The organism is Neobacillus niacini, assembly GCF_046591715.1.
GTDB lineage: Bacteria > Bacillota > Bacilli > Bacillales > Cytobacillaceae > Neobacillus > Neobacillus niacini_L.
Genome location: NZ_JAWVNQ010000012.1, coordinates 1 through 113,504 on the forward strand (window position 1 = coordinate 1; position 113,504 = coordinate 113,504).

A 113,504-nucleotide genomic window follows, 5' to 3' on the forward strand; every position below is an offset into this window, starting at 1 on the left:
ATAAAAAAGCTATAAAAATTGTTTGTTGACGTTCTTGTTCGTTTAGTTTTCAAAGAGCAATTAATAACTTCGCTCGTAAGCGACTTTCATAATATAACACATCTCATTTTATAGTGTCAATATTATTTTCAAAAAAACATAACCGCCAGTTGCGAATTAAGTCATTCGTTCGCAGCGACGGTTATTAATATAACAAGTATCTCAAAAAAGGTCAATAGGTTTTATTAATTTTTAAGATAATTTTTCACTCACTTGATAACATCTATGGAATATCCCATGTCCCTTTGTATCGAGACTAACAACATCTATTAATCCCTTTTCAATTAGGAACTCGATGAGAACAGCCAAATCTACAGAATAAGGAATCAACTCTTTCTCATTCTGAATCTCATTGAAGGTCCAATACTCCTTCATACTTAAAACTTCAATAAGATGAGCACAACCTACTTTAGTTCGAGAATGTATCATAAACTCACTAGCTAAAAATAATAACTCCAGCCTTTTTTCGATTGCCTCTTCACTATTAACAAGCTCTTCGTATAATTTTACGATCTCCGGTTCAATTTGCTTTACCTGCTGCCAAACCGTTAATTCTGGATGAAGACCATTTTCAATTACAGCAAGTCTCGCTAGATGATGTAATGAATGAACAACATAATTATATGCGTCTAAATATTGTTTGTTTTCAAAGAGTGCCTTCCCATCTATATACCGTCTAATCAGCTTTGCAAATTCTAAACCCATTTTTACTTTACGGCCATTAAAAGGAAACTCACGTAATTCTGTTTTTAAATTTGCAATATATTCATTCCGGTCAAACAATATCTTTGCATTTTGGAGCCATTCAAATATTTTGCGATTTGTACCTAGTAGAAGCCAATCATTTAATTGGCTCTCAGTAACGATATGCATAGCCGCCTTCATATCATTATAAGTATAATGCTTTATTAATAATGGCTGTTCTCCCTCTTTAACAACAATTAAAAGTATTACATCAAAGGTGTCTGTGGTATGACTTGATTTATGTCTTTTTTCTATCATCAAAACTCCAAGTGTATTGGATTGACTAGCCCGTTCCTGATAAATGGGCCGAAGAATGTCTTTCATTCATCATTCCTCCATATTTTTCGATAAACTATATGTTCGACAGTAATAATAAATCTCCTTCTTATTAAGAAGACAAATTTCGACATACTTTAACATAACATTTTTTCACAAGATGTAAATATGGTATAGTTTGTCTAGGAGGGAGAATTTATGGCTAAATATTCTAGTAAAATAAATAAAATCCGTAGTTTTGCTTTATCTTTAATCTTTATTGGCTTTATTGTAATGTACGGTGGAATTTACTTTCGGAACTCTCCACTTATCATGACCATTTTTATGCTTATAGGACTTTTATTTATTATTGCAAGCACAGTTGTTTATTTTTGGATTGGCTTGTTATCGACTAAAACGATACAAGTAACATGTCCAAGCTGTGGTAAACACACGAAAATGCTCGGAAAAGTGGATATATGTATGCATTGCCGGGAAACTCTAACACTGGATCCAAACCTTGAGGGCAAAGAGTTTGATGAATCTTATAATAAAAAATCAAAAAATAAAAAGCCGATTTCTTAATCGGCTTTTTGCTTTATTAATGCACTTCTTTACTTGTACACTCAGGACATGTTCCGTAAACTTCCATGCGATGGTTGTTAACTTTAAACCCCGTGACATGCGAAGCAAGTTGTTCCACTTCATCTAACCCTGGGTAATGAAAGTCCACTATTTTCCCGCAGTTTTCACAAATTACATGGTAGTGATGTGATGTTACAAAATCAAAACGCGCTGATGCATCACCGTATGTTAATTCTTTGACTAAACCTACTTCACGAAATACTCGTAAATTATTGTAAACTGTTGCCACACTCATATTAGGGAATTTTCCCTCTAGGGCTTTATAAATATCATCTGCAGTAGGATGTGACATCGAGTTTATTAAATATTCAAGTATCGCATGACGTTGTGGAGTAATCCGTACTCCGGTTTCCTTTAAAGTTTCCAATGCTTCTTTTAACTGATTCATCGCCATGCACCTCTATTCCAAAAATATTCTTAAATTATAATTGTTATAATTAGTTTACTAAGGAATTAATACTTTTGTCAATATTGTAATATCATAATAAAGCAAATGTTTACTTTTTTTCATTGTGTAAAGTTTGTTCCTTAACACCTAGGACATAATTTACAAATCGTGCTGTAACAAACAGCAGGTCAGATAGCCTGTTTAAATAGGCTAAAACCAGTGGATTTACTTCTTCCCCCAAAGAAACGGCACACCTTTCTGCTCTTCTAGCTGTGGTACGAGCAACATGGAAAGCAGCTCCGGCTGAATGCCCTCCAGGCAAAATAAAATTCGTCAGGACCGGAAGTGATTCATTTAACTCATCAATATTTTTTTCCATTTCTTCAATATCACTAGGATTTAGTGACCACTTAACTTCCTTACCCTTTGGTGTAGCAAGCTCTGCACCGACATGAAACAGATTTGTTTGTATTTTATGATACAGATTCTCTATTAATTCTTTCTTTTGAAAAGATTCACCGTTTAAATAACTTAATGCCAGCCCAATGAGTGAATTGGTTTCATCGCATGTACCGTACGCTTCTACCCTCAAGTCATTTTTTGCGACTCTTTGCCCATAGATTAAAGATGTCGTGCCCTTATCACCAGTTTTTGTATAAATCTTCATCTTCGTTCCCCCTTTAAAGTTCATTTCCTTAATTCTAATATATGTACATACCCAAAGATATTTATAAAATAAAAAAAGGGTCGATAATCGACCCAACAAGTTTTATCTGAGGAGGTATGCCCTAATAAAATGATATTCAATCTACAGTTGTTTGCATTGGACAAATGCCTTTTCTAACGAAAATAGGCTAAAAATAATAATGCCAAATTCCATTTTCCATTTCCTTTTTAATCCTAAAATTTAGATTATACTCGGATAACTGCATCGGTATTTGGAAATGATTGAACTTTAGCAGGGGCTGTTTCTTTATAGAGGAAACATAAAAAGAACACAAAAGACCTGCTGCAACTATATCCATTAAATTTTCCATGTTCAAGAACTTCACTATATTTGTTTATAATTCTGCTATGGTAATATAGGGATTAAGGTTATAGGAGGTTCAACATGGATGTTATAAAAAAAGGAACAACTATTCAATCATTAGAAGTAGGTATGGGAATTATTGAATCGATCGCAAAGCAGGGCAAGCCATTAAAGTTTTCGGAGATCCAAGAATTAACGCAAATTACAAAAAGTAATCTTTATAAATATTTGAACACTTTCACACAATTAGGTATTCTGTATCGCTATAAGGATACGGGCGAATTTGTATTGGGGAGCAAGTTAATAGAATATGGAATGGCTGCTGTTGATCAAGAAAATGTTATCGACCGGATTACACCTTTCCTTCAGGAAATTAACGAGAAATTTTCGAGTACAGTTATGTTTTCCAGCTGGACTCAAAGTGGTCCAATGATTGTTAAAGAGTTGAATATAAATCGGGGGATTAATATTGGGGCTCAAATAGGAACCTTACTTCCTATACGATCAGCATCGGGTAAAGTGTTTTTAGCCTTTATGGATGAACATAACATTCGTGAGTGGAAAGAAAAAGAACTTCTGCAAATACCTCCAGAAAAGGCAGGTTTGCTTGACGACGAATGTAAAACAATCAGAGAAAAGAAAATTGCCTTCGCAAGGGAACCATTGGTCCCATCGGTTTCATCCGTTTCCATTCCGGTATTAAACTATAAGAAAAGACTTCTGGGATCCGTAACCGTTGTAGGATTTTCTGAGAATATTCCTCAAAATGAACATAATGAACTATCTCAATATATGATTGAAATCAGCAAAGAAATATCAGCTAGTTTCGGTTATCAGACACAGGAGCAATAATAAAAGAAGCGAGGGAGTTTTCCCCGCTTCTTGTTGTTATTAGGTTAGATTCTCTTTTATAAACTGCAGTGCTTCTTCCACATGTCCTTTTACTTTAACTTTTCGCCATTCCTTTACTATTTTTCCATCATTATCAATGACAAATGTTGACCTTTCAATTCCCATATACTCTTTTCCGAAATTCTTCTTTAACTTCCAAACCTCATACAGCTCAGAAACACGATGATCTTCATCAAATAAGAGTATGAAAGGCAAATTGTATTTATTGATAAATTTTTCATGCTTTTCTATTGGATCGGGGCTTACTCCAATAATAACTGTTTCCAGCTCAGAAAAATTCCCGTGAAAATCCCTGAAATCACATGCTTGTGTCGTACAGCCGGGAGTCATATCCTTTGGGTAAAAATATAATACAACATTTTTATCTTTGAAATCTGCAAGTTTTACTTTTTCGCCATTACTAGCTAATAGTTCAAAATCTGGAGCTTTCTTTCCTAGCTCAATCGCCATACATACTCACCTCATGGAATATATTCTCTTCCATAAGCCTAACCAAACATGGCCAACAATACAACTATTTAATTTCTTTAACCTCTCTGTCCATTAAAGCACGTGCCACAAACGCTGCAGGCAGTGTATAGCCGATTAATGCTTCGATAACTGCCACCATCCTGCCCAGTCCATGAGGAATCACATCTCCATTTCCTACGGAAAACAGTGTCATCGCACTAAAGTAAAAGCTTGTTTCGAACAAGTTATAGTTTTTTTCAGTATTTGTTTCGACTAGCAATGATACTCCCTTTAATTCAAACAACAAATAGATGAGCCCAAACCCAAGAATAACTGTTAGATAGATCGACCCTAAAAAAAGTGCATTTTCAATGGATACGAACTTTCCTTTTATTGTGTTCGGAATAAACAATGTTCTTATACTCATAAAGATACAGAAGATAACAATTGGCAGTAAGAAATAGAACATCGGCAGCCACCTCAACTTGACCTCAATTAATCTATAACTATGCAGGCTTGGACGATAAAATATCAACATTCCTCATTAAAGCTGAATTAACAGGAAAATTTTAAAAAGTAAAACAAATAATAGTGAATGAAAAAAGTGCTATTATAGGAAGGAAGCCATTCAAGGAGGTAAAGGAATGCAATTTACTAATTCTGAACGTATACATAATGAAGCGCTAGAACATATCGTCGGCGGGGTAAATAGTCCCTCCCGCTCTTACAAAGCCGTAGGGGGCGGTGCCCCAGTAGTAATGGAACGTGCCCAGGGTGCCTATTTTTGGGATGTTGATGGCAATCAATACATCGATTACCTTGCTGCATACGGTCCAATTATCACAGGTCATGCTCATCCTCATATTACCGAAGCAATTAGAAAGGCGGCGGAGACCGGTGTTCTTTATGGCACTCCAACCCCGCATGAGGTAAAGTTTGCAAAAATGCTGAAGGACGCCATGCCTTACTTAGAAAAGGTTCGGTTTGTAAACTCAGGGACAGAAGCAGTCATGACAACAATTCGTGTGGCTCGTGCCTATACGGGCAGAGATAAAATTATCAAGTTTGCCGGATGTTATCATGGTCACTCTGATCTTGTTCTCGTTGCTGCCGGGTCCGGACCTTCTACGCTTGGAACCCCTGATTCTGCTGGTGTTCCAAAGAGTATTGCACAAGAAGTCATAACGGTCCCTTTTAATGATATCGAGCCATTTAAAGAAGCATTAGAAAAATGGGGAGACCAAATTGCCGCGGTCCTAGTAGAACCGATTGTTGGGAACTTTGGAATCGTTGAGCCAAAGCCTGGATTCTTACAGCAGGTAAATGACCTAACTCATGCAAAAGGTGCACTTGTCATCTATGATGAAGTTATTACCGCTTTCCGCTTTATGTATGGCGGTGCCCAGGATTTATTAGGGATTCAGCCAGATTTAACAGCACTCGGGAAAATTATTGGCGGGGGTCTGCCAATTGGAGCCTATGGCGGGCGCAAGGAAATTATGGAAAGTGTAGCTCCGCTTGGCCCTGCTTATCAAGCCGGAACAATGGCAGGAAATCCAGCTTCTATTCTGTCTGGAATCGCCTGTCTCGAAGTATTGAAGCAAGAAGGTGTCTACGACTACCTTGATCGCTTAGGGGCCATGTTGGAAGATGGAATACATGAAGCTGCAAAAGAGCACGGTATTCAAATTACCATCAATCGGTTAAAGGGTGCTTTTACTGTTTATTTTTCAAATGAAAAAATTGAAAACTATGAGCAGGCCGAAAATACAGACAGTGAGATGTTTGGCAGGTTCTTCAAGTTAATGCTGCAACAAGGTATAAACCTCGCTCCTTCTAAGTATGAAGCTTGGTTCTTGACCATTGCACATACAGAAGAGGACATCGAAGCAACACTTCATGCTGTGAATAATGCATTTTCTATACTTGCAGAAGAATAAATATACATTTTTTATTCATTTATCGAGAGTGATATTCACTCTCTTTTTTTATTTTTTACTTTGAAAACGTTTACATTATAACTTTCATTATATTAATTTAGTCACCATTCCCTTATTTTTCTATCCACAATCCTGCATATTTATTTGATTTCTGAAAATTCGTATGATATATTATTTTCACACAATCTGTTTTGTTGTGCCCGAAATTTTTTGTCAACAATTCTCACATATAAGCTAATAGGAGGTGAAGAGGCTTTAGAGGAAATTTATGCTGAAGCCAATTTATATGACAGAAAGATGGAACCCTTCCCTTTTTAAAGATTTCCATAAGCATGAACATGATGCATGCGGAATTGTAGCTTGTCTTGAAAAAAACAAGCAGCCTACAAGAAAGAACATTTTTGATTGCATAGATGCCCTTGTTACGATGAATCATCGTGCTGGTTTTATTAACGGCGAAGGCGATGGTGTTGGAGTTCATATTGATATTCCAAAGGCTCTATGGAAGGAAAAGTTACAATATGCAAATGTAGATCCCTCACTGGCTGACTCAGATAGCTTTGCTGTTGGTCATGTCTTTATCAGCCAAAAAGCTGACTGGGACTCTACTAAACAAGATTTACTTCAAAAACTAAAAAACTACGAACTAAAAATCATCTATGAAACAAACCAAGTTACCGACTCAAATGCCCTAGGTCCAATCGCCATTCAAGAAAATCCCGTTTTCTGGCAATTCGCATGTCTATCAGAAAAGTCCGGTCAGGATTTAACCAAGGTTCTATTTGAAGCAATCATTGATCTAGAAACCAATGAACATGTTCATGTTGCCTCGCTAAGCCAAAACCATGCTGTATATAAAGTAATGGGTGCTGGGGATATTCTTCCTCGCTATTATTTGGATTTAGCCAGCCCTATTGTTTCCTCAACCGTCACACTTGGCCATAACCGCTATTCAACTAATACATTATCTAGTTTCTTCCGGGTCCAGCCTTTTAGCGTCTTAGGACATAACGGAGAAATAAATACGATTGCAAAGCTTCGAGACGAAGCAAGAATGATTGGTGTTCCCCTCGTTAAAGATGGCAGTGACTCACAAGATTTAAGCCGCACTATGGAAACATTAATTTGCCGTGACGGATATACATTATTCGAGGCAATCGATCTCTTATTCCCGCCGATAATAAATGAAATGAAAGCTTACTCTGAGGATTTACAAGACTTATATACGTATATGCGTGAAGCATGGGGACACTTTGCCCAAGGTCCAGCTGGCATTATTTCAAGATTTGGTAATGAAGCTGTATTTAGTGTGGATGCACTTGGTCTTCGCCCGCTTTGGATGCTGGAAACGGAGACATCCTACTTATTTTCATCTGAACCAGGAATCATTCCATCCAGTGAGTTTGTAAATGATCCCAAACCTTTAGCTCCTGGTGAAAAAGTCGGCTTCAAATGGCTGAATAGTAAATTAGAAGTTTACGAGCATGACCAATTTCAAAAAGAAGTATATAACACTTTTTCAAAACGTTTAAGTTTACAAGATTTAAGAGTTCGACTACAAACACCGGTTTTAGAAAAGACCATTACCATGAATTATCCGGACAAAATCCATAACGGCCAATATAAGGCCTTCGGCTGGGAAAGAGACCATATTCAATTAATCGAGCAAATGGCTGAAAAAGGGGTAGAACCAATTCGTTCACTTGGTCATGATGCCCCGCTTGCAGCTCTAAACCCTGAGCGTAAAAACCTTGCTGATTATTTTAAAGAAAGTGTAGCCGTTGTTACGAATCCGGCGATTGACCGCGACCGTGAAACAGAGCATTTTTCTACACGAGTAATTATTGGAAAACGTCCTGATTTATTTAAAAATGAAAAAATAGATACCGTTCTAGAATTAACCACTCCCCTTCTTTTAGAGGGTAAAGCAGGTTATAACTGTTCAGAATCTATTGGTCAGCCTAGCTTTGACCAAGTCATTCAGCATTTCCAGAAAGAAAAGCTGGCTGCATTTATTCCAGCCACTTTCCGAAAAGATGAGAGTATTGATGCTGCTTTAATCAGATTATCGAAAGAAGCTGTTCACGCTGTTGATTCTGGCAAGAGTCTGCTTATCCTCGATGATGCAAATGCACATCAAGAAGATTTTTATTGGATTGACCCGCATTTAGTAACATCAGCAATTGACCAGGCATTGGTTAAAGCAGAATTAAGAAGAAATTGTTCAATCGTACTGCGTTCTGCAGCCATTCGTTCACTGCATGACATCGTCACTGTTTTTGGGCTCGGTGCAGATTTAATCAGCCCTTATTACATGTTCATGACCGTCCTGGATGAATCCAATCAACCTTTAATTAATCTTTATAGTGCTTTATCAAAGGGTCTTGAAAAAGTCATTTCAACGATTGGTATTCACGAATTACGCGGCTACGGCAGACTGTTCTCAAGTATTGGGCTGCATGAGGATATTGCAAAGGTATTAAATATCGTTAACTTCTTTGGCTCTGATGAGATTGAGAATAATTATGAAGCCATGAAGAATGATGCTTTTAACAGAGCTCGGGATTATCATAATGAGAAGGAAAGAGTTGGGAAAACCTTTCACCTCTTCCCTCGTATTTGGAAGGCTATTGGGGAAGTGGCGGCAACTGGAGACTATAGTGCTTACCGGGATAAAATAAGTGAGCAGGAAGAGCAAAATCCAACAACCATTCGTCATTTAGTTCAACTAAAAAAGAGCAATCAAGTTATTTCTCCAACTGACGTTAATATTACAGTCGGCGAGCACGATTTGCCGTTTATTATCTCTTCCATGTCGTTTGGATCACAAAATGAGATTGCCTTTAGAGCCTATGCTGAAGGTGCTGACCGCCTAAACATGGTAAGTTTAAATGGTGAAGGCGGCGAAATAAAGGATATGCTTGGAAAGTATCCAAAAACAAGGGGACAGCAAATTGCCTCTGGACGTTTTGGAGTTAATGCTGAACTGTTAAACTCTTCTAACCTATTAGAAATTAAAATTGGTCAGGGTGCGAAGCCTGGTGAAGGCGGACACTTACCTGGTTCTAAGGTTACCGCCAAGGTTGCAGCAGCACGTAATGCTACACTTGGTTCTGACTTAATTTCACCATCAAACAACCATGATATTTATTCTATTGAAGACCTGGCACAAATGATTCTAGAACTAAAAACGGGGAATGACCAAGCGAGAATTTCTGTAAAGGTACCTGTTGTACCCAATATCGGCACCATTGCGGTTGGGATTGCGAAAGCCGGCGCAGATATTATCACTTTAAGCGGTTTTGACGGTGGTACTGGTGCTGCCAGAATCCATGCACTGCAGCATGTAGGACTTCCTGTTGAAATCGGCGTGAAGGCAGCCCATAATGCCCTCGTTGAAAGCGGCCTGCGTAATAAAGTAGAAATTTGGGCAGATGGCGGAATGAAGAGTGCTATGGACGTCATGAAAGTTATGCTCCTTGGCGCAAACCGAGTGGGCTTTGGAACACTTTCGATGCTGGCAATCGGCTGTACCACTTGCCGAGGATGTCATTTAGATACCTGTCACGTTGGAATCGCAACCCAAATTGAGTCTGAGGTCCAGGCAAAGGAACATGGTCTGCGCAGATTCGTACCACGCCAGCTTGACCTGGCTGTAAATGGAATAATGAACCTTTTCTCATCCTTTGGAAATGAATTAAAGGCTTTGGCCGCTTCTGTAGGAATTACAAACCTACAGGATGCAGTGGGACGTTCTGATTTATTAGAGCAGGTTAAAGGAAAGAATCAGCTTAACCTATCCTATTTATTAAAACCGCTTGAAATCAGCCAATTCTCAAAAACAAAAGAAACAGAGTCTTTCCAAGAAGTCCAAATGCAAGTGGCAGTGGGTGCAGAGTATTTAGACGCAAGCGTAGATCAATTACATTCTTCTCGTGAATTTGATTCTGTAACCTCTGAACAGCGTGTCTTAGGAAGCAGAGTTTCCTGTCACCGTGTGCGCGGAAGACTTGATGGTTCATACCACGAGCTCCCTCCTGTGCAGCTTAAATATAAAAATGGTTCGATTCCTGGAAACGGCTTAGGAGCATATAATAGCGGCGGAATTGAGATCACTGTTAATGGCGGCGGTCAAGATGGTGTTGGAAAAACTTCATTTGGCGGCAATATCTTTATCCTTAAATCAAGAGGAAAAAATGGTAACTATTATAATGGTTCTGTCGGAAAAGGTTTTGGATATGGCGCCCAAAAAGGTCTATTAGTAGCCCAAGGTAACGCTGACGCTCGTGCAGGAATTCGTCTATCCGGTGCAGATTTAATTATCGGCGGTTTTGTGAAACAGCCAATTCCTGAAAAAGAAGCTGGAAACATTGGTGCCAACGCAAACATTAAAGGATTTGCATTTGAATATATGACGAATGGCCGGGGATTAGTTTTAGGAGATCCAGGTCCGTGGATTTGTGCCGGTATGACTGGCGGAGTGGTTTATGTCCGCCAACAGCCAGAGGCCGGTTTAACAGCCCAAGCAATCATGAGAAGGATTGCAAAAGGTGCTAAGGTTTCAGTCATGAGCTTAACCGAAAATGGGATGAAAGATGTTAAAGAGCTTCTTGGTAAATATACAGAGGTCCTTACAAATGATGGTCAGACAGAAGAAGCCAATCAGCTTAGAGCACTTCTCTCTAATCCAGAAGATCATTTTATTCAAATTGTTCCAGTAAAAGAACAAGCTGACCCAGCTGTTTCTACAGAGTAATGAAATAAAGAACGTCCGCTTTTAAGCCGGACGTTCTTTTTTGCGTATTGGAAAATATATTTAACGATTGGGTGATTAAATTCATACAATATCTCTTGATTAAATGTATGAATCCATGTATAGTACGTAAATGTTCATTATGAAGTAAATTAAAACTAATCATTAAAGCTGAAAGGAAACCATTAGGAATGAAGTTAGGTGCCCGCATTTTTAAAACGGGAATTGCAATTGTCTTATCCCTTTACTTAGCACAGCTGCTGCACTCTCCCTCTCCTGTATTAGCAGGTATTGCTGCAATCTTTGCGATTCAGCCAACGATTTATCGTTCATATTTAACGATTGTAGAACAAATACAAGGGAATTTAATTGGTGCAATTCTTGCAGTCGTTTTTGTTCTTCTACTAGGAAATCACATTATCATCATTGGTTTGGCTGCTGTGATTGTGATTATTATCAATCTTAAATTAAAAATTGAAAATACAATAGGTCTTTCCCTCGTTACTTTAATTTCGATTATGGAAACTCCCGGTACTGACTTTATCCCGTTCGCAGGAATTCGTTTCTCCACGATTATGATCGGGGTATTTTCTGCCTTTATCGTCAACCTTGTTTTCCTGCCGCCAAAATATGAAAATAAGCTTTATCTTAGAATTTCAGGGACAACAGAAGAAATTATCCGCTGGATAAGATTAAGTACGCGGCATGACTTTGACCACAATTTGTTGAAAGCCGATATTGAAAAATTAAAAGATCATTTAATGAAAATAAGCCAGTTTTATTTAATGTATAAAGAAGAAAGAAGTTATTTCAAAAAGACTAGTTTAGAGAAATCGAGAAAACTTGTGATTTTCAGGCAAATGACATCTGCTGCCAAAAGGGCTCTTGATACTTTAAAGAAACTTCATCGATTTGAAAATGAGATGCTTCATCTTCCAGAAAACTTCCAACAGTCCATAAAGGAACAGCTCGACAGTGTTATTTACCATCATGAGCAGTTAATGCTCCGGTATATTGGAAAAGTTCCTACACCCTTGGACAATGAGGCCGGTAATTGTATCAATAAAAAGGAATTATTTGATTTGTTCTTGGCCCATCAAAAGCTATTCAGCGACCAAGATGACCCGCATTTATATCATACCATGCAGATTATTTCTTCAATCATTGAGTACGGGGAACAGGTTGAACATCTAGATACCCTGATAACAAGCTTTCATTCATTTCATCATAATGAAGTATCCATTGAACAGAAGGAAATTGAATAAATTAAGTAACTTACCAGTTGTTTCTGGTAAGTTTTTCTGTTCTCGGGCTCTCATCGGGCTTATGAGTGACCACTCTTTCTGCTTTTTGCCATTCTTGGGCTCTCATCCGCCTTATGAGTGACCGCTCCCTCTTCTCTGTGAATACAAGGGCTCCCATTCCTACAAATAGGTCCTACACAATAAAAAAAAAGACGTATGCCATACGTCTTTTCATTTTGCTCTTTTCTAAGATTGGAGAGGAGTTTTTTCTTTATGCTGTTCGAGCTGCTGCACTTGAAATAACTTATAATAATGTCCTTGTTTCGCCATTAATTCTTCATGTTTGCCCACTTCGACAATTTGTCCGTGTTCGATTAAGACAATTCTATCAGCGTGGGTAATCGTGGATAAACGGTGGGCGACAACAAAGGTTGTCCGATCCTTTGCCAGTTCATCAAGTGCTTCTTGGATGAGATGTTCACTTTCTAAATCAAGTGCTGAAGTTGCCTCATCTAATATCAAAATCGGCGGATTTCTTAAAAATACGCGGGCGATGGCAACTCTTTGCTTTTGACCGCCTGAAAGCTTTACGCCTCTTTCGCCAACCTTTGTATCATAACCATTTGCTAAATTCTCAATAAAATCATGTGCATTGGCCGCTTTGGCAGCTTGATAAACTTCTTCATCACTTGCACCAGGTTTTCCTAATAGAATATTGTTCTTCACTGAATCACTGAATAGAATATTGTCCTGAAAAACTACGCCAATTTTGTCTCGCAAGGATTGAACATTGAAATGACGGATATCTACTCCATCTAAGAGAATTTTCCCCTCTGTAACATCATAGAAACGCGGGATCAGGCTGACAAGTGTTGACTTTCCTCCGCCGCTCATCCCCACAAGAGCAATCGTCTCACCTTTTTCTACCTTAAGGTTGATGTTTTTCAGAATCATTTCCTCTGACTCATTGTAGTTAAATTGAACATGATCAAAAGTAATGTCCCCTTTTACCTCTTTGCACTCGACCGCATTGGGAGCATCAACAATATCATATTTTACATCTAAGAACTCAAATACTCTGTCCATTGAGGCGAATGACTGGGTAAGGGTTGTGGAAGAGTTCACAAGCCTTCTTAACGGGTTGTACAATTTATCAATATACGCAAAGAATGCAATCATGGTCCCGAGCGTCAAACTCCCCTGGATGACCAAGTAAGCTGAGTAGCCAATTACCAAGAGCGGCGCAATATCGGTAATGGTATTCACTGCAGCAAATGCCTTCGCATTCCAGCTCGTGTGCTCTAAAGCCTTATCCAAGAAGTTCTTATTTTGCTTATCAAACTGCTTTTGTTCAAACTCTTCAATCGCAAAGCTTTTAATTACAGGCATTCCTTGCACCCGTTCATGCAAATAACTTTGGACCTCAGCCAGTGCTTGTGACCTGGAACGAGTAAGTTTACGAAGGTTGCCAAAGAAGTACTTAATCGAGATTGCATAAAGCGGGAATAGCAATATTGATACAAAAGTAAGACTCACATTCATATAAAACATAATAATAATTGCAATGATAATCGTTGCGATATCAAGCCATAAGTTCATTAGACCCGTAATTACGAATGTCTTTGTCTGCTCCACATCATTAATGACTCTTGAAATAACTTCACCTGAACGTGTATTGGCATAATACTTAAAGCTGAGTTTTTGGATATGTGTATACATCCTATCCCGTATATCATATAAAATTTTGCTTGAAGTCCATTGGGCAAAATATTGGCGGTAATATTCAATAGGCGGCCTTAATACAACAAAAACAACAATCATAACACCCATAATGATCAGTAGTTTATTTATTTTCTCATCATTCGTTAATCCGCCAGCCCCAATAATATCATCTACTACATATTTAATGAGCATTGGGATCAAAAGCGGAATGGCAAATTTAATAACGCCGATAAGAATTGTCCCTATAATTTGGATTCGATAGGGTTTAACGAATTGAAGGTATCTGCGTACGCTGCTCAAGATAGCTCCCCTTCCTTGTGAAAAATAACAACCATTTCATGCTGAAGTCCGCCAACACAGGAAAGATGATGAAGGCAACTACCAAGGGTGTTGTAGGTATCTTCATCATCTTTCCTAGGTTTTAAAACATTTTCCATTAACGTCTGTACGTTAAATATCGCTCATACCAGATATCAATAAAATCTGGTGCAAATGGTCCCTTCCTTTGACGAATCCATTGAATGAGCTTATCGACATTTCTTTTTAGGATTTGGTCAATCACTTCAGGATATTTCATCTCACGACGGTGGCGTTCATACTCGTCTTCATCTAATAAATTAAACGTCATATCAGGGAATACTTTTATATCAAGATCATAATCAATATATTTAACCGCTTCACCATCAAATATAAATGGTGAGCTAAGATTACAATAGTAATAAATACCATCCTCACGAATCATTCCAATAATGTTAAACCAATATTGTGAATGAAAATAACAAATTGCTGGTTCTCTTGTAATCCACGTTCTTCCATCTGACTCCGTTACAATTGTGCGATCATTCCCGCCAATAACCAGATTTTGCGATCCCTTTAAAACGGTCGTTTCTTCCCAGACGCGATGGATGTGCCCATTGTGTTTATAGCTATGTATTTGTATTGGTTCACCTTCGATGGGTACGCCCATGATTCTCCCCTTCTTCCTTCCTAAACGCTTTGCAACCTACTTCCTGCAATTAAACGACAAATGGTAACAAAGTTTATTTACTATTTCTTATTATTATAACGGTTGAGTAAGGAATTTAAAACAAAAGAGCCATTGATTTCAATGACTCTTCCCAAAAAATTTGCATATTTTTCAACTTTTTTTGATTTTCACCTATATTGAAGGCTCTAAATCAGTTTCACGATAGGATTGAATCACTTCCTCCGTTTGTCTTTCAAAGATTTCCTGAATCTCTTTTAACTCTTTTTTCATTTGATTAATATCAAATTGGACACTCTCCAGCTCCGTTTCATTTTGCAGGGTCTGCAGCTGTTCTTCAATTTCCTGGCACCGCTCAAGCTCACCTTGAAGGTATAGTAACTTTTCCATTGTCATCATCTGTTCAGATACTAAACGGTTAAAATGATCCATTACCCACACCGCCTTATAATTTCTTCCTAATATGTATTCTTTAATAAATAGATTAATCCTTTGACTAGTTATGTAGACAAAATAGAACTTTTGTCGATTTAACGAAAAGCGGAAGCACCTTGGCGTTATAGCTAGCCAATCCTCTATTTTTTGGAAACATAAAGAAGGCACTCTTTCGATTAGAGAGTGCCTTCTGCTTACTTATTCTTAGCTTTGACCGAATTGACCAGAGTTTCCTTGGCCTTTATTCGCTTGAGATTGCTGGTTTTGTTTTCTTACTTCAGCAGCATCTGTTTGGCTGGCGAATTCTTGTCCGAATTGCCCAGCTGAACCTTGACCGCTTTGAGATTGTTGATTTTGTCTTCTTACTTCTGCAGCATCTGTTTGGCTAGCGAACTCAGTTCCAAATTGACCAGCTGAACCTTGTCCTTGAGATTGAGCATTTTGTTGTCTAACCTCTTGGATGTTAGTTCCAGCAGAAGTTTTGTTAGGTTGTTGATTGAAGTTTGCCATGTTAATCACCTCCACAAAAATTAAGATACCCCGGAGGTGAAAAGACTATCCAAAAAAATTATAAAAAAATTAAAACCTACACCAATAAAGAAATTCCGCCGTCGACAATAATAGTTTGGCCTCGAATCATACTCGATTCATCAGCCAATAGGAACATAACGCAGTTTACCATGTCCTCTATTTCCACCATTCGTCCTGCTGGAGTTTTCTCTCTTGCTTCCTGAAGGAGCTCTTCTCGGTTTGGAAAATGAGTTAACGCTTCTGTATCGACCGCTCCGCCAGAAACAGCATTTACTACAATATTCTTAGGTGCTAACTCTACTGCTAAATATCTTGTTAAAGCTTCTAAAGCGGCCTTTGAAACTCCTACCACCGTGTAATTTTCTAAATAACGGATAGATCCTAATGAACTTATGCTGACAATCTTGCCGCCGCCATTTTTCTCCATTAACTTCGCTGCTTCCTGTGCACAAAATAACAATGCCTTACTGTTAATATTTAATGTCCAATCCCAGTGATTTTCTTCTAGTTCCATAATTGGACGCTGAACCCCAGAGGCTGCATTATTAACAAAGATATCCAGCCTTCCGAATTCTTCATCTATTTGTTGAAACATAGCCTTAATTTTACTTACATCACCGACATTTGCTTTTACTACTAATACCTTTCTGCCAAGTGCCTCAATTTCTTCAGCTACTTTAAGAGCAGAGCTTTTACTTCTTGCATAGTTGATCACAATGTCATATCCTTCTTGTGCTAGTCTTAAGGCTGTAGCCTTTCCAATACCCCTGCTGCTGCCTGTTATAAGTGCTACTTTTTGTGTCATGTACTCAAATTCCCTTCTAATTATGTTTTGTAATCATTTTAGCCTTTCCATGCATAGATGACAATTGATTACAAAACATAAGGCTAATAAACAGATGAGAAAGGAAGAAGACTATGTATGTAGGACGAGATATGACAGAACTTTCTATGGTCTCTAAAACGGATTGGAAGGACAGCGAGCTTGCCTTCTTTCACCACTCCTTACAGCAAATTGCTCCTTATTTAAATAGCGAAGGCGTAACTATTCATCGTGAAATTATTGAAGAGATCGAAAATCGCGGCGGGATAAAGCGTCAAGAAGCAGATTATACACATGGTACAAAAACAAGTTATGATTAATTAAGAAAGAACGCCTCTGAGGCGTTCTTTTTAGATAGTGTCTTTATACAACTTAAGCATTTTTTGGAAAGAAACAGGGAATGCATAGTCTTCCATCTGTGTTAATGTGATAAATTTCCACTCATTATCTTCTGGGAAGTCCGAACTTATGGAACCTGTATAGACACGGATATTCCAAATTAAATGGGAAAAAACGTGTTCTATTTGACCAATGCTTTTTTCAAGCATAATATTCATATCAAAGGATTCCTTGAAAAGATCAGTAATCTGGCTCTTGCCCATAAGAAAGTGTTGATTAATTTCAACGTTTGGAAACTCCCATAAATTTGCCAAAAGTCCGGTTTCTGGACGCTTATGGATTAATAGCCTTCCATTTTCATCTTTCACGATAATGGCTGCCAGTTCAACATTTTTTTGAGCGTTTTTTTTCGTCTTAATAGGAAGTTCTGACTCTACACCCTCATGAAACCCTTGGCAATGCTCCCGAACTGGGCAAAGTAAACAAGATGGTGATGTTGGGGTGCAGATTAATGCACCAAGTTCCATTAATGCTTGGTTAAAGGCAGAAGGGTCATCATGGGAGATGAGCTGCCTGACAGCCTTTTCAAATACCTTTCTTGTTGAAGGCTTGGCAATATCCTCCCAGATTGACAGGATTCTTGATAGTACCCTCATCACGTTACCATCCACTGCGGGTTCTGGTACTCCATAAGCAATACTTAAGATTGCACCTGCCGTGTATGGACCAACTCCCTTAAGGTTTGAAATTTCTTTTGGGGTATCGGGTACTTGGCCGCCATATTTCTCATTTACTTCCTTTACTGCAGAATGTAAATTTCTTACACGTGAATAATAACCTAGTCCTTCCCAGGCTTTAAGAACTTTTTCATCATTTGCATCAGCAAGGTCTTTTATCGTTGGAAACCATTCGATAAATCGATTAAAATAAGGAATAACCGTATCGACTCTTGTTTGCTGCAGCATGATTTCTGAAACCCATACTTTGTATGGATCTTGGTCTTTTCTCCATGGCAATTCGCGTTGTTCGGCCTTAAACCAGGAGATTAAATCATCTTGAAAATTTTCTATTGAGATTTTTTCTATATTTTTCAACTCGTTTACCATTACTAAAATGCCTCCAGGTTAGTTAAACAAAAAGAATTAAGGGAATATAATAATAAGCATTTTTTAACGATAAGCCATATTGATGTTTTTGACAACACTTTATTAAAGGAGGAATTTTCCTTTTGGATACTGGAACTCATGTTGTAATGGGAATTGCTCTCGGAGGTCTTGCGACTCTTGACCCAGTTGTAGCTGGCAGCTCTGTAACAGCAACAAGCGTATTAATTGCGACAATTGCCGGTTCACAAATACCTGATATTGATACCGTATTAAAATTAAGAAATAATGCCATTTATATCCGTAATCATCGAGGGGTCACTCACTCTATTCCAGCTGTATTTTTATGGCCTCTTATCCTTATAGCAGTGATTTATCCCTTTTTTCCTAATGCCAATCTTCTTCACCTTTGGGGTTGGACGTTTGCTGCTGTTTTTATTCACGTGTTTGTGGACATCTTCAATGCTTATGGTACACAAGCGCTTAGACCTTTCACATCCAAATGGGTTGCACTTGGAGTCATTAATACCTTTGATCCTATTATCTTTGGAATTCATATAGTAGCCATTATTATATGGGTTTTTGGAGCAGATCCCGGGTATACATTTTTAACGATGTTTATTGTCTTAATCGGATATTACCTCCTGAGATTTTATGCTCAAGGAAAGGTTAAATCAGAGGTTAAGAAATTAATACCAGACGCCACAGATATTATTTTATCTCCAACTATGAAATTCCATCTTTGGAGAGTTGCAGTAATAAATGAAAATGAGTTCTTTGTTGGCAGCGCAGTGGGCACAAACATTGAAATTCTAGATCGTTTTAAGCGGGTACCCGTACCCAAAACACCAGTACTTGAAGCTGCTAAAGAAGATAAAAATCTTTCAGCTTTTCTATCCTTTTCTCCTGTGTATCGGTGGGAATTAGATGAGTATGATGATCATTATGAAGTGCGATTCATTGATTTAAGGTATCGAAGCAATGGACATTATCCATTTGTTGCTGTCGTACAGTTGGATCTCGAGTTAAATCCAATTAGTTCCTATACCGGCTGGGTGTTCAGCGAACAGAAGTTACGAAAAAAACTGAGTATTATCCCAAGTTAAATAAAAAGCTACAGCCCTAGGCGCTGTAGCTAGACAAATATAAAAGGCGGGCGACTCTACAAGTCGCTCGCCTTTTTCTTAATTTAGTTTAGTCTTATCTTGAATCAGGAAATCCCTATATTTTGGATTTTTGGCAACAAAATCATGTAATCTCCCGCCATAGTTATCAATCCATTGTTTTACAATTCTTTCGGTCATTTCACTGCCAAGGTAGTCTCTTCCTGCTTTTGCAGCAGTGGTTTCGAAGTCCTCCCACATTAATTCAACCCAGGTTCGTGCTTGATTGTAGGAAAGCATCTCGTTTTTTTCTAACAAAAGCTTTGCTAATCTTTCATGGTAATCGTTCATACCTTCACCTCATTGCCAATTTCTTATAACATAACCTAAAGCTAAAATTCGAATACTATTATCACGTGGTAAGCACTGGTGTGACAACACTTTGCTTTTCACGGTTTCTCATTCCCTTTGATGGAGGTACCTACATGGTGAGAAATAAAGAAAGAAATTTCCCTAATCAGAACAATAACAAGCTAGAGGGAGAGCCAAGAGCAAAAGCAGAATATGCTTCAAAAAGAGCCGATGGCACGATTAATACCCATCCACAGGAGCGCATGCGGGCTTCTGGTGAGCGCGAGAATGATACACCTGAGTATTTTTAAATCAGGATGAATTCCTGCCGCTAAAACAGTAAACAAACCAGAGACCTGTCTCTGGTTTGTTTATTATTTTAACCATTTTAACATCGAAATTGGAAGAGCTTCCTCTTTACCATCACCCTTTAAACGGTATCCCCATGCAAATACACCATTCATATAGTCAATTTTAAAATATTCACCCGGGTCACCCTCAAGTTCATATATTTCACCCGGTTTAAAAGCAGAAGGATCTAATAAATAGGCCCTAGCCATTGCTGCCTTTCTTTCTAGGACAGCATATTCACTGACCATTCCCATTTGTTCTGCTTTTCTCCCCTTTTCTAGTAACTGGGCAATTTCTTGCTTCAATTCATGCTCTGTCATCGTACTATATCGTTTCTCCTGCTGCACGTTGTTCACTCCCATTTTCGTTTTTCCTCTTATTTTAGTATAGTTATTTTCAGGCAAATAATAAAGGCTGAAGGAGGATTTTAATGAAAACCATCATTATAACTGGAGCCGGTTCGGGATTAGGTAAGGAATTAGCATTAATCTTATCAGCGAAGGGTTATCACATTTTGTTAGCTGGTAGAACTGCAGAAAAACTTTCGGCCGTGAAATCAGTAATTGAAGAAGCTGGCGGTGCCGCAGATTTTCTTGAACTTAATGTTAGCGATGAAAAGTCTGTCTTCAGTAAAATGACAGAAGTATGCAGTACCTACAGAGTCAGCGGCCTAGTTAACAATGCCGGAGTTGGACATTTCGGACCTTTTGTAAACATTAGTGAGAATGAAATAATGGACATGCTTAACACAAATGTCCTCGGAACGATTCTAATGACGAGGGCTGTCTTGCCAATTCTGCAGGATCAAAAAGAGGGTCTCTTGATGAATATTATCTCTACTGCAGGATTGAGAGGAAAAGTGAATGAAGCGGTGTATGCTGCCAGCAAATTTGCAGTCCGTGGATTTACAGAAAGTCTCCAGAAAGAATATGAGAATACTCCGGTTAAAATTAAAGCTGTATATATGGGGGGAATGGATACTCCTTTTTGGGTAGGAAGCAGTCATGTAAGTGATGCCTCCCGCTTCCGAACACCTAAAGAAGTAGCACAGCTAATCATTGAGCATATCAATCAGGATGAGATTATTATTGAAAGTAAAAAATCATGACGAATACCCGTCATGATTTTCAATTTCTTCTAAGTACTTTTCGATTAATTCCATTGAAAATCCTTTGCGGAAAAGGGCCTGCTTCATTTTAAGGCTGTAATCCAAGCCACTGTACTTACTATACTTACGATGTACTTTTTCGCCTTGGTATCTAATGGCATCTAGTTCCTCATCTTGTTCCTTATCCGTATCTGCCTCATTTAGTGCAAGTTGAATTATATCGTAGGGATAGCCCCTCCTTACTAGTAGTTGCTCGGCCTTTTGTTTAACAATTCGTCCCGATTCCCTGGTACTCTTTTTAAATAATTTCTCGGTAATTTTTATAGCTTTTTCAATCTGTTCGTCATTTGAATACTGTGCCAAAGACTGTTTAATAATTGACTCACTGATACCTCTTTCCTTTAACTCCATACGAACTAAGTCTGGACCTTTGTCTGTCGTATTGATTTGAGTCCTAACATAGGAAAAAGCATATTCCTCATCATTTATATATCTTTGGGCAGCCAATTTATGCAGAACTTCATTGATTGCAGGCTCTTCAACTTCCTTTTTTACAAGATAATCTCTTATCTCTTTTTCAGACCTCATTCTTCTTGCCAAATAATTAACCGCTAGATTATAGGCCTTACGGATGTCATCTTGGTACTGTATTTCTATTATAGAAAGATCATCAATCTCCAGCCCTTTTCTTAAATGAAAGCGAATAAGTACGTCGCTATCAACGCTAAAGGCATATTCCTCACCTTTTCCATAGTCCATAAAAATATTAAAGCGATCCTTATTTTTTTGCTGAGTGGTGATTTTCGTAATAATTGCCACATTGTTCACCTCACACCTACTTTACCATATTTTTTAAAACTTTGAGTATCATTCCTTCCTTAAAAGGTAAAAATGGAGAATGTGCTTAATTTTTTCCATAGCTTTATAACGATTAACAATAATGTTGAAAGGAATGAGTAAAATGGGTGGAAAAAAGAAAAAAGATATGGGCAAAGGGAAATACAGTTTAACTAGTACACAAGAAGTTTTATATCAGCGTGATTTTAAAATGGCTGACCGAGCAGGCGGCTTTAACGACAGTAAGACCAAACTTTAATATTTTTCCATTAATGGACCCCTTTCTAATTGTGAATGCTAGTAAAGGGAACTTTTCTAGGTTCCTTATTGCTAAAATTGAAAGGGGTTTTTGTAATGGGTCGTGCGCAGGGACATAAAACTCGTGATAAGAACAAAGCTTCACTTCCTCAGGTTCCAAAAAACATGAAATCTGATGGAAATGATGTGGAGTATTCCGCAGAATTTGCTGACCATGCCGATCTCGAGGCAATGGCACGAGCAAATGCAGCCAACCAGCGCGTTACAAATAAACGCAGAAAATAAACCCTTTTAAAAATTGCAGAAAAAAGAGAAGCAGGTCATCCTGCTTCTCTAATAAAATCACGTTAAAGCGGCAGTAAGGACAAGGTTTCCTTACTCTTGATTTGTTCAATCATATCAAGCCATTCCTGCGGCTTATTTGAGAGAATGGAGTAATAGTCGGTTAGAAAATCAGCCACAAGGGATGCAGAAATTGAATCTATTTTCTCGTCTAACGGCATAAAGCAAAAGTCGAGTCCTTTAACTCCCTCACCATTATTCTCCCAAGATGGATGTACATAATCCAAATCAATACGCTTATAACCCAAATGGGAAAGAACCTCACGACGCACATATGGATCCATTACCTTCACACCGCCAAACTCGTGACCAACACGATAAGGATCATATATTTCAGCAAACATGCCAAACAGCTCTTTATCATTTTCAGCTGCAAGCTGCTTCAAATCCTTCAAACGATTCTGTGCTAAGAACCTGCCTAAGCCAAGACCTGGCCTGCTAATAATCGTGAAATCGGTCATTGCAATATTCCAATTCGGGTAGTAACGGTACTCCGTTGCCCCCACTGCTTCCTCACCATTAACAGCGACAAATACACGAATGCCCGGGTCTTCTAGCGGTTCTTTCCATAATTCATACTCTAATACTTCCTCTGGCGGAAAAATTTCTTTCATTAAGTCATGAAGTTTTTTAAAGTTTGGGTCTGTAATGCTAGTAATGCGTTTATATTCCATAAGTTAAATCTCTCCCTGCTTTTTTATAAATGGATTTTTCCATTCCATTAATGCTGCAAAATCACATGATTCTTCATCTTCGAGGTAATTTTCAACGATCCCAATTGGCACTCTTCCGCACCGAAGCAAAAATGATATAACAGGGTCTTTTAAATCCCCTTTAAGGACTTTGTTTAAATACTGCTGTGGTGTCATAGTATCAGCTGCTTTATGATACCCAGGCATTCTGCCGCCGCCAAGTAAACGAACTAGTTTCTTTTCAACGACAACATGATACATGGCCTGCATCATCAGTTTTCCTAAACCAAGCTTTCGGTATCTTGGGCGTACAGAAATGTCCACAATATAAAGGGTATTACCACTTGAATCATGGTTCTTAATATACCCATGGTCTGTTATTTCTTCCCATGAATGTTCCATATGGCTGGGATCAAAATCGACACAAAGACCAGTAAGGGAACCTGCCAATGTACCATTCACTTCAATACAAATTGCCCCCTCAGGAAAAAGCTTCACATGATTAGATAATTGCTCTTTATTCCACCATAGTTCTGGTGGAAACGGTGGCGGGAAGCATTCAGATTGAATTTGAATGAGCTGCTCAAAATCTTCCTGCGTATAATTGCGAATAACCACTGGAACGGGCTTTTCTTGGTCAAAAACAAAGAATTCACTATAATACAAAGCTTCTCCACCTTTCGATTTTTATTTTTCCCAATCCGGATATAAATCTGTTCTGCGGTCACGCCATGTCGTTACCGATCCTCTTTCTCTGACTTCATATAATAAATCTAAATCAAGATCAGCTGTAACCACCATATCGTTGTTCAATTCCCCCTCCACCAGAATACCTTTTGGCGGGAACGGAATGTCATTTGGTGTTATGATTACTGCCTGGCCGAAATTCGCACGCATGAAATCGACGGTTGGCAGGGCACCAACTGTTCCGGTTAATACAACATAAACCTGGTTTTCAACTGCTCGTGCATGGCTGGTGTAGCGTACACGATGGAAGCCGTGACGGTCGTCGGTACATGAAGGACAGAATATTACATCAGCGCCTTTAGCTTTCGCCATTCGGACAATTTCAGGGAACTCAATGTCATAGCAGGTAAGGAGCGCAATCTTCCCCTTATCTGTTTCAAAAATTTGAAAGCTGTCGCCTTTTTCCATATTCCATTCGTTCACTTCTGTAGGAGTAATATGGAGCTTGGCCTGCTCTCCAATTCTTCCATCTGGATAAAATAAATGTGCAGTGTTATAAAGCTTACCGCCCTTTTCAATCACATGTGTACCGGCGATAATATGCATGTTAGTTTGTTTCGCAAAGTTCTGAAATAATTCTTTGTATTGCTCCGTAAAGCCAGGCAGGTCATTGATTGTCAGGCTCTGCCCTTTGCCATTTCCAATCGATAGAAGCTGTGTGGTGAAGAACTCAGGAAAAAGGACGAACTCGGCACCAAATTCCTCAGCAGTTTTTATATAATGCTCGCATTGTGCGGCAAATTCCTCGAAAGATTGAATACTATGCAGGTGATACTGGACAACGGATACACGAAGTTTCATTGTCTTCCTCCTCATAAAAAAAATCATATGAGGAAATTATCTAATATTTTCGATAGTAATACAAATAAAAAGCAGCTTCGCATTAAAAGTGACCAGTTTCCTTCTTTTCGTTATTCTCGGGCTCTCATCCACACTTTGAGTGACCGCTCTTTTCTCTTTTAGCTCTTCTCGGGCTCTCATCAATCCTATGAGTGACGGATCTTCTCTCTTTTAGCTCTTCTCGGGCTCTCATCAACCCTATGAGTGACCGCTCTCATCTCTTTTAGATCTTCTCGGGCTCTCATCCACACTTTGAGTGACCACTCTTCTCTCTTTTTGCTCTTCTCGGGCTCTCATCAATCCTATGAGTGACCGCTCTTCTCTCTTTTGCTCTTCTCGGGCTCTCATCCACCCTATGAGTGACCGCTCACATCTCTTTTAGCTCTTCTCAGGCTCTCAGCAACCCTATGAGTGACCGCTCTTCTCTCTTTTAGCTCTTCTCAGGCTCTCATCAACCCTATGAGTGACCGCTCTCATCTCATTTAGCTCTTCCCGGGCTCTCATCCAATTAGGATTAGAGATTAAACGACGAAAGCCACCCTAAGGTGGCTTTCGATTATTTGCCTAGTTTACTTTCAGCAAGCTTAATTTGTTGTTCAACTTGTTCAGGTGATGTGCCGCCAAAGCTATTTCGAACAGCAACAACGTGCTCCGGTGATAAAACTTCATAAATATCTTCTTCAAATAATGAACTAAACTCTTGGTATTCTTCAAAGCTTAAATCTAGCAGGAACTTTTGCTGCTGAATCGAATATAAAACAATCTTCCCGATAACTTCATGTGCTTCTCTAAATGGCAGACCTTTTCTAACCAAATAGTCAGCAATATCAGTCGCGTTTGAAAAGTCATTATTAATCGCTTTTCGCATAATATCTTTGTTTACTGTCATACTTTCAATCATTGGTGCTAACAGCATAAGGGAACCTTCCAGTGTTTCCACTGTGTCAAACATTCCTTCTTTATCCTCTTGTAAATCCTTATTGTATGCAAGAGGCAGCCCTTTAAGGACAGTCAGCAAGCCAATCAAATTACCATACGTACGACCAGTCTTTCCTCTTAATAACTCGGGAACATCTGGGTTCTTCTTTTGCGGCATGATGCTGGATCCAGTGCAAAAAGAATCATCAAGCTCAACAAATTGAAATTCTTGGCTTGACCAAATCACAAGCTCCTCAGATAATCTTGAAATATGAGTCATGATAATAGATCCAATCGAGAGGAATTCTAAAATAAAATCCCTGTCACTAACTGCATCCATGCTGTTTGGATAGATGGTCTCAAAGCCAAGCAATTCTGCCACACGTTCACGTTTGATAGGAAAAGTTGTTCCTGCTAATGCGCCTGCACCAAGTGGCAGCCAATTAACACGCTTTAAGCTGTCAATCAATCTCTCCTTATCTCTTTCAAACATCCAAAAATAAGCCATTAAATGATGGGCAAATGAGACCGGCTGTGCACGCTGGAGATGAGTGTAACCCGGGATTAATGTGTGAATATTCTCTTTTGCCTGCACAAGCAGTGCTCCTTGAACATCTTCAAGCAATTTGATTAGTTCCGTTGTCTTTGTTCGCAAATAAAGGTGCATATCCGTTGCAACCTGATCATTACGGCTGCGCCCAGTATGAAGCTTACCTCCGACAGGACCGATTTTTTCAATCAATAATTTCTCAATATTCATATGAATATCTTCATCTTCAACCAAAAACTCAACTTCGTTTTGATCAACCATTGTTTTGATTTCAAGAAGACCTTCTTTAATTTTATCCGCATCTTCAAGCGGAATAATCCCACATTCACCTAACATTTGAACATGTGCTAAGCTGCCGGCAATATCCTCTTTAGCAAGCTTTTGATCAAATGAAATCGAAGCTGTAAACTCTTCGACAAGTTTGTTTGTTTCTTTTGTAAATCTCCCGCCCCATAATTTGGACATCAATAGCTCCTCCTCAACCTTAAAGAAGGCTGCCCTCGAAATGGTTTCCGAGGGCACCTAATTATTTCATTATCTTTTCTTTATTATTTACTTCTGAGTAAACCTTTGTCGGCAGTCCCCAGATTTTGATGAATCCTACAGCAGCATTATGATCAAAAGCATCACCTTTTGAATAAGTTGCCAACTCTTCATTATAAAGGCTGTATGGTGACTTACGGCCAACTACAGTATGGGTGCCTTTAAGCAGCTTCACGCGAATTGTGCCAGAAACCACCTTTTGCGTTTCATCAATAAATGCATCAAGCGCTGCTTTTAAAGGTGAATACCAAAGTCCTTCATAAATAATTTTAGCCATTTGTTGTTCAACCTGTGTCTTGAACTGAGTTACTTCACGCGGCAATGTTAAAAATTCTAATTCCTTATGAGCGTTAATTAATATTAAAGCTGCCGGATTTTCATATACTTCTCTAGATTTGATACCTACTAAACGATTTTCAATATGGTCAATTCGGCCGACACCATGCTTGCCGCCAAGCTCGTTCAAAGTTTCAATTAATTTCACTAGTGGGAGCTTTTCGCCATTAAGCGCAACAGGAACACCTTGCTCAAATTCAATTTCAAGATATTCCGCTTGATCTGGTGTTAACTCAATTGGAGCCGTCCAGTCAAATGCTGCCTCGGGAGCCTCTGCCCAAGGATCTTCCAGAACACCAGCCTCACAAGCACGTCCCCAGATATTCGCATCAATCGAGAATGGATTGTCTAAATCTACTGGAATTGGAATACCATTTTCTTCAGCATACTTAATTTCTTCATCACGCGTCATTCCCCACTCACGAACAGGCGCAACCACCTTAAGGCTTGGATTTAACGCTTGAATGGAGACTTCAAAGCGAACCTGGTCATTTCCTTTCCCTGTACATCCATGAGCAACAGCTGCTGCTCCTTCTTTCTCTGCTACTTCTACTAATAATTTTGAAATTAATGGACGTGAAAGCGCAGATGATAACGGGTATTTTCCTTCATATAAACAATTCGCCTTTAAAGCCGGCAAAATATATTCTTTTGCTAATAATTCTTTCGCATCAATCATATAAGCTTTTACAGCCCCTACATTCAATGCCTTTTGTTTAATTGCCTCTAGATCTTTGCCCTCGCCAACATCAAGACCTAATGCAATGACATCATAGCCGTATTTCTCTTGAATCCATTTCACGGAAACCGAAGTATCTAATCCACCTGAATATGCTAAAACGATTTTTTCCTTTGCCATTTGTATTCTCCTCGTATCTATATGAATTAATATTCAATCAATAGAATTATTATACATAATACTCAAAATAAAATCTACTATTCTAGTAAAAGTTTTAAAATTGCTTTTTGAGCATGAAGTCTATTCTCTGCTTCATCGAACACTACTGAATGCGGACCATCAATGATTTCGGCAGTTACCTCTTCCCCGCGGTGAGCTGGCAGGCAATGTAAGAAAATATAATCTTGTTTAGCATGCTGGCATAATTCAGTGTTTACTTGATAGTCAGCTAGATCCTTCAATCTCTTTTCGGTTTCAGCTTCTTGCCCCATACTGGTCCAAACATCTGTGACAACAATATCCGCCTCTTTAATGGCATCTACTGGATTATGTGTGATGGTAATTTTGCTTCCTGTTAATTTTCCAGTTTCAATCGCCTTTTCTGTAATCTTTCCATCTGGCAAATAACCAGGAGGGCTGGCAATGCTTATGTGCATTCCAACTTTTGCTGCACCTTCCATTAAGGAATGAGCCATGTTGTTGTTTCCATCACCTAAGTAGCACATTTTTAAACCAGCCAGTTTTCCTTTGTGCTCTTCGATCGTTAATAAGTCCGCCATTACTTGAGTCGGATGATGCAAATCAGTTAAGCCATTTATAACCGGAACAGTTGCATGCTCAGCAAGCTCTTTTACGGTTTCGTGTGAAAATGTTCGAATCATCATACAATCAATATATCTGGATAAAACCTTTGCGGTATCTGAGATACTTTCTCCTCTGCCAATCTGGATATCCCTTGAACTTAAGAATAATGCATGCCCCCCTAATTGGAGCATCCCTACCTCAAAGGAAACTCTAGTACGAGTAGAAGATTTTTCAAATATCATCCCTAGAACCTTTCCGCTCAAATAAGGATGTGGTTTTCCTTGTTTTTGAAGGCTTTTCAGTTCCTTAGCTTCCTCTAAAAGATAAAGTATCTCATCAGTATGAAAATCGGACAAGGATAAAAAATCCTTGCCTTTAAATTGTGGCTGCTGCGGCACACCCTTTGTATTCCATTTAATCACATTTGACATGCTCTACACCGCTCTCTTTTATATTGTAATATTCCGTTACTGTTCGTACCTCTGATTGGGTAATGGATTGAGCCTTGAGGCTGACCATTGCTTCAACCGTATCAAGATGTGTAAATACCGGCACATTGTAGCGGGTCGCTTGTTCACGAATGTAAAAACCAAACTTCATTTTATTTCTTCCTTGATTTGGTATATTAATGACTGCTTGGATTGTATTGTTTTTGAAAAGATCATTCACATCTTCGTTATCTTTCATTACCTTTTCAATGTTTAAGCCTTGTTCCTGCAGGAATCGAGCTGTTCCTTCTGTCGCAATTAACTTGCAGCCCTCATTCACAAATTGCTGCAAAATAGGAAGGCTTGCTGTTTTTTCACGATCGGATATTGAACAGAATAAATAGTTCTCTGTTTCACCGCCAGCCGCTGGGAATGCCTTTTCAAGTGCTTCATGGAAAGTCGCCCCTAACCCCAGCACTTCACCTGTTGATTTCATTTCCGGCCCAAGTACGTGGTCGACTCCCTTTAATTTGCTTCTTGAAAAAATTGGTGCCTTAACTGAATAGTAATTAGGCTCTGTTAATAAACCCGTTTCATTTGATAGAGCATCCAACGAAATTCCTAATTGAGCCATTACAGCCCACTCAATCATTGGGACGCCTGTCACCTTGCTCATAATTGGTACTGTACGTGACGAACGTGGATTTACCTCCAGCACTAACACTTGATTTTTATAAACCACAAATTGAATATTCATAATCCCGACAATCGGGGCCGATTTAGCAATTTTTTCTGCATAATCAATTAACGTTTCTTTTATCTCCTGTGCTAATGAGATAGGCGGGAAAACACTTATACTATCTCCAGAATGGACGCCGGCTCTTTCGATATGTTCAAAGATTCCTGGAACAATTACATTCTTTGCGTCACTAATAACATCAACTTCACATTCTAAACCAGGAATATATCGATCTACTAATAATGGCCACATTTTTTCCTGAGCAGAGTTTTCCTCAAGCTGCTTGATATAATAGATTAATTCTTCTTCTGAGAAGATCGTAAACATCGATTGTCCGCCGATGACGTACGACGGTCTTACTAATACTGGATAACCCAATTTTGCTGCAGCGCTCAGCAATTCCTCTTTATGTGAAACGGTCTCTCCTACAATGTGAGGGATGTTTAGACTTTCAAGCAGCTGATAAAATTCTTTACGATCTTCAAACCGATCGACATTTTCTACTGTTGTGCCTAAAATCCTTACACCCTCTTCTTTAAGGTCATGAGCCAAATTAATAGCCGTTTGCCCGCCGAACTGAATTAACACACCTTCAACTTTCTCTTTTTCAATAACGAATAGAACATCTTCAGCCGTTAATGGTTCAAAATAAAGTCGGTCAGCTACAGAGTAATCGGTACTGACTGTTTCAGGGTTATTGTTAATAACGACTGCCTCATAGCCCATCTTCTTAATCGCTTTTGCAGCATGGACAGAGCAATAATCGAATTCAATTCCTTGGCCAATTCGTATCGGGCCAGAACCAAGAACAAGAATTTTCTTACTGTTTGTTTCCTCCACCTCATCTGCTCCAAGCCATGTGGAGTAATAGTAAGGGGTAACCGCATCAAATTCTGCTGAACACGTATCAACCATCTTGTATCCCGGTTTCCAATTTAGTTCTTTCCATCTACTTCTTACTTGCTTTTCATCTATGCTGTATATTTGCGAAAGTAACTTATCGGAGATGTTATGACGTTTCGCTATTTTTAATAAAGAAAGTGGTACATCATTCCAAGAATAAGAAGCTAATTCCACTTCTAATTCTACGATTGAACTGATTTTGTTTAAAAACCACGAATCAATCTCCGTAATCTGCTTTATTTCCTCTAGGGAAATACCCCTTCTGAATGCTTCTGCTAACATAAATAATCTTTGGTCATTAGGTCTTTCAAGTTTTTCAAATAAGACCTCAGAATCTACCATTTTATTTGATTCGAGGCAAAGCCCGAATAGATTTAACTCCATTGAACGAATTGCTTTATTTAGTGCACCTTCAAAGGTACGATCAATAGCCATTACTTCTCCGGTCGCTTTCATTTGTGTTCCTAAAGTACGGTCAGCCTCCGGAAATTTATCAAATGGGAAACGTGGAAGTTTCACAACGATATAATCAATTGCTGGTTCAAAAGAAGCGAAGGTGTTACCTGTTATTGGGTTCACAATCTCATCTAAATGATAACCAACTGCACATTTCGCTGCTGTACGGGCAATTGGATAACCTGTTGCCTTTGAAGCTAATGCAGAAGAACGGCTTACCCTTGGATTTACCTCGATGATGCAGTACTGATTAGATACTGGGTTAAGAGCAAATTGAATATTACAGCCGCCGATAATCTCTAATTCTCTAATTACTTTTAAAGAAGAATCACGCAGCATTTGGTATTGAACATCGGTTAAGGTTTGGGACGGGGCGACAACGATGGAATCACCTGTATGAACACCTACGGGATCCATATTTTCCATATTACAAACGATGATACATGTATCATTTGCATCCCTTATCACTTCATATTCAATTTCCTTCCAGCCTTTAATACTTCTTTCAACTAGAACTTGATGAATCGGGCTGGCTGCTAAACCCTTTTTTAGAACGTTCTCTAGCTCCTCCGCATTATGGGCAAAGCCGCCGCCGTGTCCGCCTAATGTATAGGCCGGCCTGATGATAACAGGGAAACCTATTTCATTAACAAACGATACTCCTTCTTCGTACGTATGAATAATCGCAGATTCTGGAATTGGTTCATCAATTTTTATCATTAAACTGCGGAATCGATCACGGTCCTCGCCATTTTTTATCGATTCTACTGAGGTTCCTAACAGCGCTACATTGTATTTATCAAGAATACCTTTTTCAAAGAGTTCAACTGTTAGGTTCAAACCCGTTTGACCGCCTAATGTTCCAATAACACCATCAGGCTTTTCTTTTTGAATAATTCTTTCAATGGTTTCTACATCTAATGGTTCGATATATACTTTATCGGCAACTGTTTCATCCGTCATAATCGTTGCAGGATTATTATTGATTAAAACCACCTGTATCCCCTCTTCTTTGAGTGCGATACAGGCTTGTGTTCCAGCATAATCAAATTCTGCTGCCTGGCCGATGACGATCGGACCTGAGCCAATTACTAATACTTTTTTTAGATTTTTATTTAATGGCATAACGCTTATCTCCCACGGAATTTATCTGATAAACAAAATCTTCTAGAATGTATTGGGTGTCACTTGGTCCTGGATGTGCTTCCGGGTGAAATTGAACGGTTTGAATCGGAAAGCGTCGGTGCTTTAACCCTTCAATCGATTTATCATTAACGTTACGGTATGTGACTTGAAATACCTGTGCATCAATACTTTCATCAACCACAACATAGCCATGATTTTGAGCAGTAATTTTAACCTTACCTGTTGCTAGTTCCTTTACTGGATGATTGCCGCCTCGATGGCCGTAGGCAAGTTTTTCCGTTTTTGCACCAAAGGCAAGGGCAATTAACTGATGACCTAAACAGATACCTAGAGTTGGAAAGTGCTGTGTAATTTTTTTTATTTCCGGAAACCATTGTTTCAGTGCCATTGGATCTCCAGGTCCGTTACTTAGTAACACTCCATCTGGCTTTAAGGCTTTGATTTTATCAAAAGAGGTATTAAAAGGGACGATGGTAACGGAACAATTTTCATCAAGCAGCGCATTCAAGATCGACTTTTTATATCCATAATCAATAAGGACAACATGAGGTCCTTCATTTTTGAAATATTGCATTTTTTTCGTTGAAACGTTCTCCACCCAAAATGGTATGGTTTTGACTTCTGTAAAAGTTTCCTGCTTAGATTTACTTAAATATCCTTTTACCGTCCCGCGGCTTCGAATCGTTTTGACTAATAGCCTTGTATCTACACCTGCAATGCCGGGAACGCCAGCCTGCATTAATTTTTCTGAAAATTTATTAATTGATTGATAATGGCTTGGTGTTTCACATAAATCTCCAATAACCACCCCTGCTAAGGAAGGTGAGATGCATTCATCGTCCATTGCATTAATTCCATAGTTACCAATTATCGGATAACAGAAAGTGATTAACTGACCTGCATAGGAAGGATCTGTAATGATTTCCTGATAGCCAGTCATACTTGTATTAAAAACTACTTCACCGATTGAGTCTTTGTTCGCACCTATTAGTATTCCTTCAAAAACTTCTCCTGTTTCCAAAGTAAGATATCCCTGTTCCAAAACACTCACTCGCCTTTCTCTATACTTTGGAATGTTTTTTCCAACGCTTCTATAAATTCGTTCACTTCTTCTTTAGATGCCGTTAATGGCGGAAGCAGTCTAACAACATTTGGTCCAGCTGTTAGAATCAACAGTTTATTTTCAATTGCCTTTTGAACAATTTGAGGAGCCTTACTTCCGGCAACGATCCCTTTTAGGAGACCTTTTCCTCTAATACCTTCTATAAAAGTGTACTTTTCTTTAAATACAGATAACACTTCATCAAAGTACAGTGAAATTTCATTAACATGCTCCAATAGATTACTCTCAATGATGTGAGACACAGTCGCCACTCCAGCAGCTGTTGCTAATGGATTGCCGCCAAAGGTACTTCCGTGGGTACCAGGTTCGAACGCTTTTGCAGCCTTCTCTTTTGCAATAATAGCTCCAATTGGGAAACCTGAACCAAGCCCTTTTGCTACACTGATGACATCCGGTTCTATACCGTATTGTTCATAAGCAAACAGTGTGCCGGTCCGGCCAAATCCAGTTTGAATTTCGTCGACCATCAAAAGGATGTCTTTCTCTTCACAGATCTCAGCAATTTTCTTTACCCAGTCGTGATTGGCTGGAATGACTCCACCTTCACCCTGGACAAGCTCCAGTAAAATCGCTGCTGGCTGAAGCGTTTTTAACTGATCAAGTGCAGCAATATCATTAAACGGCAGATAACTAAAACCTTTCACTAGCGGAGCAAATCCCTGTTGGATTTTTTCCTGTCCTGTTGCAGATAATGTTGCTAATGTTCTGCCATGAAAGGATTGCTGAAAGGTAATGACTCCGAAAGAACCTGTTCCTTTCACCTTCTGTGCATATCTTCTTGCCAGCTTTATGGCAGCCTCATTCGCTTCCGCTCCACTGTTGCAAAAGAAAACTTGGTCTCCACAGCTATTGGCTGTAAGAAGAGCAGCCAGCTCCTCTTGGTTGGGAATGTTATATAGATTTGAGCAGTGCCACAGATCTTGAAGCTGATTCTCAATTTTTTCTTTTACCACATCAGGCACATGGCCCAAGTTACAAGTGGCAATTCCCGATGTAAAATCTAAGTATTTTTTTCCTTGATCATCCCATACATAGCTTCCCTTCCCCTTTACCAATGTAATAGGAAAGCGGCTATACGTAGCCATTACTGGCGAATTTGGGGAGACGGAAGTTTTAATGGTCATTAGGCTATCTCCTCTTCTAAAACAATTTTTGTTCCAATATTTTTACCGTTCACATATTCTACCAAGCTATTTTTCTCAAAACCATCAATAATACCCACCATCGGTATTTTATGAACTAATCCATCAATCGCAGCTTTTACCTTCGGAATCATCCCGCCATAAATGGTATTGTCGTCAATCAATTCCTCCACTTTTTCTTTTGTAACCTTATCTAATTTGAACTTTTCACCATTTTGCTCAACTAGAATTCCTGGTATGTCAGAGATAAAGCAAAGATTTGCTCCCAGCGCCTTCGCTACTGCACTGGCTGCAACATCGCCATTTATATTGTATCTCTGCCCATTTTCATCAATCCCGATGGGTGAAACGACAGGAATATGACCTTGCTCGACAATACTGACTATTGCTTCTGTATTCACTTCAACGACTTCGCCTACAAACCCTAAGCTTTCATCTGGTGTTGGAATGGCTTTTAACAAACGTCCATCCACTCCGCTGACACCAAATGAACTGCCGCCTGCCTCAATGATGTTCCGTACTACCTGTTTATTTACCGTTCCACTAAGAACCATTTCTACGATATCCAATACCTCGTGATTGGTTACTCTTAAACCATTTACAAAGGTGGTTTCTACGTTTAAGCTTTTCAATAACTTGTTAATAAGCGGACCGCCGCCGTGGACGATGATCGGTATACATTCACCTTTTTGATGAAGGGATATGACATCTTCATAAAAGGACTTTGGCAGATTTTCTAACACACTTCCGCCACACTTAATGACTATAAAGTTCATCTTTATCCCTCCATTACGTGCGGTAGGATGCGTTGATTTTTACATAATCGTAGGTTAAATCGCAGCCCCATGCCGTTGCACTTTCATTACCTTGGTTTAGTTCAACGATAATTTTTACGGTTTCCATTTCTAAGTACTCTTTTACTTCTTCTTCAACAATCGGACTAGGTAAACCATTTTCGAATACTTTGTATGGACCAATCGCTACTTTCAATGCATTAGGTTCCACCGGTATTCCAGAATATCCAATCGCGGTAACAATTCTTCCCCAGTTAGGATCAGTACCATAAATAGCTGTTTTTACAAGATTAGATGAGATAATCGATTTTCCTACAGCTCTAGCTGCTTCGTGGCTATATGCGCCGTTTACTTGAACTTCAACAAGCTTAGTGGCTCCTTCACCGTCTCTTGCAATCTTTTTAGCAAGCTCTTCACTTACCAGCTTTAAACCTGATTTGAATAACTCCCAGTCCGGATGGTCTTTTGTCAGCACATCATTTCCTGCTAACCCGTTTGCCAAGACCAGCACCATATCATTTGTACTTGTATCTCCATCGACTGTAATCATGTTGAAGGTTTGATTCGTTATATCTTTTAACGCTGCATGTAAATCCTCATGAGCAATATTGGCGTCGGTTGTGATAAAACCAAGCATGGTTGCCATATTTGGGTGAATCATACCTGATCCCTTGGCCGCGCCGCCTATTGAAATTGTTTTTCCATCAATTTTTATTTGAACAGCAATCTGCTTCATGCAAGTATCTGTGGTTAAGATTGCATTTTTAAAATTTTCTTCAGTTGCATATTTAGACTGCAGGATCTGATTAATACCCGTTTTTACTTTTTCCATCGGTAAAAGTTCACCAATTACCCCAGTGGATGTAACAGCAACAAGGTGCTTTTCAATGCCAAGCTCACTTGCAAACCCTTTTTGCATTTCATACGCATCTAACATACCCTGTTCCCCTGTGCAGGCATTTGCATTTCCAGAATTGACGATGATAGCTTGAATCTTATTTTCTTTTGCGATACTCTCTTGAGTCACCAAAAGGGGAGCTGCTTGAAAAATATTTGTTGTATACACGCCAGCAACTGTTGCTGGAACTTCCGATACAATATAACCAAGATCAAGGCGTTTTCTTTTAATCCCGCAATGCATGCCTCCAGCCGTGAACCCCTGCGGCAAAGTGACACTTCCTTCTTCTAAAACAACAATCTCTTTATTTGATATGGCTGGCATCAATTTAATTTCCCCCTTATTCTAGGTAACTCGTAAACTATCAAGGATACATTGGTATGCTATTAAGTCCCGTCCTGACATCCCAATTGTTCATTATGTTTGCATTTTGTATCGCCTGCCCTGCGGCACCTTTAACTAAATTATCAATGACTGAAATGATTGTAAGTCGATTGGTTCGCGGGTCAACATGCAAGCCTATATCGCAGTAGTTGCTTCCGCTTACCTCTTTTGTAGAAGGATAAGCACCGACCGGCCGAACCCTTACAAAAGGATGATTTTCATAAAACTGTTTATACAATTCATTCACTTCATTCGTTGATGTTTTCCCCAATAAATTCACATAGGCGGTTATCATAATTCCTCTAGTCATCGGAATCAAATGTGTTGTAAACGAAATCGTTACCATCCTGCCTGTTTCATCTTTTAGGACTTGTTCAATTTCCGGAATATGTTGATGTGCTCCAAGCTTATAAGCTTTTAGATTTTCATTTATTTCAGCGTAATGGGCTGTTAATGAAAGACCTCTGCCAGCACCCGATACCCCTGACTTTGCATCAATAATGATAGATTTTAAGTCAGCAAGATTTGATTTCAAAATGGGCAGCAAACCGAGGCTCGTCGCAGTTGGGTAGCAGCCCGGGTTAGCAATGAGACTTGCACCTCTAATTTCTTCTTCATAAATCTCACTCAATCCATAAACTGCCCTGCTTAAATATTGCTCATCTGGCGCAGGGTGCTTATACCAAGTTTCATATTCATTTTGTGACCTTAACCGGAAATCTCCTGAAAGGTCGATTACTTTTATCCCCGTATCTACAAGCTGCGGAGCTAATGAGCTGCTAACACCCGAAGGCGTTGCTAGAAATACAATTTCATTTTCCCTGCTTATCTTTTTTGCATCAAATTTTTCAAGTGTTTGATTAACTATGTTAGACAGATGTGGATAACTGTCACTAAAATCGGAACCTGCCTGCGAGTTTGAAACCACCGTGCCAACCTCTAAATGAGGGTGGTTTTGAATTAATCGGATCAATTCAATTGCTCCATACCCAGTCCCTCCAATAATCGCTGCTCTCATCTCGTTCACTCCTGCGTTTCCTTTTATAATGAATCATTATACATACGATGTAATAATTATTCAAGGAAATAATGGCTTAATTTTCAGTTTTTATTGAATTTTTTTAGTAGTATATTTGTAAACGCTTACATTATCTGCTGTATTAATATGCAAATATTATGCAGTCCTTACGCATATTTCCAATTCCTTCAGAATGATGTTTTTTATTAGGCCTAATGGTAAATACTGTTAGAGAAAGATAAGGAGGTACCGATATTGCTAATTACAACATTAACCTTTCATAAAGAAGTTGATTTTGCCAAATACGACTTACCTTTTCTAAAAAAGAGAAAGGACACCCATTACGAAATCTATCTTGATAACTCTGACAGATCACTTGGCGATGTCTACATAAGCCAAAACGGAGTGAAGCTTGTATATTCAAGCGAGTTATTGTTAGAGGAATATATCATCATTCATGACTTAATCTCTCGTATACGAGAAGGGAATGATGTGATAGTCGATGATTCTAAGAGTTTTTTAGGGTATCTTTCAAACGGTGAACCTGCCTATATGATAAAAAATTGGGAGCCTTGGATACAGTATCTCCAAAGCTCTATGAAAAATTGTCTATAAACCAAGAGGTGATTAAATGTTATCTGGAAAAGTCATTTCAGTGATTTCAGGTAAAGGCGGAGTTGGAAAATCAACTGTTTCAGCTAATCTTGCCGTATCCTTAGCCAGACAGGGAAAAGCAGTAGGCTTAATTGATTTTGATATATATGGAAGCAGTATACCTAACATGATGAATATTAGTTTTGGTCCGAAATCGATGAATAATAAAATTATTCCCGTGGAATCGCATGGAGTTAAAATTATGTCGATGGGATTTATCGTCAAGAATAATGACCCTGTTGTTTGGCGGGGACCTATGCTCGGGAAGGTCATTAATCAATTTATAAATGAAGTGATATGGGGACCTTTGGATTACTGCATAATCGATATGCCGCCTGGGACAGGTGATGTTGCGATGGACGTGAACCGCCTGATTCCAAGTTCTAATCAAATTGTTGTCACTACACCGCATCCAACTGCTTCACATGTCGCAGAAAGAGCGGGGAAGATGGCGGCAAACAATAACCATAATATCTTAGGTATTGTCGAGAATATGGCTTATTTTCAGCCGCCAGATCTCGAGCAAAAGTATTATCTGTTTGGTAAAGGCGGTTCAGAGCAGCTAGCATCTAAACTAGGAACGAATCTCATTGCCCAGCTGCCAATTTTAGCTCCAAAAGAAAATGATTATGAACCTTCTATCTACAAAAGAGGTACCTTACTCTTTGATAAATACAACGAATTAGCAGATAAAGTTCAAGATTCAATCGCATAAAGAAAGGGTGGTGTCCCAATATAAGGGGCACCACCCTTTCACTTTCCTAGAATATCTCCTTTATATCCTTGCAAAATCCCCTGTATTTTCTGTTTGTCCTCACTACTAAATCCATGGTCATCTAGTGTTGTGATAAAATTACTAACCATCGCTTCAAAATGCTCATCGTTGATTGGAATATCTTTATGGGCATTTGCAATCTGTTCATTACTATATCTGCCTTCACCCAATCCATGCTCTAAAAATGTCTGTGGGTGATGCTGAATTCTTTCCTGATCATGATCCTTAAAAAATTTGCTCATCAGATCATCTGCATGAATTTTATGGAAGAAATCTTTGACGACAGAAGTTATTTTTTCATCATTAATGTGCATTTTTCTAAAGCCTCCTTTAGTGATCCATCACTTTATCCACTCTTCTAAAGAAGAGATATGTGATAAGTGTCAAGATAAACATAAATCCTAATGCCAATACATAATATAGAAGGTTTGTGTAATGACCCGCTAAATATTCCTCTACCATGTATTGAATAAGGATAATTTGCACGGTCAAGAGACTCATAAAAATCCACCATGCCATTTTCATTGAATTCCCTCCTAGTGCTGAGCCTGAGTAATTCCAACCGCGTAGATTTTTTTACCTTTAAATTTCAACTTAATAGACGGCAGCGCCCTTGGGGGCGGGCCTGCAAGAACAGACCCATCTTCTACATTAAAGAAGCCATTATGACATGGGCAGGTTAACTTTCCTGTATCCTTCTCCCAATAAACCGGACACATTAAATGAGTACATTTGCTGTTATACGCCCTATATTCCTTTTCAGAGATTCTCACCAAGATAGCAGAATCATTTTCTTCAGGATAGGAGAAAGAAAAACTCTGCCCCACAGCAATATCGTCTTCATTCACGATAAACATCTCTGATTCATGAGCTTCTACTTCACGATTTTTCGATAATGCCATTAAAGGGGTTGAACTTACAAATAATATGCCCATTAGCGATAAGGAAGAAGCAATAAATCCTCTTCTATTTAATTCTAATTCTTTATCTCTTCTGATATTAAAAGACAACTTACGAAGAAATCCCTCTATTTTCTTCATGATTGAACACCATCGCCTTCTCTAAATCCATATCTGTTTGTTTCGGTATCCGGCATTCCAATAACAGTCCTGGTTTCAATGACTGTGCCGCCGAAATCCCACTTAAACTGAACTTCTTTAGGTGGTTCTGATTTAATTTCGTGTTCATCCACAAAACGAATTGTATCCGTCGGACAAACACTTGCACACATTGGCGGTCTCCCCTTAGATGTACGGTCATAACACATATCACACTTATACATGACCTTTTTGACATCATCAACTCTTGGAATTCCAAAAGGACAAGCATACGTACAATTTTTACAGCCAATGCATTTTTCCATAGATGCGGATAATACCGTTCCATCATCTGCAATCGAAATTGCTTGTACCGGACAAGATTCCGCACATGCTGGCGTTACACAATGCATACAAGGGGTTGGTGAGGCTGCAACCGTTTCGCCTGGATTTAACTCGTCCACAAACATTCTTGATAAATGATCATGTCCGCTGCATTCCTCACATCCAATGACACATGCCCGGCAGGCAATACATCTTTCGTAATCAATGTATAGAACCTTAGCCATGTTTTTCACCTGCCCCTGAGGCAATCTTTTCTATTTTGACTGCACAGACCTTGAATTCAGGTATTTTTGATTTTGGTTCCAGTGCCGGGTTTGTCAAATGATTGATTGCCAAGGATTTACCCCAATGATAGGGAACAAACACCATGTCCTCTCTCGTAATTTTTGTTACTCTGGCTGGGAGTTCGATACTGCCCCTTGGGCTTGATACCTTTACTGGATCTCCATGTTCGATGTTATATTTTTTTGCTAAGTTTGGGTGAATTTCCACATATGGATCAGGGCAAAAATTACGAAGTGCTTCGATCCTGCGCGTTTGATTTCCACTTAAATAGTGAAAAACAACCCGGCCGGTTGATAAGATAATAGGGTATTCTTTGCTTGTCTTCTCATTCGGACCTTTATGTTCAAAGGCTAAGATTCTAGCTTTTCCATCAGGGAAATTAAACTTCAAATCCTCAAATAGTCTAGGCAGCCCCTCTGATTCCTCTGTTGGGCATGGCCAAAATACTCCCTGCATTTTATCAAGTTTTTCATAGGTAATTCCGTAATAATCTGCTGTCCCGCCTTTACTTGCTACCCGCAGCTCGTTAAAGATATCCTCCGGTGAATTAAATTGAAAATATTGTCCCCTGCCGAGTCGTTCGGCAATCTCACAAATAATCTTCCAATCCCGTTTTGTTTCACCAGGTGTACGGTCAATACCTTTTACTCGCAGTACCCGGCCTTCCACATTCGTCATGGTTCCATTGTCTTCTACCCAAACCGTTGACGGAAGAACAACATCTGCCTGCTCTGCTGATTCTGATAAAAAGAAATCCATACAAACAAAAAAGTCCAAACTCTTCAGGTACTCACCAACATCCCCAACAGTAGGAGAGGAAACGATTGGATTGCTGCATACCAGTAATAGACCTTTAATTTCTTTTCCTAGTGCCTGCAGCATCTCAAAAGCTGATAAGCCTGGACCTGGAATTTCTGATTCATCAACTCCCCACACGCCGGCGATATATTCACGGGCTTTTGGATCGGTAATTTTTCTGAACCCTGGCAGCTGATCTGTTTTTTGACCATGCTCCCTTCCGCCTTGGCCATTTCCCTGACCTGTAAAGGTTGCAACACCAGAGCCCTTTTTCCCCATTTTTCCAGTTACTAAACACAGATTTACATAGTTTGAAACGGAATCTGTACCTGTTGCATGCTGCTCAACACCACGGGCGAACATGGTCATCCCGGTTTTAGCCTGACCGAACAATCTTGCTGCCGTTATGATTTTGTCAACAGCAACCCCCGTTATTTCAGAAACATATGCTGGTGTGTATTTCTTTACAAGTTCCTTTAATTCTTCATAACCAGTTGTATGGTTTTGAATAAAGTCATGGTCAACTAAGTCCTCTTCAATCATGACATGCAAGAGCCCATTCGCGATCGCTACATCTGTTCCCGGCCTTATATCTAGATGAACATCTGCAACGAGTGCTGTTTTTGTCTGTCTAGGATCGACAACTATTAATTTGGCTCCTCGATCTCTTGCTCCCCAAATATAAGGCATCGATAGCGGGTGGCATTCAGCCGTATTCGATCCGGCAATCAACAAAACGTCTGCAAACTTGATGTCTGACCAAGGATTAGTTGAGCCTCGATCAATTCCGATACTTTGATTAAAGCCGACAGATGCCGATGACATACAATAGCGTCCATTGTAATCAATGTTCTTTGTTCCAAGTCCAATCCGTGCAAATTTACCCATTAAATAGCATTTTTCGTTTGTCATGGAAGAGCCGCTATAAATTCCAAAAGCATCTTTTCCATACTTGCCTTGGATTTCTTGGATTTTCGATACAATTAAATCCATTGCTTCATCCCATGTAGCTTGTTCAAGCTTGCCATTTTTCCGAATCAGCGGGTGCTTGAGCCGTTCCACATGCTCTGCCTGCCGGTAAGCACTTACTCCCTTCGGACAAAGCCTTCCCCCATTCATTGGAAAATCATATCTAGGCTCAACACCAAGGACTGATTTATCCTCTTTGTTGACGCGAATGTTCATCCCGCACTGCATCCCGCAGAAACAGCAATGCGTAGAAATCAGCTCTTCACCGTCTCGCAGTATCGCATCATAATCTTTTTGTGCGTAATCTTTATTTTGTGCATGACCCATTTATTGATCTCCTCCCTTCTTCAATTGAAGTCCATTTTTCTGATTGCTTTCTAACACAAGGTTCGCCTTTCGGAAATGAACGGCTGCCCCGTAAGCACCCAGCCTGTGACTAACCCTGCGGCATTGTGAGCATAGATCTGAAAAATGCAGGGTAGTATGATCAATTGGAACAGACAAGTGTCTTTTTTCTAAAGCCAATTGTACATCCTTGATTTGTGTGGCCGTCGCATATTCTATACCACATCTAGCACATTGCTTCTGTTCTCCCATTGCGTGGTACATCGGAACCATTACAGCGAGGAACCTGAGCGGCAGATGCCAGAACTTGCTGAAAGGAAAATATAAAAGAAATACAATGACGGTTACTTGGTGACTAAGTGCAATTCCTAAGTAGAATGCCCCCTCCATCCACAATGCAGACACAGTTAATAAGGAGCCAGTTATTGAGATTGCTATTAGTAGAAAAAGTGGAAAGAAATCATATTCTTTAGATTGCTCCACAAGCTTTTTCTCATCTGTAACTCTTCGATATAATGCCATACCGCAGCCAATTATGACTGCAATTCCTGTCCAGTTTAAGCCGTGGTAAATAGCAATGGCCAGCGGAGAGTCAACTCCCATACGAAATAGCGGGATTCCGAATACCACTGCTGCATAGGTTTTAGGTTCTACCAACTCAAAATGGAGCCAATTTAGGACAAGGGAAAAGGTAATCGCGAAAGAGAATATAACTCCCCAAGAAATGAACATATGCTGTGCCCAGCGGTAAACAGAACGATTTCTAATAAACCTTTGCTCTCCAATATTGGAATACAAAGTCTTAAACACAAATGCGAGTCCCTTTCTGCTAAACATCATTTTAATTCCTTGTTTCCATAGCCTTCTAGTGGGCGGCCTAAGGGTCCAAGAGGTAATTCTGATTGTTAAGAGCACAAAGCACAAAATAGTTGCCCATAAATATCCGTACAAAGCCATATCAAAATATCCAAATTGTTCTGACCCAATATAAACTGAAAAGAAAACAATCACTAACACGATAAAAACGTTTCGTGCTGACTTCTTTGAAAATAGCAGTGAATCTTCTTCATAGGGATAAAAATTCATATGCCAAACTCCTTTACTCTTTGTCTCGTTTAGTATGCCAAGGGATTATAAAAAAATTCCCAGTAATTTAACATACATAGGGAAGGATAATTTGATTATGGTAGAATAAAAAATAGAAAGATTTTACATAGAGGGATGGATTTGATGAGGAAAAGAAACAAATTTTTTATGGTTCTAGGTGTGCTTACTCTCAGTATGATTCTATACTTCGCTTTCTTACATTCTTTGATTAGAGACCACACGACTATTAAAGTACCGTTGGATGCTGACTATCTCATTATTCTAGGAGCACGAGTAAAAGGTGAAATACCTTCACTGTCCCTTCAATATCGGATAGATGCTGCTGCTGACTATATGAAAAACAATAAAGAAACCATTGCGATTGCATCAGGAGGACAAGGACCAGGAGAAGATATTTCAGAGGCAGAAGCGATTAAAGCGGGCTTACTTGCACATGGAATTTCTAGTAATAGAATAATACTAGAAGATAGGTCAACAGATACAGTTGAAAATATCCGGTTTTCAAAGAAACTGATTCCGGACCATCTCGAAACTGGTCTAGCAGTAACGAATGACTTTCATCTTTACCGTGCAAAGTTAATTGCTAAGGACCAAGGATTGAACTTACAAGGGCTTCCCGCAGAAACACCTCTAGTCGCGATTCCAAAATCATATCTAAGAGAGTATCTCGCGATTACAAAATATTATCTTGTTACCCTTTTTAATTAATAGAAACCGGCCAATTTAATATTAGCCGGTTTTTTAATCATTATATATTTGGTAATTATTTCTCCCCATTTTCTTTACTTCATATAGCGCAGTATCAGCATTTTTAAATAGAGTTTTTTCTTCTATATCTAATTGGCTGTAAAATGCTATGCCAATACTTGCAGAAATTTTTAGTTTTTTATCAGCAATACTCCACTCATCACTTAGACATTGCTGGATTCTCTCAGCTATTTCAATAACCGTTGTCTTTTCTGTAAGTTCGGGTATGAGAATGACAAATTCATCTCCTCCTATTCTTGCAAGAAAATCATTTTTTCTAATCGCTTTTTTAACGCGTATGGCAAATTCCTTTAACAGCTCATCCCCAATGTCATGGCCATAAGTATCATTAATTTCTTTAAAGTGGTCGATATCAAGTACAGATAATGAAAGCAACAGTTTCGAATCTTTTGCTTTTTCCATCTCTGTTTTTAGACATTGTGAAAAGTATGTTCTATTAGGAAGACCAGTTAATGGGTCATGAAGAGCTAACTCTTTTAACATATCTTCATATTTCTTTCTTTCCGTGATGTCTTTATATGCCACAACCCCTCCATCCCAATCACCGTTCTGATCATATAGAGGCGAAAATGAGCCAAGAAAAAACATCATTTCCCCACTTTTTGTAATTCGCTTTACCTCTTGTGCAGCCACTGTCTCGCCTAGTTTTACTCTTTCAATGATAGTTCTAAGTTCTGCTTTACCATCTTCAGGTATAATACTCAAAAACTTATCCTTTATTATTTCTTCTTGTGTCCAGCCTAATAATTTTTCAAAGGCTTTATTAACCGATACAATATTTTCATTCTTATCAAATATAAACATGACATCAGCAACACTATTCCAAACGAGTTCAAAGCGTTCATTGATTCTTTTTATTTCGTTTTCTTTCTGTTTCTGTTCTGTTAGATTACGGACGATGGCTAACAAATGAGTACATTCACCCTCTGGATTGAACACCGGAGTGATTGTAGATTCCCAATAAATGGTCTCAATCAGTTTGGAACCTTTAGGGGATAGACTGGGGACGCTGACATGGTCTTCATATACAATTGGTTTTCTCTTTTTCATTACCTCTTCGTATTTTCTCTTGATAATTTGATAAGCATTCCTCGGCAAAACCTCTTCTATCGGCTTGCCAAAGGATTCATTTGTTAATCCATAAAGGTCTTTAGCTGGTTTATTTAAAAGAACGTAGCTAAACGTTTTATTACTATTTACTTTGGTCAAATATACTAAATCAGTCATATTATTAAACAACTGAAAGAACAAGTCGAGCCTATTTAACATCTCTAAATCAAGTTTTTCAACCATTAAACTAAACCCTCTCATAATCAATTATATTTTCAATCCACTTATCTCAGCATTAAGCCAAGCTCTGTCATCCTCATTCAGATTAAATTCTAATCCATACTGATACCGATTTGTATCAAGTTCTTCTTTCCATAAAATTTGACCTTCTACTCTTAATGGCTGATGAAAAGCATTTGTTTCAATTGTTATTTTTAGATTTTTTAATACAGGAAGCTGTAGTTTTGTTGAAAACCGCAAACCTCCAATTCCGATATTTTCAATTACCACACAGGTATCTCCTAAAAGGATTGGAACTCCACTGATTTGACTAATAATCATTTTTGCCTGGATTGGTTTGGGTATATCGATTCTAAAAAACTCTCTTTTTTCTTGAATTTTATTATGCTTGTCAATTTTCTTTACAATATGCTGTTGACTGTCTGAGAGTAGTTCCGTAAAGCTTTCCACATCCAAAGGTTTGCTAAACAAATAACCTTGAATTACATCACATTGATGTTGTACCAAAAAAGCGAGCTGTTCTTGAGTTTCTACTCCTTCAGCCACTACCTTCATATTTAAATCATGTGCTAAATGCAGAATGGACTTAACGATGGCCTCGTCATCTGAACAGGATTTAATGCCATTAATAAACGAACGATCAATTTTCAAGTATTCGACTTTAAACTTTTTCAAGTAACTAATCGAAGAATACCCTGTACCGAAGTCATCTAAAGAAATCGTAATTCCTATTTCTTTCAATAACTTTATGATTGCCAAAGATTTTTCCTCATTTTGAATGATAGAGGTCTCCGTGATTTCGAACTCCAGCCATTTGGTCTCTACATTGGTCTCATCAAGGATCTTTACTAATTTTGTAACTAAGTCATCCTTTAAGAAACGTTTCGGGCTAATATTAATGGACACGGGAATAATTGGTTTCCCCTCCATTTTCCACTGATTAATCTGCTTACAAACGGTAGATACTACCCAATCCCCTAATTCAAATATAATATTTGTTTCTTCTGCTAGAGGAATAAATTCAGCTGGGCTCAACATCCCCCATTCAGGATGATTCCAGCGAATTAGAGCTTCTGCACCTACAGTTTGCCTTGTATTAGGATCGACCTTAGGCTGATATTGGAGCATGAATTCCTTATCAAAATCAGCGCTTCGCAGATCATTTTCCAAAATAAATTTTTTATAAGACTCAATATTCATAGATGGTGTGTACAATTGTAAATTGTTCTTTCCCATTGCTTTCGCACGGTAAAGTGCTACATCTGTATTTGCTAGTAAATCAGAAACAGTTTGACCATCTTGGGGATAGATGCCAATTCCTATACTGGTTGTAATGTGCAGGTCATACTCATTCACCTTAAAATATCTTTCTATGTCTTCTATTATGTTTGAGGCTATTGTAATAGATTCATTCGAATCACTGAGTTGACTGAGAATGATTGCAAATTCATCCCCGCCGAGTCTTGATAAATGGTCTTTGGATCTAAGATGCTTACTTAATCTAGTTGAAACTCTCTTAAGGAGCTCATCCCCTACCATATGACCTAATGTATCATTAACAAACTTAAAGCGGTCCAAGTCTAAATATAGTAAAGCAAATTCTTCTGCATTTGCTTGTTTTTCAAAGATTACTTTTTCCAATTCTGCCTCGAACTTGCGTCTATTCGGTAATCCAGTTAAATAATCGTGATAAGCGTAAAAATTTATTTTTTCATCCTCTAGCTTCTGTTTACTTATGTCAGTTATTAAACCATCTAACCTTACCAATTCCCCTTCAGGATTTAAGACCGGGAACGTCCTTGCTTCCACCCATTTTACCTTCCCTAAGACATCCGTAATCCTGTACTGATATTGACAAGGAACCCCTTTTCTAAGCTCAGTTTGGTTCCTCTTAAACTCTTCCATATCTTCAGGATGAATCAGTTCCTTCCAATTTCGAAAACCCTTTTTAAAATCTTTGGCGTTCATACCGGAAATAGTTTCAACTGCTTTTGATACGTAAAGTAATTTATGCTGCCGAATATCCCAGGACCAAACAACAACCTCGAGACTATTAAAAATATGATGAAATTGTATTTCATTCTCCTTTAACCTTGCCTCAGTAAGTTTTATTTTCGTTATATCCTTTGCAATTCCGTATACTCCTGCAATCTTTCCATTTGAGAACATCGGAATATTGGTAATCTGCAGGTCTACAAAATGCCCTTCTTTATGTATGGTAATACAACAATAATTTTGGACTTTGCCCGCAACCGCCTTTTCAAAATGTTTCACCACTTTATTCAAATTATCTTTTCTTATTACTCTATGAAATGGACCATGAATCTCACTTGATGTATAACCAAGTATACCTTCTATATTATTATTACAACTCAAAATATTCCCACTTAGGTCCATTGCATAAATTGTATCTGGATGATGATCGATTAGTGATAAGAAGTTCGGGTTCTCTGAATCAACAGAAGGACTCTTTACCATGTTCAATACTGCCACTATTTATTCCCCATTCCTGAAAATTATGATAAGAAAATTGTTCTTGTTGATTTCCTATGTATTTGTTTCACTTTCCTAATGTTTCTTACACTCAGTATGCAACAAGGACAGCGATACAATATATCACCAATCCTTCCCTATTTCTTATATCCATGAAATCAGGAATACCTTCCTATATAGGAAATGAAAAGCAAGCAAAAAAAATAGGCCGTAATGGCCTAAAAAGTATACACAATCACTATTTAATTTTTTTATATAACTTATGAGTTTTGCTTATTGGCTCGTAGGAACCTGCCTTTTTAGTAAAGGTAATCGTTTCTTTATCACCTAGACCTAATACACCGAACATTCCCAAGCTTTCATAAAACAGTTCATGCACCTTATCTTGCAAATCTTTATTAAAGTAAATAAGTACATTTCTGCAGAGGATAACATGGAACTCATTAAATGAATGGTCTGTGACTAAGTTATGCTGAGCAAAGACAACATTTTGGGTGAGATAAGAATGAAATTTCACCCCATTTTTGGTAACCTGATAATAATCAGAGAATGCCTTTATACCGCCGGCATTTATATAATTGCTTGTATACTTTTTCATATTTTCAATAGGAAAAAGCCCTTCTTTTGCCGTTTTTAGTACATCTGCATTGATATCCGTTGCATAAATTTTTGTCTTTTCATACAGACCCTCCTCATGTAGAAGCATCGCCATCGAATAAACCTCTTCACCTGTAGAGCAGCCTGCATGCCAAATTCTTATAGACGGATAGGTACGTAATAGCGGTACCACCTGTTCTCTAAATCTTAGAAAAAACGCTGGGTCTCGAAACATTTCCGTAACATTAATGGAGAAATCTGCGATTAATCTTTGCAAACAAGATGAATCATGCAGGACTTTATCTAATAGTCCTGTAATACTTGTTAGCTTTTCTGCATGTACCCGGTGCCAGATTCTCCTTCTAATAGAATTATAAGCATAATTCCTAAAATCATATCCACACCAAGAATATAACCCTTGTAATAATAGTTGTATTTCCAGCTTTTCAAGATGTACATCAGCGCCTTGTTGATAGTTATCCATTTTGTCCCTCAACCCTTAGACATTCATTTTTCATTTTTTTGATAAAGCCACACTCGAATCAATGAAATCAACTGATCCGGGTCAAATGGTTTCACAATATAATCGGAAGCACCTGCTTCTAGACATTTCTGTCGATCTTCCTTCATCGCTTTTGCTGTTAAGGCAATGATAGGCAAGTTATGGTAGAGTGAAATTCCTCTTATCCTCTTTATCGCTTCATATCCATCCATTTCTGGCATCATGATATCCATTAAGATCAAGTCGAAATCTGAATTTCCTTCTAAAACTTCGAGGCTTTCCCTGCCGTTTTCAGCAAATGTGATTTCCATATTATATTGTTCTAAGAAGCTCATTAATGCATATACATTCCGGACATCGTCGTCTACTAAGAGTATTTTTTTTCCTTCTAGTCCTGTATGATTAGCATTCATACTAAGGTCTAATTCTTCATTTATCAGGTTATGTTCTTCTCTTCCACTTAACAATAGATCAAGTTCATCTTTTAGTCGCTGCGGGGAATGAGTATCCTTAATAATAATCGAATGAACATATCTATTTAGGAAGGTTTCCTCCTTTTTGGTTAAATGACGTCCTGTGTAGATAAGAACATGTAAGCTTTCAAATTGTTCATTCACTTTTATGTTTTCGAGTAATTCAAAGCCATTGGTTTCCCCAATACCTAAATCTAGAATCATACAATCAAAATGATTAACCTTTAATACATCAAATGCTTCTGATGCAGTTGAAACAGCTTTAATAATAACGTCCTTTTCACCAATTAGTTCCATTAAACTTGTACGTTGTTTTAGATCCTCGTCGACAATTAATAATTTCATGATATTCCTTTTTGGCTCAAAGATTTGTATCTGCTCTGACAATTGAGAAATAGGAGTATAATCATTTTGTTCATCCTCAAATGTTTCATTTGAAACGGCTGCCTCATCAAGGGCGATCATAGCCTGCCCCGAATCACTGCCTCCATTCCCTATCTCTCTAACATATAAAGTAAATTCACTCCCCTTATTCTCTTCACTGCAAACTGTAATCTCACCATTTATTAACTCGGCACACTCTCTCGAGATGGACAAGCCTAAACCAGTCCCGCCATATTTTCTACTTGTTGTCCCGTCAGCTTGCTGGAATGCTTGAAAAATTAATTCCTGCTTATCTTGTGGTATCCCTATTCCTGTATCGATAACAGAAAAAGCAACAGACGAATCTGACTCACTTCGTATTACAAGCCTTACTTCTCCTTGATGCGTAAACTTAAAGGCATTGGCCAGTAAATTTTTCAAGATTTGCTGTAATCTTTGTTCATCATTATAGATATATGGTGGAAGGTTTTCTTCCAAGGATATCTTAAACGTGAGGTTCTTTTCATTAGCAATAGGCCGGAACCTGCTTTCAGCGAAATCTGCTAAATCGTTTAGAAAAACCTTACCTGAAATGACTTCCATTTTACCAGATTCAATTTTTGCAAGGTCTAATATGTCGTTAATTAACGTTAATAGGTCACTGCCAGAAGAATAAATTGTTTCTGCATATTTCACTTGTTTTCCTGATAAATTTCCTGTTTGATTATCAGCAAGCAATTTAGATAGTATTAATAAACTATTTAAAGGGGTACGGAGCTCATGGGACATGTTTGCTAAAAACTCAGATTTATATTTTGAGTTTAATGCCAGCTGCTTTGCTTTTTCTTCAAGTTTAACACGGGCATTTTCCACTTCCCGATTGGTCTGTTCAAACATTTTATTTTGTTCTTCAAGAATCTTTGCCTTTTCAAGTAATTCCGCATTCGTCTCTTCCAATTCTTCCTGCTGTGACTGAAGGATTTCTTCCGAGTTACGAAGGGCCTGGGTTTGTTCCTCCAGCTCTTCATTTGTTATCCTCAGTTCCTCCTGCTGCGATTGTAATTCCTCTGATTGTGCTTGAACCTCTTCCATTAGCACCTGTGTTTCTTCCAATACTTGAGCTAATTTAATTCTTCCAAACACACTATCGAGGATGATTCCAAAGCTGTCAATTATTTCAGCTAATAAAGCATGGTGGTTTGCACTAAATGATTGGAAGGAAGCAAATTCTATAACTGCTAGTACATCTCCTTCAAAAATGACAGGGATGATTGCTATACTGCTCGGTCCTGCTTCACCTAATCCTGACCTAACCCTTATATAATTCGACGGTACATCAGTTAAGGCGATTGTTCTCTTTTCTTGAATAGCCTGTCCAATAAGCCCATCTCCTGGGAGAATACTTTCAGGATGATTTTCATCTTCTCTAAAAGCATAGGAGGCTAGTAGAGTAAAGAGTGTTTCACTGTTTTGATTTTTACTATCTTTCACATACATCACTGCATGACTTGAATCGAGTAATGGAACAACCTTTGAAAGAAATGTTTGTGACAGCGATTTTAAATTATGGGTACCACTTATACTTGTAATGACGTCTGCACTATTGGTTTTAACCCATAGCAGATTTTGTTCCTTTGCTCTATGCTCACTTAAAGTAGCAGTCATTCTATTAAAAGAGTCAGCAATTTCATCAATTTCATCCATGCCTAGAACTTCAACCTTTTCAGTCAGCTTTACACTGCCATTCGCGATTTTTTTCATTACATCGGATACTTTACTTAATCTGAAAGCAAAGGACCAAACCGTACGGAAGACAAATGAAGTTACCAGTAAGACACTTAATAAAGAAATAAGACTGAGTAACCATATTTGTTGTTTAAAATCTGTTGTGACCTTACTAAATGATGACACCATGTTTGTTTCAAATTGGATGCCCATTTCAGTCACTATAGTGAGAAATTCATTGTGAATAGTAGTGCTGCTATTTTTTATGAGGGTAATCGCTTCAGCCTTTTTTCCCTGTGCAAGTAAACTTGTTACATCCGATGCGTAAGCATTAAACTTTGCGTTCGTTGCATTTAATTTACCGACCAATATTTTTTGCTCTTTAGAATTCACTTTTGTTTCCATCTCTACAATGTTTCGACCGATGGAATCCTGGATTTTCTGTAAGGTATCCAATTCCTTTTCGATTAGTTTATCGTCTGAAAATATGACAATATTTCTTAGGCTTATCGCTTCTTTCTTAACATCTGTGTGAAGCCGCTCTGCCAATAGAGATAATTGGTAATTATTCTGGGTAGTCTCATTCAGTTTGGTTAAACTATTCATTTCAACGAAGCCAGTTATAATAAGCAGAATGATGATAAGAGGTTTGGCGCTGAGCCCTAGTAATAATTTAGTTTTGATTTTCATGAGGTACTCCCTACTTTTAATTTTCCCCTCCTAGGCTCGGAGATGATCTCCTTCTTCAATACAAGCTTGATAGACTTTCGCCATTGCCTGCAGGCGATCACTGACAGCAAGTTTTTGGAAAATCCGGGTAATATGATTTTTAACTGTATGTTCACTAATGAATAGTTCATCAGAGATCTCTTTATTACTTAATCCATTCACCAAAAACTTAAAAACATCCATTTCCCTTGATGAGATGGAATAAATCTTTTTGGTCCGCTCAAGTGCAGCAACAAGGATTTGCTGGCTTGGTCCGCCTTCTGGATTATTGACTGCTGCCGCTGCAGTCTTCTCTCCACCTTTTGGCCTTATTACTTTATTATCTAAGTAGATAATTCCTTTTCGCAGGTTTGTTTCCTTTTGATGATGTGTTAAAAAACCTTCAAAATCCTTTGGCAGGACCGGAGGGCTAAATAAATATCCTTGCGCTTCCTGACATTGATGAAGTTTAAGAAATTTCAGCTGCTCCTCTGTTTCCACCCCTTCTGCTACTACTTTCATATTTAATCCATGAGCTAACGATATAATAGCAGAAATAAGTGATTTACTTTTAGAAGACTCGGAGATTTCTTGGATAAAAGTTCGGTCTATCTTTAATGTATCTAACGGGAGGCGGTTTAGGTAACTTAGCGAAGAATAACCCGTTCCAAAGTCATCAATACTGATTTTCATTCCCATTTTTCTTAACTGATTTAACGTTCTAGTAATAATTTCGCCATTACCCAGGAGCATAGACTCCGTAATTTCAACCTCTATTAGTTCGGGACTTACATCTGTCTCTCTTAAAATTCGCTTGGTATTTTCCATTAAATCCTTTTGTAGAAATTGTTGTGCTGAGAAGTTCACCGATATGGGAACAGGCATAAAGCCTGCAGCCTTCCATGCTTTGCTTTGCTCACATGCTTGCCTAAGCACCCAGCTGCCAATTTCAACAATTTGTCCGGTTTCTTCCGCTAATGGAATAAATTCAGCAGGCGATATCATTCCCCAGTTTGGATGATTCCATCGTAATAATGCCTCCGCACTTTTTACTTTCCCAGAATCGATTTCAACCTTCGGCTGATATACAAGGGTTAATTCTTCTCGTTCGATTGCTTTTCTTAAGTCATTTTGCATAATAAAGGTTCGATAAGACTGGATATTCATTCCGGTGTGAAAAACTTTATACTGGTTTTTCCCTTGTTCTTTGGCCCGATAAAGGGCAGCATCCGCATTCCGAAGCAAAACTTGAGAGTCTTCTCCGTCATAAGGGAAGGTACTTATGCCAATACAGGCGGTAAGGAATAACTCATAATTATCAATGTTAAATGGACTTTTAAAGGCCTTGAATATTCCCTCTGCAATTTCTAGTGCATTTTCCCGGTCTGTGCCAGGAAGAAGAATCGTAAATTCGTCCCCTCCCACTCTGGCTACAAGGTCTGTTTTACGGACACGTTCAGACAGTCTATTGGCAATTTCCTGCAGCAGTCGGTCCCCCATCATATGGCCAAGAGAGTCATTTATATATTTAAAACGGTCCATATCAATATACATGATCACAAGCGGTTGATACGATTGCCTAGCTTCATTTAGTTTTATTGCAAGCTGCTCATTAAATCGCCGGCGATTAGGCAGGTTCGTTAAACTGTCATGAAAGGCCATGTGGGTGATTTTTTCTTGATCCTGTTTCTTTTTTGTAATATCTCTTATTGTAAAGGCTATCAAACTTCGATTCTGGACATATCTTTTTCCTATTTGAATTTCAACTGGAAAGGTGGTTCCATCTTTTCGGGAAGCCGTAACCTCATATAAATTCTCGTAGCCCAATAAATGATTTACGTTTTTAATTGTTTTCAAAATATTTTCGATCGATAACTTAGCTTTTTCATTGGAAAACAAAACAGTTAAGGGTTGATTTACTAATTCATCCTCTATGTAGTTAAACATTTTTTCCACAGCAGGGTTCACTTTTAAGACCATACCATGTTCGTCGATTACCACCATGGTATCTATAGATGTCTCACTAATTACAGTGGCGAGGGCCTCTGAAACACTTAGTTCTGCGGCCGCTTTTGAAAGCTCCAAGTTGGCATCTTCTATTTCCTTCGTTTTCTCTCTTAATCTATCTGCCTGATGGATTAATTGTTTATTTAATTTATATAAGTTTGCAAAACCTTCTACTTTTGCTTTTAAAATGGTAGGATCAAAAGGCTTTAGAATATAATCAATGGCCCCAACAGAATAACCCGTGAAGATATGTTCTGAATCCATATAATTAGCGGTAATAAATAAAATGGGAATATTTTTTGTCTTTTCACGTGCTTTTATGATTTTAGCCGTCGCAAAACCGTCTATTCCCGGCATCTGAACATCCAGTAATATCGCAGCGAAGTCATGTTTCAATAAACATTTCAATGCTTCTTCACCAGAGGTGGCTTTAATCAAATTGAAATCATCATGCTCGATGATTGCTTCTAAAGCTAGTAAGTTCTCAGGCCGGTCATCAACTAATAGGATATTAATTTTTTCTTTATTGTCCAACAATTTTATCCTCCTTCAACTATACATACACAATAGAAGTCCAATCGCTCTTTAGCTTAGGAATATATTCCTAGTTTTCATTTTTAGTAAATACTACTTAGTACTGGCTCTTCCGAGGATTAACACTACGAAGGTAGTGTTAACTATTTTTATCAATTATGACAAATTTCTGTCATAATTGATATACAATCGACAAAATTTGTCATGGGAATATGTTGGAAAAAGGTAAGACAAAAAAATTCACCCAGCTGGCCGCTGAGTGAATTTTTTCTATTAATTCTTTTGACCAGTGAAAATAAGAATTGCATCCCTTAAAAACTGTGCTGTACCTGGTTGTTCTTTATCATAATAAGCTGTAAACCTTTCATCATCCACATACATTTGAGCTAGACCTGCATGAGCTTCTTTGCTGTAGCTCTTCCAATAATAGGTCAGCCAGTCCTTGTGGAGCTGGGCTGCTTTTTGTGCTAATTCACCGGCGGGGTCTCCGGTTTTGAAAGCTTCAGCTAATGTAGTGTGAATCTCTTCAGCTAGTGCCGTTACTTCTTCATACTGCTCCTGTGTCATGTTCATGACTTTTGCATTAGAAGCCTCAACTGTTTCCTCCCCATATTTTTCACGGATTTCCTTGCCATACTTTTTCTCGTTATCTTCAATCATCTTTTTCTTGAATCCTTCAAATTTTTCTCTATTTGACATGATTATTCTCCCTTCACTATTTGCTATTGTTTTATCGACATTTGCAATGAGTAAATCCAGTTGTTCTCTTTTTTTGAGGAGTTTTTTACGATGCTCCCGCAGGGCTTTTGCCCCATCAAAGGCTGGTGCTGTTACAATTTCCTTTATGCTGTCTAAGCCCACTCCTAATTCTCGATAAAACAAGATTTGCTGCAGAGTATTTATCTCTTCTTGGCCATAAATTCGATATCCAGATGAATTGATTCTTGCCGGCTTAAGAATTCCAATTTCATCATAATATCTAAGTGTTCGGGTGCTGACACCTGCTAGACTAGCGAGTTTCTGTATTGTATATTCCATGTGATCATCTCCTCATAAATCACGATACACCTTTACGCAACGTTAAGGTCAATACCTAGTTTGCCTATTTTTCATAAAAAATTAAAGCCAGTATTTGTCCGAATGACAAATGACTGGCTTTAATTTTTTATTCTATTTCAGCTAATGCCACTTCTTGATAGGCTTTAAAGAAGGAATCGCAAAAAGTATCCCATTCACTAGCCGCTTTAAGTGAATCTTCGCTTACTTCTCCTAGTACCGGCCTTTGGAGCAGTGCCTTGAGCTGACTAGAGAATTGCTCAATTGTTTCATGGTGTGCCCCTTTTAAAACATTGCCAACAAAATCAGATGGGGAATACCAGTCACAAACTCTTTGAATGTCGCGATAAATTTGAGTAAGAAGCAGATTACGCGGGCCCTCCCATTGTTCATTGACAACCACATCACGGAAAATTCTAGGTAATGCAGAAAACTCCTCCATTACCCCGTGACCTGCAAATACTGAAATTGCCTCACGAAGGACTTCCGCTCCCTCATTAGTCGCACAGATTTTTTGAAGTAAAACCAGTTCCCGCAAATTAAACAGCTGCTTTCGAACTTCGATAGGATAATCTGAATGAATGCCAGGATTTAAAGGCTTCTCTAACCGTAAGAAGAGGTCATAAATTTTAAATGCACCTGCCGCGGTCCTATTGGCAGCGTTTTCAATTTTTCTCAGCTTACTTGCAGCGAGCGGATACTCCTTTACCTTTTTGCCAAAGACAGTTCGGAAGTCTCCATAGAGGTTAGCCTCTCTAGATGCCCGCAGCATAAACCCTGCGCAGGCAATTCCAATTTCGAGCCTGGACAGTGTTAGAACAATTCCTACCGCTACAGCGATTCCTTTGTCCTTAGGTCCAATAGGATAAGCAAGGGCACCATTATAGTGAATTTCTGCAGTTGGCAATTCAGCTGTACCCAGTTTCCACTTTATCCGATTAATTTGGTAACCATTACGTTTTTCCTTCACCTTATCACCGGGAAGCCATGCTGGAACGATAAATGTTGATACCTTGTTTGTCCCCGTTATTTTTGCTGTAACAACAGCATAATCTGCATGGGCCGCCGAGCAGAAAAACTTATTTCCATATAGTCGATAGTTTTTACCGTCCGGTACGGCTTCAAGAACATTGGCAGGGAGGTCTGAACCGCCTTGAATTTCCGTCATAAACTGGGCTCCTATGGCAAATTCCCCATCAATTCCTTCTTTTGTATGTAGCAAGATATCCTGAAGTTCAGGTATTTCATTATTCGGAAATTGTTCTAGGAGGGCAATCAATCCATGGGTGCAGGTTAATGGACAGGTTACTCCGCCTTCACCTATTTGGTGCGTTAACATTCTTTTCACAAAGCTTTCCCAAGGAAGCATCCTACTCGAAAGCAGCCCTTCGCCGAAAACTTCAGTCTCTAACTGATGTACTTCGTAGGGCCGGACAATACGGTCAATTCGATGATTAAAAGCATCATAATGAAGCATATAAGGACGAGCTTCTGGTCTCGCATTCCGTTCAGCTAATGAATTCCATTTTAAAGACACTCTAGGAGAAAACTTAAGCATTTCCTCATGAATCTGATCAAACTGAGCTCCAGTATATTTCCTCACAGCCTTCTGTAAAAACGGTTCATCACGATACCAATCCGAATTCTCACGACTAGAAACAAATTCATCAAAACTATACGTATTCTTACCCCTTGTTTCTGTATCATGTGAAGTTAAACTCATCCTAAGCTCACTCCCTTATTATTTAACTAATCATAAAATTCAGTCTAATTATAACACGAGGAACCCAACAAAAAGAAACAGGATCACTTTCCTGTTTCAACATTTTCTAATCAAGTGTCCATATGGGGTGGAAAGTGTCCACGAGCGGTGCCTGTCACCATGTGGCACCTTATTTGAACCAGCCTTTTTCTTTGGATTGTTTGATGGCCTCGATTCGGTTTTTGACGTCTAGTTTGTCGAGGATGGTTGAGATGTAGTTGCGGACGGTTCCTGTTTTGATGCTGAGCTGTTCTGCGATTTCTTGTGTGTTTTTGCCGTCAGCAACAAGTTCCAATACTTCTTTTTCACGATCTGTCAGCGGATTTTCTTCAGAATATACATCATCCATAAGCTCCGGGGCGTAAATCCGTTTTCCATCCATGACACGACGAATGGAGCTTGCCAGCTCTTCACTTGGACTATCCTTTAACAAGTATCCTCTTACCCCAGCTTTAAGTGCACGTTGAAAATATCCTGTTCGCGCAAAGGTTGTTAAGATGATTACTTTACAATCCAACCCTTTTATTTCTTCTGCCGCTTCAAGCCCTGTTTTCCCTGGCATTTCAATGTCCATTATACAGATATCAGGATGATGCTTCTTTACTAAAGCTACCGCTTCTTCCCCATTTGAAGCCTTTCCAACCACTTCCATATCATCTTCTAAATTTAGAAGTGAACCGAAGGCGCCCAATAGCATTTGCTGGTCTTCTGCAATTACAATTCTAATCATTTTTACGCCTCCTCTTTAATTGATGGCTTTACGTCATTAGGCACTCTAATTACTAAAGTTGTACCTTTTTCTGTTAGAAGCTCTAAGCTGCCATTAATAAATTCCAGGCGTTCTTTCATTCCTAAAAGACCGCTTCCTCTCGACTCCTTCTCTCCTTCACGGTTAAACACACCATTATCATGGATAGTCAAGACCATTTCCTTCCATGATTGCTCGATTGAAATTGAACAGGAGGTGGCACCACTATGTTTGACTACATTATTTACTGCCTCTTTTATACACATGCTAAGGATATTCTCGGTTAAAAGAGGTACATTTTTTAATGAAAAGTCTTGGTTTCCTTCAAAGTTTATTTCGGCTGCTTTCAATATTTGTTTTACTCGGACAATCTCATCCTTTAAGCGGATTCCCCTCATGGAAGACACCATTTTTCTTACTTCACTTAACGCTGTCCGTGCCGTTTGCTGCACGTCTTTTAATTCATGTCGTGCCTGCTCAGGGTCTTTCGTGATTAACCTTCTTGCTAAATCACTTTTTAATCCAATGAGTGAAAGCTTCTGACCTAATGTGTCATGCAGGTCGCGGGCAATCCTTTGACGCTCCTCCAGCTTTACTAGCTCTGAAATCCTTTTGTTGGCATCCTCTAGCTTCTCCTCCAACTGTCCCATTTCCTTCTTGTTATGAATATTAAACGGAAGCAATATAACGCTAATCCAAATGATGATAACAAATGGCAGCTGCTTAAGAAATAATTCATCCTGCTGCACAATGTTGAAGTTAATGGAAGCGGAAGTACTTATCAAATGTATAAAATACAGAGTTAGAAAAGTAATGCGCTCTTTTATATTTCCGATAAAATAAGAGAGAAAAAAAGAGAAATACACATAGCTAAAAAGGCTCGTTGAGGTGATAGAGATACCAATTAAAATAAACGTCCAAAGATAAACGGGCCAGCCTTTAGAGATGAATGCAATACGATAGAAGATAAAAAATAGTACGGTCAGAATAATACCGACAATGATCTTAATAGGTGAGGCTGTTTGGAAAATAAAATAAAACGGCAATATGCAAAGAATTGTCCAAATATATGGTGATATACCGCTGTTTTTCTGGAATGTCATATACCTTTTTATCATGAAAAAACCTCATTTTCAGCATTTAATACTTCATTACCTCAATATTACCACAATTACCCTTTCTCTTCATTTACTACTATGTATTCTAGTAAAACCCTATTTTAGAACATAATGAACGACAAGCCCTATACTGGGCTTGTCGTTTTACACCTTCTCCGGTCTCAAAAACTTTTTCTGGTTTTTTAATAAGACCTTTATTTCCTTAAAGCCTACAAATTTTTTCGCATGCTCATCCCATAGTCTGAATTTGAGCGAACTTAAACTTGTCGCTAAAGTTACGGTCGGTACGTTTTGTAACGGCAGTGTATTATTATGTACCTCTTCGAGCTTATAATTTGGTACTCTTGGGCTTAGGTGGTGGACATGATGGTAGCCAATATTACCCGTTAACCATTGCAGGACCTTTGGAAGCTTATAAAAGGAACTGCCTTCCACTGCAGCTTTCACATATTCCCAGTGTTTATCTTCCTCAAAGTATGAATCCTCAAAGGTATGCTGCACATAAAAAAGCCATATTCCCAGTGTTCCTGAAATCAAAAAGATAGGAGCTTGTACCAAGAGGAATTGCTCCCAGCCAAGTGTTAAACAAAGAATGGCAGTTACTGCTACAATCCCGGCATTAGTTATATAAGTATTGATACGTTCGTTCATGCGTGCGCCTTTTCGATTAAAGCGGTTTTTTAGTAAAAAGACATAAATCGGTCCTAATCCAAACATAATCAATGGATTACGATATAGCCTGTATTTCAATCGTTCCCAGATAGAAGCAGCTAAGTATTCTTCCACCGTCAAAACCCAGATGTCTCCTGTTCCCCGCTTATCCAAGTTACTGCTTGTTGCATGGTGTACAGAATGATCATGCTGCCATTGGTGATACGGAAAAACTGTTAATATTCCAGTGATTGTTCCGAGAATCATATTGGCTTTCCGATTCTTAAAGAAAGAATGATGACAGCAATCATGAAAAATGATGAAAGTTCTAACTAAGAATCCAGCTGCCAAAACAGAGATGCCTAATGTAAGCAGGTAGGATATATGCAGGCTTTGATAAGCAAGTACCCACAGCAGACAGAATGGTACCAGGGTATTAATAATCTGCCAAATGCTTGCTCGTAAATTTGATTTTTCATAGGGGGCAACTTGTTTTCGTAAATTCTTTTGGTTTTGTTCGATCATAACTAATCCCTTCCTTTAATTTGTTGGCTGTGTTAATAAGGCCTGTTATTCAAAGTATAGCTCTAGTAAAACATTGTTTTGTAGATATAGCTGTCATGTGACAGGCATGATAAATGTCATATTACCCCTTTACACGAAGAGAGGAGAAGCTCATATCTTGAGCCTCTCCTCCCCTTTTGGGCATTTATATTTTCTGCTTTTATGGTTATATTTAACCCAAATTTTTTAAAATTTTTCTTCCCTTAAAGGGTATGTCCAATATTTTCTGAATACATTCTTAGTAAAGGAGGAATGGACATGAATCTCTCAATGTCAACGTCTAGTTTAATCCGGTATGCTGTTGCATTTGTCTTTGTTACGTCAGGTGTAATGAAATTATTTAGTACAGAACTAGCAGAAATGTTTATCTCTTTAGGTCTGCCTTACCCAGATATCATGTTGTATGTGACCGCCTTTCTAGAGATTATTTGCGGAATTCTCATTTTACTGAATCGCAGTGTCAAAAATGCAGTGATCCCGTTAATTGGAATCATGATTGCGGCCGTCATACTTACAAAACTTCCTATCCTAAGCCTTGGAATTTTAGAATTTGCTTTCAGGGCGCGATTAGACATTGTCATGTTAATACTTCTCCTTATCCTTTACACGAAATCACCGTCATAGAGTCCTTTTACCAGATTGTTTTACCCAATCTGGGTATTTTTTTATGTTAAAATGAAGAAAAATGGGGAAAGGGGAGAGTATTATTTTATTAAAAGAAAAGGTAAAAAGTCTTCCCGCCACCCCTGGAGTCTATATAATGAAGGATTACCATGGCACTATTATTTACGTGGGTAAAGCAAAAAATCTGAAACGAAGAGTTCAATCCTACTTTCAACATTCAAAAGCTCATCCACAGAAAATCATAAAGATGGTCAGCAATATTACGGATTTTGATTTTATTCTTACAGATACAGAATTCGAGGCCTTCATGCTGGAATGTAAATTAATTAGAGAAATAAAACCTCTATTTAATAAAATGATGAAAAGTCCTCAGTCTTACTCTTATATTGTCATTGACCGGAATAAAAAGATACGTACCATTGAGATAACAAATAATCGTATGGAACAGGACGGCAGGCTATATTTTGGCCCTTATCCAAGTAGAGCTAGAGTACAACAAGCCATTATGGGGATAAAGGAATTCTATAAGATCCTTTGCACAAACTCCCAAAAAAGTTCTCCCTGTTTAAATTATTCCTTAGGATTATGTATGGGCATCTGCTGCGGGGGTCCTGCCATTGCAGAATATCATTCGATCCTCGACAATATCGCGGCATTATTGTCTGGTGAGAATAAGGGTATTTTAGAGGAATTGAAGCAGCGAATGGATGATGCTTCTAAGAATTTCGATTTCGAAGCTGCCGCAAAATATAGAGACAAAATTGAGGCTATTACCTTCTTACTGAAAAAGGAAAAAGTCATTGAATTCACTGAAAAAAGCAGGAATGTAGCTGTAATAGAATCTCTTAATGAGCAAACCTTCAAACTTTTTCTTATTAAACGCAATAAAATCCTTTTCAGCAAAAAGTTTGATGATGGCACATCCATAGAACAGCTAGCTTCGCTTATGATTTCTTGTTTCCAGAATACATCAATTAGGTTCATAAAAGAACTTGATAGAGAAGAAATTGACGAAGCTCAGATTATCTATAATTATTTAAAAAGCAGTAAATGTGCCTATAAAACCATTCCTGAAACCTGGATTCGAAAGCGCCAAGATAAAGACATTGAAAAGGCAATAGTTAATTTAATAGATAAAAAACAAATCCTCACTAAATAGCCCTCGTTTGTCCATTGACATCGAGGGCTGTTTAATAGGCCAAGCGATATACCAAAAACCGCTCATTGGCATTATTCTCATATAAACCAGGAATAGGAACTTCTTTTATTGATTCAAATAATGTGTGGTTTTCTAAATAGTAGATATAATCCTCGGATGGATAATATAAAATTACGTCCACTTCCCGTTTGAATTTTTCTACCGAAGCTAAAATATTATTAATGATTTTCCAAAAGATCGGGATACTAAATGGGTTAAAAAAATAAAAACGATTATCAAGAGGATTAATTTCATATTTTTCTGCTAAACAGCAATGAAATTGAATTTCACCTTTATTCTTAGCTTTTACTAAATAATTTGTTTTGTTCTTCTCTACCTCTTGATATAGCTTTTCGTTCATCTCCACTCCAGTAACGGATGCATGAAATTTGTTGTGAATAAAGAAATTGAGCCGGCCTTTACCGCAGCCAAAATCAACGATATGGTCATTGCTGGTTAATTCATATTCACTAAATAATCGTTCAAGTGCACTGTAAGGGGTTGGCTCGTATCTGTGATAATGGAAGGACTTGTTATATCCCTTTTGATTTCCTTCTGTTTCGATATTCAGCACTTCATCGTATTTTGATTCTTTCATTTATTCTCTCCTGCCTGCCTCCTCATTCATATGCGGAAGGGTCAATAAAAAAGTTATAGCCTAGATAAACAACCATCCCAATGGCAGTCAGTAAAAAAGCCCATCCAAGCGTTACCTGCTCAATTACTAGATAGTTATTACATAATTGTACTGGTGACCATATATATAACCATCCTAAACTGATAAACAGAACAGTAAAACTAATAACAATTGAATTTTTTCCGAAGGGATTGAGTTTTTTCCAACTGTCTCTTAATGAGATTCCAGCTAAGAATGGCAGACTGATAAACTTAAACCCTTCAACGATAGGGGATGTTAGTGCTTCATCCATTGTCCGAGGCAACATCCAGTATACCATGAGGATAACAAATAAAGTAATTCCCGGAACTCCATTGCTGTTCCACTTTTCAAAAAAGTGAGGAAATCTTTTTTGGAAAAAACGTGCCATTAACATCCCCGCAATGACCAGCATTGGCATTTGCATATGCATATGAATGACCATTAAGGATTCCATAAAATTTGCAACAGGAGGAGCAGCTAAGAAAATAAATAACAAGAGCCCATAAAATGATTGATTCACAGCTTACTCCTCCCCTCTATCTTCTAAGAAGTTAACAACTTTCTCTGCAGCTTCGTCAATTTTTTTATAGTCCATGACATCCAGTAGTCTGCCTTTTTTATCCACTAAATAAAAAGCGGAATTATGGGCATAATTCCCGTTATCATCTGGGATCACGATGACACCGAACGATTTTAATAATGAATCTAACTCCCTCTGGTCCGGTATTCTAGCCATCCGCCAGGTCTCGCCATCACTTTTAAAGAAGTCTTTGTATTTGTTTAAAACTGCGGGGGTATCTCTTTCAGGATCAAAACTTATGCTTAAAAAGACAATTTCTTCTCCTTTAACGCCGCTCGGCAGTTTATCGTAAACTTGCTTCATATTATATTCTAATTCAGGACAAACAGTGGTGCAGGATGTATAGAGAAATGTAATAAATACATATTTATCTTCAAATTCAGAGATTGAATATTTTCTTCCCATGCTGTCTTCAAGCGTAACATCAGGGAATTTAGGTTTATCATCTTTCAGCTTCTGCACTCTGGCAGTTTCGGCCGTAAAGGCAGTGAATCCATCTGTTCCGAAATAAAACAGTCCAATGCCAAAAATTATAACTAGAAACAACGAGATTTTCGTATACCTATTATTGATCATAGTGATCACTTCCAACTCTTTTCTTTTTTAAGCAGAAAGAGATAGCCCAGTTCTTATGGCTATCTCTTTCTTTGTCAAATTACCACGTTTTGAACGGTGGTGATCCTGGAGGTGCATTTACGATAAATTCTGTTAACGGAATTACATATGCCATTGCTACAACGATTAACATGATAACAATCCATAATCCCCAGCGTTCTGTGATATATGGAGTTTTTGTTGCGTTATCTTCTTCCTCTGCAATAGGGAATTCAGTTTCACCTTTTGGTGCAAAGAACATCATATTGAATACTGCATACACTTGAAGAATAACACCAACAATTAACAACGTACCGCCAACTGCTAACAACATTAAGTATGGGTCCCATCCCAATGCAGTTGCATGATCGCCATAAGTAGTATAAGAAGTTCTTCTTGGTGAACCAAGCAGTCCTACATAGTGCATAGCACCAGACATACAGACCATACCAGCTGTCCAAATCCAGGTTTGAATCACACCTAATCGGTTGATTTGCGGTGTTAATACTCGGTTTGAAATAAAAGGAACTAACCAATAACTGATTCCAAAGAAAGTCATAACGACTGACATACCTAATGTTAAGTGAAAATGTCCAACGATCCACATTGTATTATGAACCACTTGGTCTAATTGGTTTGTGCTTTGTGCAATACCGCCAGCGCCTGCTGGAATGAAAGCAACCATCGCAATAAATGGAGCCAGGAAGCGAACATCTCCCCAAGGCATTTTCTTCCACCAGCCGATTAAGCCTTTTCCGCCTTTTCTTCGTGCTGTACGCTCAAATACTGCAAATAGTGCAAATGCTGTCATGAGTGATGGGAATCCAATTGCTAGACTCATAAATACGTGCATGAATTTAACGACTTCATTAATACCTGGGTCAATAATTTGGTGATGGAATCCACCAGTGATATTCATAATAACTAAAGCAATGATAACCACACGTGTTAACATATCACTCCAGCGCTTACCGCCGATAATTTTTGGAACAACTACGTACCATGCAGATACAGCAGTTAGATACCAGATATTAACCAAAGTGTGACCGAAAGCCCAGAACAGTGTACGTGCTACCATAACATTGATGGTTTCAACCCAGCCAAATACCCATGGAATAATCATAAATAGTACTTCAACTGCTACGAACATTAGAGCGAAGAATAATAGAACGAATACACCAGTTGCAAAGTAAGATAGAATCGGAACATGCTGACCTTTATGATTTTTTCTCCAATTTGCTACTTGGATAAATGCTCCAATACAGCATAACCAAACACCAACTACAATTAATGCTAATCCGATATAAAATACAGGATGTGCAGCCATCGGCGGATAGAAAGTGTACATAACTGATGCTTCATTCATTAAGATCGGTATAACAGCTAATACAAATCCGACAAGCTTAACGAAGAATCCAACCCATGCGAGCTTCCTTACCTTAGGAAGAAGCCCCCCTAAATTATGTGAAAGTGTTGCATAAAAGTATCCAATGGTAAAGAATGCTGTTAACACAAGGATTAGTAATAGTCCATGTGCAGTCAATACTTGATAATAATTAAACCAAGTTGGTAAATCTAACAAACCTGCCCGATTTAAACCTTGTAATAATCCTAAAAACCCGCCAACTAATAATGCGATAAATGCTACTGCTATATATGATTTCGATAATTTTGCATCCTCTGGGTGATATCCCAGCATTTTATTTGCTTTATCTTTAAAACCAACTTTTAAATCTGCTTCCATTTTCATCAACTATCACCCCTTATTTAACCGTAATCGTAGTACTCATTACTTGGTGACCCGCACCACAATATTCATTACAGATAACTAAATAACTTCCTGGCTTATCAAATGTTTGTGTGATTTTTTGAATATGTCCTGGCATAACCATTGCATTTAAATTTGTTCCTGCTACTTCAAATCCGTGGACAACATCCTTTGAAGTCATAATAAATGTAACTTTTGCCCCTGCAGGAATTTCAATGTTATTTGGAGTAAATCCGAATGCTTGCAGCGTCATAACCACTTCATATTCATTGTCACCAACTTCTTTAACTCCTGGGTTATCGAATGGTGCCGTTTGATCAACCTTTTGTGGATCAATCGTTTCCATATTACTTGGTGGTCCCATTTCTAGTGCAAAGGCTTGGTAGCCTGTGATTAACATAAAGCCCATTATGATACCAAAGCTGATGGTAAGCCATATTTTTTCGTCAAGATGCATTTTCATCTTTATCCCCCCTTATATCCTGGCCATGTAAAGACCGTATAGAACTATATACGTAGCAACAATCACTACTCCAACCACTGTTACGGAAATCCAGGTTCCTTTTAGCGGTGCTTCGTGCTCTTCTTTCTTGCCTTTATTAGTTACCTTTGTAGCTGCCATCGGTAAATCAACCCCCTTAATTTGTTCTTACCTTTATAATAATTGCGACTGATTCTCAATGTAGTGAACTGAATCACGGGCAAAGAAATTTTTATAAAAAAAACTGTCCTTTCCAGCTGCTAAAGTGTGCAGCTAAAAAGGACAGTTTTTTTTACTCGCTATATCGTAACAAAAACCATTAATAAAAATAGGATCGTTATATAATTTACAGAATAGAGGAAGTTCACGTGTGCCCACTTTAAATCGTTTTTGGTAAAAAATCCACTGATTGCGACTCCTAACCAGCCCACATTAAATAGAGTAGCAAGCACAAAAAAAGGTGTGCCAAGCGGTGCTAAAAAAAATGGTAATGGCAGTAAACAGGCTACATAGACCACTATTTGAACTTTTGTAACAGCAAACCCGCGTACCACAGGCAGCATCGCTACCCCAGCCGCACTATATTCTTTACATTTCTTCATCGCAATCGCAAAGGTATGCGGCATTTGAAAAATAAATAAAATCAGAAATAACATCAATGGAATGATATGCAAACTGGACTCAATCACTGTCCATCCAATTAATGGAGTAACCGCTCCAGAAACACTTCCAATAACAGTATTAAACGTATATCTCCGTTTAGACCACATGGTATACAAAAACACATACGTAAACCACCCCACCAATCCATAAATGGCGGCTTCAAGTGTGGTGAAAATTAAAAAGATAAACCCTAGTACAGTAAAAACAATACCCATCGTTAACACGACATTTAACGGAATATTCCCGGTTACGGTTGGACGGCTTTTCGTTCTTTCCATGATGGTATCAATATCAACATCATACCAATTATTAAGGATAAGTGCTCCACCCATTACCAAAGTACTTCCAATCATTGTCAGCAAGAATAATTCCCAGTAATCAAGAAAAGATTTATTCGTAAAATGAAGAGCTAACCAGAACCCTGAAAAGACAGGCAGGACATTCGCTGCCAAAACACCAGCCTTCAACAGTGACTTCAAATCTTTTATTAAAATAGAGACAGAGATGAAAGGTGATTTCCTACTGCTAATAGAAGGTATTTCGTTTTTATTCATGTACTATACCTCCCCACATATTCCTTCACCTTATTAAAGCATACTTTTTCGGAGTTTTGCATGATATGAATCACTATAGGCTATTTTCTATTACCACCCTCTGCCTGCACCACCGCCGCCCGAAGAACCGCCGCCCCCGCCTCTGAAACCTCCGCCTCCGCCGCCTCCCCTTCCGAGAGAGATGATCGATAACAGAAGATAGGTGAGTGTTCCGCCAAAAAATTTAAAATCAAGGAATACCACCACAACGACTATAAGAATCAACAGCCATGCAGGAATTCCACCGCCTTCTCTAGCTGCAGGCAGCGGTTCGGTTTGCCTTTCGGGAGAAGACACCCCGCCTTCTTGGCCATATTCCGCTAAAACTTCATTCGCAAGTACCTTATACGTTTCAAGTACCGCCATGTTTGGCTTTCCATTTTGAAGATATGGAATGGCATTTTGATCAAGAATCCGCCCTGCTTTTCCGTCCGGGATTCTTCCTTCCAATCCATATCCTACTTCGATTCTAATTAAACGATCACTTACAGCAATGACAAGCAAAACCCCATTGTCTTCTTTTTCATTGCCAATCCCATATTGCCGGAAGGCTTCATTTGAAAACTCCTCCATGCTGTGCTCGCCAATGGTTTCCACCGTTAAGACCGATATTTGTGCAGTGGTCTGGTCTTCAATGCTTCTTCCTATACTTCTTATTTCCGCTGCTTCTTCCTCCGTTAAAACTTTAGCAAAGTCTTGGACATAAATATCGCCAATTGGAGCAGGCATTTTGATAGTTTGAGCAAATGCTCCGCCTTGAAATAGGAAAAAAAAGAAAAGAAGAAAACTTGAAACCAATTTCGGTTTCATTCGCCATTTCCTCCAAAGTCAACCTCTGGAGCCTCTGCCGCTTTAGGATCAGCTGTGAAATATTCCTTTTCATCAAAACCAGTCATTCCTGCAATCAGCGATCCAGGAAACCGTTTAATTCTTTTGTTATAAACTGCAACCTGGTCATTATAATCCTTCCGTGCAACTGAAATTCTATTTTCAGTTCCCGACAGCTCATCCATTAATTGAGTGAACTGTTGATCTGCTTTTAGATTGGGATAGTTCTCTACTACTACCAGTAATCTGCTCAAAGCACCTGTTAATTCAGCATTTGCAGTTGCCTCCTCTTCAACGGTATCCGCTCCTGCTAACCTTGCTCGTGCATCTGAAATAGATGCAATCACTTCTTTTTCATGAGAAGCATAGCCTTTTACGGTATTCACAAGGTTTGGTATTAAATCAAGTCTTCTTTGAAGTTGATTTTCAATTTGAGCATAAGATTGGTCTACATTTTCTTCGAGGGTAACAAAGTTGTTATAGCTCGGTATCAGCATAGCAGCTATTAGAACAATAACAGCCACAATGATTCCAATAATCAGATAACCTTTTTTCAATCTGAACACACTCCTTTCTTACTAGTATGTATCACTTCCCATTAGAAATATGAAAAGCTGTGCGGATTTCTTAATCCACACAGCTTCCTATTACTTTTCTTTATTTTCTTTTAATTCATCTAAAAGCTGTTTTGTCCTTTTTGCATTGCCTTCTGCAAAGTTTTCCAGCCGGTCCTTTAATTCATCATCATCGTGAATCCGTTCTGCTGTAATAAGGTAAGTCCTCATGAGATCTTCTTCTACTTCAATTGAATGTTCTAGTATTTCTTCAAGGTTATTTTTTTCTTCATCTTTCTTTCCTTTGAAAATATTGGCAGACAAAGCATACAACCTCCTATAAGTTGAGAAAACTAATACTCTTCTACAGTCGCAATATAAGGTAAATTTCTATACTTTTGCGCATAATCGATTCCATAACCGACAATGAATTCATCAGGAATTACAAAGCCCACATAATCCACTGGCAAGTCCACTCTTCTTCTTTCAGGCTTGTCTAAAAGTGTGCAAATTTTTATTTGCTTCGGTTTATGCATATTCAAATGGTCTTTCAGAAAATGCAGTGTTAATCCGCTGTCTATAATATCTTCAACCACTACAACATTTTTATTCGTAATGTCCTCATCAAGGTCCTTTAATAGTTTTACTTTTCCGGTTGTTTCCGTCTGGTCACTATAACTTGAAACTGAAATGAAATCGACGTTTATATTTCCCTTCATTTCACGAATTAAATCTGCTGCGAAAACAAAAGATCCTTTTAGTACAACGATTAACATGATTGGCTCATTCTTTAAATCATGTTCAATTTCTTGTGCTAATTCTTTCACTCTTTTTTTAATTTCATTTTCCGAAATCATTGTATCTTTCACTCTGTATGGCATAAATCATACCTTCTTTCTAAAAAATCCTGCTAGACTCCATTATTATTCCAAAAAATAATACTGAATACAAATTTTCCAGAAAGACAATTTCTGTATAGTTTCATTAAAGGCATCTTTTTTCTGTAACTGCCTCACTGACCATCTTATACATGCATTCAACTCCAGTTTCAGAAGCCTCAAAGCTATATGCATTCTCGATATCAATTCCAAGACTGTTCGCTTCCATCTCGGCATCAATGTTTGCTCCTAGAAAGATGAACTCCCAGCTATATTTCTCCTGCTGGTGTTTGATTAACTCTTTCACCTTTTCATAGGTGAATTCCTTGCTTGCATTCTCATAACCATCTGTTGTGATAACAAATATAACCTTCCCTGGACGATTCTCTTCATTTGTTTTTGAAAATCGGTAACCAACATCCAGTATAGTTTTTCCTACCGCATCCAAAAGAGCCGTACAGCCTCTAACAAAATATTTTTCCTCGGTAAGCTTCACTTTATAAGCCTCAACACCATTCCAAACGATTTCATAGTGATCATCAAATAGAACAGCTGTGACCAACGTTTTACCTTCTAATTCCCTTTGTTTTTCAATAAAAGCATTAAACCCGCCAATCGTATCACCTTCCAGGCCGCCCATTGAGCCGCTTCGGTCTAAGAGAAAAATAATTTCTGTTAGATTCTTGTTCATCTCTATCATCCTTTCAAAAACGTTTATATTATAATAATAGATGGGTTCATATATTATTTGGTCGCCTGATAAGCGACATTTTCGGGGGTTAGGGTATGATTGATAAGGGGCTTTTACTAGAATTACAGGCATATATAGAAAATCACTTGAAACTTCAGATGTTTGAATCCATAAGCTTTCAGAAATCTGAAGAGCTTCAAAGTACTGAAATAGAAGACTTTATTGTATCAAAACGGCAGCCAGCCTTTAACCAAACATTGTTTCGTTTTATTGATAAAAAAAACGTCAGTGACTCATTTATTTACAAACGCGCTGGAATCGACCGCAGGCATTTTTCAAAAATACGCTCTAACTCCGAATATAAGCCGGGGAAAAACACTGTTGTCACCCTAGCGCTGGCACTTGAACTCACAAAAAAAGAAACAGATACTCTAGTAAGTTCCGCTGGCTACTCTCTATCAGACAGCGATACCTTCGATTTGGTGATCCAGTTTTGTCTCGAGAAAAAAATATATGATTTTGATGTTATCAATCAGGCTTTGGACTATTTTAGCTTAAATTCTTTGTGATAAAAAAGGATAAAACCAGACTAATATCGAATTAATCGGATAGAATGAAAGTTGTACATAACCATTTATGAGGAGTGAAGAAAATGCCAATAAATGCGTATCTTGTTTTTAATGGTAACACCCGTCAAGCTGTAGAATTTTATGCGAAGGTATTTAAAACGGAAGCACCACAAATTATGACCTTTGGTGATCAGCCGCAGCATCCTGATTACCCAATGCCAGAGGAAGCAAAAAATTTGATTATGCACACCCGGCTGAATATCGATGGCAGTACCGTTATGTTCTCAGACAATTTCCCAGGAGCACCATTTATCGAAGGCAACAACGTGACAATGGCGTTAGTAAGTACAAATTTAGATGATATCCAATCTTGGTATGATCAATTAAAAGAAGGCGGCACTGTTACAATGGAGCTCCAAGAAACCTTCTGGGCTAAACTCTATGGGCAGGTTACCGATAAATTCGGTATCCATTGGCAGATAAGCCATGATAACGGAGAATATGGAAGTTAATATTCGCAATTTAAAAAAAGGATACAGCTCTTCATGGCTGTATCCTTTTTGCATTCATATTATTTTAAGCTCCTGCTTAAGAAGGCTTTTGTCCGTTCATTCTTTGGATTTGTAAACAATTCATTAGGATGCCCTGATTCAATAATTTCACCGTTATCCATGAAAATAACCCTGTTTGCCACTTCTCTTGCAAAGCCCATTTCATGCGTAACTACGATCATCGTCATCTGCTCATGTGCCAGCGCCTTAATGACCTCGAGCACCTCTCCCGTCAATTCAGGATCCAATGCAGAAGTAGGTTCATCAAATAATAGAATCTCAGGGTTCATCATTAGCGCCCTCGCAATTGCCACCCTTTGTTTTTGACCGCCTGATAGGCTCGCAGGATAGGCATCAGCTCTGTCTGTCAGACCAATCTTCCTTAAAAGTTCCGTACTCCTCTGCCTAATGGATGCAATAGACTCGTTCTTTACCAATTTAGGAGGCAGTTCTAAATTTTCCTTTACCGTCAGGTGCGGGAATAAATTAAAATGCTGAAAGACCATTCCCATTTTAGAGGTAATCTTCTTAATTTCCTGCGGCTTTGTATAGACTCCATCCTTAACAAACGAATCACCTGCAATGGTAATGCTTCCTGCATTTATTTCTTCCAAGTGAACCAAACTGCGGAGCATGGTGCTTTTCCCTGATCCAGATGGTCCGATTACTGCTACTACATCATTTTTATTCACATCAAATGTTATCTGTTTAAGTACATCCAGCTTGCCGTACGATTTCTTCAGGTTGGATATTTCAATGATTGCCACAGTTACCAATCCTTCTTATTCAAATTTGTATCTTCGTTCGATTCCTTTAAAAATAAATGTTAATACAAGTGTCATAACAAGATAAATGATTCCCGCAATGAAAAATGGAACAATGGTAAAGTCACGATTTACCGCAGTCTGCGCGTAGTGAAGCAGCTCCGGTACTGCAACAGCATATAGCAGTGCTGTGTCTTTAACAAGTGTTACGGATTCATTTGCAATGGCTGGGAGGGTAACCCGGAACATTTGCGGTAATATAATCTTTGTTGTGGTCTGCCATTTACTTAACCCAAGGACCTTTGATGCCTCATATTGTCCTTTATCAATAGCCAAAAGACCGCCCCTGAAAATCTCAGCAAAATAGGCTGCATAGTTTAATATAAACCCCAGACATGCCGCCACGAATCGGTCTAACACTAAATATTCACCGACCACCGGCAGCATTGGCAGGCCGAAGCAGATCAATAGTAATTGTAGTAATAGCGGTGTACCTCTCATTACGTAAATATAGCCCTGCGCAAGTAATGATACTGGCTTTAAGCTGCTTTTGACAGCAAGTGTCAGCAGGAATCCAAGTGGGACAGAGACAATAATGGCAATGAAAAACAATAGAATCGTCATTTGTGCCCCTTCCAGCATAGGGACAAGAATGGAAGTGAAATATTCAAAAGACATGTTAATTCCTCCAAAAACAAAACAGGGTTCCCATTAGGAAATCCTGTTTTGCCTTATATTCATTCTTACTTTAATACCTTATCTTCGCCAAACCACTTTTTCGAGATGTCTCGAGCTGTTCCGTCTTCATTCATTTCATCAAGTGACTTCTGAAGCTTTTCTAGTAACTCTTCATTTCCTTTTTTCACACCAATCCCATACTCCTCTGGAGCAAGAGATTCTTCTAGGACATTAAATGTATCTGCCTCTTTTGTCATGTAGTAATTGATAACTATTTCATCAATGACGACTGCATCCAAACGGCCGCTTTTTAAGTCTGTCAGGGCTTGTACATTATCGGCAAATTCCGTTACTGTCTTAATTTTTTCTTTAACCGGTGATGCGTTTAGGGCATCAGAAGCGGATGATAATGATTGCAGTCCAACTACTTTACCTTCTAAATCATCAAGCTTCGTAACCTTTGAATCAGCAAGCGTCACGATTACCTGTGCATTTTTTAAATAAGGTTTTGTGAAAAGGACTTTTTCTTTCCGTTCATCTGTAATAGTGTATCCGTTCCAAATAAGGTCAATTCTTCCGCTGGCAAGCTCTGCTTCTTTTGTTTTCCAGTCGATTGGCTGGAAAGTTACTTCTTTCCCCATCTTTTCCGCTGCTGCTTTAGCGTAATCGATGTCGAACCCAACGATATTGTTATCCTCATCACGGAATCCCATTGGTGCAAATTTATCATCAATTCCGATGACAAGCTTGTCTTCCTCCTTACTAGCCGAATTTGAGCATCCAGTAAAAACCACGAGTAGTGCTGTTACTATAAGAAACAAAGTGGCGAATTTTTTCATTTGTATGTACCCCTTTTTATATTAATATTTTACTTTAGTACGTTAACGTATTATCATACTACCACATTATAACACTATAATGTTACAAAGTACAACAGAAATAATAGAATAATAAAAGGAGCCTATATTAATAGACTCCCCGAACTGGTTGTTTCCATATCATATGATCTTGCCCCTGCCCCCAGTAATCCTTCATGAAATACTCAGGTTCTCCGAATTTCTTTTTCCAAATACGTTGAGCAGTTTTGTAGCCGCTGTCCAGACAGAATGCTTGAATTCCCCTAGCTTGTAATGTTTGGTACATCTCAGCTAACAGTGTATTCCCCACACCCTGTCTTTGATAATCTGGGTGTACGTATACCGTTCCGATTTCAACCATATTCCCCAGTTCTCCATTGGTGCACTTTTGAATCAGTTCATTTGCCATCCCATATGCTATTGTTCCAATAATTTTGTTTTGTGCCAATGCTATTAAAAAATATCTTTTTTGTCCGCTGCTCTCAAAATCCATTTTTAGATACTTGTTCTTACTGTCAATTTCAGCTTCACAATCTTCGATTAACTCCGCTAATCCTTCCCTTTTAAAGGTATCGGTAATGACCGTCCTAAAAAATTGGTTAAGTTCTTCAGTTTCTTCGATTCTAGGTCTTCTAATCTCGACTTTTAGCACTATAGGGCCCCCTCATTTACATTGACATGTTCTTTTGAACTCTGATTTTATTTACCACAAAAAGTCCACTATAGAGCAGGAATGACCCGGCCATTAAAATCATTCCAAGGAAAACAGACATCATTGTTGGCACTAAAAATGCACCCAATACGATGGCACCACGAGCAATTAAATCGGCACCACTGAAGCCTAAATTAGAAAAAGCAGAATAGGAGCCGCGCTTATCCTCTGGCATCATATTGGCTTTTTCAGCATTGGCGATTGGTGAATAAATTAGCTCACCAATTGTCGCAATGGCGTTGAATAATACCAAGACATACCAGATATTTGCTGATGTTACAATGGTATATCCTGCACTATAGAACAGAAGCCCGACGAGCAGCATCTTCCGCGGAGAAAACTTATCCGTTATTTTCGTAACAAAGAAGGTCAGGGCCACAACCATCAGCATATTTTCGATATTTAGAAAACTAAGCATCCTTACTCCAGCTACTTCAAAATTTCCTACAAAAACAGACTTGAATTCCTCTGCTAATCGAACACCTATGTAACTATTTAAAGAGAATTCGGCTGCAAAAATAAACATGGACCCACTAACAGCCATCACAAATGGTTTATCCTGGAAGGCGACTTTGTAGTTCTGGATAAGATCCATAAAAATATTTTCATGTTTCTTCTCTAGCAGCTTTACACGAGTATCCTGTAACCAGATGCCATAGGCAATCGGTAAGCTAGTGGAAACGATGGTTAATGCAATAAATAGTTCTAGTTGATGATTCACATATAGCAGTCCGCCTAATGCTGCTCCAATTGCCATCGCTAAATTAACCAGCCAATAATCAAGAGCATACACACTCTTTCGGTTTTCCGGTGTTGTCGAGTCAATAATGATTGCGTGCACAGCAGGACGTCCAAGAGAGCTAGTTATGGTGAAAATGACATAACTGATTGCAAATAATACAATCCATTTTTCATCAGGCAGTAAACTTATTGTCATAAGCAGGAACATAAGCGCACTGGAAGTTGACGATAAGATAATTATTTTCTTCCTTGGGAAGCGGTCTGAAATATAGCCGCCGATAAAGTTAATAAAAAAACTGATAATAACCGTAATCGCTAAGAAAATACCTGCCCAAACTGCACCCTTATGCTGTGCAAAGAATAAAGCCATAAACGGCATTACGGAGCTTGCGATTGCTCGGTTAAAAAATGAGGTAATCAGTCGAACTTTAATATTTTGAGGATAGTCTTTCCATGCCATATTTTTCAACACCTTTCATACTTCTTATAGTAAACTAGACGTAACAGTTTAAAAATGACCAATTTTCAAAAAAATGTCTACTTTTAAAGGAATGAGATTTTTGGACCATTATTTATTAACCCTTTGGAATTCAACCTCATCTGGTAATGTTAAAGTAGTGGAGCTGGCTGAGTCTTTGAATCTTAGCACTAAGCAAACCCGGCGCAAACTAAGTCAATGGCAGGAGGAAGGATGGCTGACATTTCGGGCTGGCCGAGGAAGAGGAAACGATTCGCATTTACAATGGATAAAGGATGTAGAATCAAACTATGAAAAGTATTTTCTCTCCCAATTAGAGAGCTATTCTATTGAACAAGTAAGTAAATTATTATTGTTTGACTGGTCGACTGAAACGAAACAGCGATTAATGACGAAATTTCAATCCAAGTTTGGTTTTCATCAAGAGGGGCAGGACCGGCTGGTGATTCCTCGATTTTACCCTTTCTTAACGTTTCATCCCTTAAAGGCTGCAGATGTACATAGTGCAAATCTTGTAGCAAACATTTATAACCGAGTTGCAGTATTGCAGGAGGATAACACAATTACCCCTGAGATTGCGCACAGCTGGGAACTAACTAACACCAAATTGACTTTGTATTTAAGAAAAGATGTAGCCTTTCATGATGGTTCCATCCTAAAAGCAGAGGACGTTGTCCAATCTTTTATACGAATGAAGCAGGATGTGATTTATGCTGAACTTTGGAAACCCATTACAAAAATAACCTCTCCCGCTTCACTTGTGGTTGAGCTGGAATTTCCGAATGGCTGTACCTATATTCTACCGCTCTTGAGTATGATGTCTGCTAGTATTTATAAAGAAATAAGCGGACACGTCCTTGGAACAGGCAGTTTCTTTATGGGGGAAAATTCGGAAGAGAAAACGATTTTACATGCATTTAAACATTATTATGGAGAGCGTCCACTATTAGATACTGTTGAATTTATTCAGGTTTCCAGAGAGTTTGGAAATGTCTATTACGGTGCCCATGAGTCAAAGGAGGTGGGCACGTTCGAGGTCGAAAGTGATTCTGGCTTTGGTATTGTCGTAATGAATCCATTTCGCCAATCGGATATAGCTAGAAGTGAAGTTAGGGATTACATTCATATGCTGATCGACGAAAATCGCCCACAAATTTCTAATATACATCCACTTATTTCAGAAAACAATTCTGGTTGTTTAATAGGTCATTCAAAGCCATATTCAATGCCTAAACTATCAAAGCCTGCTCTCACAAAGCCGATTCGCATGCGATACACAGGATATGCAAAGGATGTTTCCTATTGGTTAATGACAATCCTTGAGAATGCTGGAATTGATATAGAAATAGAAGAAGTTTCATTTCATGATGCCCTGTATCATGATCACCTAAAAGCAGATGCAGATATATTTATTCATGGGGAGATTTTTGAGCTGAACCAAAGCTTTTCTTATTTTAATTTTATAAAAAATAACCTTTCACCACTTCGAAAATTAACACAAAGTGATACTTATCTGCAGAAATGTATTCGAGCTTACGATGAATTGCCCTTTGAACAGTGGATTGGCCATCATTTGAAAATAGAAAAGTACCTAATAGAAAATTCCCTTTGTATTCCACTCTATTATTCTAAACGGCAAATACCATTTTCCATTAATTTGATGAACGTCGAGATTAAACATTTCGGCTATGTTGATTTATCGAAATTATGGATGAAGCCCAAATTTTAGTAAAAAAACAGTGCCTGACATCCGAATGTCAGGCACTGAGCTTATTAATCTTGATATCCTGATAATTGTTCCTGTACAGACTGAAGCGAATTGATAGCTTGTTGAATTTTGTTTTTGTTATCAGGTTTTTCAGCGTTACTGAGTGCTTGCTGTAATGAATCAACCGTACTTTGTACCGATGACATACTTTGATCAACATATTGTTTAGCTTTAGGCATATGTGGCACCTCCTTATATTTTTCAAAGATAGTATGTGCACATATACCAATAATATAAGGATTACTTTTCCATCATTAGTTTTAAAATTAGTTCGTCTGTATGCCTAGTTCCTTCATTTCCAAGCTTACAGAAGCTTTCAATACTTTTTTCCACGTCATCATGGATAAACCCATCAGTAGATTTTATTTCTTGATTGTTGAGTGCTAATAATGCTGATTGAACCGCAACATTTGAACATGTGGATACTTTCATTGCACAGCCTGCCTTGGCCCCATCACAAATCATTCCAGAAACATTACCGATGGTATTTTGAATCGCAGCTTTAATTTGCTGCAGATTACCTCCAAGTAAATATACAATGGCTCCACTTGCACCCATTCCAGCCGCAGTTACACCGCACAGTGCCGATAAACGTCCAAATTTTGATTTGATATGAATAGTAATTAGATGGCTGAGTGCAACAGCTCGAATCATTTCTTCCTCTGAAACCCTTAGTTTTTCTGCAACTGCCACAACGGGAAGAGTTACGGCTATTCCTTGATTACCGCTTCCAGTGTTAGCCATTACTGGGAGTGTCGAACCTGCCATTCTAGCATCTGAACCGGCAGCAGCTAATGACATTGCCGCAGTGGCGATATCATCTGACAGAATTCCTTTTTTTACATTCTCTTTTATCGTCTTTCCTACACTTAATCCATAATCTCCAGAAAGACCTTCTTTCCCAATTACTCTATTTAATTCAATACTCTTTTTTACAATTGATAAAGAGCTTATTTCAACACTCTGAACCCATTCAACAATTTCATCAATACTGAGTGTTACCAATTCTTCTTCGTCTGTTTGGATACCAATATTTTCACATCCACCTGTGTACACAACCTGACCGTCAACCTCAATTAATGTGATATTGCTATGATTATCTGAAATAACTACTTTAGAAGCATGTTGATCGGTTTTCAAATTCACTTCAATATAAAGTCTCTTCGGTGTATCGGCTTGAACAGATGATACTTTACCTTTCTCGATTAGTTTTAACGCAGCCTGCTCATCGTAAAAAGTAAGTCCATCCAGTACTTCGAGTTGTTTCGTTGGATCTCCTGCAGCTGCTCCAAGTGCTGCAGCGAAGTCAAGACCACTGGATTCCATGCCTGGAATCCCAACAGATTTAGCATTTTTGATTATATTTCCACTTGCCTTTAATACGATCTCTTCTATTTCCCCTTTAACATAGCTTTTTGCAGTTGCTGCAGCCAATGCAATCGCAACAGGTTCCGTACAGCCAAGTGCAATGACTAATTCTTTTTCGAGAATGGATTCTATTTTTCCCTTCTTCATATATTCCACCCCTTCTCTTACTAAACTACCTTAACTAAGATATTACCATAGCTATGCTGATAAATATTTGGGGTAATTTTACCAAAAATACTAAAATAAAAAGAGTCTTTCTACTGAAGGAAAGACTCTTTTTAATGACTGGATTATCTTACACTGAATGGCCTATTGTTTCTTCTCCAATTTCCGCTTCTCTTCCAAACAATCTTGCATAGACACCATTGTTATTTCCCAGCAAATCTGCGTGTCCGCCCTGTTCGACAATACTTCCATTCTCTAGAACAATAATCTTGTCGGCCGAGAGAACCGTAGATAGTCGGTGGGAAATAATTAAGATAGTCTGCTTCCTGCCTGTTTTTAGGACTGACTCATTGATTTTCGTTTCAGTAATCGGATCGAGAGCTGAACTCGCTTCATCAAGAATGAGGATTGGAGCATCTTTAATGATTGCTCTTGCCAGCGATAATCGCTGCTTCTGTCCTCCTGAAAGAAGGCTGCCTCGTTCTCCGACCATTGTATTCAATCCCTCCGGCAGACTTTCAACCAATTCTTCGAGACCACTATCCTGCAAGGCTTTAAGTAACTCCTCATCCGCAGCATCTGGTTTTCCGATTCGCAGATTATCGGCCAATGAACCATTCCTTAATTGGACATCCTGAGTTACAATCGCCATTTGTGAACGCAGCCAAGCTGTATCCCATTCGGTAATATTCCTGCCATCGACTTCAATTTGGCCATTTTTGGTTTCATAAAATCTAAACAGCAAATCGACGATGGTAGATTTTCCTGAACCGCTAGGTCCAACTAAGGCTACTTTCTCACCCGCTTGAATTGTAAAAGTGACACCTGATAATACATTTTCCTCTTTTCCTGGATAGGCAAACGTAACGTCTTTAAGGCGAATACTGCCGCTTGCTCTTTCTCCTTGAATGCCTTCTTTTATTTCAGCTTCCGCAGGCTGATGAGAGAGCAGGATATCTGAGCGATCCAGCGCTGGTCCCGTTCTTCTTACAGACAGCCAGTTACGAAGCAATCTTTGCATTTCATTTGCGGCAATTGTGACTAATCCTCCAGCAGTAAGCATTTGTCCACTTGTTAAATTGTCGTTCCAAATTAATAAAGTACTAATTAAGTAGACAACACCTAGGGCAAACCCATTATAGCTGGCAATGACTACTACGGATTGCATTCTTGCCTTTAGTTCTTTAATAGAATGTTGTACAAATGAGTTCCTAATCGCAATGACACTTTCAACCTCATTTTCAGAAACACCCATAACCCGTGACAAATGAATTCCCGTAACGGATTCTCTCAGTCTTTCAAGATATCGGGAAGCCTCCTGCCGTGCGTCCGCCGATGCCGCTCTAGTCCTGATACCGACATAATTAGAAGTCCAATAAAAGATAATTCCCAGCACCACACTTGTAATCATTAAATACGGATGAATCCAAAGCAGCACTAGACTATATATGATTACCCCCTGAACGCTTGCCATGAAGGTCGAACCTTCCCAAGCAAGAAAATTATGCAGGGTATCAGGATCATCTGAAACTCTTGCCAATAGTTCGCCGGATGAATTGTTATGATAGAAAGAATAAGGGAGCACCTGCAGGTGACTGAACAGGCGCAGCTTTTGCCAATTGGTTACGGTCTTTGCTGTCTGATGACAAAAATATTCATCAATGACCATCATGACTAGATCAAAGATGGCAGAAAAGATTAATAACCACATTAATCCCCACAGCCAGGAGTGGTTTTCATTAGGAATGATGGTATCTACAAGCCAGCTTAGTGCTAGCGTTGGGATTAATGCCGAAAAAACTTGGCTTATGGCAATAACGACTGAGTCGGCAATAACCCACTTTTTATATGGCCGTAAAAACGACAGAACTCGGCGGCCATCCCGGTTCTTTTGCGGCTGGGAGACGGTATTTACACTCATCCAATCATCTCCTTTTCTAACTCACTATATTGAGCTTTGTATAATTCGTAATACTGCCCTCTTAAAGTGAGCAGTTCCTCATGCGTACCTTGCTCCGCCACCATCCCTTGGTCTAAGAGCAGGATTTTATCGGCATTCCTAACTGTAACAAGCCGGTGGGCAATCGTAATCGTTGTTCTTCCTGGAATTAATTGTTCAAGTGATTCCTGGACCTTTTCCTCCGTTTCACCATCCAAGGAAGATGTAGCTTCATCAAAAATTAACACGGGCGGCTGGCGCAGAATAGCTCTAGCAAGTGCCACCCTTTGCCGCTGTCCGCCGGACAGTTTTAATCCTCGTTCACCGACCACTGTTTCATACTTATCTTCCAAGGATTCAATTAATTGTGTTAATCCCGCAGCTTCGACTGCTTGATCCAATTCTTTTTGAGTGGCTTCCTTTTTTCCATATAAAAGATTATTGCGGAGTGTACTATTTAATAGAAACGTTTCCTGAGACACAACGCCTACCTGCTGTCTAAAACTATTTCGGTTGTAGGAGAATAGGTTCTTTCCATCAATTAGGACTTTCCCTTTTTCAGGTTCATATAATCCGAGAAGAATTTGTATAAGTGTACTCTTCCCTCCGCCGCTAGTACCAACAATCCCAATGTGATTTCCTGGTTCCATCGAAAGCGAAACACCTTTAAGTATTTTTTTATCGCCATTTGGATAGGTAAACCAAATATTATCTAAATCAATCTTTCCTTCTACTTCACCAAAGGAAGGCAGATTTTCTTCATGTTCTTCCGGCAGATCAAAATATTCATAGATTCTTTGTAATGCTGGTATAGCCTGTTGAATCGTTAATGCATTTTCAGCCAATGACCGTACTGGTAAAAACATGATTGGAATAAAGTTAAGACATGCAATCAGTGTTCCAATGGTCAGGTCACCTTTCCAGATGGAAAAGCCTCCGATTAACATTACAACACCGGGAGTTGCAATATTAAATAAATTTCCAAGCCGCCAATTGACCTTTCCAATTAAGGCTGCACGAATCGAGTAGTTCTTCCACTCTGTCTGCTTTTTTCTCTGGGTTTCAATTTCCTTTTTCTGTGTCTGAAATGTCCTGACAAGCCTGGTGCTTTCAATACTTTCTTGCAAATGCTGATACATATCTGCGCTCATATCTCTCTGTACGGCGCTCATTTTCCTCATTGTTTTACCAAGTTTAAAGGATGGAAATATGTAAATAGCGAATACAACAAACATGACAATCGCGGCTGGCCAGTATAAAGCGAAAACAGCTGAAAATGCAGCAACCGCACCGATTACTTGCTGTAATATACGGGGTACCACCGTGTTATTCAAGTTTTGAACGGACTCTACATCATGCGTTAACCGATATAACATATCTCCTCTTGGTGTCATTGTAAAAAAAGACATCGGTGTACGGTGCAGCTTTTTGAAAGCTCGTATCTGCATATCGGTAATTACATCTAAGCCAATTTTCACTTGCACATACTCCTGCAATGTCTCAAAAAGCGACTTCCCCAGGTAGGCAATGAGAACACCCCCTACAAGTAAAAGTAAGAATGTCATTTCTCGGCCGCCTATTACCTCATCCACCAGTTTTCCTGCTAGAATAGGGGGCAAAATGGTAAAAGCTCCACCCACTAAAGAAAAAAACAAAGCAAGCAAAAGCTTTCTCCAATATGGTTTAAAATGGTCTACTGTGATTTTTAATAATTTCATCATAATCCTCCTCGCAAGAATTTATTGTATTACAAAAAGTGAAAATATTCATTAATTTTATTTAGGGGAGGTGTAAATTTTTGGATTTTGATATAACAAAAAAAGGCAACAACCCTTAGGTTATTACCTTGCTTTTTGGTATCCCTTTTATAGTTAATATTCACGGTGCACCATAAAGTTCAATAAATGCTTTAGGAAAGTGGTGTTTCTTGGAATCTCCTGCAGTGTTTCGATTGCACAACAATAGTGATCCCACATCGCTTTTTTGGCACCATCAGACCCTAGAATTGAAACAAATGTTGAATTGTTGTTCTCTTCATCTTTCCCTGTCAGCTTGCCGAGCATGTCTAAACTTCCTTCCACATCAAGTAAATCATCTTTAATTTGAAAGGCAATACCAGCATGATAGGCGAATTTTTTCAAAGCTGATAGCTCAGTAACTTTAGCTTCCGCAAGAATCGCAGGCATAATGAGGGACGCCTCGAAGCCCAGCCCCGTTTTATAAAAGCACATCGCAGTTAAGTCTTCTACAGTTAACAGTTTCCCTTTGGAATTCAAATCCATTGCCTGCCCTTTACACATTTCTTCCGTCAATCTAGAAGAATATTGTATCAAGCTTAGCACGGTTTTCGGATTAAACCGGTCTAATGATGCCTGCTCCTCTATTGCCTTCTGTGTTAGATAGAGCCCTGTTAATTCCGCTATGGCGCTATCATAAACCATATGAAGGGTCGGGCGTCCACGCCGAATAACAGCATTATCCTGTGAAGGCAGATCATCAAAAATCAGTGAAGCTGTATGCATGTATTCCAATGATCTGATTAGCGGTACAATGGCCGGCTGTTCTAAACCGTATTCCCTAATTCCCATAATCCATGTAATAATCGGCCTTAACCTTTTCCCGTCTCCCTCTAAGCTATAGTTTGCTGCTTCAACGATTGGACCATTAAGTGTCTCATCTTTAGGAATTGGTAAAAGATGATTAATCTGGTTACGAACATTTTCGATTAAATCCGAGAATTCTTCTTGCTCATTTCGTTCAATTTTCAGGTTGGTTATCATATGGTCACGCAGGAGTTTATCAAAGAAATCCACGTCGTCTGCCTTAGCTGCCATCTTTTGAATTAGGCAATTGAATTTGGGATTTCCTGAAGAAAAGAGCTGCATCACTTCATTGTATTTATCTGCGCCTATTCGTTCTTTGAATCTCTTTAATCCATTTATGGCGCGGTCTAAAATGACCTCACATGCCTTTTTATCTGAGTGATAGACACTGTGAATTAAATTAGAAATGACTGTCCAGTATAATTCAAACGGATTAATTAGATCCTCCCGTTTATCGTGATAGGTCAGATAATAGGTATAAGGTGTCACAGCACCAGCCTTCAAATCATCAAACATATCAGCAAAATCATCTGCGAGCTGGTTGTATATACCATAATAGAAGGTTCGATTATCAAAGCCCTCATCTTCAGCGGCATTAATAACGGAACGTGCAATTAATCGTGAAGAAGATGATTTTAGAATAACCGGAATATAAAGTTCTTCATTTGTATAATTTTCGTATGATAAGTCCTTTTGCCGGTCCACTTCCTGCGAATGAAAAAATACATATGATTGTTCAAAAAAGGACTTAAGAGTCTCTGGATGCTGTTGTGCCTTAATATATTCAAACCCCTCTTTGAGCTCCGCATGAATAAACGTAATTAAAGCTATTGTTTTATCACTCCACTCTCCTCCTAATTTTGGTACTGTTCCAGTGGTAAGAGTGGTGCGTATCAAGTTAGAGTATTGATTTTTCTCCTTCTCTGATAAGACTTTTGAGTCAAGAAGGTCATCAATATATGGATAGGTCAAACCATATGAATAACCTAGCCTTATGGCTCGATCAAGTCTCCGAGCACGTTCCTCTAAGGGAGTTTTATCGTCCATTTCTTCCATCTCATGCATTACGACTCCAGCTATAATTTTAATAAGTTTTCGCTGAGCATGATTAGCGTCCATCCCCTCTGGAAGATGGCTGGATACAGTCTTAAGCTTGTCTATCATCCAGATGATGGCAGGTTCAATCGATTCCTGCTGGCCCCACCTGTACAGCCAGGCCATAGAGAGAATCTCATTCTTATTTTCACGAATTTCCTTTGGATTCGTAAGATTGTTTTTTAAACTGTTAACAACACTCTTAATTCTAGCCTGTGTCTCTTTTGAATCCAGCGCTTTACCCAAATCACGCATAAAAATATAAGATATGCTCCGATCCAGGTAATTGTCTAGTTTACCTGTGTAATCAAGATATTTAATATAATTGTGATAATCACGGGGATCTGCATTTCTCTTATCTCGAGAAAAAAAAGAGAATAGTGAATAATGCCGAATATGGTTGTGCTTCCAAGATTGTATATCTCTTGTTATCGTTGGAACATAGTTTTTTTGCGTAACTTGCTGGTAAAGCGAGTGAAAATACTCTCTTGCCTTTTGCTCAGCCACTGAATAACACGTATCTTCATTAATTAATACCGTCTTAATCATGTATACATTACCTCAACTTACGTTCGCTAGTATGTATATTAATAATACACGTAAGCATGAGCTTTATAACTAGTAAACTAAAAATAAAATAAAAAAATCCCTCAGAAATTTCATCTGAGGGATAATCTTTTCTGTCAGGTTCCTCCAACCATATATACAGGTATTATGCTGTATCTGGTAATTCACTGTCTGCAGTATGGCTTTGTTGAATCTTAACCTTATCACCTTTATCTGGTTTATCTTTTCCTTTACCGTTTTTTTTGTTATCCTTACCTGTTTTTTTGTCACCTTTACCTGGTTTGTTGTGCCCTTTACCTGGTTTGTTGTTCCCTTTACCTGGCTTTTCTGTGTCTCCTCCATCCTCGCCACCTTCGCCTGGCTCTCCTGCTTCATGTTCTATTTGTAAAGAAATAGTGAAAGTCTTACCAAATGAATGAGCAACATTCGTTCTTATCTTGAGTGTTGGTGATAACTGAAGGATTTCCACTTCACTATCTTTTTGAATCAAATCAAGATAATCAGTTTCGTTATCCATTTCGATTTCAATTGTACCGTTATTCTCAAGTGTTGGATCTGAGACAGCTATTTCCATGACACCGTTCATTTCTCGAGTGATAACGGACGCCTTCTGATTTGATGTAATACTTCTTTTTCTATCATCTTCGTTCCAGGAAACTTGAACTGGTTCATCCTTCCAAAAATTAAGCCCTGTTATTTTTGCCTGTTTGTCCCTTACAGCATGGACGTCAGTTGAGTTTTCTAAGATTTGAATACTTGGTTTAGCTGCAAACTTCTCTGTGCTCTCTTTTGTAGCATTTGGCAGCAGCACATACTCATAATTTGCATTTGTTGGATTTGTGCCATGATCAAACGACATCGTCACATAGTTTTCTTTTACTAATTCTGTCTGAGGCATGTTAACAGTTATATCTGACCATCGTCCTTCTTGTTCTGCCCGCTCTATTTTCATTGGCTGGTCATCTAAAAATACGTAGCCAATTCCCGAATTTACTGCATTTCCTTCTAAATGGATCCAGTGAGGATTTTCTATTGTTTCCTCTGAAAACATTCCAGTTTTAAGTTCACCATCAATCGTTAATTCATTTGAATTATCTTTTAATAGCTTCCGTTGTTCTACGATTGTTTCTACAGGTTTATGATCAGTACTATTTATTCCAGAACCTAATGCCACAATTACATCTTTAAACATAAACCATGATTTATTTGCACTCATGGCAGTACCAATTTGCTTTAAGTTCATACCTGCAATACCTATATCTCCGAGTTTTGACCCGCCAGCATATGAGTTTTCAGGTGTGGTTTCAGCGTCACCATGTTGATACTCACTAGAGAATCGTTCCCGTTGTACAACGGTTGTACCTGGTAATCGGTGCCAATTGACTGTAGCCCAGAAATTATCTGTATATTGGCCAAGGTCATTGGTGTATAGATAAGTCATACCATCTCCCGTGTACCAGCCTTTTGGATTTTGACCATTCGTTAACTCGTATGTCGCAATCCTTTTCGAACTTTTACTAATTCCGAATAGATAGTCATACCCTCTATGAACTGTTCGCGCCATAGAATTAAACGAGAAATGACTAGGTGTTTCAGTAACAGGTGTAATAGATGCATCTTTCGCCCATTCTTGTACTATAGACGCTAGGTCTAAAGGTAAATCATAATAATTCAGCCCTCGTTGCAGCTGATATGTGAAATGATTTTTCACTAATCCTTTTAGATATAGTGCTTTTTCCCGAGGAGCGTTTACTGCTATTCGTGAGATACCAATTAATATATTTCTAGCAGAATAGTACGCATCCATATTCTCCCTTACAATTGCTCTTCCCCTTGTCATATCAAGTACTTGACCTTTATATAAGATAGGAGCATAAGCCTCTTCAATCCATCGATATACATTTTCAATACTAGGATCTACTGGTTCAAAGGCAGTACCATTTAATAAGAATAATATATTACCTAGTCCTTGAATAAGAACCTCACCATAACTTCCCGTATATGCAATGGTATTATGCTGGATAAACGAACCATCCTCATAAAAACCATCACCCGATGTCGTGTAAGCAAAAAGCGGCGTTAAACCATCTCGAGCATTTAGAAGTCTATGATTGCTCTTTTCTAATACACCTATTTTTATTTGAGCAAGCATGATATCTGAACGGTTTGCTCCTACATGACGGAACTCTTCTGATCTGATATCACCAACATAGTGGTCCATACTTAACACATTTTCCACAATTTGTTCTGAAGGGGTATAATCATACATCAAAATTAATATATCAGTTAACCTAGTAGGAATTCCTATTTCCCAATTCCACCAATTACCGTAGATACTTCCGTCATTTGTATAATGATTTTCTGTTAACCATTCCAAAGCTCCTAGAATATCATCCTTTAAAAGCATATTGTGGTACAGGGATGACCCTTTATTTGCAAAAGCTTGTGCCAAAACTCTTAGTCTTGTGTAATTTTCATTTAAAATGGCAGAATCGCTAAGAGAAGGTTTTAGGTCACTCCATAGATATTCTTTATCATTATTTATATTTAAATCTTTCCAATATTTTAAGGCACTGTCTGTTAAAGATTGATTCCTCTGTTTAACCGTAACATTATTATAATCTAATGATTCATTACCTACTTGTGACTCTGCCCAGCGCTTTCGTATGACATCATATTCATCTGCTGCATCCTGATTTTTAACCACTACGGTTGCAGCAGCTTCTAACTTGCCATCTTCTGTAACAGCTCTTACTGTTGTTGCTCCAGTCCTTACTCCGGTAATTACTCCTCCAGCCGTAATTGCAGCAATATTTTCGTCATCACTCTTCCATGAAACATTGGTTGAGGCATCGTGAGGTATAAACCTCGGACTTAGTGTTACTGTATCGTTTGTATAAACGATTACCTCTTTTGGCAGTTCGATAGACTTTACATTTGGAGGTAAAACTTCGATATCAGCATGTGCCTCGAAACCACCATCTTCCGTTTTAACTGTAAGACGTGCTGTTCCTTCTTTAATACCGGTGATCATTCCTTGTTGATCCACTGAAATAATATCTGGATGGTCAGAAGCCCAAATAACATTTTGATTGGATGCCTCTTCAGGTTCAATTTTGTATTCAAGCTGTATCTTGTCATATTTATGAACTTGAACTGGTGTAACTAGATGGATATTCGTTACAGGAATATTTGGGATAACTTCAATAATTGTACTATTTTCTAATTCATTGTTTTCTACAGATGTCGCGTAAATTCTCACTTCTCCTAATTTTTCCCCTGCAACAACAAATCCATCTTTCGTAACACTTGCGATTGAATCGTCACTGCTTCGCCATATAAGATCCTTTTTCGTTGCGTTAGATGGCATAAATTGAGGCTCCAGTTGTACGCTCGTTGTTGCTGGCAATGTTATGCGCTCTGGTAAATTGATTGATTCTAGAGGTACGTACGCATTTACTTTAACCTGTATTACTTCTGAAAAATTACCTTCAACTGAAGTAACAGTAACTTTTGCTGCGCCTTCATTTATGCCGGTAACCAGCCCACCGTTGGTAACGGTTACAACATTTTCATCACTGCTTGAAAATTGAAGGCGTGTGTCAGAAGCACCCATAGGAAGTACACTTACATTGAGCTGTTTACTTAATGTCTCTGTTATTTCTAGAGAACCTGAGTCTGCCGACACACCTGTTACAGGTAAAAAATCAGATAGCATAATATCATCAACGTACATTTCCCCTGGAACATTGTTCGTGCTTTTAAATTGATAAACATAAAGAGTCCTAACATTTGACCAATCTTCTGTAATGTTAGCCGCAGCTAAATATTGCCCATTAACAAAGTAGGTTAGTACTTTGGTTGAATTATCTATAAAAATTTTAAAGTTTTGCCATGTATTTGGTTGATACTGTCCTATCACATTACGGTTAACATCCAGTATGTTTCCGTTCGTTGCGAATATTATTACATCTTTATTCGTTGTTGCGGTACTATCTGGTGTATTTAAACTTCTTAGTTGGAATCTTCTCTCTAGGTTTCTATCATTCAAATAGACAGAAGCTTCGAAAACAAGTTTACCAGTAATACCTGAAGCTCCTAAATTAGATCTGCCAATGTTAAGATGCTTCGTTGCATTAGCTGTCGTAACGAATTTTAAACTATAATCCTCCCTGCCAGGGGCTTGTTCCATTCGATAGAAGTTATTTACACCTTCTGAATTATATCCTCCCCAGTTTCCACCTATATCACCAGTAATAGTAACGGTTCCACTAGAATATAGGTCTTGATCTTTTACATTTGCTGATGATTCAAATGAAGTATATACATGTACTTTTCCGCTTGTGTCTTCTGGAGTGGATGCAGTTGCGGGCGGTACCATGGATAAAATAAGCAAAAGTGACAAGAAACACGCAAGTAATTTCCTACAGTTAAGATACATACTTACTCCCAAAATGATCCTCTCCTTACTGTTTAAAGCATGTCTTACATACCTATGAATGTTAAATCTTGGCATCAGCCTCTACTCTTTATGCACCAATTAAGCAGTGGAGTATACCAGTGCTATCCACTCCACCGCATTTTTGGCTAGTGTTACTCGTTAACTTTTAACTTGATTTCAAAGCTCTTCCCATAAGAATTCTTGGAGTCGATATGAATTAGTGTCTTTTTACTGGATACGGAAGCCTTAACACCCTTGCTCGCTTCTACTACTGCAGGCCGTGGCAGTTCCACCTCCAGCTTCATTTTATCAAGGCTGAAGGTCGGGTCGGAAACAGCAATCGTCACGATATCTCCGTCTTTTTTCACAAGAATCGATGCCGGATTATAGGATGTCACATTACTCACACTTTTCTTATTGCCACCAAAGAAATTGAACCCTTTCAACCCGAGACTTACATGCTCAACTGCATGCACATCTTCCGAATTAGACAAGATCCTCACCCCAGGATTTTTCGCGTATCGCTCCGTTTCCTCATCATTGAAATTAGGCAAAATCACATATGCATATTTCGCATTTTGCGGATTGGTTCCATGCTCCAGTCCTAATGTAAAGAAGTTCTTTGTAGTCATAGTGTCAGGGTTTGGAATACGGATTTTTTTTAGACTTTCCGTCACCGTGTTGGTTGAAACATTAATGCTTGCGGCCTCCGGGAAGTAATATCCTACTTTGCTTGTGTCATCATCGGTTTTAAAATTCAGCCATTTTAACTCGTATTGTCCATTTACAGGATTGAATAATTTGTTATTATCATAGGTTGCGCCGGTAATAGAACTGGTTTCGCTCGTGTCAAACATCCGGTTATCGATTGTGGAAATAACCTCACGACCCAGCTGATCCTTGATTCCAGATCCGAGTAAGACAATTTCATCATCAAACATAAATGCTGATTTATTCGCATCGGCATTTTTATAAACGACAAAGTCTTCAGGCAGTAATCCTTTCTGTTTATCTCGATAGCCAATCTCATCTCCTAGCTGAATCCCTGTTACCCCATATTTCCCCAGCTTTACCCCGCCGGAATACGTATTCGTACCTACCGGGAAATAAACATAATCATTTTGCGATACAGAGGATGCAAAGAAATTTAATGGATGATTGGTATTTTCATAGAAAAGCTTTCCGCCATAAAGCTCGGGAATCGTTTTTCTATCCTCTATAGGTACAGTTGTGCCCGGAAGCTTATAAGGATCCATTGCCGCAAAATAATGGGCACCAAATGATTTCGTTTGATCCCTTCCGGATAAGTATAAGTAATAGGCGCCATCCCCTTGGAACCACGGCATTAAGTTTTCGCCGCTCATATACTCATATTTGCTGATACGGTCAGAGCTTCTTGCAAATGCAAATGCATAGGAGTCTCTTAAATGGACCGTTTTATCCATTAAATTAAAGGCATAATGATTTTCGTTCGCAATCGCATTCTTAGCCTCAACATTAGAATCCGCGATCAGGTTATTGTACTGTACAACAGCTAAATTAGAAGTGAAGGATCCCGTATTAATAGTTCCTTTCGTAGTTTGAGCAATATATTTGATGTGGGATTTTAACTTCTGACTATCTTCTTCATTCAAGTAGTTCGTTAAATCTACCATCGCTTCTACAATACTATTAACATCCTGATACCCGGTTCCTGTTCTTGAAACTGCCCGGCCTTTGACAATTTCCATCATATATCCTTCAAAAATCACGGGAGAGAACCCTTGATATAACCAATTCTTGACGGTTGGAACCAATATTTCTTTCGGATTGTATGAACTATCGTCCAGAATTTTCATTGTTTGGATAATTCGATTGATGAGTACTTTTCCGTAGGAACCGGTATAGGCAACCCGGTGGTGCTGAATAAAGGAGCCATCCTCATAAAATCCATCCGTATTCCCATTTACAATATGATCAGGGTCAATTGTTTGGAAAACCGTCAGGATATTGGCCACTGCCTTTGATACCCGCTGCCCGTCCCCTGTAACTGCCCCTTGGATAATTCGATTGGTGGCGATATCGGCAAGGTTTGCACCTGTATGTTGACGGGCGGTTAAATCAATATCCCCGTCTTTTCCGTTTCTCAAGTATAAATCCATCGACTGAACATAATTCTCAATCAGCCCCGGTTTCTGAATTTTTATCTCATCCTCTAATAAAAGCAGGATTTTCGAAATATGATTCGGTGCACCTATTTCCCATTCATACCAGTTCCCGTAGTACCCCTGTTCTTGATCGGCAAAATAATTGGCATACAGCCAATCCAACCCTTCAATAACTTTATTGATTACTTGTTCATTTTTGTAAAAATTATTACCACCTTGGCTAGGATCTTTATAAGTCTTGGCAGCTAGCGCCATTTGGTATAAATATAAATAGGAGTTGGCTAGATTTTTTGGATCTTGGCCAAGTCTGACATCTTTGAACAGACCTTGTCCCCTTTCTTCACTTGGAAGGAACTCTCCGAGTCTTGTACTGGCATTATTGTGGATAGTATTGATTTTACTAGCTAGCAATGGGTCAGAATTTAAGCTTTTAGTACCAGCTAGATATGTAGTAAAGTTCTCCTTTAATTGATTTAGTTCGGTTAAAGTATCAGCGGTATTTGCCATGGTGGAAGTTTCTGCCGGCGTTTCAGAGGCTTGAACGGAGTTGTTATTGAAATCTAGTGCCGGAACTGTTAAGAAAGTAGTTAGAGTCAAGGATGTCGCCATAATTCTCTTGAGATTTTTTCCCATAAATACACCATCCTATTTAATTTTTTGTGTATCAAGAGCATCTCTATGCGCCCGGGAAGTGGAAACTTTTCTGTTTCACACTTCCCGGGCGTTTAGCACAAAAATTACTCAGCAACTGTTTGGAATTTGGTTTGAACTTTTTTATCCTTTTGAAACGCCTTTGATACCAGGGCATAAATCAGATAGGCAGCAACACTAAAAGCTATCATTGAAGCCGCTGGAAAATAAAGGATGATCACCACTGTACCAGCAATAATGCACAGGGAAAGAAACACAAATTGAGGATATCCTATTGAAAGCAGCATGGCATTCTTGATGGCGTCTTTCCAAGACACTCGGTAATGAACGATGATTGGGAATATCGTAATGGATGCAAACAGATAAACAATACTTAAAAGGAAGAAAAACGCAAATAGTACGTATTTTAGGTTCGATTGCATTTGATTAGTGATGATAAAGTCTCCGATAAGCAAAAAGGTAAAAAAGATCCATAAAATGCCAAGTATAAAGCTTTGTCTAAAGTTAGCCTTTAAATGGCGGAAAAAAGCAGAAAAGATTTTAATATCCTTTTCCTTCTGCCACTGTCGAACTACAGCAAACAAAGCGGTTGTCGCCGGAAAAATAGTCAGAATCGGAAGGCATATCACCAGCCATAATAAATTCAATATAAAGGCATTCATGATAAACTCCATTGTTCGATATAGCTTCCCATTCATTTCATCATTCCCCTTTCAAATTCTATTTGGATAAGAAACGCCGATCACTCTTCGACATTTCCATATCCGAATATCTTACCAGTACATTTTCCAATCCTTAACAAGTCGAATTAATGCCTCAAAATAATAGTAATCGCCCCAGATACAGCTTTCATCCACACCGCGTCCGCCGGCTTTGTAGTATACAGCATGCTTAAGGATTCCGTTTGCTTCACTATCAATATCGGTACGATAGTTTTCATATAAGGACTGCACCATCTTTAATGAAGCATTTTCATAGATTTCTTTTTCTGGATCCGTTAATGGTAAATATTTGACCATCTCAAGCAGCCCGCATACCGTGATCGCAGCGGCAGAGCTGTCCCGTTCTTCATCACCTTCTGTAAAAATTAAATCCCAGTAGCAAATCTCATCTTCCGGTAAACGGTTCAAATAATAGTTTGTAAGTTTTTTTGCTAACTCTACTAAACTCCAATCTCCTGTGTAATTGTAGCTGAGTGGGAAACCATAGATCCCCCATGCCTGCCCACGGGCCCAGCAGGAGTCATCTGAAAATCCTTGGTGAGTATTGCCGTACAACGGTTCACCTGTCTCAGGATCCATGTAATACGTATGGAAAGTGGAGGCATCGTGTCTGACAATGTATTTCGCTGCCTGTTTGATGTGAGTCTCGGCAATTTTTCGATAAAGTGGTTTTCCAGTCACTTCTGATGCCCAGTAGAGGAGCGGAAGGTTCATGTTGCAGTCAATAATCATTCTTCCCCGCTCTTTTGGATCATTTAGATTGCCCCATGCCTGAATAATACCTGCTTTATCGTAATAGCGGGTGATTAACAAATCAGCTGCCTTCACTGCGATATCCTTGGCTTCTTCATTACCGGTAAGCTTATATGCGCTGACACAGCTTAATGAATATAAGAAGCCTAAGTCATGGTGGTCAACCTCTATTCGTTGTTCTAGACGTTCTTTAAAACTTTGAATCTGCTTCTCTGCAACTTTCCTATATTTTTCATCCCCTGTGTATTCATAGGCAAGCCAGAGCATCCCCGTCCAAAAGCTTGTCGTCCATTCTACATTTTCAATGGAGGGATATACAAGACCTACACTATTGGAATCAGGAAACTTGTCTGTGAATCCATCTAAGCTTTGATCAATTTTGGCCAGAACATGCTTAATGGCATTTTCAACAAAAGCACGGTCGACTGCGGGTGACTTCGTAAAACGTTCAATATTTTTTATTTTTTCTTTGTGGACTTCTTCAACAAATAAGGTCATTGGCAATGCTCCTCCAATTTGTAATAAAATGGGTCTTTCATATCTTTCAGCCAGTTATGCAGCCTTCTTTCAAGATCCTCTGCAATCCGATGTTTGAATGGATTTTGTATTTTCTCTGGATGCAATTGATATTTATCTTGTTTCAAATCGTATAATAAGCGAATACTTTCATCTTCAGGAGAATAACCATGGTGAATCACATAGGTGAATTCGTCTGTCCGAATCGCTCTCCAGCCAAATTGCCGATTATCCAGTCCGGCACTTCGAAACGCTTCAATTGCTTCCTTTCTTCCCGGATATGCGCTAATAAACGCTTCCTTCGGTCCTCCATGTTGGTGTTTAACGATGAAGTCACTTAAATCATTTCCCTCAACACTTCTAGGAATTTCTAATCCTAGAAAACTTAGCAAAGTCGGCATAATATCAACGGTATTAAGTAAGAGATCTGTCTTTATTTTTGGAATCACATTCGGCCAGCGAATACAAAATGGGACACCAATCGATTCTTCAAACCATACATGCTTCGCCATTAAACCGTGAGAGCCCATCATTTCGCCATGATCCGAAGTCAAAACAACAATCGTGTTCTCCTCGAGCTTTTCTGTTTTTATTAATTGTAAAATTCTCCCGAATTGATCATCGATACCTGATATAGCAGCAAAGTAATTTAATTGATTATCCTTTAATTCATCTATGCCCCCGTCCACCTCTTCCCCTGTATGAACAAAGAAGCGGGAATACGAGACATTTTCCCGGAGGGTTATATGCTCCCGGTTATAAAGTCTCTTATATTTTTCCGGTACTTGATCAAATGGACTATGCGGCGGATTCCATGATAAAAATAATGCAAAGGGCTGCTCATTTTTTCGGTTCTGAATAAAGTTGATAGCTTTATCAGTCTCATGTTCGACAGACCATTGATTTACTTTAATTTTTTCCGGGCTATCCTGCCAATAATGCGGCGAGAGATGCTCATCCCAAGCCCCGTAGGAATACCAATATTGGAAACCGTGGCGTTTCGGTCCGGGAGGTGTATACGCGTCCCACCCCTTTGCACCGGATTCCGGCTGCTCCGCTACATTTAATTCCGGCAAATCCAAATGCCACTTTCCGATATATCCTGTTTGATAGCCATTTTCCGCCAGGACGTCTCCAATTCCGATTTCATCGGGGCTTAACATAACATCTGCCCCCACCTTACAGTTCGTATAAACTCCGGTGCTGCTTGGGTACCTGCCGGTAAGCAAGGAAGCCCGGTGCGGAGAACATAAAGGAGAGCAGGTTACGGCATTTGAAAAGATTACACCTTCTTTGGCGAAGGTATCAATATTCGGCGTAATTACCTGATCTTCTCCCTCATAACCAACAGCCTGACGGCGCCATTGATCTGCAAAAATATAGATTAGATTTGGCCTTTGTTGTCTCTCCATGTTCTTTCTCCTTCATCATTTAATTCCTGTATTGGCAACACCTTTTATAAAATGATCCTGAGCTAAGAAGTAAACAATGATTGTTGGTATAACCGCGGATACAGCTGCTGCCATTAAAAGAGAATATTCCGTGTTATATTCAGTAATAAAATGCTGGATACCCAGTTGTAATGTATACAAATGATCAGAAGTTAGATAGATTAATGGCCCTAAAAAGTCATTCCATGAATGCATGAATGAGAAAATAACCAGTGTTGCAATGGCCGGTTTAGACAATGGCATAATAATCCTCCAATAAATGCCAAACTCAGTCAAACCATCAATTCTAGCTGCTTCTAATAATTCATCCGGGATCGATAAGAAAAACTGCCGGAATAAGAAAACCCCAAATGGATTAAACATCCCTAGAATAATAAGTGACCAATGAGAGTTCACCAGCCCCAGCTTACTCATCAGCATAAATTGAGGAATCATCATAACCTGATACGGAATCATCATCGTAGCTACATAAATAAAGAATAATTTATTGCTTTCAGGGAAATTAATTTTCGCAAACGCATAGCCTGCAAGGGAACTATTGATAATTACTAAAATAGTAGTAATAACTGCAATCTTTAACGTATTCAAGTAATAAAGATGAAACGGAACGGTTGTCCAAACGTTTTTGTAATTTTCCCAGCGGAAGGTTTCTGGAATCCATTTAATAGGGAACCCAAATATTTCTGTCTCCGCTTTTAACGACGCAGATAACATCCAAACAAATGGCAAAATCATTGCTATTGAAACAAAAATAATAACAAGATACTTTACTATTTTTCCGATAGATATTTTTTTTCTTTTTTTAACTTCAGCGGTGTATACGGATGCTTCCGTGGCAAGATTCATAACTTCCCTCGTCCTTTCTCTTTGTTTCCCATTAATAATTCACCCATTTTTTCTGTCCTCTAAATTGAATGATAGATATAACAAGAATGAGCAGGAACAATACATAAGCCATCGCTGAAGCATATCCATACTCAAATTGCTTGAATGCTGTATTATAAATGTCGTATACAAGCACATGGGTGGATCTGCCAGGTCCTCCACCGGTCAGGACATATATTAAATCAAATACTTTAAACGAGTTAATGACACCAATAATTGTCGTAAAGAATAGAACTGGGGATAACATTGGCACTGTGATATTGAAAAATTTTGAAATGGGTCCTGCACCGTCCAATTCAGCTGCTTCATAAAGATAATCTGGTATATTCTGGAGCCCAGCTAAAAATAAAACCATATAATAGCCGACAGAATGCCAAATATAAACGATAGAAACGGAAATTAAAGCCCAGGCCGGTGACGATAGCCAGCCTGGCGGCTGATCAATCCCTAAGTTCATTAATACCCCATTAACGGGTCCCATCGTAGGGTTAAAAATGAGCTGCCATACTGCTGCAACAGCAATCGTAGCTGTAACATATGGAAGGAAAACTGCTGTCCGAAAGACCTTAACAAAGCGTATTCCCTGATTTAAGACCACAGCAATTAACATGGAAAGGAATAGAGTAATAGGGACAGAAATTACCATGAAAAGAATACTATTAAAAAATGAAATTTTAAAATTCTCATCTTTTAATAATTGTTTATAGTTGTCTAATCCAATAAACTCTACTACTCCAAACCCATTCCATGAGGTAAAACTCATAAAAAAGGAAGCAATTACAGGAATTAGAATAAATAATAGGAAGCCAATGATATTGGGTAGAAGAAAGGTATATGCGATGAATCGATTTCGCCTAATCGTTTTTGACTTTACTTTGTTACCAGTTTTCATGCTAATTTACATCCTTTCTTAAAAAAAGGGGTACTGCTGTTTTGATAACTAGCGCAGTACCTCACTTTTCTTTATTACTATTCTCCGTACTTACTAGCCCATTCGCCTTTCACACGCTTGGTTATTTCCTTAATTGCGTCATCCACTGATTTCTGACCCAGCAAGGCAAGCTCTCCTTCTTGCTTAAAGATTTGTTCTACGACAATATTCTTTACTCCAGGAAGCATTGGATATTCTGGGTATTCTTTTGTTTCTAGGAAATAGTGCAGGTTCTCTGGCTTTTGTGTGCCGTCCCCAAGATAAGCTGCTTCTACTTCCTTATCCATATAACCTGTTAAATAGCCCTCAGAAGCAAGAAGCTTGGCTCCTTCTTTCCCTGACATATACTTAAGGAATTCAAATGCTTCATCTGCATGCTTTGTATTTTTGTTCATCATAATCGTAACTGGTAATGCTAGTGATGTATTCTTTGCTACACCTTCTGGATGTGGAATAGGTACTACATCCCAATCAAACTTAAGCTTCCCTTCTTTTTCCCCTTGACGAAGCTGAGCAACATGCCAGTCTCCAATGATATTCATCGCAATATTCCCTTTTTGGAAGGCCGCATTATAGTGTGCACCAGTTGTTACCTGTTCAGACCAATTCATAATGGAACCGTCTTTTTCAAGATTCACCCTTACTTCTAATGCTTCTTTAAATGGTGTTAAATCCTTATCAATAACGGAGGAACCATTTTGAACTGCACTCATATACCATGTTTGCGGCCATTGTTGTAAATATGCACCATACACTTTACTTTCACCACTGCCGCTTGTCATTTTCTTTGCTAATTCACGGAAATCATCCCATGTCATATCATCACTTGGATACTCGACACCCTTTTCATCAAAAAGTGTCTTGTTATAATAAAGCATCCAGTTGGATTTACGATAAGGAAGGCTCATTACTTTTCCTTCATATTTATAAGTGTCATACATGGAACCATACCCTGAAACATCCATTCCACTGTCCTTTATGTGCTGATCTAGTGGAGCTACAATTCCAGTATCAACCATATTGTCTAATTGCCCAGTAAAAAGATCATACCCTTCACCGCCTGAAAGCTGCATACGGATTTTTTCATAATATTGCTGCTGAGGAAAAGTTTCAAAAGTGATCTCAATATTTGGGTAATCCTTTTTAAAATTTTCATAACCTTTTTTAAAGACTTCTTCATCTGCAGGAAAAACTGCCATTTTCAAGCTTACTTTTTCATTCGAATCTTTTTTCTCTTTCGGCTCTGCATTTCCTTTTTCAGACCCGCCGTTTGCACAGCCAGCTAAAATTCCAAGAAATAGAATCAATAGTGCTAGTAAACTAATTCCTTTTTTCATACTTTGTAGCCCCCTTATTTTTTTTAGTAGTTTGTTATATACTTAGTGTAAAGGTTTTCATTTTTAAGAATAAGTAGAAAATTTCTTTCCCCTTTTTTCTAACCAGGAGTGACTAACATGATTTTTCTCTGCCTTGTTTTCATGGTATTTTTAATCTTTTTTATCTATAAAAACCTTAGCAGCAGGTCGGTTTTCTTTTTATGTGCTCTAACGATTGGATGGATAATGGCGTATATTTCTTTCACCCTCTATCTATCAAAATTTAATTACTATTATAGTATTGTGAACCAATTTATTGATCTTGGTCCTGGCACCTGGAGCCGACTAGTTTTAGGGAACTTTGATACTCATTCGTTAATTCGGCTCTTGAATTTAGGAATTACCCTCTTCTATTTTTCCTTTTTAAGTTTTTCGATTTCATTTACCAGCAATTTCACAAATAGAACAAGATTGCGCTATGTTTACCTTGCGCTGGGTTTGGTTGGAATGGTTCAGTTTCTATTTTATGACCCTAGTATCAACCTCTACCTTCAGAACTTATCCTCTGAAACGGAGATACTCACAAAGCAATACCAACAATTCAGCAGAATAGGAGATATTGTTTTCCAGACAATAAATTATGCCTATCTTATTCTTAGCTTTGTCCTATTTGTCTTTCATTACATACGTTATTACAAACTAAGGTCCATTCGTGACCATACACTTTATATGATGATTAGCTTACTGCCAATCACGTTTTTACAGTTATTTGTTTTTTACTGGGCTCCTTCCAACTTTGTCAAAACCACCTTTAGTGAAAGTTTTGTTAATTACGTCCAGCCGCCGATTAATTTATTTTTAATGGAATATCGTTTTTTTCCGTTTCTAGCCATCGCTGCTATCGGTATTATGCTCTACAATATTTACAAATACAAAACGAATGAAGCACGTTATTCAACCAGCAATATTATTACGAAGAAAAAGATTGATACCGCCTCTATGGGGGTTAGAGCATTTACGCATGCCATTAAAAACCATCTATTGGCGATTCGTTCAGAGGCTGAATATTTACAGGAAAGATTTTCTGATGATGAGGATGCATTATATAGCTTGAAATTAATTACCGAGTCGTGTGAACATTCGTTTCAAAGTATTAACCAAGCTAATGAGAAGCTTAAGCATATCACGTTAAATATCAAGGCTGTTCCAATCGAGCAGCCAATCGAAAAGGCCATTAAGCGTTTTAATTCTATGCTGACTCATGTGGAGTTCCAATTTGAAAAACCACCTTCAAGCATTATTGTATATATTGATGAAGACCATACCCACGAGGCGGTCTATAATATCCTAAATAATTCAGTTGAAGCACTCGGAAGTAAAGGTGGAAGAATTTCAGTTATGTTAAACCAGGTTGATCAATGGGGAACGATTACGATTAGGGATAACGGTCCAGGGATTGCACCCGAAAATGTAGATGAAATATTTACCCCCTTTTTCTCGACGAAACCAAGCATCACCAACTGGGGAATTGGTTTATCATTTTGCCATAAGGTGATAACAGCCCATGGCGGGAAAATTGAAGTGACAAGTGAATTAGGTAAGTTTACTCAATTTAATATTCTATTGCCACTGGCAAAGAGGGGATAAAATATACCACCCCTTTGCCTTATTTTTGGGAGGTATTCATTTGGAAAAGATACATATATTAATAGCTGACGACATGGAGGCCCATCGCAGACGGCTGGAACGAATAATAAATGGTGTGGACAGCCTTTCTTTAGCTGCCACTGCTAAAAGCGGCTACGAGGCCATTGCTTTTGCGGCGGTTAAAAAACCAGATATTATATTAATGGATATTGAAATGGAAAGTCAGATGGCAGGAATTAAGGCAGCTTCCGAAATTCATAAAATTTTACCCGATACGAAAATCATTATGTTGACCGTTCATCAGGATAATAATATTGTTTTTGCAGCTTTCCAAACGGGGATTGTTGATTACTTAATGAAATCAGCACCAAAGGAAGAAATTATTGAAGCGATTTATTCTGCTAGTAACAATCAGTCACCGATCCGGCCAATCATTGCACAGAAAATCAGGCAGGAATTTGCTCGAATAAAAAAATCCGAAGATCAATTAACCCATTTTTTTAAAATCGTTGCAAACCTGACTCAATCTGAGCTTGAGGTATTGAAACTCCTTTGCAGCGGTCTTAAACGTAAAGAAATTGCAGAAATCAGGGCCGTTGAATTAGAGACGATTAAAAAGCAAATCAGCAGCCTATTAAAAAAATTTGATAAAAATAATACAAGAGAAATCATTACCGAAGTTAACGAACTCAAACTATTTGAATTAATTGGTGAATTATCATAAGATTAGGGATGGTACCTATGCGTTAGCAAATACCATCCCTTCTTTTTATTTTGGCTGTAAAACATCCGTTTCCTGGCTTTTTGCTATTTTCTCATGCCATGAACTAGCGGTTTGTTTTAGAACAGCATTTAGTTCTTGAATGTTTTTTCTGCCTGTATCCTTAAGCCAAGCGCGTCCAGCTTCTTCACCAATTTCCGCAAATGGTGAAACACCGTTCTTCCAAGTGGCACGGCCGCATAAAACACCGTTAAAGGTGGAACCAGATTCCTTGGCAAATCTTAATGTCTCTTGGAATAATTCTGCACTTACGCCTGCACTTAAGAAGATAAATGGCAGGTGGGTTGCATTGCTTTGTTCCTTAAAATATCCAGCTGCGGCTTCCTTTGTATAGGCCGCTTCATCATTTGTGTACCCTTCGACAAAATTCATATCAACCGGGACCTCGACTTTTAATACGTCTACCTGATACTGCGGCTTCGAAAACTCTCTCATTGCCTCAATCACTTTATGTGGTTTCACTTTTGCATACTCTAAACTTTTTACATCTTCGTTTTTGGCATCGTAACTAACAATCTCAAGGAAAAATGGAATGTCCTCTGCCGCACACTCTGACCCAACCCGCTCCATATACACATGCTTAAAGTCATTGATTTTTTCATCTTCATCTACATCGTAATAGAGTAAAAATTTCACCGCGTCTGCTCCTGCTTCCTTCAAGCGTCTTACCGACCATTCTTCTAATAAATCAGGCAAACGCCCCACAGTATTGGCGTCATAACCAGTTTTTTCATAGGCAACTAACAGCCCGGCATCCGAATGGCGGACTTTTGCTGCAGGCAGCCCATACTCCGGATCTAATAGAATAGAAGTGGCATATGGTGTCAATTCCTCAGAAACTAGTTCTTTGAAGCGGACAATCCCCTCGTCCCCAATCGGGGCAGCACCTCCGGATGCAATCATTTTCTTTAACGAACCACGTTGATCAATTGCTAATGCTCCAATAATTCCATTTTCATCTGATAATCGTTCCAGTGCTGCTAGTTTGCTATCTGTAAGTCTTAACATCATTCTTCACCTCTATAAGTCTATTTTTTTTACTTTGACTTGGTTGAATATAGATTCAAAATTTGCTGTATTAATATAACCTGTTACGTCTTCCATCGCATTTAGTATCCCTGTCGTCATTGCCGTTTTTAACACAGCCTGAACAGACTGCCTATGCTTAACTGCAACTGCGAATCCGGCCACAGTGGCGTCACCGGAGCCGACAGGGTTCACCACATTAATTTTCGGTATGGTTACCTGGTAAAAGTCCTGCCCATTCTTCACAAAGGCACCGGAGCACCCCATCGATACAACAATCCATTCAACGCCCTGAAAATACTCGTTTGAAAGTGCCTGGCTGAGACTTTCTATTCCAGGTTCCACATTGATGCCCAGAAGCTGAGATAGCTCCGTGATGTTGGGCTTAATCGCAAATGGTTTAACCTCATTTACCAAAACCTGTCGCAATGATTCACCCGAAGTATCAACGACAATCGGAATTCCCCGCACATGACTCCGTTCAACCAACTCCCGGTAAAAGCCTGGCGGTAATCCCTTGGGCAAACTGCCCGAGATTGTCACTAAGGAAACATCGGTTAGCAGACTTTCATATTTTCTAAGGAAGGCGGCCACGTCTTCAGCTGTCAGGGTTGGGCCCGATTCTAAAATTTCCGTCTGCTTGCTGTCGTGGAGAATAGCAACACAGTTTCTGGATTCTTGACTAATTTTCAAAAAGTAATTTTCAATCCTGTCTTTCGAAAGTTCCTGAATAATAAAGTCCCCAATCGTACCGCCCAGTACGCCAGTCGTCACAACTCCTTCTCCCATTTGCTTGATGACCCTGGCTACATTTAATCCTTTACCGCCTGCTGTTTTACGAGCCCCTTCGACACGGTTGACATCATCGAGTTTGAAATCAGGAATTGGGTAGGAAATATCAACAGATGGGTTCATTGTGACAGTTAAGATCATTGGAATACCTCTTTCCCCTTAAAGTTTTTAGCTTGGTACCTGCAATTACCATCAAGATACGTTGCCATTAATTCCAACTGTGGCGTCAATACAATAAAATCTGCTGCAAGTCCTGCAGCAATCCTCCCACATTCCCCATCTTGCTGAATACTTTTTGCCGGTGCTGTGCTTGCCATATATATCGCTTCTTCTGGGGTTGCAATTCCCCAATTGACGACATTTTTAACTGCATCAATTAATTGCAAAATACTGCCCGCTAAGCTGCCGCTTTCCAAAGTGGCGGCCCCTTCCTTCACCACAACCGGAAATTCTCCCAGCTGATAACGTCCTTCCGGCATACCGCCTGCCATCATACAATCGGTAACAAGGAGTGTTGCCTTCCTGCCCCGTGCATTCATTAGAATGTTAGCAGCAGCAGGATGAACATGGTGACCATCACAAATAACTTCGGCAAACACATTTGGCAGACTCATAGCAGCTCCCGCCATACCAGGTTCACGATGGTGCAGCCCGCTCATGCCATTGAAAGTATGTACAAAAATAGAGGCACCCTTTTCTACCGCTTGCTTTGCCACCTCATAAGGAGCGTCGCTGTGAGCCAAGGCAACTGCGACTCCGTTGTTCACAGCATGGCCGATAAATTCTGCCGCTCCCTTCCTTTCAGGTGCAATTGCAATTTTTTTTATAAAATGCCCAGATTGATTCTGCCAGTTTTCTAACAATTCAATGGAAGGGTCACAAAAGTAGTCCTTGTTTTGTGCCCCTTTATGTTTTTCGGTAAAGAAAGGACCTTCTAAAAAGATTCCTTTTATCTTTGCACCAGTAACTTTTAAGTAATTTTCTCCAATCATCTTGACCACTTTAGTCAGCGTCTCAGTAGATGAGGTTAACGTAGTCGGTAAAAACGATGTCACACCCGAAGAAAGCAGCCCCTCTGAAATGGCATTCAAGCCCTGAATGTTATTGTCCATGACATCATGATTTTTGAATCCATGGATATGAGTGTCAACTAATCCAGGTGCAATCCAATATCCGCTGAAATCAATTACATTTGCCGATTCATTGGGATGTACTTCAGAAAAAGCAGCAAATTTTCCATCTTTTACTTCTAAGAAACCAGGTCCATACACACCGTCATGAAGAAAAAACTTATCGGCATATACATAACAATTCATTTCTTCACCTCTGTATTCACAAGGGGAAGGCAGCCTAACTCACTCATAAAGGCATCCGTGCTTGGCTCCCTAATTCCTTGTATTCATGAATGGTAACGCCTTTTACTACACGATTGACTGTGCCGCTTGGTGATGGTGTATCGGGTTTATTCCCGACTTTAATGGCAGAAAGTAAGGAAATCGTTTGACCAACCATTACATAAGGCAAGGACAAATAAGCATCCGGTATGTTTCTTCCTTCGTTGTCGAATGAGAAGGTGTCACCCGAATAATTATTATCCCCTTCCACGACGATGGCACAAACCCTGCGGGCAATCTGGTCCTGCTTTAATTCATTTAACATATCCAGATCGTATTGCCGGGTATAAGGCTGGTTGGAAACAAAGCAAAAAATGACTGCGTTTTCATTTACAAAGGACTTCGGGCCGTGACGGAACCCAAGAGATGAATCAAAAGCAGTGGCCATTTTTCCAGCTGTTAATTCCAGCACCTTCAATTGAGCCTCTCTTGCCAATCCCTCAAAGCCTCCGGAACCAAGATAAATAATTCGATCAAAATCAACGGAAATCAGCTTTTCAATTAATTCTTCTCTTTGAATCACACTTTCACCCAAACGAGAGATTGTTTTCACAATTTCATCTTTTTCCCCATCAGATAACGTATCAAAAATGAGCAGTGCAATTAACGTCATACAGGTGTAGCTCCCAGTCATGGCAAAGCCTTGATCATTTGACTTTTCTGGCATTAATAATAGAAGGTTTCCGTCATCGCCTGCTGCCTGCTGTGCAAGCTTTCCATCCTTTGAGCAGGTTATCGTAATTTGGTAAAGATTGTTTACGATTTGCTGGGCGAGCTCAACAGCTGCCACGCTTTCCGGACTATTTCCGCTTCTGGCAAAGGAAACAAGTAAGGTAGGAATTTCAGCTTTCAAAAATTGGTACGGGTTTGAAACAATGGATGTTGTCGGCACACTCTCTAAATCCCATTGCCATTCATCGACTTTACCCTTCAAATAAGGTGTAACGGTGTCACCCACATATGCTGAAGTACCTGCACCAGTAAATATCACACGAACACGATTATGCTTTTCTTTAATATTCTTCAAAAATGATGTTATGGCCTCCCGTTTCTCTCTGTACAAACTAAAAGTCTCCGCCCACAACTGGGGCTGCTGTTGGATTTCTGCCGTTGTAATCTCTGCTCCTAGGAGAACTAATTTCTCCTTACCTAAAGTAAACATTCACTTACACTCCTTATATAATGTTTAGATATTTTCATATACCTTTAATCCCGCACCAATCACGCCATTATCCTGCTTAATGGCAGTTATGGTCATTTGATCTAATACATGATGTTGTTCAGAGATTTGATAGGTTTTAAGTTTTTCTTTCATTATTTCAAGCAGGAAAGGGTTATTGGCAATTACGCTGCCGCCAAATACAATTTTGTGCGGGTCTAGTAAACTAGAAATCGTGTAGAGCCCCTGGGCCAAACTATCTGTCACCTCTTCAATAATTGACTGAACCTCGGGTTCCCCTGCTAGATAACGTTCAAAAACATCCTTAGTGGAAAGCTCCACACTCAGAAGTTCTTCTGCCTTTTTGGCAATAGCAGGTCCGGCAGCTGCATTTTCCAGCCTCTCAAATTGGGGCGCATTTTTCTTTGAGAAAATAGGAATCAAGCCAATTTCCCCGGCAAATCCCGCCCCCCTAAAAAAGGACCCGCGGTGGATGATAGCACAGGATATGCCCGTGCTAATCGTTACATAGACAAATGTTTCCTCTCTGTTTCCGCCGGCAGCCTTCCATTCCGCAAACGCGGCCGTATAGACATCATTATCAATTACTATTTTCTCAATTCCGAACGCCTCCCGAAGACGGCGTGCAACTGGGAACTGCTCCCAAGGTAAGTTGTTTTGGAAAACTGCAATTCCGTTATCCCGGTCTACCTTGCCAGGGACTCCAACACCGATCCCTGTCACGTCCGTTATCGAAAGAGTTGAATCTTCTAAAAGTAGTTCCACTGCTTCTGCCACTCTAGAAAACATTTTTTCTCTATCAGAAGGATCACTTTTGACTTCAGTACGTTTTTGCAATTCCCCATTCTCTGTAATGATTCCTGCTGCAATTTTTGTACCGCCAATATCAATACCAATGGCCCTTTTCATTCCCTGCACCTCGATTTATATTATTTATCAACAAACTCTGAGTAGATGGGTTGATGGTACAAGTTGTAGTGAAAGAAAAGCTCATAGTTATTTTGCTATGAGCTCATCTGCTTTGTAATTTCATTATAACACTTCAACTTGTAGGGTCAACCCAACAATTTAAATTTTTAGAAAATTCATTCCAGGTAAATTCCAATATCAGTTTAAGTTAGTTCAGTGTAAAAACGACAGCGGTCACCACGAACAATAGAACGACAAAATTCTACCGGTACTCCGTTTGTGTCATAAGCTGTTCTTTCTAATAGCAGAGCCGGTCTCCCTTCTTCTGTCTCGAGGTACTCACTTTCATCTGATTTAATTAAAACAGGTTCGAATGCCTCGATGGCTCTTTTTATAATGATATTTAATTCCTGTTCAAGAAAATCATAAAGAGAGATTTGTCCCACTTTATTCAACATAGACATATCTGGTATAACGCTTTTTGGAAAAAAGGAGGACTCTAGTATATAGGGATCATCTTCCACACAGCGCAGGCGCTTCATTTCAATGACCGTTTCATCATCCGAAATTTGAAGCTCTTGGATAATCTCTTGAGTCGGTCTAACTTCTCTTATTTCAATTAGGATATCCTTAGGGGTCAATCCTTTTTCCTTAAAAACTTTGCTAAAACTATATAAACCCATTAATGACTGCTGCAGCCTTGGCTTTGCAACAAATGTGCCCTTCCCTTGTTTACGGTAGAGCAGTCCATCCTGGACCAATTCTTCAATTGCTTTTTTTGCCGTATTTCTACTGACATTATATTCATTCACTAATTGATTCTCAGAGGGTATTTGATCTCCTGGCTGCCATTCCCCTTGTTCAATAGAATGTTTTAATCTTTCCTTCAGTTGATGGTAAAGTGGTATAACACTGTCATTTTGCAGCGGCTTCATCAAAATCTTCCTTCCTATTCATTCCGAAAAATTTAAACTCATTATACCACAACTTGTACCATCAATCCACCAACCAAGTTTTAAATGTTGTTAAAAATGCATTTATTTCCTATTGTTAACGAACTCACTTGAGGGTCTAGCAAGTTTTATCCTCAATCTACAATATGAGAGGATTGATTAATACAAATATCCCCCAAACTTTTAGTTTGGGGGGCAGGCTGTAGAGAAAATCTTGAAAGCCTTTAATATCTTTAACAAGGACAAATCCTTCTGCCAGCGCTTACGATTTGTCACCAAGATCCCGGATGAAGGACAAATCCTTCTGGCTGGACAAACGATTTGTCCTCAAGACCCCGGATGAAGGACAAATCCTACTAGCTGGACAAACGATTTGTCCTCAAGACCCCGGATGAAGGACAAATCCTACCGGTTGGACAAACGATTTGTCCTTAAGACCCCGGATGAAGGACAAATCCTATCGGTTGGACAAACGATTTGTCCTTAAGACCCCGGATGAAGGACAAATCCTACTAGCTGGACAAACGATATGTCCTCAAATGGCATGTATAATATTTACCTAAAAAATCTGGAGGATAGACTCAGAGAAAAAAATTCCCTTTCTCGACAGTCTGTCCCCCAAACTTTTTGTTTGGGGGTTTTTATATCTTCATAAACTTTTTTATCCTACTCGTACCTTAATGCCTCAATCGGACTCAGTTTAGACGCCTTGTTTGCAGGAAGTAATCCAAAGATAATCCCGATGAATGCTGAAAAACTAACACCTATAAGAACAATTAACGGACTAACGGAAGCTGTAATTGGCGAAAACTCCGAAACAAGGATACTCCCTATTGCTGCCAGCCCGATTCCAATTAAACCTCCTAGTGAAGTTAATGTGATGGACTCAATTAGAAACTGGAGGAGAATTTTGCTTCGTGTTGCACCAATCGCTTTCCGGAGGCCAATTTCTCTTGTCCTCTCTGTTACAGACACTAGCATGATGTTCATGACACCAATTCCGCCCACTAAGAGGGAAATACCTGCAATACTTCCAATAAGCAGTGTTAGTAACGAAATCATTGTGTTTAGTTCTCTTTCATAATCTTCGAAGTCATTTGTTGAATACATGCCGTTTTCAAGACCCTTTTCAGCTGTTAACGTTTCGGCTGCGAGCCTGCCTGTTTCGGAAATGTTTTCAGGATCACTTGCTATTACCTGTAATTGTTCAATTTCTCGGTTACCGAACATCATGGAGATGACAGTGCGCGGCATTAGCATCTCACCGGTTTCCGGATTACGAAATTGCTCAGGTACTGGTGATTCATACACCCCCACCACTTTGTATGGATTATCATTAAGGTCAATAATCTCCCCGATTGGGTTTTCGGATTCCTTAAAGAATTTTTCCCTTGCTACAGTATCAATCAACACTACCCGGTTCAAACCATCATTATCTGCGGCATAGAGAGCACGTCCTTCTACTACCTGAATATCCCTGGCCGTAAAGAATTCCGCACCAACACCGGTAATTTGCATTTCACTCTGTTCATCATCATGTGTCATCATTCCCCAGCCTTGATTCGTTGCAACCACTGCCTTTACACCTGGAACCGCAGCAAGTGTCTGAACATCTTCAGAGGTTAATTCAGGTTCCTCCCAAAACATTTCTGATTCATCTTCAGGCGGGATATATTCATAATAAATATCAATCGCATTCTTATCTGTACTAAACAATTCATCTGTCATTTGCTTCTTCGTACCTTGTCCAATTGCTACGATAATAATAACGGCGGCTACACCAATGATAATTCCCAGCATCGTGAGAGTAGACCTTATTTTATGATTCCAGATGGACGAAAGCGCAATTTTAAAGCTATCCCATATATTCATGAAGACACCCTCCGGTCTTCGGTAATCTGGCCATCTTTTATTGTGATTACTCTCTTTGCATAGGCTGCAATTTCTTCTTCATGGGTAACAATGATAACCGTTTTTCCTTCTTCATTAAGCTGTGTGAATAGCTTCATTATTTGCTCACTTGTATGTGAATCAAGTGCACCTGTGGGTTCATCGGCTAAGAGAATCGTAGGATTATTAACAAGAGCTCTAGCGATGGCAACACGCTGCTTCTGACCGCCAGATAATTGATTAGGTAAATGCTTCATCCTGTCACCTAACCCTACTTTTTCTAGCAGGACTTTTGCTCTTGCTGTTCTTTCACGCCTAGAAATTCCAGCATATACAAGCGGGGAAGCAACATTCTTAATCGCGTTGTCTCTAGGAAACATGAAGAATTGTTGAAAAACAAAACCGACATGTTCATTTCTTAGCTTAGCTAAGGTGCTCTCTTTTGCTGCGGCGATTTGCTGACCATTTAATTCATATGTACCAGAGGAAGGGTAATCTAAAAAGCCAATGATATTCATCAGTGTAGATTTACCAGATCCAGATGGACCCATAATCGCAACAAACTCGCCCTCTTCTATATGTAAATCAATGCCATGCAGCACCGGAACCTCTAATGAACCCTTGCCGTACACTTTTGTAATATCATTCAACTTCATCATATGATGTCACTTCCATTCCATCATGCATTTCTTCTGTTGGTGTAAGGACCACAAGTTCTCCCGGTGTAATTCCTGATGTAACTTCAATAAAAGCATCATTCATAACGCCAGTTTGAACCTCACGTCTTTCTAATATTCCATCTTTTAGAACATAAACGATCTTAGTTCCGGCTTCATCGATAAGAGCAGGATGTGGGATAGCCACTTTTTTGGCTGCATCACCAGCTTTTATTTCTAAGGAAACATGGAAGCCTTGACGTAATTCGGAAGTATCATCAGTAATCGTAACCTTAAAAGGATACATGGTTACATTACCAGCTCCGCCGCCTTCGAATCCTTCACCACCGCCGCCATCAGCATTTGGGAATTGCGAAACAGATTCAACACTACCCTTCCATTCACGATCTTTAAATACTTTTGGACGGATAATAACTGGTTGTCCTTCCTTAATCTTTACTGTATCGAATTCACTCATCGACCCAATAACTTTATACGGTTGACTTGAAATGATGTGGATGACAGGTTCTGCTGCTCCTGCTTCTGTATTTGCTACATTTTGATTTACTTTTACAATGATTCCATCCATTTTACTTACAATCGTCATTTCACTTTTTTGTGCATTCAACTCTTTTATTCGGTCTTCAGCAGATGTAATTTCAGCCTTTGTACTTTCATATTGCATTTCTTGTTGGATTTTTTCATTCGAAAGCTGGTTAATGTCCTCTTGTGAAACAAGCTCTTGTGCAGCCTCAGTGCTTTCTGCAGCTTGTGCTGCTGGTTTCTTTTTAGCTTCTTGAAGCCGCTTGTTGAGATCGGTAATTTGATTTTGCTCTGTTTTCCCTCTGCTTTGCAGCAGTTCTTTCTCACGGACAGCTCTTTTTAATTCGCTATCTATTTTTGAAGAATCATAGATTACTAGCGGGTCACCCGCTTTAACTACTTGATTTTCTGTTACTTTAAATTCAGTGATTACCCCTTTTTCAGGTTCTAAAAAGACCTTTTGCTCACTTTCCGGGACAATTTTACCCGTTACAAGGATTGATTCTATTAATTCTTGTTCACTAACCTTTTGTACACTAATACTCATGACACCCTCATCTATACTTACTGATTGTGTACCTGTTTTTGCGTATAAATATGTACCCGTGCTTGCAATAGCAAGTATCCCTACAATAGCTGCTGACCAAATCCATACCTTTTTCTTCACTCATATACCCCCGTGGAATCTATTTATTTATTCTAGTATCTACTATATAGATACTGGAAATATTTTCAACAGGTTTTTATGGTAAACTTTTCTATTTGTTATCGATAGATTCTATATTGGAAAATATACTGGTCTATTCTGAGTGACCACTTCTTCCCTTTTTATGATGTTTCGGGCTCTCATTGCTCTTATGAGTGACCGCTTCTTCTCTTTTTATAAGGGTTCGGGCTCTCAGCTCTCTTATGAGTGACCGCTTCTTCTCTTTTTATAAGGTTTCGGGCTCTCAGCTCTCTTATGAGTGACCGCTTCTTCTCTTTTTATAAGGTTTCGGGCTCTCAGCTCTCTTATGAGTGACCGCTTCTCTCTTTTTATAAGGTTTCGGGCTCTCAGCTCTCTTATGAGTGACCGCTTCTTCTCTTTTTATAAAGGTTCGGGCTCTCAGCTCTCTTATGAGTGACCGCTTCTTCTTTTTTTATGAGGTTTCGGGCTCTCATCGCTTTTATGAGTGACCGCCTCTTCTCTTTTTATGATGTTTCGGGCTCTCATCGCTTTTATGAGTGACCGCTTCTTCTCTTTTAATAAGGTTTCGGGCTTTCATCGCTCTTATGAGTGACTGCTTCTTCTCTTTTTATGAGGTTTCGGGCTCTCAGCTCTCTTATGAGTGACCGCAGCAACTCTTTTTATGAGGTTTCGGGCTCTCAGCTCTCTTATGAGTGACCACTTCTTCTCTTTTTATGATGTTTCGGGCTCTCATTGCTCTTATGAGTGACCACTTCTTCTCTTTTT

At 38.8% G+C, this 113,504-nt stretch carries 102 protein-coding genes; 21 read left to right on the forward strand and 81 right to left on the reverse strand.

What is annotated here, in order from left to right; all coding sequences use genetic code 11:
* Positions 1 to 231 precede the first annotated feature (231 nt).
* A complete protein-coding gene (locus SFC47_RS21000) occupies positions 232 to 1,107 on the reverse strand; it encodes a nucleotidyltransferase-like protein (protein ID WP_411256462.1) in 876 nt (291 codons plus the stop codon).
* A gap of 150 nt (positions 1,108 to 1,257) precedes the next feature.
* Between SFC47_RS21000 and SFC47_RS21005 the strand changes: the two genes are divergently transcribed.
* On the forward strand, positions 1,258 to 1,623 hold the full coding sequence (locus SFC47_RS21005) for a YgzB family protein (RefSeq protein WP_411256463.1): 366 nt from the start codon (positions 1,258 to 1,260) through the stop codon (positions 1,621 to 1,623).
* A 16-nt stretch (positions 1,624 to 1,639) separates the two neighbouring features.
* Here the strand turns inward: SFC47_RS21005 and perR are convergent, their stop codons facing one another.
* Complete coding sequence (gene perR / locus SFC47_RS21010) at positions 1,640 to 2,077, reverse strand: peroxide-responsive transcriptional repressor PerR (protein ID WP_411256464.1); 438 nt, start codon at positions 2,075 to 2,077, stop codon at positions 1,640 to 1,642.
* A gap of 103 nt (positions 2,078 to 2,180) precedes the next feature.
* On the reverse strand, positions 2,181 to 2,738 hold the full coding sequence (locus SFC47_RS21015) for a cob(I)yrinic acid a,c-diamide adenosyltransferase (protein ID WP_411256465.1): 558 nt from the start codon (positions 2,736 to 2,738) through the stop codon (positions 2,181 to 2,183).
* Between the two features lie 444 nt (positions 2,739 to 3,182).
* Between SFC47_RS21015 and SFC47_RS21020 the strand changes: the two genes are divergently transcribed.
* A complete protein-coding gene (locus tag SFC47_RS21020; RefSeq protein ID WP_411256466.1) occupies positions 3,183 to 3,953 on the forward strand; it encodes an IclR family transcriptional regulator in 771 nt (256 codons plus the stop codon).
* Between the two features lie 39 nt (positions 3,954 to 3,992).
* Here SFC47_RS21020 and bcp read toward each other — a convergent pair whose 3' ends face one another.
* A complete protein-coding gene (gene bcp / locus SFC47_RS21025; protein ID WP_411256467.1) occupies positions 3,993 to 4,463 on the reverse strand; it encodes a thioredoxin-dependent thiol peroxidase in 471 nt (156 codons plus the stop codon).
* Positions 4,464 to 4,527: 64 nt separating this feature from the next.
* Complete coding sequence (locus tag SFC47_RS21030; protein WP_411256468.1) at positions 4,528 to 4,932, reverse strand: ion channel; 405 nt, start codon at positions 4,930 to 4,932, stop codon at positions 4,528 to 4,530.
* Between the two features lie 175 nt (positions 4,933 to 5,107).
* On the opposite strand from SFC47_RS21030, the gene SFC47_RS21035 reads away from it, so the two are divergent.
* The 3 genes from SFC47_RS21035 to SFC47_RS21045 all read left to right on the forward strand — a co-directional run bounded on the left by SFC47_RS21035 (position 5,108) and on the right by SFC47_RS21045 (position 12,421).
* On the forward strand, positions 5,108 to 6,403 hold the full coding sequence (locus tag SFC47_RS21035; RefSeq protein WP_411256469.1) for a glutamate-1-semialdehyde 2,1-aminomutase: 1,296 nt from the start codon (positions 5,108 to 5,110) through the stop codon (positions 6,401 to 6,403).
* 286 nt (positions 6,404 to 6,689) lie between these two features.
* Entirely contained in the window at positions 6,690 to 11,159 is a 4,470-nt protein-coding gene (locus tag SFC47_RS21040) for a glutamate synthase-related protein (protein WP_411256565.1), read from the forward strand.
* A 188-nt stretch (positions 11,160 to 11,347) separates the two neighbouring features.
* Complete coding sequence (locus SFC47_RS21045; RefSeq protein WP_411256470.1) at positions 11,348 to 12,421, forward strand: FUSC family protein; 1,074 nt, start codon at positions 11,348 to 11,350, stop codon at positions 12,419 to 12,421.
* 225 nt (positions 12,422 to 12,646) lie between these two features.
* On the opposite strand, the gene SFC47_RS21050 is transcribed toward SFC47_RS21045, so the two are convergent.
* From SFC47_RS21050 to fabL, 5 genes are all read right to left on the reverse strand, one after another.
* Complete coding sequence (locus SFC47_RS21050) at positions 12,647 to 14,422, reverse strand: ABC transporter ATP-binding protein (protein ID WP_411256471.1); 1,776 nt, start codon at positions 14,420 to 14,422, stop codon at positions 12,647 to 12,649.
* Positions 14,423 to 14,558: 136 nt separating this feature from the next.
* On the reverse strand, positions 14,559 to 15,089 hold the full coding sequence (ntdP, locus tag SFC47_RS21055; protein ID WP_063254541.1) for a nucleoside tri-diphosphate phosphatase: 531 nt from the start codon (positions 15,087 to 15,089) through the stop codon (positions 14,559 to 14,561).
* A gap of 192 nt (positions 15,090 to 15,281) precedes the next feature.
* Positions 15,282 to 15,539, reverse strand: coding sequence for a YgaB family protein (locus tag SFC47_RS21060; protein ID WP_411256472.1), 258 nt, complete (start codon positions 15,537 to 15,539; stop codon positions 15,282 to 15,284).
* Between the two features lie 207 nt (positions 15,540 to 15,746).
* Positions 15,747 to 16,052, reverse strand: coding sequence for a gamma-type small acid-soluble spore protein (locus SFC47_RS21065; protein WP_411256566.1), 306 nt, complete (start codon positions 16,050 to 16,052; stop codon positions 15,747 to 15,749).
* Between the two features lie 76 nt (positions 16,053 to 16,128).
* Entirely contained in the window at positions 16,129 to 16,878 is a 750-nt protein-coding gene (gene fabL / locus SFC47_RS21070) for an enoyl-[acyl-carrier-protein] reductase FabL (protein WP_411256473.1), read from the reverse strand.
* Between the two features lie 113 nt (positions 16,879 to 16,991).
* Here fabL and SFC47_RS21075 point away from each other — a divergent pair, with 113 nt between their 5' ends.
* Positions 16,992 to 17,216, forward strand: coding sequence for a hypothetical protein (locus SFC47_RS21075; protein WP_411256474.1), 225 nt, complete (start codon positions 16,992 to 16,994; stop codon positions 17,214 to 17,216).
* Between the two features lie 30 nt (positions 17,217 to 17,246).
* Here the strand turns inward: SFC47_RS21075 and mutY are convergent, their stop codons facing one another.
* Positions 17,247 to 18,341 (reverse strand): A/G-specific adenine glycosylase, encoded by a 1,095-nt coding sequence (mutY, locus tag SFC47_RS21080; RefSeq protein WP_411256475.1) that lies wholly within the window; start codon positions 18,339 to 18,341, stop codon positions 17,247 to 17,249.
* A gap of 122 nt (positions 18,342 to 18,463) precedes the next feature.
* On the opposite strand from mutY, the gene SFC47_RS21085 reads away from it, so the two are divergent.
* On the forward strand, positions 18,464 to 19,444 hold the full coding sequence (locus SFC47_RS21085; protein WP_411256476.1) for a metal-dependent hydrolase: 981 nt from the start codon (positions 18,464 to 18,466) through the stop codon (positions 19,442 to 19,444).
* A gap of 78 nt (positions 19,445 to 19,522) precedes the next feature.
* Here SFC47_RS21085 and SFC47_RS21090 read toward each other — a convergent pair whose 3' ends face one another.
* Complete coding sequence (locus SFC47_RS21090; RefSeq protein ID WP_411256477.1) at positions 19,523 to 19,792, reverse strand: YfhJ family protein; 270 nt, start codon at positions 19,790 to 19,792, stop codon at positions 19,523 to 19,525.
* Positions 19,793 to 19,929: 137 nt separating this feature from the next.
* On the opposite strand from SFC47_RS21090, the gene SFC47_RS21095 reads away from it, so the two are divergent.
* The gene (locus tag SFC47_RS21095) at positions 19,930 to 20,103 is read left to right on the forward strand and encodes a small, acid-soluble spore protein K (protein WP_411256567.1); all 174 of its coding nucleotides are present in this window, start codon (positions 19,930 to 19,932) and stop codon (positions 20,101 to 20,103) included.
* Between the two features lie 63 nt (positions 20,104 to 20,166).
* On the opposite strand, the gene SFC47_RS21100 is transcribed toward SFC47_RS21095, so the two are convergent.
* The gene (locus SFC47_RS21100) at positions 20,167 to 20,505 is read right to left on the reverse strand and encodes a YfhH family protein (protein WP_411256478.1); all 339 of its coding nucleotides are present in this window, start codon (positions 20,503 to 20,505) and stop codon (positions 20,167 to 20,169) included.
* A gap of 68 nt (positions 20,506 to 20,573) precedes the next feature.
* Between SFC47_RS21100 and SFC47_RS21105 the strand changes: the two genes are divergently transcribed.
* Complete coding sequence (locus SFC47_RS21105; RefSeq protein WP_411256480.1) at positions 20,574 to 21,251, forward strand: SDR family NAD(P)-dependent oxidoreductase; 678 nt, start codon at positions 20,574 to 20,576, stop codon at positions 21,249 to 21,251.
* On the opposite strand, the gene recX is transcribed toward SFC47_RS21105, so the two are convergent.
* Complete coding sequence (recX, locus tag SFC47_RS21110) at positions 21,246 to 22,070, reverse strand: recombination regulator RecX (protein ID WP_411256481.1); 825 nt, start codon at positions 22,068 to 22,070, stop codon at positions 21,246 to 21,248. The two genes, SFC47_RS21105 and recX, sit on opposite strands and share 6 nt — an antisense overlap.
* 142 nt (positions 22,071 to 22,212) lie before the next feature.
* On the opposite strand from recX, the gene SFC47_RS21115 reads away from it, so the two are divergent.
* Together SFC47_RS21115 and SFC47_RS21120 are read left to right on the forward strand one after the other, a co-directional pair.
* Positions 22,213 to 22,347, forward strand: coding sequence for a YfhE family protein (locus SFC47_RS21115; RefSeq protein WP_411256568.1), 135 nt, complete (start codon positions 22,213 to 22,215; stop codon positions 22,345 to 22,347).
* 95 nt (positions 22,348 to 22,442) lie between these two features.
* A complete protein-coding gene (locus SFC47_RS21120) occupies positions 22,443 to 22,631 on the forward strand; it encodes a YfhD family protein (protein ID WP_251637770.1) in 189 nt (62 codons plus the stop codon).
* Positions 22,632 to 22,693: 62 nt separating this feature from the next.
* Here SFC47_RS21120 and SFC47_RS21125 read toward each other — a convergent pair whose 3' ends face one another.
* The 12 genes from SFC47_RS21125 to argC form a co-directional block, all read right to left on the reverse strand.
* Complete coding sequence (locus tag SFC47_RS21125; protein WP_411256482.1) at positions 22,694 to 23,362, reverse strand: GNAT family N-acetyltransferase; 669 nt, start codon at positions 23,360 to 23,362, stop codon at positions 22,694 to 22,696.
* A 3-nt stretch (positions 23,363 to 23,365) separates the two neighbouring features.
* Positions 23,366 to 24,046: a GNAT family N-acetyltransferase gene (locus SFC47_RS21130; protein ID WP_411256483.1), complete on the reverse strand. Its 681-nt coding sequence runs from the start codon at positions 24,044 to 24,046 to the stop codon at positions 23,366 to 23,368.
* A 21-nt stretch (positions 24,047 to 24,067) separates the two neighbouring features.
* A complete protein-coding gene (locus SFC47_RS21135; protein ID WP_411256484.1) occupies positions 24,068 to 24,928 on the reverse strand; it encodes a carbon-nitrogen hydrolase family protein in 861 nt (286 codons plus the stop codon).
* Between the two features lie 595 nt (positions 24,929 to 25,523).
* The gene (gene argH / locus SFC47_RS21140; protein WP_411256486.1) at positions 25,524 to 26,900 is read right to left on the reverse strand and encodes an argininosuccinate lyase; all 1,377 of its coding nucleotides are present in this window, start codon (positions 26,898 to 26,900) and stop codon (positions 25,524 to 25,526) included.
* Between the two features lie 61 nt (positions 26,901 to 26,961).
* On the reverse strand, positions 26,962 to 28,173 hold the full coding sequence (locus SFC47_RS21145) for an argininosuccinate synthase (protein WP_411256488.1): 1,212 nt from the start codon (positions 28,171 to 28,173) through the stop codon (positions 26,962 to 26,964).
* Between the two features lie 77 nt (positions 28,174 to 28,250).
* Entirely contained in the window at positions 28,251 to 29,228 is a 978-nt protein-coding gene (argF, locus tag SFC47_RS21150; protein WP_411256490.1) for an ornithine carbamoyltransferase, read from the reverse strand.
* Positions 29,212 to 32,448 carry a carbamoyl-phosphate synthase (glutamine-hydrolyzing) large subunit gene (gene carB, locus SFC47_RS21155; RefSeq protein WP_411256492.1) on the reverse strand — a complete coding sequence of 1,079 codons (3,237 nt, stop codon included), beginning with the start codon at positions 32,446 to 32,448 and terminating at the stop codon, positions 29,212 to 29,214. The genes argF and carB overlap by 17 nt, the downstream gene beginning before the upstream one ends.
* Entirely contained in the window at positions 32,435 to 33,511 is a 1,077-nt protein-coding gene (locus tag SFC47_RS21160) for a carbamoyl phosphate synthase small subunit (RefSeq protein WP_411256569.1), read from the reverse strand. The genes carB and SFC47_RS21160 overlap by 14 nt, the downstream gene beginning before the upstream one ends.
* Positions 33,512 to 33,516: 5 nt before the next feature.
* Positions 33,517 to 34,716, reverse strand: coding sequence for an acetylornithine transaminase (gene argD, locus SFC47_RS21165; protein WP_411256494.1), 1,200 nt, complete (start codon positions 34,714 to 34,716; stop codon positions 33,517 to 33,519).
* Positions 34,716 to 35,510: an acetylglutamate kinase gene (argB, locus tag SFC47_RS21170; protein ID WP_411256495.1), complete on the reverse strand. Its 795-nt coding sequence runs from the start codon at positions 35,508 to 35,510 to the stop codon at positions 34,716 to 34,718. Before argB ends, argD begins: the two co-directional genes overlap by 1 nt.
* Positions 35,511 to 35,523: 13 nt before the next feature.
* Positions 35,524 to 36,750: a bifunctional ornithine acetyltransferase/N-acetylglutamate synthase gene (gene argJ / locus SFC47_RS21175; protein ID WP_411256496.1), complete on the reverse strand. Its 1,227-nt coding sequence runs from the start codon at positions 36,748 to 36,750 to the stop codon at positions 35,524 to 35,526.
* Between the two features lie 40 nt (positions 36,751 to 36,790).
* Complete coding sequence (gene argC, locus SFC47_RS21180; protein ID WP_411256497.1) at positions 36,791 to 37,828, reverse strand: N-acetyl-gamma-glutamyl-phosphate reductase; 1,038 nt, start codon at positions 37,826 to 37,828, stop codon at positions 36,791 to 36,793.
* A 255-nt stretch (positions 37,829 to 38,083) separates the two neighbouring features.
* Between argC and SFC47_RS21185 the strand changes: the two genes are divergently transcribed.
* Both SFC47_RS21185 and SFC47_RS21190 read left to right on the forward strand, forming a co-directional pair.
* Positions 38,084 to 38,443, forward strand: coding sequence for a hypothetical protein (locus tag SFC47_RS21185; protein ID WP_411256498.1), 360 nt, complete (start codon positions 38,084 to 38,086; stop codon positions 38,441 to 38,443).
* A gap of 16 nt (positions 38,444 to 38,459) precedes the next feature.
* Positions 38,460 to 39,197 carry an Mrp/NBP35 family ATP-binding protein gene (locus SFC47_RS21190; protein ID WP_411256499.1) on the forward strand — a complete coding sequence of 246 codons (738 nt, stop codon included), beginning with the start codon at positions 38,460 to 38,462 and terminating at the stop codon, positions 39,195 to 39,197.
* Between the two features lie 38 nt (positions 39,198 to 39,235).
* Here SFC47_RS21190 and SFC47_RS21195 read toward each other — a convergent pair whose 3' ends face one another.
* Genes SFC47_RS21195 through SFC47_RS21220 form a run of 6 tightly spaced genes read right to left on the reverse strand, consistent with a single transcriptional unit; the run spans position 39,236 to position 44,122 of the window.
* A complete protein-coding gene (locus SFC47_RS21195) occupies positions 39,236 to 39,571 on the reverse strand; it encodes a group I truncated hemoglobin (RefSeq protein WP_411256500.1) in 336 nt (111 codons plus the stop codon).
* A gap of 16 nt (positions 39,572 to 39,587) precedes the next feature.
* Complete coding sequence (locus tag SFC47_RS21200) at positions 39,588 to 39,782, reverse strand: hypothetical protein (protein WP_411256501.1); 195 nt, start codon at positions 39,780 to 39,782, stop codon at positions 39,588 to 39,590.
* An 11-nt stretch (positions 39,783 to 39,793) separates the two neighbouring features.
* Positions 39,794 to 40,297, reverse strand: a complete 504-nt coding sequence (locus SFC47_RS21205; protein WP_411256503.1) for a QcrA and Rieske domain-containing protein — start codon at positions 40,295 to 40,297, stop codon at positions 39,794 to 39,796.
* The gene (locus SFC47_RS21210) at positions 40,294 to 40,863 is read right to left on the reverse strand and encodes a 4Fe-4S dicluster domain-containing protein (protein ID WP_411256505.1); all 570 of its coding nucleotides are present in this window, start codon (positions 40,861 to 40,863) and stop codon (positions 40,294 to 40,296) included. The genes SFC47_RS21205 and SFC47_RS21210 overlap by 4 nt, the downstream gene beginning before the upstream one ends.
* Positions 40,856 to 43,018, reverse strand: a complete 2,163-nt coding sequence (gene fdhF, locus SFC47_RS21215) for a formate dehydrogenase subunit alpha (protein WP_411256507.1) — start codon at positions 43,016 to 43,018, stop codon at positions 40,856 to 40,858. The genes SFC47_RS21210 and fdhF overlap by 8 nt, the downstream gene beginning before the upstream one ends.
* A complete protein-coding gene (locus tag SFC47_RS21220; RefSeq protein ID WP_411256508.1) occupies positions 43,019 to 44,122 on the reverse strand; it encodes an MFS transporter in 1,104 nt (367 codons plus the stop codon).
* Between the two features lie 144 nt (positions 44,123 to 44,266).
* Between SFC47_RS21220 and SFC47_RS21225 the strand changes: the two genes are divergently transcribed.
* On the forward strand, positions 44,267 to 44,851 hold the full coding sequence (locus SFC47_RS21225; protein ID WP_411256509.1) for a YdcF family protein: 585 nt from the start codon (positions 44,267 to 44,269) through the stop codon (positions 44,849 to 44,851).
* A gap of 33 nt (positions 44,852 to 44,884) precedes the next feature.
* Here SFC47_RS21225 and SFC47_RS21230 read toward each other — a convergent pair whose 3' ends face one another.
* The 10 genes from SFC47_RS21230 to desA form a co-directional block, all read right to left on the reverse strand.
* Positions 44,885 to 46,222 (reverse strand): diguanylate cyclase, encoded by a 1,338-nt coding sequence (locus SFC47_RS21230; RefSeq protein WP_411256510.1) that lies wholly within the window; start codon positions 46,220 to 46,222, stop codon positions 44,885 to 44,887.
* Between the two features lie 6 nt (positions 46,223 to 46,228).
* Positions 46,229 to 48,694, reverse strand: coding sequence for an EAL domain-containing protein (locus SFC47_RS21235; protein WP_411256511.1), 2,466 nt, complete (start codon positions 48,692 to 48,694; stop codon positions 46,229 to 46,231).
* A 238-nt stretch (positions 48,695 to 48,932) separates the two neighbouring features.
* Entirely contained in the window at positions 48,933 to 49,775 is an 843-nt protein-coding gene (locus SFC47_RS21240; RefSeq protein WP_411256512.1) for a CheR family methyltransferase, read from the reverse strand.
* Positions 49,776 to 49,798: 23 nt separating this feature from the next.
* The gene (locus SFC47_RS21245) at positions 49,799 to 53,044 is read right to left on the reverse strand and encodes a response regulator (RefSeq protein WP_411256513.1); all 3,246 of its coding nucleotides are present in this window, start codon (positions 53,042 to 53,044) and stop codon (positions 49,799 to 49,801) included.
* 30 nt (positions 53,045 to 53,074) lie between these two features.
* Complete coding sequence (locus SFC47_RS21250) at positions 53,075 to 55,603, reverse strand: EAL domain-containing protein (protein ID WP_411256514.1); 2,529 nt, start codon at positions 55,601 to 55,603, stop codon at positions 53,075 to 53,077.
* A 273-nt stretch (positions 55,604 to 55,876) separates the two neighbouring features.
* Entirely contained in the window at positions 55,877 to 56,641 is a 765-nt protein-coding gene (locus tag SFC47_RS21255; protein ID WP_411256515.1) for a MerR family transcriptional regulator, read from the reverse strand.
* 127 nt (positions 56,642 to 56,768) lie between these two features.
* A complete protein-coding gene (locus SFC47_RS21260; RefSeq protein ID WP_411256516.1) occupies positions 56,769 to 58,382 on the reverse strand; it encodes an acyl-CoA dehydrogenase family protein in 1,614 nt (537 codons plus the stop codon).
* A 169-nt stretch (positions 58,383 to 58,551) separates the two neighbouring features.
* A complete protein-coding gene (locus SFC47_RS21265) occupies positions 58,552 to 59,151 on the reverse strand; it encodes a response regulator (RefSeq protein WP_411256517.1) in 600 nt (199 codons plus the stop codon).
* A 2-nt stretch (positions 59,152 to 59,153) separates the two neighbouring features.
* The gene (locus SFC47_RS21270) at positions 59,154 to 60,287 is read right to left on the reverse strand and encodes a sensor histidine kinase (RefSeq protein WP_411256518.1); all 1,134 of its coding nucleotides are present in this window, start codon (positions 60,285 to 60,287) and stop codon (positions 59,154 to 59,156) included.
* A 144-nt stretch (positions 60,288 to 60,431) separates the two neighbouring features.
* Positions 60,432 to 61,463: a Delta(5) desaturase DesA gene (gene desA, locus SFC47_RS21275; protein ID WP_411256520.1), complete on the reverse strand. Its 1,032-nt coding sequence runs from the start codon at positions 61,461 to 61,463 to the stop codon at positions 60,432 to 60,434.
* 297 nt (positions 61,464 to 61,760) lie between these two features.
* On the opposite strand from desA, the gene SFC47_RS21280 reads away from it, so the two are divergent.
* Together SFC47_RS21280 and SFC47_RS21285 are read left to right on the forward strand one after the other, a co-directional pair.
* Positions 61,761 to 62,126 carry a DoxX family protein gene (locus tag SFC47_RS21280; protein ID WP_411256521.1) on the forward strand — a complete coding sequence of 122 codons (366 nt, stop codon included), beginning with the start codon at positions 61,761 to 61,763 and terminating at the stop codon, positions 62,124 to 62,126.
* Positions 62,127 to 62,262: 136 nt separating this feature from the next.
* Positions 62,263 to 63,285: a UvrB/UvrC motif-containing protein gene (locus tag SFC47_RS21285; protein WP_411256522.1), complete on the forward strand. Its 1,023-nt coding sequence runs from the start codon at positions 62,263 to 62,265 to the stop codon at positions 63,283 to 63,285.
* A gap of 31 nt (positions 63,286 to 63,316) precedes the next feature.
* Here the strand turns inward: SFC47_RS21285 and SFC47_RS21290 are convergent, their stop codons facing one another.
* The 12 genes from SFC47_RS21290 to SFC47_RS21345 all read right to left on the reverse strand — a co-directional run bounded on the left by SFC47_RS21290 (position 63,317) and on the right by SFC47_RS21345 (position 71,612).
* A complete protein-coding gene (locus SFC47_RS21290) occupies positions 63,317 to 63,922 on the reverse strand; it encodes a methyltransferase (RefSeq protein ID WP_411256523.1) in 606 nt (201 codons plus the stop codon).
* Between the two features lie 22 nt (positions 63,923 to 63,944).
* Complete coding sequence (locus SFC47_RS21295; protein WP_411256524.1) at positions 63,945 to 64,502, reverse strand: hypothetical protein; 558 nt, start codon at positions 64,500 to 64,502, stop codon at positions 63,945 to 63,947.
* A 3-nt stretch (positions 64,503 to 64,505) separates the two neighbouring features.
* Positions 64,506 to 65,138: an SCO family protein gene (locus tag SFC47_RS21300; RefSeq protein ID WP_411256525.1), complete on the reverse strand. Its 633-nt coding sequence runs from the start codon at positions 65,136 to 65,138 to the stop codon at positions 64,506 to 64,508.
* Positions 65,139 to 65,217: 79 nt separating this feature from the next.
* Positions 65,218 to 66,900, reverse strand: a complete 1,683-nt coding sequence (locus tag SFC47_RS21305) for a cbb3-type cytochrome c oxidase subunit I (RefSeq protein WP_411256570.1) — start codon at positions 66,898 to 66,900, stop codon at positions 65,218 to 65,220.
* A 19-nt stretch (positions 66,901 to 66,919) separates the two neighbouring features.
* Positions 66,920 to 67,387 carry a cytochrome c oxidase subunit II gene (locus tag SFC47_RS21310; protein WP_411256527.1) on the reverse strand — a complete coding sequence of 156 codons (468 nt, stop codon included), beginning with the start codon at positions 67,385 to 67,387 and terminating at the stop codon, positions 66,920 to 66,922.
* A gap of 12 nt (positions 67,388 to 67,399) precedes the next feature.
* Complete coding sequence (locus tag SFC47_RS21315; protein ID WP_411256528.1) at positions 67,400 to 67,546, reverse strand: hypothetical protein; 147 nt, start codon at positions 67,544 to 67,546, stop codon at positions 67,400 to 67,402.
* A gap of 158 nt (positions 67,547 to 67,704) precedes the next feature.
* A complete protein-coding gene (gene cyoE / locus SFC47_RS21320; RefSeq protein ID WP_411256529.1) occupies positions 67,705 to 68,622 on the reverse strand; it encodes a heme o synthase in 918 nt (305 codons plus the stop codon).
* A 90-nt stretch (positions 68,623 to 68,712) separates the two neighbouring features.
* A complete protein-coding gene (locus SFC47_RS21325; protein WP_411256530.1) occupies positions 68,713 to 69,471 on the reverse strand; it encodes a TPM domain-containing protein in 759 nt (252 codons plus the stop codon).
* The gene (locus tag SFC47_RS21330; protein WP_411256531.1) at positions 69,468 to 70,046 is read right to left on the reverse strand and encodes a LemA family protein; all 579 of its coding nucleotides are present in this window, start codon (positions 70,044 to 70,046) and stop codon (positions 69,468 to 69,470) included. Before SFC47_RS21330 ends, SFC47_RS21325 begins: the two co-directional genes overlap by 4 nt.
* A gap of 90 nt (positions 70,047 to 70,136) precedes the next feature.
* Positions 70,137 to 70,367: a hypothetical protein gene (locus tag SFC47_RS21335; protein ID WP_411256532.1), complete on the reverse strand. Its 231-nt coding sequence runs from the start codon at positions 70,365 to 70,367 to the stop codon at positions 70,137 to 70,139.
* A gap of 29 nt (positions 70,368 to 70,396) precedes the next feature.
* A complete protein-coding gene (gene hpt, locus SFC47_RS21340; RefSeq protein ID WP_411256533.1) occupies positions 70,397 to 70,924 on the reverse strand; it encodes a hypoxanthine phosphoribosyltransferase in 528 nt (175 codons plus the stop codon).
* 103 nt (positions 70,925 to 71,027) lie between these two features.
* The gene (locus tag SFC47_RS21345) at positions 71,028 to 71,612 is read right to left on the reverse strand and encodes a vWA domain-containing protein (RefSeq protein ID WP_411256534.1); all 585 of its coding nucleotides are present in this window, start codon (positions 71,610 to 71,612) and stop codon (positions 71,028 to 71,030) included.
* Positions 71,613 to 71,707: 95 nt separating this feature from the next.
* On the opposite strand from SFC47_RS21345, the gene SFC47_RS21350 reads away from it, so the two are divergent.
* Both SFC47_RS21350 and SFC47_RS21355 read left to right on the forward strand, forming a co-directional pair.
* Complete coding sequence (locus SFC47_RS21350) at positions 71,708 to 72,181, forward strand: hypothetical protein (protein ID WP_411256535.1); 474 nt, start codon at positions 71,708 to 71,710, stop codon at positions 72,179 to 72,181.
* Between the two features lie 83 nt (positions 72,182 to 72,264).
* Positions 72,265 to 72,693, forward strand: a complete 429-nt coding sequence (locus tag SFC47_RS21355) for a VOC family protein (protein WP_411256536.1) — start codon at positions 72,265 to 72,267, stop codon at positions 72,691 to 72,693.
* A gap of 59 nt (positions 72,694 to 72,752) precedes the next feature.
* Here the strand turns inward: SFC47_RS21355 and SFC47_RS21360 are convergent, their stop codons facing one another.
* The 5 genes from SFC47_RS21360 to SFC47_RS21380 form a co-directional block, all read right to left on the reverse strand.
* Positions 72,753 to 73,499: an amino acid ABC transporter ATP-binding protein gene (locus tag SFC47_RS21360; protein WP_411256537.1), complete on the reverse strand. Its 747-nt coding sequence runs from the start codon at positions 73,497 to 73,499 to the stop codon at positions 72,753 to 72,755.
* Between the two features lie 15 nt (positions 73,500 to 73,514).
* Complete coding sequence (locus tag SFC47_RS21365) at positions 73,515 to 74,174, reverse strand: amino acid ABC transporter permease (protein WP_411256538.1); 660 nt, start codon at positions 74,172 to 74,174, stop codon at positions 73,515 to 73,517.
* 65 nt (positions 74,175 to 74,239) lie between these two features.
* Entirely contained in the window at positions 74,240 to 75,013 is a 774-nt protein-coding gene (locus tag SFC47_RS21370; RefSeq protein ID WP_411256539.1) for an amino acid ABC transporter substrate-binding protein, read from the reverse strand.
* Between the two features lie 127 nt (positions 75,014 to 75,140).
* On the reverse strand, positions 75,141 to 75,683 hold the full coding sequence (locus SFC47_RS21375; RefSeq protein ID WP_411256540.1) for a GNAT family N-acetyltransferase: 543 nt from the start codon (positions 75,681 to 75,683) through the stop codon (positions 75,141 to 75,143).
* A 16-nt stretch (positions 75,684 to 75,699) separates the two neighbouring features.
* On the reverse strand, positions 75,700 to 76,944 hold the full coding sequence (locus SFC47_RS21380; RefSeq protein WP_411256541.1) for an MDR family MFS transporter: 1,245 nt from the start codon (positions 76,942 to 76,944) through the stop codon (positions 75,700 to 75,702).
* A gap of 73 nt (positions 76,945 to 77,017) precedes the next feature.
* On the opposite strand from SFC47_RS21380, the gene SFC47_RS21385 reads away from it, so the two are divergent.
* Complete coding sequence (locus SFC47_RS21385; RefSeq protein ID WP_411256542.1) at positions 77,018 to 78,691, forward strand: ABC transporter substrate-binding protein; 1,674 nt, start codon at positions 77,018 to 77,020, stop codon at positions 78,689 to 78,691.
* Between the two features lie 44 nt (positions 78,692 to 78,735).
* Here SFC47_RS21385 and SFC47_RS21390 read toward each other — a convergent pair whose 3' ends face one another.
* From SFC47_RS21390 to SFC47_RS21450, 13 genes are all read right to left on the reverse strand, one after another.
* A complete protein-coding gene (locus SFC47_RS21390) occupies positions 78,736 to 78,909 on the reverse strand; it encodes a hypothetical protein (RefSeq protein ID WP_411256543.1) in 174 nt (57 codons plus the stop codon).
* A gap of 61 nt (positions 78,910 to 78,970) precedes the next feature.
* Complete coding sequence (locus SFC47_RS21395; protein ID WP_411256544.1) at positions 78,971 to 80,245, reverse strand: L-cysteine desulfidase family protein; 1,275 nt, start codon at positions 80,243 to 80,245, stop codon at positions 78,971 to 78,973.
* Between the two features lie 148 nt (positions 80,246 to 80,393).
* A complete protein-coding gene (locus SFC47_RS21400) occupies positions 80,394 to 82,184 on the reverse strand; it encodes an ABC transporter ATP-binding protein (protein WP_411256545.1) in 1,791 nt (596 codons plus the stop codon).
* Entirely contained in the window at positions 82,181 to 83,923 is a 1,743-nt protein-coding gene (locus SFC47_RS21405) for an ABC transporter ATP-binding protein (protein WP_411256546.1), read from the reverse strand. The genes SFC47_RS21400 and SFC47_RS21405 overlap by 4 nt, the downstream gene beginning before the upstream one ends.
* Before the next feature lie 150 nt (positions 83,924 to 84,073).
* On the reverse strand, positions 84,074 to 86,449 hold the full coding sequence (locus SFC47_RS21410; protein WP_411256547.1) for a polyprenyl synthetase family protein: 2,376 nt from the start codon (positions 86,447 to 86,449) through the stop codon (positions 84,074 to 84,076).
* 163 nt (positions 86,450 to 86,612) lie between these two features.
* Positions 86,613 to 90,863, reverse strand: coding sequence for a polysaccharide lyase family 8 super-sandwich domain-containing protein (locus SFC47_RS21415; RefSeq protein WP_411256548.1), 4,251 nt, complete (start codon positions 90,861 to 90,863; stop codon positions 86,613 to 86,615).
* Positions 90,864 to 91,060: 197 nt separating this feature from the next.
* Entirely contained in the window at positions 91,061 to 93,688 is a 2,628-nt protein-coding gene (locus SFC47_RS21420; protein WP_411256549.1) for a polysaccharide lyase 8 family protein, read from the reverse strand.
* A gap of 104 nt (positions 93,689 to 93,792) precedes the next feature.
* A complete protein-coding gene (locus SFC47_RS21425) occupies positions 93,793 to 94,404 on the reverse strand; it encodes a YesL family protein (protein WP_411256550.1) in 612 nt (203 codons plus the stop codon).
* 75 nt (positions 94,405 to 94,479) lie between these two features.
* Entirely contained in the window at positions 94,480 to 95,679 is a 1,200-nt protein-coding gene (locus SFC47_RS21430; protein ID WP_411256551.1) for a glycoside hydrolase family 88 protein, read from the reverse strand.
* Entirely contained in the window at positions 95,676 to 97,109 is a 1,434-nt protein-coding gene (locus SFC47_RS21435) for a sulfatase family protein (RefSeq protein ID WP_411256552.1), read from the reverse strand. Before SFC47_RS21435 ends, SFC47_RS21430 begins: the two co-directional genes overlap by 4 nt.
* Positions 97,110 to 97,124: 15 nt before the next feature.
* Positions 97,125 to 97,994 (reverse strand): carbohydrate ABC transporter permease, encoded by an 870-nt coding sequence (locus tag SFC47_RS21440; protein WP_411256553.1) that lies wholly within the window; start codon positions 97,992 to 97,994, stop codon positions 97,125 to 97,127.
* 31 nt (positions 97,995 to 98,025) lie between these two features.
* Complete coding sequence (locus tag SFC47_RS21445) at positions 98,026 to 98,925, reverse strand: carbohydrate ABC transporter permease (RefSeq protein ID WP_411256554.1); 900 nt, start codon at positions 98,923 to 98,925, stop codon at positions 98,026 to 98,028.
* Between the two features lie 77 nt (positions 98,926 to 99,002).
* The gene (locus tag SFC47_RS21450) at positions 99,003 to 100,301 is read right to left on the reverse strand and encodes an ABC transporter substrate-binding protein (protein ID WP_411256555.1); all 1,299 of its coding nucleotides are present in this window, start codon (positions 100,299 to 100,301) and stop codon (positions 99,003 to 99,005) included.
* Between the two features lie 117 nt (positions 100,302 to 100,418).
* Between SFC47_RS21450 and SFC47_RS21455 the strand changes: the two genes are divergently transcribed.
* A complete protein-coding gene (locus tag SFC47_RS21455) occupies positions 100,419 to 101,927 on the forward strand; it encodes a sensor histidine kinase (RefSeq protein WP_411256556.1) in 1,509 nt (502 codons plus the stop codon).
* Positions 101,928 to 101,967: 40 nt separating this feature from the next.
* On the forward strand, positions 101,968 to 102,651 hold the full coding sequence (locus SFC47_RS21460; RefSeq protein WP_411256557.1) for a response regulator: 684 nt from the start codon (positions 101,968 to 101,970) through the stop codon (positions 102,649 to 102,651).
* A 45-nt stretch (positions 102,652 to 102,696) separates the two neighbouring features.
* On the opposite strand, the gene lacD is transcribed toward SFC47_RS21460, so the two are convergent.
* From lacD to SFC47_RS21505, 9 genes are all read right to left on the reverse strand, one after another.
* Positions 102,697 to 103,716: a tagatose-bisphosphate aldolase gene (gene lacD, locus SFC47_RS21465; RefSeq protein WP_411256571.1), complete on the reverse strand. Its 1,020-nt coding sequence runs from the start codon at positions 103,714 to 103,716 to the stop codon at positions 102,697 to 102,699.
* 12 nt (positions 103,717 to 103,728) lie between these two features.
* On the reverse strand, positions 103,729 to 104,667 hold the full coding sequence (gene lacC / locus SFC47_RS21470) for a tagatose-6-phosphate kinase (RefSeq protein WP_411256558.1): 939 nt from the start codon (positions 104,665 to 104,667) through the stop codon (positions 103,729 to 103,731).
* Entirely contained in the window at positions 104,664 to 105,842 is a 1,179-nt protein-coding gene (nagA, locus tag SFC47_RS21475) for an N-acetylglucosamine-6-phosphate deacetylase (RefSeq protein ID WP_411256559.1), read from the reverse strand. The genes lacC and nagA overlap by 4 nt, the downstream gene beginning before the upstream one ends.
* Before the next feature lie 43 nt (positions 105,843 to 105,885).
* Positions 105,886 to 107,082 carry an SIS domain-containing protein gene (locus SFC47_RS21480; protein ID WP_411256560.1) on the reverse strand — a complete coding sequence of 399 codons (1,197 nt, stop codon included), beginning with the start codon at positions 107,080 to 107,082 and terminating at the stop codon, positions 105,886 to 105,888.
* Positions 107,083 to 107,106: 24 nt separating this feature from the next.
* Entirely contained in the window at positions 107,107 to 108,009 is a 903-nt protein-coding gene (locus SFC47_RS21485; protein ID WP_411256561.1) for an ROK family protein, read from the reverse strand.
* 203 nt (positions 108,010 to 108,212) lie between these two features.
* The gene (locus SFC47_RS21490) at positions 108,213 to 108,944 is read right to left on the reverse strand and encodes a GntR family transcriptional regulator (protein ID WP_411256573.1); all 732 of its coding nucleotides are present in this window, start codon (positions 108,942 to 108,944) and stop codon (positions 108,213 to 108,215) included.
* 684 nt (positions 108,945 to 109,628) lie between these two features.
* Entirely contained in the window at positions 109,629 to 110,834 is a 1,206-nt protein-coding gene (locus tag SFC47_RS21495) for an ABC transporter permease (RefSeq protein ID WP_411256562.1), read from the reverse strand.
* Positions 110,831 to 111,511 carry an ABC transporter ATP-binding protein gene (locus tag SFC47_RS21500; RefSeq protein WP_411256563.1) on the reverse strand — a complete coding sequence of 227 codons (681 nt, stop codon included), beginning with the start codon at positions 111,509 to 111,511 and terminating at the stop codon, positions 110,831 to 110,833. The genes SFC47_RS21495 and SFC47_RS21500 overlap by 4 nt, the downstream gene beginning before the upstream one ends.
* Positions 111,495 to 112,718 carry an efflux RND transporter periplasmic adaptor subunit gene (locus tag SFC47_RS21505; RefSeq protein WP_411256564.1) on the reverse strand — a complete coding sequence of 408 codons (1,224 nt, stop codon included), beginning with the start codon at positions 112,716 to 112,718 and terminating at the stop codon, positions 111,495 to 111,497. Before SFC47_RS21505 ends, SFC47_RS21500 begins: the two co-directional genes overlap by 17 nt.
* Positions 112,719 to 113,504 lie beyond the last annotated feature (786 nt).

What these genes read in the sequence shown, in the direction of transcription:
- SFC47_RS21000 (WP_411256462.1), bottom strand. Translation starts at nt 1,107, where the DNA reads ATGAAAGACATTCTTCGGCCCATTTATCAGGAACGGGCTAGTCAATCC.
- SFC47_RS21005 (WP_411256463.1), top strand. Translation starts at nt 1,258, where the DNA reads ATGGCTAAATATTCTAGTAAAATAAATAAAATCCGTAGTTTTGCTTTA.
- perR (WP_411256464.1), bottom strand. Translation starts at nt 2,077, where the DNA reads ATGGCGATGAATCAGTTAAAAGAAGCATTGGAAACTTTAAAGGAAACC.
- SFC47_RS21015 (WP_411256465.1), bottom strand. Translation starts at nt 2,738, where the DNA reads ATGAAGATTTATACAAAAACTGGTGATAAGGGCACGACATCTTTAATC.
- SFC47_RS21020 (WP_411256466.1), top strand. Translation starts at nt 3,183, where the DNA reads ATGGATGTTATAAAAAAAGGAACAACTATTCAATCATTAGAAGTAGGT.
- bcp (WP_411256467.1), bottom strand. Translation starts at nt 4,463, where the DNA reads ATGGCGATTGAGCTAGGAAAGAAAGCTCCAGATTTTGAACTATTAGCT.
- SFC47_RS21030 (WP_411256468.1), bottom strand. Translation starts at nt 4,932, where the DNA reads ATGTTCTATTTCTTACTGCCAATTGTTATCTTCTGTATCTTTATGAGT.
- SFC47_RS21035 (WP_411256469.1), top strand. Translation starts at nt 5,108, where the DNA reads ATGCAATTTACTAATTCTGAACGTATACATAATGAAGCGCTAGAACAT.
- SFC47_RS21040 (WP_411256565.1), top strand. Translation starts at nt 6,690, where the DNA reads ATGACAGAAAGATGGAACCCTTCCCTTTTTAAAGATTTCCATAAGCAT.
- SFC47_RS21045 (WP_411256470.1), top strand. Translation starts at nt 11,348, where the DNA reads ATGAAGTTAGGTGCCCGCATTTTTAAAACGGGAATTGCAATTGTCTTA.
- ntdP (WP_063254541.1), bottom strand. Translation starts at nt 15,089, where the DNA reads ATGGGCGTACCCATCGAAGGTGAACCAATACAAATACATAGCTATAAA.
- SFC47_RS21060 (WP_411256472.1), bottom strand. Translation starts at nt 15,539, where the DNA reads ATGGATCATTTTAACCGTTTAGTATCTGAACAGATGATGACAATGGAA.
- SFC47_RS21065 (WP_411256566.1), bottom strand. Translation starts at nt 16,052, where the DNA reads ATGGCAAACTTCAATCAACAACCTAACAAAACTTCTGCTGGAACTAAC.
- fabL (WP_411256473.1), bottom strand. Translation starts at nt 16,878, where the DNA reads ATGACACAAAAAGTAGCACTTATAACAGGCAGCAGCAGGGGTATTGGA.
- SFC47_RS21075 (WP_411256474.1), top strand. Translation starts at nt 16,992, where the DNA reads ATGTATGTAGGACGAGATATGACAGAACTTTCTATGGTCTCTAAAACG.
- mutY (WP_411256475.1), bottom strand. Translation starts at nt 18,341, where the DNA reads ATGGTAAACGAGTTGAAAAATATAGAAAAAATCTCAATAGAAAATTTT.
- SFC47_RS21090 (WP_411256477.1), bottom strand. Translation starts at nt 19,792, where the DNA reads ATGAACGATTACCATGAAAGATTAGCAAAGCTTTTGTTAGAAAAAAAC.
- SFC47_RS21100 (WP_411256478.1), bottom strand. Translation starts at nt 20,505, where the DNA reads ATGGGAGTGAACAACGTGCAGCAGGAGAAACGATATAGTACGATGACA.
- SFC47_RS21105 (WP_411256480.1), top strand. Translation starts at nt 20,574, where the DNA reads ATGAAAACCATCATTATAACTGGAGCCGGTTCGGGATTAGGTAAGGAA.
- SFC47_RS21115 (WP_411256568.1), top strand. Translation starts at nt 22,213, where the DNA reads ATGGGTGGAAAAAAGAAAAAAGATATGGGCAAAGGGAAATACAGTTTA.
- SFC47_RS21120 (WP_251637770.1), top strand. Translation starts at nt 22,443, where the DNA reads ATGGGTCGTGCGCAGGGACATAAAACTCGTGATAAGAACAAAGCTTCA.
- SFC47_RS21125 (WP_411256482.1), bottom strand. Translation starts at nt 23,362, where the DNA reads ATGGAATATAAACGCATTACTAGCATTACAGACCCAAACTTTAAAAAA.
- SFC47_RS21135 (WP_411256484.1), bottom strand. Translation starts at nt 24,928, where the DNA reads ATGAAACTTCGTGTATCCGTTGTCCAGTATCACCTGCATAGTATTCAA.
- argH (WP_411256486.1), bottom strand. Translation starts at nt 26,900, where the DNA reads ATGTCCAAATTATGGGGCGGGAGATTTACAAAAGAAACAAACAAACTT.
- SFC47_RS21145 (WP_411256488.1), bottom strand. Translation starts at nt 28,173, where the DNA reads ATGGCAAAGGAAAAAATCGTTTTAGCATATTCAGGTGGATTAGATACT.
- argF (WP_411256490.1), bottom strand. Translation starts at nt 29,228, where the DNA reads ATGTCAAATGTGATTAAATGGAATACAAAGGGTGTGCCGCAGCAGCCA.
- carB (WP_411256492.1), bottom strand. Translation starts at nt 32,448, where the DNA reads ATGCCATTAAATAAAAATCTAAAAAAAGTATTAGTAATTGGCTCAGGT.
- argD (WP_411256494.1), bottom strand. Translation starts at nt 34,716, where the DNA reads ATGACCATTAAAACTTCCGTCTCCCCAAATTCGCCAGTAATGGCTACG.
- argB (WP_411256495.1), bottom strand. Translation starts at nt 35,510, where the DNA reads ATGAACTTTATAGTCATTAAGTGTGGCGGAAGTGTGTTAGAAAATCTG.
- argJ (WP_411256496.1), bottom strand. Translation starts at nt 36,750, where the DNA reads ATGCCAGCCATATCAAATAAAGAGATTGTTGTTTTAGAAGAAGGAAGT.
- argC (WP_411256497.1), bottom strand. Translation starts at nt 37,828, where the DNA reads ATGAGAGCAGCGATTATTGGAGGGACTGGGTATGGAGCAATTGAATTG.
- SFC47_RS21190 (WP_411256499.1), top strand. Translation starts at nt 38,460, where the DNA reads ATGTTATCTGGAAAAGTCATTTCAGTGATTTCAGGTAAAGGCGGAGTT.
- SFC47_RS21195 (WP_411256500.1), bottom strand. Translation starts at nt 39,571, where the DNA reads ATGCACATTAATGATGAAAAAATAACTTCTGTCGTCAAAGATTTCTTC.
- SFC47_RS21200 (WP_411256501.1), bottom strand. Translation starts at nt 39,782, where the DNA reads ATGAAAATGGCATGGTGGATTTTTATGAGTCTCTTGACCGTGCAAATT.
- SFC47_RS21205 (WP_411256503.1), bottom strand. Translation starts at nt 40,297, where the DNA reads ATGAAGAAAATAGAGGGATTTCTTCGTAAGTTGTCTTTTAATATCAGA.
- SFC47_RS21210 (WP_411256505.1), bottom strand. Translation starts at nt 40,863, where the DNA reads ATGGCTAAGGTTCTATACATTGATTACGAAAGATGTATTGCCTGCCGG.
- fdhF (WP_411256507.1), bottom strand. Translation starts at nt 43,018, where the DNA reads ATGGGTCATGCACAAAATAAAGATTACGCACAAAAAGATTATGATGCG.
- SFC47_RS21220 (WP_411256508.1), bottom strand. Translation starts at nt 44,122, where the DNA reads ATGAATTTTTATCCCTATGAAGAAGATTCACTGCTATTTTCAAAGAAG.
- SFC47_RS21225 (WP_411256509.1), top strand. Translation starts at nt 44,267, where the DNA reads ATGAGGAAAAGAAACAAATTTTTTATGGTTCTAGGTGTGCTTACTCTC.
- SFC47_RS21230 (WP_411256510.1), bottom strand. Translation starts at nt 46,222, where the DNA reads ATGAGAGGGTTTAGTTTAATGGTTGAAAAACTTGATTTAGAGATGTTA.
- SFC47_RS21240 (WP_411256512.1), bottom strand. Translation starts at nt 49,775, where the DNA reads ATGGATAACTATCAACAAGGCGCTGATGTACATCTTGAAAAGCTGGAA.
- SFC47_RS21245 (WP_411256513.1), bottom strand. Translation starts at nt 53,044, where the DNA reads ATGAAAATCAAAACTAAATTATTACTAGGGCTCAGCGCCAAACCTCTT.
- SFC47_RS21255 (WP_411256515.1), bottom strand. Translation starts at nt 56,641, where the DNA reads ATGGAATATACAATACAGAAACTCGCTAGTCTAGCAGGTGTCAGCACC.
- SFC47_RS21260 (WP_411256516.1), bottom strand. Translation starts at nt 58,382, where the DNA reads ATGAGTTTAACTTCACATGATACAGAAACAAGGGGTAAGAATACGTAT.
- SFC47_RS21265 (WP_411256517.1), bottom strand. Translation starts at nt 59,151, where the DNA reads ATGATTAGAATTGTAATTGCAGAAGACCAGCAAATGCTATTGGGCGCC.
- SFC47_RS21270 (WP_411256518.1), bottom strand. Translation starts at nt 60,287, where the DNA reads ATGATAAAAAGGTATATGACATTCCAGAAAAACAGCGGTATATCACCA.
- desA (WP_411256520.1), bottom strand. Translation starts at nt 61,463, where the DNA reads ATGATCGAACAAAACCAAAAGAATTTACGAAAACAAGTTGCCCCCTAT.
- SFC47_RS21280 (WP_411256521.1), top strand. Translation starts at nt 61,761, where the DNA reads ATGAATCTCTCAATGTCAACGTCTAGTTTAATCCGGTATGCTGTTGCA.
- SFC47_RS21285 (WP_411256522.1), top strand. Translation starts at nt 62,263, where the DNA reads ATGAAGGATTACCATGGCACTATTATTTACGTGGGTAAAGCAAAAAAT.
- SFC47_RS21290 (WP_411256523.1), bottom strand. Translation starts at nt 63,922, where the DNA reads ATGAAAGAATCAAAATACGATGAAGTGCTGAATATCGAAACAGAAGGA.
- SFC47_RS21300 (WP_411256525.1), bottom strand. Translation starts at nt 65,138, where the DNA reads ATGATCAATAATAGGTATACGAAAATCTCGTTGTTTCTAGTTATAATT.
- SFC47_RS21305 (WP_411256570.1), bottom strand. Translation starts at nt 66,900, where the DNA reads ATGGAAGCAGATTTAAAAGTTGGTTTTAAAGATAAAGCAAATAAAATG.
- SFC47_RS21310 (WP_411256527.1), bottom strand. Translation starts at nt 67,387, where the DNA reads ATGAAAATGCATCTTGACGAAAAAATATGGCTTACCATCAGCTTTGGT.
- SFC47_RS21315 (WP_411256528.1), bottom strand. Translation starts at nt 67,546, where the DNA reads ATGGCAGCTACAAAGGTAACTAATAAAGGCAAGAAAGAAGAGCACGAA.
- cyoE (WP_411256529.1), bottom strand. Translation starts at nt 68,622, where the DNA reads ATGAATAAAAACGAAATACCTTCTATTAGCAGTAGGAAATCACCTTTC.
- SFC47_RS21325 (WP_411256530.1), bottom strand. Translation starts at nt 69,471, where the DNA reads ATGAAACCGAAATTGGTTTCAAGTTTTCTTCTTTTCTTTTTTTTCCTA.
- hpt (WP_411256533.1), bottom strand. Translation starts at nt 70,924, where the DNA reads ATGCCATACAGAGTGAAAGATACAATGATTTCGGAAAATGAAATTAAA.
- SFC47_RS21345 (WP_411256534.1), bottom strand. Translation starts at nt 71,612, where the DNA reads ATGAACAAGAATCTAACAGAAATTATTTTTCTCTTAGACCGAAGCGGC.
- SFC47_RS21350 (WP_411256535.1), top strand. Translation starts at nt 71,708, where the DNA reads ATGATTGATAAGGGGCTTTTACTAGAATTACAGGCATATATAGAAAAT.
- SFC47_RS21355 (WP_411256536.1), top strand. Translation starts at nt 72,265, where the DNA reads ATGCCAATAAATGCGTATCTTGTTTTTAATGGTAACACCCGTCAAGCT.
- SFC47_RS21365 (WP_411256538.1), bottom strand. Translation starts at nt 74,174, where the DNA reads ATGTCTTTTGAATATTTCACTTCCATTCTTGTCCCTATGCTGGAAGGG.
- SFC47_RS21370 (WP_411256539.1), bottom strand. Translation starts at nt 75,013, where the DNA reads ATGAAAAAATTCGCCACTTTGTTTCTTATAGTAACAGCACTACTCGTG.
- SFC47_RS21380 (WP_411256541.1), bottom strand. Translation starts at nt 76,944, where the DNA reads ATGGCATGGAAAGACTATCCTCAAAATATTAAAGTTCGACTGATTACC.
- SFC47_RS21385 (WP_411256542.1), top strand. Translation starts at nt 77,018, where the DNA reads ATGTCTACTTTTAAAGGAATGAGATTTTTGGACCATTATTTATTAACC.
- SFC47_RS21390 (WP_411256543.1), bottom strand. Translation starts at nt 78,909, where the DNA reads ATGCCTAAAGCTAAACAATATGTTGATCAAAGTATGTCATCGGTACAA.
- SFC47_RS21395 (WP_411256544.1), bottom strand. Translation starts at nt 80,245, where the DNA reads ATGAAGAAGGGAAAAATAGAATCCATTCTCGAAAAAGAATTAGTCATT.
- SFC47_RS21400 (WP_411256545.1), bottom strand. Translation starts at nt 82,184, where the DNA reads ATGAGTGTAAATACCGTCTCCCAGCCGCAAAAGAACCGGGATGGCCGC.
- SFC47_RS21405 (WP_411256546.1), bottom strand. Translation starts at nt 83,923, where the DNA reads ATGATGAAATTATTAAAAATCACAGTAGACCATTTTAAACCATATTGG.
- SFC47_RS21410 (WP_411256547.1), bottom strand. Translation starts at nt 86,449, where the DNA reads ATGATTAAGACGGTATTAATTAATGAAGATACGTGTTATTCAGTGGCT.
- SFC47_RS21420 (WP_411256549.1), bottom strand. Translation starts at nt 93,688, where the DNA reads ATGGGAAAAAATCTCAAGAGAATTATGGCGACATCCTTGACTCTAACT.
- SFC47_RS21425 (WP_411256550.1), bottom strand. Translation starts at nt 94,404, where the DNA reads ATGAATGGGAAGCTATATCGAACAATGGAGTTTATCATGAATGCCTTT.
- SFC47_RS21430 (WP_411256551.1), bottom strand. Translation starts at nt 95,679, where the DNA reads ATGACCTTATTTGTTGAAGAAGTCCACAAAGAAAAAATAAAAAATATT.
- SFC47_RS21435 (WP_411256552.1), bottom strand. Translation starts at nt 97,109, where the DNA reads ATGGAGAGACAACAAAGGCCAAATCTAATCTATATTTTTGCAGATCAA.
- SFC47_RS21440 (WP_411256553.1), bottom strand. Translation starts at nt 97,994, where the DNA reads ATGAATCTTGCCACGGAAGCATCCGTATACACCGCTGAAGTTAAAAAA.
- SFC47_RS21445 (WP_411256554.1), bottom strand. Translation starts at nt 98,925, where the DNA reads ATGAAAACTGGTAACAAAGTAAAGTCAAAAACGATTAGGCGAAATCGA.
- SFC47_RS21450 (WP_411256555.1), bottom strand. Translation starts at nt 100,301, where the DNA reads ATGAAAAAAGGAATTAGTTTACTAGCACTATTGATTCTATTTCTTGGA.
- SFC47_RS21455 (WP_411256556.1), top strand. Translation starts at nt 100,419, where the DNA reads ATGATTTTTCTCTGCCTTGTTTTCATGGTATTTTTAATCTTTTTTATC.
- lacD (WP_411256571.1), bottom strand. Translation starts at nt 103,716, where the DNA reads ATGTTAAGACTTACAGATAGCAAACTAGCAGCACTGGAACGATTATCA.
- lacC (WP_411256558.1), bottom strand. Translation starts at nt 104,667, where the DNA reads ATGATCTTAACTGTCACAATGAACCCATCTGTTGATATTTCCTACCCA.
- nagA (WP_411256559.1), bottom strand. Translation starts at nt 105,842, where the DNA reads ATGAATTGTTATGTATATGCCGATAAGTTTTTTCTTCATGACGGTGTG.
- SFC47_RS21480 (WP_411256560.1), bottom strand. Translation starts at nt 107,082, where the DNA reads ATGTTTACTTTAGGTAAGGAGAAATTAGTTCTCCTAGGAGCAGAGATT.
- SFC47_RS21485 (WP_411256561.1), bottom strand. Translation starts at nt 108,009, where the DNA reads ATGAAAAGGGCCATTGGTATTGATATTGGCGGTACAAAAATTGCAGCA.
- SFC47_RS21490 (WP_411256573.1), bottom strand. Translation starts at nt 108,944, where the DNA reads ATGAAGCCGCTGCAAAATGACAGTGTTATACCACTTTACCATCAACTG.
- SFC47_RS21495 (WP_411256562.1), bottom strand. Translation starts at nt 110,834, where the DNA reads ATGAATATATGGGATAGCTTTAAAATTGCGCTTTCGTCCATCTGGAAT.
- SFC47_RS21500 (WP_411256563.1), bottom strand. Translation starts at nt 111,511, where the DNA reads ATGATGAAGTTGAATGATATTACAAAAGTGTACGGCAAGGGTTCATTA.